The organism is Saccharopolyspora sp. NPDC002578, from assembly GCF_053592695.1.
This window is the reverse complement of record NZ_JBSFWJ010000014.1, coordinates 1-86,767: the sequence shown is the minus strand read 5'-3', so window position 1 is coordinate 86,767 and position 86,767 is coordinate 1. Positions and strand designations below refer to the sequence as shown.

At 71.3% G+C, this 86,767-nt stretch carries 80 protein-coding genes; 41 read left to right on the top strand and 39 right to left on the bottom strand.

From position 1 onward, the window contains the following. Positions 1 to 271: 271 nt before the first annotated feature. The gene (locus ACWD38_RS09860) at positions 272 to 907 is read right to left on the bottom strand and encodes a response regulator (RefSeq protein ID WP_184477323.1); all 636 of its coding nucleotides are present in this window, start codon (positions 905 to 907) and stop codon (positions 272 to 274) included. Beyond that, complete coding sequence (locus tag ACWD38_RS09855; protein ID WP_184477321.1) at positions 898 to 2,109, bottom strand: sensor histidine kinase; 1,212 nt, start codon at positions 2,107 to 2,109, stop codon at positions 898 to 900. Before ACWD38_RS09855 ends, ACWD38_RS09860 begins: the two co-directional genes overlap by 10 nt. A 293-nt stretch (positions 2,110 to 2,402) precedes the next feature. Here ACWD38_RS09855 and ACWD38_RS09850 point away from each other — a divergent pair, with 293 nt between their 5' ends. After that, entirely contained in the window at positions 2,403 to 3,314 is a 912-nt protein-coding gene (locus ACWD38_RS09850; protein WP_450123860.1) for a CPBP family intramembrane glutamic endopeptidase, read from the top strand. Between the two features lie 84 nt (positions 3,315 to 3,398). Here ACWD38_RS09850 and ACWD38_RS09845 read toward each other — a convergent pair whose 3' ends face one another. After that, on the bottom strand, positions 3,399 to 4,055 hold the full coding sequence (locus tag ACWD38_RS09845) for a VC0807 family protein (RefSeq protein WP_450123859.1): 657 nt from the start codon (positions 4,053 to 4,055) through the stop codon (positions 3,399 to 3,401). A gap of 22 nt (positions 4,056 to 4,077) precedes the next feature. Beyond that, positions 4,078 to 4,674 (bottom strand): TetR family transcriptional regulator, encoded by a 597-nt coding sequence (locus ACWD38_RS09840; protein WP_184477317.1) that lies wholly within the window; start codon positions 4,672 to 4,674, stop codon positions 4,078 to 4,080. A 255-nt stretch (positions 4,675 to 4,929) separates the two neighbouring features. Here ACWD38_RS09840 and ACWD38_RS09835 point away from each other — a divergent pair, with 255 nt between their 5' ends. After that, positions 4,930 to 5,796, top strand: coding sequence for an SAM-dependent methyltransferase (locus ACWD38_RS09835; RefSeq protein ID WP_450123858.1), 867 nt, complete (start codon positions 4,930 to 4,932; stop codon positions 5,794 to 5,796). A gap of 100 nt (positions 5,797 to 5,896) precedes the next feature. Beyond that, positions 5,897 to 7,396: a bifunctional lysylphosphatidylglycerol synthetase/lysine--tRNA ligase LysX gene (gene lysX, locus ACWD38_RS09830; protein WP_184477313.1), complete on the top strand. Its 1,500-nt coding sequence runs from the start codon at positions 5,897 to 5,899 to the stop codon at positions 7,394 to 7,396. 240 nt (positions 7,397 to 7,636) lie between these two features. Here the strand turns inward: lysX and ACWD38_RS09825 are convergent, their stop codons facing one another. From ACWD38_RS09825 to ACWD38_RS09805, 5 genes are all read right to left on the bottom strand, one after another. Then, complete coding sequence (locus tag ACWD38_RS09825) at positions 7,637 to 9,307, bottom strand: sulfatase family protein (protein ID WP_184477311.1); 1,671 nt, start codon at positions 9,305 to 9,307, stop codon at positions 7,637 to 7,639. Positions 9,308 to 9,450: 143 nt separating this feature from the next. Further along, positions 9,451 to 9,843 carry a hypothetical protein gene (locus tag ACWD38_RS09820; protein WP_184477309.1) on the bottom strand — a complete coding sequence of 131 codons (393 nt, stop codon included), beginning with the start codon at positions 9,841 to 9,843 and terminating at the stop codon, positions 9,451 to 9,453. A 587-nt stretch (positions 9,844 to 10,430) separates the two neighbouring features. After that, positions 10,431 to 13,331, bottom strand: a complete 2,901-nt coding sequence (locus tag ACWD38_RS09815; protein ID WP_184477307.1) for a penicillin acylase family protein — start codon at positions 13,329 to 13,331, stop codon at positions 10,431 to 10,433. Positions 13,332 to 13,494: 163 nt separating this feature from the next. Beyond that, positions 13,495 to 14,388, bottom strand: a complete 894-nt coding sequence (locus ACWD38_RS09810; RefSeq protein ID WP_343071201.1) for an SGNH/GDSL hydrolase family protein — start codon at positions 14,386 to 14,388, stop codon at positions 13,495 to 13,497. Positions 14,389 to 14,488: 100 nt separating this feature from the next. After that, positions 14,489 to 15,559 carry a LysR family transcriptional regulator gene (locus tag ACWD38_RS09805; RefSeq protein WP_184477305.1) on the bottom strand — a complete coding sequence of 357 codons (1,071 nt, stop codon included), beginning with the start codon at positions 15,557 to 15,559 and terminating at the stop codon, positions 14,489 to 14,491. 441 nt (positions 15,560 to 16,000) lie between these two features. Between ACWD38_RS09805 and ACWD38_RS09800 the strand changes: the two genes are divergently transcribed. Then, on the top strand, positions 16,001 to 16,855 hold the full coding sequence (locus ACWD38_RS09800) for a helix-turn-helix domain-containing protein (protein WP_281398291.1): 855 nt from the start codon (positions 16,001 to 16,003) through the stop codon (positions 16,853 to 16,855). A gap of 297 nt (positions 16,856 to 17,152) precedes the next feature. On the opposite strand, the gene ACWD38_RS09795 is transcribed toward ACWD38_RS09800, so the two are convergent. Then, positions 17,153 to 17,947, bottom strand: a complete 795-nt coding sequence (locus ACWD38_RS09795) for a S1 family peptidase (RefSeq protein WP_184477300.1) — start codon at positions 17,945 to 17,947, stop codon at positions 17,153 to 17,155. A 916-nt stretch (positions 17,948 to 18,863) separates the two neighbouring features. Between ACWD38_RS09795 and ACWD38_RS09790 the strand changes: the two genes are divergently transcribed. From ACWD38_RS09790 to ACWD38_RS09770, 5 genes are read left to right on the top strand one after another with little or no spacing between them, the layout of a single operon-like run. Continuing rightward, positions 18,864 to 19,877, top strand: coding sequence for a histidinol-phosphate transaminase (locus ACWD38_RS09790; RefSeq protein ID WP_450123857.1), 1,014 nt, complete (start codon positions 18,864 to 18,866; stop codon positions 19,875 to 19,877). After that, on the top strand, positions 19,874 to 20,899 hold the full coding sequence (locus ACWD38_RS09785) for a polyprenyl synthetase family protein (protein WP_184477296.1): 1,026 nt from the start codon (positions 19,874 to 19,876) through the stop codon (positions 20,897 to 20,899). The genes ACWD38_RS09790 and ACWD38_RS09785 overlap by 4 nt, the downstream gene beginning before the upstream one ends. A gap of 2 nt (positions 20,900 to 20,901) precedes the next feature. Further along, a complete protein-coding gene (locus ACWD38_RS09780; RefSeq protein ID WP_343071200.1) occupies positions 20,902 to 21,894 on the top strand; it encodes a UbiA family prenyltransferase in 993 nt (330 codons plus the stop codon). Continuing rightward, positions 21,891 to 23,561, top strand: coding sequence for a prenyltransferase/squalene oxidase repeat-containing protein (locus ACWD38_RS09775; protein WP_184477294.1), 1,671 nt, complete (start codon positions 21,891 to 21,893; stop codon positions 23,559 to 23,561). The genes ACWD38_RS09780 and ACWD38_RS09775 overlap by 4 nt, the downstream gene beginning before the upstream one ends. Beyond that, positions 23,561 to 24,820 (top strand): FAD-dependent oxidoreductase, encoded by a 1,260-nt coding sequence (locus ACWD38_RS09770; RefSeq protein ID WP_184477292.1) that lies wholly within the window; start codon positions 23,561 to 23,563, stop codon positions 24,818 to 24,820. The genes ACWD38_RS09775 and ACWD38_RS09770 overlap by 1 nt, the downstream gene beginning before the upstream one ends. 26 nt (positions 24,821 to 24,846) lie before the next feature. Here ACWD38_RS09770 and ACWD38_RS09765 read toward each other — a convergent pair whose 3' ends face one another. Continuing rightward, on the bottom strand, positions 24,847 to 25,857 hold the full coding sequence (locus ACWD38_RS09765) for a methyltransferase (protein WP_184477290.1): 1,011 nt from the start codon (positions 25,855 to 25,857) through the stop codon (positions 24,847 to 24,849). A gap of 239 nt (positions 25,858 to 26,096) precedes the next feature. Between ACWD38_RS09765 and ACWD38_RS09760 the strand changes: the two genes are divergently transcribed. Continuing rightward, on the top strand, positions 26,097 to 26,957 hold the full coding sequence (locus ACWD38_RS09760) for a TauD/TfdA dioxygenase family protein (protein ID WP_450123856.1): 861 nt from the start codon (positions 26,097 to 26,099) through the stop codon (positions 26,955 to 26,957). Positions 26,958 to 27,440: 483 nt separating this feature from the next. Here ACWD38_RS09760 and ACWD38_RS09755 read toward each other — a convergent pair whose 3' ends face one another. Continuing rightward, entirely contained in the window at positions 27,441 to 28,289 is an 849-nt protein-coding gene (locus ACWD38_RS09755) for an SMP-30/gluconolactonase/LRE family protein (RefSeq protein ID WP_184477286.1), read from the bottom strand. Positions 28,290 to 28,437: 148 nt separating this feature from the next. On the opposite strand from ACWD38_RS09755, the gene ACWD38_RS09750 reads away from it, so the two are divergent. The 8 genes from ACWD38_RS09750 to ACWD38_RS09715 all read left to right on the top strand — a co-directional run bounded on the left by ACWD38_RS09750 (position 28,438) and on the right by ACWD38_RS09715 (position 34,181). Beyond that, positions 28,438 to 29,031, top strand: coding sequence for a rhomboid family intramembrane serine protease (locus tag ACWD38_RS09750; protein ID WP_184484738.1), 594 nt, complete (start codon positions 28,438 to 28,440; stop codon positions 29,029 to 29,031). Continuing rightward, a complete protein-coding gene (gene murI, locus ACWD38_RS09745; protein WP_184477284.1) occupies positions 29,028 to 29,843 on the top strand; it encodes a glutamate racemase in 816 nt (271 codons plus the stop codon). The genes ACWD38_RS09750 and murI overlap by 4 nt, the downstream gene beginning before the upstream one ends. Next, positions 29,840 to 30,607 (top strand): MBL fold metallo-hydrolase, encoded by a 768-nt coding sequence (locus ACWD38_RS09740; protein ID WP_450123855.1) that lies wholly within the window; start codon positions 29,840 to 29,842, stop codon positions 30,605 to 30,607. The genes murI and ACWD38_RS09740 overlap by 4 nt, the downstream gene beginning before the upstream one ends. 34 nt (positions 30,608 to 30,641) lie before the next feature. After that, a complete protein-coding gene (locus ACWD38_RS09735; RefSeq protein WP_184477280.1) occupies positions 30,642 to 31,061 on the top strand; it encodes an Imm1 family immunity protein in 420 nt (139 codons plus the stop codon). Between the two features lie 87 nt (positions 31,062 to 31,148). Beyond that, the gene (rph, locus tag ACWD38_RS09730; protein WP_450123854.1) at positions 31,149 to 31,904 is read left to right on the top strand and encodes a ribonuclease PH; all 756 of its coding nucleotides are present in this window, start codon (positions 31,149 to 31,151) and stop codon (positions 31,902 to 31,904) included. After that, entirely contained in the window at positions 31,901 to 32,509 is a 609-nt protein-coding gene (rdgB, locus tag ACWD38_RS09725; RefSeq protein WP_450123853.1) for an RdgB/HAM1 family non-canonical purine NTP pyrophosphatase, read from the top strand. Before rph ends, rdgB begins: the two co-directional genes overlap by 4 nt. Before the next feature lie 630 nt (positions 32,510 to 33,139). Next, positions 33,140 to 33,343 (top strand): hypothetical protein, encoded by a 204-nt coding sequence (locus ACWD38_RS09720; RefSeq protein WP_184477274.1) that lies wholly within the window; start codon positions 33,140 to 33,142, stop codon positions 33,341 to 33,343. Between the two features lie 79 nt (positions 33,344 to 33,422). Beyond that, positions 33,423 to 34,181 (top strand): TSUP family transporter, encoded by a 759-nt coding sequence (locus tag ACWD38_RS09715; RefSeq protein ID WP_184477272.1) that lies wholly within the window; start codon positions 33,423 to 33,425, stop codon positions 34,179 to 34,181. A 430-nt stretch (positions 34,182 to 34,611) separates the two neighbouring features. Here the strand turns inward: ACWD38_RS09715 and bcp are convergent, their stop codons facing one another. Both bcp and ACWD38_RS09705 read right to left on the bottom strand, forming a co-directional pair. Further along, positions 34,612 to 35,085: a thioredoxin-dependent thiol peroxidase gene (gene bcp / locus ACWD38_RS09710; RefSeq protein WP_184477270.1), complete on the bottom strand. Its 474-nt coding sequence runs from the start codon at positions 35,083 to 35,085 to the stop codon at positions 34,612 to 34,614. Between the two features lie 70 nt (positions 35,086 to 35,155). Further along, a complete protein-coding gene (locus ACWD38_RS09705; RefSeq protein ID WP_184477268.1) occupies positions 35,156 to 35,317 on the bottom strand; it encodes a hypothetical protein in 162 nt (53 codons plus the stop codon). A 276-nt stretch (positions 35,318 to 35,593) separates the two neighbouring features. Between ACWD38_RS09705 and ACWD38_RS09700 the strand changes: the two genes are divergently transcribed. The 3 genes from ACWD38_RS09700 to ACWD38_RS09690 all read left to right on the top strand — a co-directional run bounded on the left by ACWD38_RS09700 (position 35,594) and on the right by ACWD38_RS09690 (position 38,706). Beyond that, positions 35,594 to 37,327: a pyruvate dehydrogenase gene (locus ACWD38_RS09700; RefSeq protein ID WP_184477266.1), complete on the top strand. Its 1,734-nt coding sequence runs from the start codon at positions 35,594 to 35,596 to the stop codon at positions 37,325 to 37,327. Between the two features lie 338 nt (positions 37,328 to 37,665). After that, on the top strand, positions 37,666 to 38,514 hold the full coding sequence (locus tag ACWD38_RS09695; RefSeq protein ID WP_184477264.1) for a helix-turn-helix domain-containing protein: 849 nt from the start codon (positions 37,666 to 37,668) through the stop codon (positions 38,512 to 38,514). Next, positions 38,515 to 38,706, top strand: coding sequence for a DUF397 domain-containing protein (locus tag ACWD38_RS09690; protein ID WP_184477262.1), 192 nt, complete (start codon positions 38,515 to 38,517; stop codon positions 38,704 to 38,706). Positions 38,707 to 38,926: 220 nt separating this feature from the next. Here the strand turns inward: ACWD38_RS09690 and ACWD38_RS09685 are convergent, their stop codons facing one another. From ACWD38_RS09685 to ACWD38_RS09675, 3 genes are all read right to left on the bottom strand, one after another. Beyond that, entirely contained in the window at positions 38,927 to 40,405 is a 1,479-nt protein-coding gene (locus ACWD38_RS09685; RefSeq protein ID WP_184477260.1) for a PH domain-containing protein, read from the bottom strand. After that, positions 40,402 to 40,917: a PH domain-containing protein gene (locus ACWD38_RS09680; RefSeq protein WP_450123852.1), complete on the bottom strand. Its 516-nt coding sequence runs from the start codon at positions 40,915 to 40,917 to the stop codon at positions 40,402 to 40,404. The genes ACWD38_RS09685 and ACWD38_RS09680 overlap by 4 nt, the downstream gene beginning before the upstream one ends. Positions 40,918 to 41,031: 114 nt before the next feature. Next, complete coding sequence (locus ACWD38_RS09675) at positions 41,032 to 42,519, bottom strand: ArnT family glycosyltransferase (RefSeq protein WP_450123851.1); 1,488 nt, start codon at positions 42,517 to 42,519, stop codon at positions 41,032 to 41,034. A gap of 185 nt (positions 42,520 to 42,704) precedes the next feature. Between ACWD38_RS09675 and ACWD38_RS09670 the strand changes: the two genes are divergently transcribed. Together ACWD38_RS09670 and ACWD38_RS09665 are read left to right on the top strand one after the other, a co-directional pair. Beyond that, positions 42,705 to 43,946, top strand: coding sequence for a sensor histidine kinase (locus ACWD38_RS09670; protein WP_450123850.1), 1,242 nt, complete (start codon positions 42,705 to 42,707; stop codon positions 43,944 to 43,946). A 25-nt stretch (positions 43,947 to 43,971) separates the two neighbouring features. Next, entirely contained in the window at positions 43,972 to 44,631 is a 660-nt protein-coding gene (locus ACWD38_RS09665) for a response regulator (protein ID WP_184477253.1), read from the top strand. Between the two features lie 324 nt (positions 44,632 to 44,955). Here ACWD38_RS09665 and ACWD38_RS09660 read toward each other — a convergent pair whose 3' ends face one another. The 6 genes from ACWD38_RS09660 to clpS all read right to left on the bottom strand — a co-directional run bounded on the left by ACWD38_RS09660 (position 44,956) and on the right by clpS (position 49,245). Further along, positions 44,956 to 45,906 carry a PLP-dependent cysteine synthase family protein gene (locus ACWD38_RS09660; protein ID WP_184477251.1) on the bottom strand — a complete coding sequence of 317 codons (951 nt, stop codon included), beginning with the start codon at positions 45,904 to 45,906 and terminating at the stop codon, positions 44,956 to 44,958. A 29-nt stretch (positions 45,907 to 45,935) separates the two neighbouring features. Then, positions 45,936 to 46,214 carry a MoaD/ThiS family protein gene (locus ACWD38_RS09655; protein WP_184477249.1) on the bottom strand — a complete coding sequence of 93 codons (279 nt, stop codon included), beginning with the start codon at positions 46,212 to 46,214 and terminating at the stop codon, positions 45,936 to 45,938. A gap of 85 nt (positions 46,215 to 46,299) precedes the next feature. Beyond that, positions 46,300 to 46,755: a M67 family metallopeptidase gene (locus tag ACWD38_RS09650; protein WP_343071685.1), complete on the bottom strand. Its 456-nt coding sequence runs from the start codon at positions 46,753 to 46,755 to the stop codon at positions 46,300 to 46,302. A 93-nt stretch (positions 46,756 to 46,848) separates the two neighbouring features. Continuing rightward, on the bottom strand, positions 46,849 to 47,886 hold the full coding sequence (locus ACWD38_RS09645; RefSeq protein WP_450123849.1) for a P1 family peptidase: 1,038 nt from the start codon (positions 47,884 to 47,886) through the stop codon (positions 46,849 to 46,851). A 497-nt stretch (positions 47,887 to 48,383) separates the two neighbouring features. Then, positions 48,384 to 48,947 (bottom strand): DUF2017 domain-containing protein, encoded by a 564-nt coding sequence (locus tag ACWD38_RS09640; protein WP_184477243.1) that lies wholly within the window; start codon positions 48,945 to 48,947, stop codon positions 48,384 to 48,386. Positions 48,948 to 48,951: 4 nt separating this feature from the next. Then, positions 48,952 to 49,245, bottom strand: a complete 294-nt coding sequence (gene clpS / locus ACWD38_RS09635; protein WP_184477241.1) for an ATP-dependent Clp protease adapter ClpS — start codon at positions 49,243 to 49,245, stop codon at positions 48,952 to 48,954. Between the two features lie 105 nt (positions 49,246 to 49,350). Between clpS and ACWD38_RS09630 the strand changes: the two genes are divergently transcribed. From ACWD38_RS09630 to ACWD38_RS09595, 8 genes are all read left to right on the top strand, one after another. Beyond that, on the top strand, positions 49,351 to 50,661 hold the full coding sequence (locus ACWD38_RS09630) for a nicotinate phosphoribosyltransferase (protein ID WP_450123848.1): 1,311 nt from the start codon (positions 49,351 to 49,353) through the stop codon (positions 50,659 to 50,661). Positions 50,662 to 50,669: 8 nt separating this feature from the next. After that, a complete protein-coding gene (locus ACWD38_RS09625; RefSeq protein ID WP_343071684.1) occupies positions 50,670 to 51,239 on the top strand; it encodes an isochorismatase family protein in 570 nt (189 codons plus the stop codon). A gap of 85 nt (positions 51,240 to 51,324) precedes the next feature. After that, on the top strand, positions 51,325 to 53,496 hold the full coding sequence (locus tag ACWD38_RS09620) for an ATP-dependent DNA helicase (RefSeq protein ID WP_425503518.1): 2,172 nt from the start codon (positions 51,325 to 51,327) through the stop codon (positions 53,494 to 53,496). A 693-nt stretch (positions 53,497 to 54,189) separates the two neighbouring features. Next, positions 54,190 to 54,762, top strand: coding sequence for a biotin transporter BioY (locus tag ACWD38_RS09615; RefSeq protein ID WP_450123847.1), 573 nt, complete (start codon positions 54,190 to 54,192; stop codon positions 54,760 to 54,762). Beyond that, positions 54,763 to 56,112 carry a class I adenylate-forming enzyme family protein gene (locus ACWD38_RS09610; RefSeq protein ID WP_450123846.1) on the top strand — a complete coding sequence of 450 codons (1,350 nt, stop codon included), beginning with the start codon at positions 54,763 to 54,765 and terminating at the stop codon, positions 56,110 to 56,112. Further along, positions 56,109 to 57,233: a thiolase family protein gene (locus ACWD38_RS09605; RefSeq protein ID WP_343071198.1), complete on the top strand. Its 1,125-nt coding sequence runs from the start codon at positions 56,109 to 56,111 to the stop codon at positions 57,231 to 57,233. The genes ACWD38_RS09610 and ACWD38_RS09605 overlap by 4 nt, the downstream gene beginning before the upstream one ends. Next, positions 57,230 to 57,904, top strand: coding sequence for an energy-coupling factor ABC transporter ATP-binding protein (locus ACWD38_RS09600; RefSeq protein ID WP_450123845.1), 675 nt, complete (start codon positions 57,230 to 57,232; stop codon positions 57,902 to 57,904). The genes ACWD38_RS09605 and ACWD38_RS09600 overlap by 4 nt, the downstream gene beginning before the upstream one ends. Further along, positions 57,901 to 58,506 carry an energy-coupling factor transporter transmembrane component T family protein gene (locus ACWD38_RS09595; protein ID WP_450123844.1) on the top strand — a complete coding sequence of 202 codons (606 nt, stop codon included), beginning with the start codon at positions 57,901 to 57,903 and terminating at the stop codon, positions 58,504 to 58,506. The genes ACWD38_RS09600 and ACWD38_RS09595 overlap by 4 nt, the downstream gene beginning before the upstream one ends. Before the next feature lie 10 nt (positions 58,507 to 58,516). Here ACWD38_RS09595 and ACWD38_RS09590 read toward each other — a convergent pair whose 3' ends face one another. Beyond that, the gene (locus ACWD38_RS09590) at positions 58,517 to 59,377 is read right to left on the bottom strand and encodes an LLM class F420-dependent oxidoreductase (RefSeq protein WP_184477228.1); all 861 of its coding nucleotides are present in this window, start codon (positions 59,375 to 59,377) and stop codon (positions 58,517 to 58,519) included. A 221-nt stretch (positions 59,378 to 59,598) separates the two neighbouring features. Between ACWD38_RS09590 and ACWD38_RS09585 the strand changes: the two genes are divergently transcribed. Together ACWD38_RS09585 and ACWD38_RS09580 are read left to right on the top strand one after the other, a co-directional pair. Continuing rightward, positions 59,599 to 60,072, top strand: coding sequence for a nitroreductase family deazaflavin-dependent oxidoreductase (locus tag ACWD38_RS09585; RefSeq protein ID WP_450123843.1), 474 nt, complete (start codon positions 59,599 to 59,601; stop codon positions 60,070 to 60,072). A 238-nt stretch (positions 60,073 to 60,310) separates the two neighbouring features. Then, on the top strand, positions 60,311 to 60,958 hold the full coding sequence (locus ACWD38_RS09580) for a TetR/AcrR family transcriptional regulator (protein WP_450123842.1): 648 nt from the start codon (positions 60,311 to 60,313) through the stop codon (positions 60,956 to 60,958). A 10-nt stretch (positions 60,959 to 60,968) separates the two neighbouring features. Here the strand turns inward: ACWD38_RS09580 and ACWD38_RS09575 are convergent, their stop codons facing one another. Continuing rightward, on the bottom strand, positions 60,969 to 61,709 hold the full coding sequence (locus tag ACWD38_RS09575) for an aminoacyl-tRNA hydrolase (protein WP_184484732.1): 741 nt from the start codon (positions 61,707 to 61,709) through the stop codon (positions 60,969 to 60,971). 594 nt (positions 61,710 to 62,303) lie between these two features. On the opposite strand from ACWD38_RS09575, the gene ACWD38_RS09570 reads away from it, so the two are divergent. After that, positions 62,304 to 63,530, top strand: a complete 1,227-nt coding sequence (locus tag ACWD38_RS09570; protein ID WP_184477222.1) for a cytochrome P450 family protein — start codon at positions 62,304 to 62,306, stop codon at positions 63,528 to 63,530. 309 nt (positions 63,531 to 63,839) lie between these two features. Here ACWD38_RS09570 and ACWD38_RS09565 read toward each other — a convergent pair whose 3' ends face one another. From ACWD38_RS09565 to ctaD, 3 genes are all read right to left on the bottom strand, one after another. Next, entirely contained in the window at positions 63,840 to 64,292 is a 453-nt protein-coding gene (locus tag ACWD38_RS09565) for an SRPBCC family protein (protein WP_184477220.1), read from the bottom strand. 73 nt (positions 64,293 to 64,365) lie between these two features. Further along, the gene (serB, locus tag ACWD38_RS09560) at positions 64,366 to 65,601 is read right to left on the bottom strand and encodes a phosphoserine phosphatase SerB (RefSeq protein ID WP_184477218.1); all 1,236 of its coding nucleotides are present in this window, start codon (positions 65,599 to 65,601) and stop codon (positions 64,366 to 64,368) included. 148 nt (positions 65,602 to 65,749) lie between these two features. Beyond that, on the bottom strand, positions 65,750 to 67,525 hold the full coding sequence (gene ctaD, locus ACWD38_RS09555; protein WP_184477215.1) for an aa3-type cytochrome oxidase subunit I: 1,776 nt from the start codon (positions 67,523 to 67,525) through the stop codon (positions 65,750 to 65,752). Positions 67,526 to 67,892: 367 nt separating this feature from the next. On the opposite strand from ctaD, the gene ACWD38_RS09550 reads away from it, so the two are divergent. Together ACWD38_RS09550 and ACWD38_RS09545 are read left to right on the top strand one after the other, a co-directional pair. Next, a complete protein-coding gene (locus tag ACWD38_RS09550) occupies positions 67,893 to 68,636 on the top strand; it encodes a DUF305 domain-containing protein (protein ID WP_450123841.1) in 744 nt (247 codons plus the stop codon). A gap of 271 nt (positions 68,637 to 68,907) precedes the next feature. Further along, positions 68,908 to 69,810 (top strand): SDR family oxidoreductase, encoded by a 903-nt coding sequence (locus ACWD38_RS09545; protein ID WP_184477211.1) that lies wholly within the window; start codon positions 68,908 to 68,910, stop codon positions 69,808 to 69,810. A gap of 95 nt (positions 69,811 to 69,905) precedes the next feature. On the opposite strand, the gene ACWD38_RS09540 is transcribed toward ACWD38_RS09545, so the two are convergent. The 8 genes from ACWD38_RS09540 to ACWD38_RS09505 form a co-directional block, all read right to left on the bottom strand. After that, on the bottom strand, positions 69,906 to 70,862 hold the full coding sequence (locus ACWD38_RS09540) for a VanZ family protein (protein ID WP_184477209.1): 957 nt from the start codon (positions 70,860 to 70,862) through the stop codon (positions 69,906 to 69,908). 216 nt (positions 70,863 to 71,078) lie between these two features. After that, positions 71,079 to 72,239 carry a S8 family peptidase gene (locus tag ACWD38_RS09535; RefSeq protein ID WP_184484730.1) on the bottom strand — a complete coding sequence of 387 codons (1,161 nt, stop codon included), beginning with the start codon at positions 72,237 to 72,239 and terminating at the stop codon, positions 71,079 to 71,081. A 696-nt stretch (positions 72,240 to 72,935) separates the two neighbouring features. Continuing rightward, positions 72,936 to 73,694: a succinate dehydrogenase/fumarate reductase iron-sulfur subunit gene (locus ACWD38_RS09530; RefSeq protein WP_450123840.1), complete on the bottom strand. Its 759-nt coding sequence runs from the start codon at positions 73,692 to 73,694 to the stop codon at positions 72,936 to 72,938. An 11-nt stretch (positions 73,695 to 73,705) separates the two neighbouring features. After that, positions 73,706 to 75,589, bottom strand: coding sequence for a fumarate reductase/succinate dehydrogenase flavoprotein subunit (locus tag ACWD38_RS09525; protein ID WP_450123839.1), 1,884 nt, complete (start codon positions 75,587 to 75,589; stop codon positions 73,706 to 73,708). 10 nt (positions 75,590 to 75,599) lie between these two features. After that, positions 75,600 to 76,424 (bottom strand): hypothetical protein, encoded by an 825-nt coding sequence (locus ACWD38_RS09520; protein WP_450123838.1) that lies wholly within the window; start codon positions 76,422 to 76,424, stop codon positions 75,600 to 75,602. Between the two features lie 124 nt (positions 76,425 to 76,548). Then, the gene (locus ACWD38_RS09515) at positions 76,549 to 76,830 is read right to left on the bottom strand and encodes a hypothetical protein (RefSeq protein ID WP_184477201.1); all 282 of its coding nucleotides are present in this window, start codon (positions 76,828 to 76,830) and stop codon (positions 76,549 to 76,551) included. Positions 76,831 to 77,003: 173 nt separating this feature from the next. After that, entirely contained in the window at positions 77,004 to 77,153 is a 150-nt protein-coding gene (locus tag ACWD38_RS09510; RefSeq protein ID WP_184477199.1) for a hypothetical protein, read from the bottom strand. Continuing rightward, positions 77,150 to 78,982, bottom strand: a complete 1,833-nt coding sequence (locus ACWD38_RS09505; RefSeq protein WP_450123837.1) for a hypothetical protein — start codon at positions 78,980 to 78,982, stop codon at positions 77,150 to 77,152. Before ACWD38_RS09505 ends, ACWD38_RS09510 begins: the two co-directional genes overlap by 4 nt. Positions 78,983 to 79,075: 93 nt before the next feature. Between ACWD38_RS09505 and ACWD38_RS09500 the strand changes: the two genes are divergently transcribed. Continuing rightward, positions 79,076 to 79,441, top strand: coding sequence for a hypothetical protein (locus ACWD38_RS09500; protein WP_450123836.1), 366 nt, complete (start codon positions 79,076 to 79,078; stop codon positions 79,439 to 79,441). Beyond that, entirely contained in the window at positions 79,438 to 80,730 is a 1,293-nt protein-coding gene (locus tag ACWD38_RS09495; protein WP_184477194.1) for a hypothetical protein, read from the top strand. Before ACWD38_RS09500 ends, ACWD38_RS09495 begins: the two co-directional genes overlap by 4 nt. On the opposite strand, the gene ACWD38_RS09490 is transcribed toward ACWD38_RS09495, so the two are convergent. The 3 genes from ACWD38_RS09490 to ACWD38_RS09480 form a co-directional block, all read right to left on the bottom strand. After that, positions 80,731 to 80,973 (bottom strand): hypothetical protein, encoded by a 243-nt coding sequence (locus ACWD38_RS09490; RefSeq protein WP_184477192.1) that lies wholly within the window; start codon positions 80,971 to 80,973, stop codon positions 80,731 to 80,733. It lies immediately after the preceding gene. 630 nt (positions 80,974 to 81,603) lie between these two features. After that, the gene (gene xylB, locus ACWD38_RS09485; RefSeq protein ID WP_184477190.1) at positions 81,604 to 83,016 is read right to left on the bottom strand and encodes a xylulokinase; all 1,413 of its coding nucleotides are present in this window, start codon (positions 83,014 to 83,016) and stop codon (positions 81,604 to 81,606) included. A gap of 121 nt (positions 83,017 to 83,137) precedes the next feature. Then, the gene (locus ACWD38_RS09480) at positions 83,138 to 84,028 is read right to left on the bottom strand and encodes an SAM-dependent methyltransferase (RefSeq protein ID WP_246456669.1); all 891 of its coding nucleotides are present in this window, start codon (positions 84,026 to 84,028) and stop codon (positions 83,138 to 83,140) included. 154 nt (positions 84,029 to 84,182) lie between these two features. Between ACWD38_RS09480 and ACWD38_RS09475 the strand changes: the two genes are divergently transcribed. From ACWD38_RS09475 to ACWD38_RS09465, 3 genes are read left to right on the top strand one after another with little or no spacing between them, the layout of a single operon-like run. Then, the gene (locus tag ACWD38_RS09475; protein WP_246456668.1) at positions 84,183 to 84,650 is read left to right on the top strand and encodes a (2Fe-2S)-binding protein; all 468 of its coding nucleotides are present in this window, start codon (positions 84,183 to 84,185) and stop codon (positions 84,648 to 84,650) included. Further along, positions 84,647 to 85,456 (top strand): FAD binding domain-containing protein, encoded by an 810-nt coding sequence (locus ACWD38_RS09470; protein WP_184477185.1) that lies wholly within the window; start codon positions 84,647 to 84,649, stop codon positions 85,454 to 85,456. Before ACWD38_RS09475 ends, ACWD38_RS09470 begins: the two co-directional genes overlap by 4 nt. Before the next feature lie 47 nt (positions 85,457 to 85,503). Continuing rightward, positions 85,504 to 86,679, top strand: coding sequence for a cytochrome P450 family protein (locus ACWD38_RS09465; protein ID WP_450123835.1), 1,176 nt, complete (start codon positions 85,504 to 85,506; stop codon positions 86,677 to 86,679). Positions 86,680 to 86,767: the final 88 nt, after the last annotated feature.

Here is an 86,767-nt window from a genome sequence, read left to right as displayed (position 1 = left end):
CCCAGGCGACGCGCAGCGGCACCCGGAGTTGGTGAACGGACCGTTCGACCAATCCCGTTGGACGAACGGTCCGCTCACTCCGAAACCGAACCCGCCCCAGGCGACGCGCAGCGGCACCCGGAGTTGGTGAACGGACCGTTCGACCAATCCCGTTGGACGAACGGTCCGCTCACTCCGAAACCGAACCCGCCGTACCTGGGTGAACGGAGCGTTCGTCCGATCTCGTTGGACGGACGGGCCGTTCACTCCGGGCCGCGGTGGCGGGGCGGGGTCAGGCGTTCACGTAGGTCAGGACCGCTAGGACTCGCCGGTGGCCGGTGTCGCCTGCGGGGAGGCCGAGTTTGCGGAAGATGTTGCCGATGTGCTTCGTCACCGCCCGCTCGGTCACGACCAGCGAGGCGGCGATGGTGAGGTTGTCGTGGCCTTGCGCCATCAGGTGCAGCACTTCGCGTTCGCGGGCGGTGAGCACGTCCAGCGGGGAGCGCCGGTTCATCAGCTGCGAGACCACGTCCGGGTCGAGCGCGGTGCCGCCGGCGGCGACCCGGTCGAGCGCGTCGAGGAACTCCTCGACGCGGCCCACCCGGTCTTTGAGCAGGTAGCCGATGCCGCTCGCGCCGGAGCCGAGCAGTTCGGCGGCGTAGGCGCGCTCCACGTACTGCGAGAGCACCAGCACGGGGAGCCGGGGCAGGTGTTCACGGATCGCGATGGCCGCGCGCAGGCCCTCGTCCCGGTAGTCGGGCGGCATCCGCACGTCGAGCACGGCGATGTCGGGGCGGTGTTCGAGCAGGGTCGGCACGATCTCGGGGCCGCTGGTGGCGGTGCCGACGATCTCGTGGCCCGCTGATCTCAGCAGCAGGCCGATGCCTTCGCGCAGCAGCGCGTTGTCCTCGGCGATCACTACGCGCACGGCAGCCGCACCTCGATCGTGGTTCCGCCGCCCGCCGGGCTGTCGATGCGGGCGGTGCCGTCGAGCGCGGCCACTCGGCGGCGGATGCCGAGCAGGCCGGTGCCGCCGTCCGGGTCGGCGCCGCCGCGGCCGTCGTCGCGGATGACGACGCGCAGGCTGTCGCCGTCCTCGTCGATGGTCACTTCGGCGTGCCGGGCGGTGCTGTGCTTGGTCATGTTGGTGAGCGATTCGGCGACGACGAAGTACGCGGCGGCTTCGACCGGTGCCGGTGGCCGCGCCAGCACCTCGGGCAGCCGGACCGCCACCGGGATGCTGCGGCCGTCGGCGAGCGCGTGCACGGCGCCGCCGAGGCCGCGGTCGGCGAGGATCGGCGGGTAGATGCCGCGGATGAGCCCGCGCAGCCCGCCCAGCGAATCCTCGATGCCCTCCCGAGCTTCCCGCAGCATCGCGCGAGCGGCGTCCGGGTCGGCGGTGAAGGCACGCTCGGCCAGGCCGAGCCGGACGGAGACGGCGACCAGCTGGGCTTGGACGCCGTCGTGCAGGTCGCGTTCGATGCGGCGCAGTTCGGCGCCGTGCGATTCGACTGCGTCGGTGCGCGTCTCGGTGAGCCGTTCGACCCGGGCGGCGAGCCGGGCCCGGTCGGTTGGGCGCAGCAACGAGCCGGACAGCAGGGTGAGGCCGCGCACCGCGGGCGGCAGGCCCCAGAGGTACAGGGCCGCGTAGCAGGCGGCCTGCAGGAACGGCAGCGTCAAGGCCTGCGGCCAGCTGCGCACTTCGACGAACGCGGTGACCGCGCCCGGCGGCAGCAGCCACCACCACGCGGGCATCGTCAGGCTGTACCCGACGGCGGGCGGCAGCGCGATCACGAACACGGCGACGAGGCCGCTGAGCGCCCCGTAGGAGACCAGCCACACCAGGTCCCGCCACGTCGCCGGATCGCGCGCCACGATCCGGAATCGGCGCCACCACCCGCCTCGCGGCACCTGGTACGGCGCCGGGATCCGGTGTCCGAGCACCCTGCCGACCCGCTCGCGTTCCAGGTCGGCCAGTGCGCGCACCGGTCGCACGACTTCCGGGGCCAGCGGCAGCAGGAGCAGCAGCAACGGCACCAGCGTGGCGCCGAACGCCGCGGGCAGCGCCGTGCGCAGTCCGTCGAGCAGTACCGCGGTGGCCCGCCCGCTGCGCGTGATCGCCGTTGTCATCCTGCCCCCGTGTGCGGCCGCCGTGACGTGCGACGACACCGCGGAACTCTACTCGGCGCCCCGCCGGGGGTGTAGCTGGCTACACCGCGGTTCGGGGAGCGGGAACCGCTGTGGCGCAACGGGAATCTCCCTAATCTCGAATTCGTCGGACCGGCCGGGCGATGCGTGCGGCCGGGGATTCCCCTCACCGCTCGGCGCGAACGTCCTCCCGCGCCGGAGCACGATCGCGGTCCGCACACGGACATTCGTCGTCCCGGTCCGGGGCGACGCACCTCTCGCAGGAAGGAACCGTCGTGGTCATCCACACCCCGGCGAACGACGAGCAGCGCCGCGCCCGCCCGGGCATCCGCGGCCTCATCGCGCGGAACCCGCTGGTCAGCTTCTTCACCCTCGCCTTCGGGCTCAGCTGGGTCGCGTGGATCCCCTACGTCTTGTCCGAGCAGGGCATGGGGTTGGTGGGCTTCCGCTTCCCCGAGGTCCTCGGCAGCCCGCAGCTGCTGGCGCTGCTGCCCGGCGCCTACCTCGGCCCGATCGCGGCCGCGTTCCTGGTCACAACCCTCAGCGATGGCCGGGACGGGGTGCGCCACTGGGTGGGCAGGCTGTTCCGGTGGAACGTGAACTGGCGCTGGTACGTGTCGCTGATCGTCGGCGTGCCGCTGCTGCTGAGCGCGGTGAGCCTGCCGTTCTCCGGCTGGCAGGTCCAGGCACCGCCGATGTGGGTGCTCGCGGCGTACCTGCCCGCCCTGGTGTTCCAGCTGCTCACGACCGGTCTGGCCGAGGAGCCGGGTTGGCGGGACTTCGCACTGCCCCGAATTCAGCCGCGGTTCGGCCCGCTGCTGGGCACCGTGATCCTCGGGGTGCTGTGGGGCGCGTGGCACCTGCCGCTGTTCCTCACCGACTGGGCCGGGTATCCGCACGTCCACTGGACGCAGCCGGTCGAGTTCGTGCTGGCGGCCGTCGTGTTCAGCTTCGTGATCACGTGGGTGTTCAACCGCACCGGCGAGAGCCTGCCGCTGGCCATGATCTTGCACGTCGGGGTGAACAACTTCTTCTCCGTGGCGTGGACGGAGATGTTCCCCGGGGTCGATCCGAGCCAGGACTCGACGCACATCCAGCTGATCGCCTGGGGAACGGTGGGCCTGGTGCTGATCGTCGCGACGCGCGGCAAGCTCGGCTACCGCGGCGAAACGACTCCGACCTCCTGAGAACGGCCGGGGTCTCCTGGAGTGAACGGACCGTTCGTCCCGTCCCGTTGGACGAACGGTCCGTTCACTCCTGCCGTGGCGTCGTCACGCCGGCGGATGCGGGACGAGTTCCGGGCCGTCGAGCCGGAGCCCGCGCCCGCGCAGGTAGGCACGCCCGCCCTTCCGCAGCGCTACGACCAGCGCCAGCAATGTGACCACCAGCAGCACGTCGTCCAGCAGCGGCACCACGTCGATCGGCAGGTAGATCGCCATCAGCACCCGCAGCGCGGCGTCGACGAGGAACGCGCATCCGCAGATCGCGGTGCCCGCCCGCAGCAACCGCCGCAGCGGAGCGGAACTCGCCCAGCTCGCCGCCCAGGCCTCGCGCTGTTCGCGATCGGACACGAGCCGGGTGCCTTCGTAGAGGAACGGCCGCCGGAAGAACAACGTGATCAGCAACCACAGCCCGAGCGCGGCCGTGCCCCAGGCGTCGCGAACCAGCAGCACCCGGGGGCTGCCCGCCACGAACGACATCCCCACCGTCAGCAGCATCGTGGCGAGCACGAAGATCGTCACTCCGCTGAGCCGCCGCTCGACGCGGATCTGCTGCACGGCCCCCGCCAGCGACAACGCGGAGCCGAGCAGCAGCGCCACCAGCTGGTCGACACCGAGCGCGCGGGCTCCGTAGAAGACGATCAGCGGCCCGATGAACTCGTACAGCATCGCGCCGGTCAGCAACCCGATCCACGGTCGTCGTCGCATCGTGTTCTCCCCCATGGACGGATCAATCCTGTTCGGTGGCGCGGGTGAAGGCGTCGACGACTTCGCGGGTGTAGCCGTCGAAGTCGAACCCCGGATCGTCGCGCAGCCGTTGGGCGGCGGCGTCGACGGCGCTGCGGATCAGCACGGCCATCGCCCGCGGGTCGAACTCGCGGAACTCCCCGGAGCTCACTCCGTTCGCGAGCATCTCTTCCAGGCTGCGCACGCTGAACTCCTGCGTGCTCGACGAGGTGTGCGGCTCGCCGGCCCCGGTGCGCAGGTGCGGCCCGATCTCCGCCAGCGCCACCAGGTCGCGCGGGTGGTCCCGCAGGAAGCGGAGGTTGGCCTGCAGGTAGGCCCGCAACCGGCCGGTGGCGGTGCTCTCCCGCTCGGTGCGTTCGTGGATGTAGCGGGCGCCCGCGTCGAAGACGTCGTGCGCGATCTGCCGGATCAAGTCGTCCTTGCCGGCGAAGTGGTAGGAGATCATCCGCGGGCTGCTCAGCCCGGCGCGTTCGGTGATGCGCGCGAACGAGGCACGCGCGTAACCCACTTCGGCGATCGTGTCGATCGCCGCCCGCACGATCTGTTCCCGCCGGGCCGTGCTCGTGATCGAGCGCTCCACGCCGCCTCCTTGATTTATCCATCTGAATAAAAGTTACCCCACGTGGATAAATCCTGGAAGCGGACCTCGCGGAAACGTCCCGCCGATGCGCCGGATACCGCAGCGGGCGATCAGCCGGGTGACGAGCCGACGCTGCGCCCGGTGGCCGATTTCGCCCTCACCGCACCGGAACGCTCGTCCCGCGACAGCGGGCGGCGCTACGCTTCCTCAAGATCATCACGATCGCCGCCCCCGTACCGAGGAGCCCCGACGAAGATGACCGACGATCAGCTCCCCGCCCCGGCGAGCTCCCGCCCGGTGCCGCCCGAGGTGGACACCTCGGTGCCCAGCGTGGCCCGGATCTACGACTACGCGGTCGGCGGCAAGGACAACTTCCGCGTCGACCGCGAGGCGACGCACGCGATGCTCGACGGCGTGCCGGACATCGTCGCCACGGCGCGCGCCAACCGGGCCTTCCTCGGCCGCGGGGTCCGGTACCTGGCCCGCGAGGCGGGGATCCGGCAGTTCATCGACTTCGGCAGCGGCCTGCCCACGCAGCTCAACGTGCACCAGGTGGCGCAGCGGGAGAACCCGGAAGGCCGGGTCGTCTACGTCGACAACGATCCCGTGGTGCTCGCGCACGGCCGGGCGCTGCTGTCGGAGGACCAGCGGACCACGGTCATCCAGGCCGACATGGCGCGGCCCGGCGCGGTGCTGGAAGACCCGGCGACGCGGCGGCTCATCGACTTCGACGAACCGGTGGCGGTGCTCTACGTGTCGGTGCTGCACTGCCTGCCCGACGAGGCGCGACCGGACCGGGCCGTCGCCGCCATGCTCGACGCGGTCCCCCGCGGCAGCCACCTGATGATGTCGCACCTGGTCAGCGACGACGCGGGCGCCGCCGACTTCCTCACCCGCTTCATGACGGAGCAGACCACGTGGGGCCGCGTCCGCAGCGAGGCGGAGGTCACCGCCTACTTCGACGGGCTCGACGTCGTGGCGCCCGGACTGGTCGACATCACGCGGTGGCGGCCCGACGCCGAGCAGCGGCCGGTGGACTCGCCGTTCGACCACGAGATCCCGTCCCGCCCGGAGCTGGAGGGAAAGATCTGGGAATTCGGCGGCATCGCCCGGAAGCCTTGAGCGACCGGACGTGCTCGCCGGCGACGCGCCCCGAGCAGCGCCGCCGACGCGGGACCGACACCCCGGCCAGGCTGATGAGCTGGGCCGATACCATGGCCGCGTGAGTGAAGCGGTGGACGAGAATCACGAGGACCTCCCGGAGCAGATGCGCATCCGGCGGGAGAAGCTGGACCGGCTGCGGGAGAACGGAGTCGACCCCTACCCGGTCGGCTATCCGCGCACCACCTCGATCGGTCCCGTCCGCGAGGAGCACGACGGGCTCGAACCCGACGTGGCCACCGGGGACCGTGTGTCGGTCACCGGCCGGGTGATGCTGTACCGCACCGGCGGCAAGCTGTGCTTCGCCACCATCCGCGACGACAGCGGCTCCATCCAGATCATGCTCGCGCTGGACAAGGTCGGCGCCGAGTCGCTGGACGCGTGGAAGGCCGAGATCGACCTCGGGGACCACGTCGGCATCACCGGTGAGGTGATCACCTCCAAGCGCGGCGAGCTCTCGATCATGGCCGACGAGTGGGCGCTGACCTCGAAGTGCCTGCGCCCGCTGCCGGAGAAGCACAAGGGGCTCACCGATCCCGAGGCGCGGGTGCGGCAGCGCTACGTCGACCTGATCGTCAACCCCGAGGCGCGGCAGCTGGTGCAGCAGCGCGGCAAGGCGGTGCAGGCGCTGCGCTCGGTGCTGCTCGACCGCGACTACCTCGAAGTCGAGACCCCGATGCTGCAGCAGGTGCACGGCGGCGCCACGGCCCGGCCGTTCACCACGCACATCAACGCCTACGACCTCGACCTGTACCTGCGCATCGCGCCCGAGCTGTATCTGAAGCGGCTCGTCGTCGGCGGCGTGGAGAAGGTCTTCGAGATCAATCGCAACTTCCGCAACGAGGGCGCGGACTCCACGCACAACCCCGAGTTCACGATGCTGGAGTTCTACGAGGCCTACGGCGACTACGACACGGCCGCCGAGCTCACCGCAGAACTCTTCCGGCAGGCCGCCAAGGCCGTGTTCGGCGACTTCGTGGTGCGCCACCCCGAGCACGGGGACATCGACCTGGGCGGCGAGTGGCCGTCGATCACGCTCTACGGCTCCGTCGGCGAAGCGCTCGGCACCGAGATCACCCCGCGCACGCCCGTCGAGGCGCTGCGCGAGCTGGCCGACGCGAAGGAGATCGCGTGGGACCCGTCGTGGGGTCCGGGCAAGCTGGTGGAGCACCTGTTCGAGGAGCTCGTCGAGCACACGCTGGTGGTTCCCACGTTCGTCCGGGACTTCCCGCTGGAGACGAGCCCGCTCACCCGGCAGCACCGGGACGATCCGCTGCTGACCGAAAAGTGGGACCTGATCGGGTTCGGCATGGAGCTCGGCACCGGGTTCTCCGAGCTCGTCGACCCGGTGGAGCAGCGGCGCAGGCTCACCGAGCAGTCGCTGATGGCCGCGGGCGGCGACGCCGAGGCCATGCAGCTCGACGAGGACTTCCTGCGCGCCCTCGAATACGGCATGCCGCCCACCGGCGGTGTGGGCATCGGGATCGACCGGATGCTGATGGCGTTCACCGGCAGGGGCATCCGGGACACCATCCTGTTCCCGATGGTCAAGCCGAACTGACCTCGCGGCCCAGGTGGGTGCCGTCGCACCCACCTGGCCACGCCGCTGGACGACTCCCCGAACCACGGTCCCCCGACTGGTGCTCCCCGGTGGCGAGGCCCCCGCAATTTCGCGAGAAATCGTTCACCTCCGGAGCCGTGAACTGCGGTTTCCTTGGTCCCGTCGTGCGATTTCTCGCGAAATTGCGGCAGTTGGGTGGGTGAGGTCCGGTCAGGTGAGCACGGTGCGCGGTGGTTCGGGTCAGCTCGGTTGCGGGGCCGGGGGGATCGGGTCGCCGCAGGCTTCGCCGCGGCAATCCTGCAGCTCGTCGAGGCGCCCGTCGAGGAACGCGCGCACCTCGGCGTAGCGGGCGTCGTCGTGCTTCGAAGCCAGCTCGTGCGGGTCGATCGCGAGGTCGTAGAGCTCGTGGGCCCCGCTGACGTAGCGGACGTAGAGGTAGCGCTCGGTGCGGATCGCCTCGTAGGCCGCGTCGAGCACCTGGCTGTGATCGTCGCGCGGCTTGCCCGGACCGGGCGAGGCCGTGCCGTCCTGGTCCAGGTCACCCGCTCCCGCCGCGAGCCCGACGGACACGTCCTCCGCGGGCGCCCCGGAACCGCCCGGTCCGCCCGGCCGCACCGGAGTGTGGAACGCGCCCTCCCCCGCCTCGTGCAGCAGCGGCCTGCCGGTGCGCAGCCGCGGGTCCTGCGCGAACGGCAGCAGCGACCGCCCGTCCAGCGCGAGCGTCGGTTCCGCCTGCCCGATGTCGGCGATGGTCGCGGTGAGGTCGGTGTTCGTGCTCAGCTCCCGCGCGTGCGTGCCCGCCGCGAGGCCCGGACCTCGGATCAGCAACGGCACGTGCGCGGCGGCCTCGTGCGGCAGGAACTTGCCCGTCGGCACCCGGTGCTGGCCGAAGAAGAACCCGTTGTCCGAGGCGAACAGCAGATAGGTGTTCTCCAGCTGCCCGTTCGCGCGCAGCGCGTCGACGAGCCGCTGCACCGCCTCGTCCACCGCGAGCAGCGACTCCAGCCGGAGCCGGTAGCTCTCGGTGATCTCGGTATCGGTGTTCACCGCGATCGACGGGTATTCCTGCAGGAACCGCGGCTTGTCGCTCATGTCCGCTTCGCCGTAGGACGGGTCGATCGGCACCTGCTCCTCGGAGAACGCGCCCTGGTGCCGCAACGCCGGACGCGGTCCGCGGCCCACGCGGAAGAAGTCGCCGTTGGTGGGCGCGCCGTGCACGTTCTCCCCGTGCGGGGCGAGGAAGGCCAAGCTGAGGAAGAACGGCTCACCTGCGGCGGACCGCCGGTTGATGAAGTCGATCCCCTTGTCCCGGTACACGTCGGTCTGGTACAGCGCCGGGTCCTGCACCCACGGGTCTCCGTAGGTGCGCATCGTCCCGTTCTCGTTGAGCCGGTAGCCGTACATGTCGTAGGTGGTCGGGTCCACCGATCCGCGCCATTCGTCCCAGCCCGGCGGCACGTGCGTCTCGTCGGTCTTGCCGTAGCCGTTGGGGTACTTGCCGATGTGCGAGGTGGCGTAGCCGGCGCGCTGCATCCAGACGGGCAGCGTGTTCGCCTCGTCGAGCATGTCGTAGCCGCCCAGCGGGGCCGCGTTGTGCCGCACCCCGTTGTTGTGCGCCAACTGTCCACTGAGGAAAGTCGAGCGGGACGGGCAGCACAGCGGGAACGACGCGTAGTACTCGTCGAACGTGACCCCGCCGAGCCCGAGGATCCGCTGCACGTTCGGCATGAACCGCATGCTGTCGAGCCACTGGTCGTCGGTCATCACCATGACGACGTTCGGTTTGCCCGCCGGAACCCGCGGTTGCGCGGCGGGACGCGTGGCGGTGCACCCGGCGAGCACCGCTCCGACGATCAGCAGCAGTGCCAGCGGCGCGCGAGACGATCCGGAAAAGGAGCGGAATCGGGCCATGTTCCCGTTTTCCACGGAATGCGGCGGAGAAGTCAAGATTCCGGCCGGACCAGAACACGATCAGGCGCATCTCATCGGGTAGTCCTGCACCGTTGAATCGATCCGGCTCGGCGCGTTCGCCGTTGAACGCGCGACCAGGAGAATCAGTAGCCGTCGCCGCCGAAGAACGTCTCCTCCAAGTGGTCGGCGGTGTCGGCGACCAACTGCAGCGGGTCGAGGAACTCGTTGATGTCCAGGTTCAGCAACGGCAGCGAATGCCGCAGCACCACGTGCTCGCCCATGATCACGGCACCGCACACCACGGAGGTCTCGCCGATCTCCTTGAGCAGCAGGTGCAGGTCGACGTCGGCGACCAGCCCGCACACCGAGGCGACCTGAACCCAATCCTCCTGCTTGTCCAGCACTTCGCGGCAGACCATGATGACCTGGCTGCGGTCGTCCTCGTATTCGATGAGGATTCGGATCTCGTCGCCGGTGTCCTCGATGACCCGGTATTCGGATCGGACAAATGCGGCAATGTCGTTCCACGTGGCCAAGGTGCCCCCAAGGTCGTCGATTCTGCCGCCGCGAGACTAGTGCACGCGAACACCGACCGGGAACACCACGACCGCATGATCCGGTTGCGCCGAATGCCTTGCCACGAACGGCTTTTCCACCACTCCGCGCGATCACCCCGAGCCAGGCCGGCACCACCGTCGAAGTCAACGGACCGTTCGACCAATCCCGTTGGGCGAACGGTCCGTTGACTCCACCCCCATCCGCACCGCTCGCCCGCACTGCCGAACCGAGTGAACGGACCGTTCGACCAATCCCCTTGGACGAACGGTCCGTTGACTCCGAAACCACGCGCCTCACCGCACTCTCGGCGCACCTCCGGCTCGGGTGAACGGACTCTTCGCCCAACCCCGTGGGCGAACGGTCCGTTGACTCCAACCCCACGTCCGCACCCGGACGACCGCGCTGCCGAACCAGGTGAACGGACCGTTCGACCAAACCCGTTGGGCGAACGGTCCGTTGACTCCGAACCACGTGCCTCACCGAGCGCTCGGCGCACCTCAGAACCGGGTGAACGGACCGTTCGTCCAAGCCCGTTGGGCAAACGGTCCGTTCACTGCTGTCGGGGTCAGCGGTGGGATGGGAATTCGACGACTTGCTGGTAGGTGGGGCGGTTCTGCCAGCTGATCGGGTCGTGGGCGATGCCGCCGATCTTGTTCTGGATGATCGAGTCGGCGCACCACTGGTCGCCGGGCTCGCAGTCCGCATCGCCCGGATACGTCTGCTCCGCCGGTGTCGCGTCCGCCTCGGCGAGGCTGTCGACGAGCGCTTGGCGGCAGGCGTCGAGGCTCCCGTCGCCGCACAACGAGTTCCCCGGCCCCGGAGCTCCCTGCCCGAATCCGCCGGGGACGTCCTCGCCGAGCGCGCCGCGCAGGTTCTTCGACACCTGCCCGTACCAGCCGGTCAGGAACGCGGATCCCTGGTGGGCCTGCCCGACGTGCTCGCCGGGTTCCTCGTTCTGCCACCCGGAGGGCGATTCGTTGATGTGCTCGGCCGCGGTCAGCGCCTGGTACGCGTCCGCGCCGACCGCGGGTTCGAAGGTGCCGCGCACCAGCAGCGGCCACCACGCGTCCATGAGCTCGATCGCCTCGGCGTGGGCGTACTCGCGGCTGCCGGGTTCGGTCTCGGTGCGCAGTCCGCCGTCGTTGAGCCAGTCGCGCAGCAGGTCGATCCGCGCGGTGAGCTCCGGGTCGTCGTTCGGGGCGCTGTCGAGCACCTTCAGCAGGTCCGGCAGCACCCGCTCGGCGCGCAGGTCGGCCAGTGCGGCCTCCTCCATCGCCTGGGTGAGCCCGACCCGGTCCACGCCGCCTTCGGCGACGAGCCCGCGGACTCGGGAGTCGAGCAGGTCGCCGCGCTGCACGGCTCCCTTGCTCCAGTCGGCGCCGCTGGTGCCGGGAGCCTGCTTGTTGTTCCAGCTGACGAGGTAGTCCTGGTCGATGGTGCGCGGGTGCTCCTCGAACGGCGCGTAGTCGGCCGTGTTCCCGTCGGGGTTCCAGCCCTGCCATTCGAATTCGGGGTCGGAGACGACGGGCATCGCCGGGTCCACCTCGGGGTTGCGGACCACGTTGTCGCCGGAGTTGAAGTGCGCGATGTGCTCGGAGTCGGCGTAGAACCAGTTGAACGTGTAGTTCACGTCTTCGGCGGCGCGCTGGAACGCCTCCGGCGAGGTGATCTCGGCGGGGTCGTTGAAGCGCTGGAAGCCGATGATCGAGTCGACCTCGTGCTGGAAGGTCGAGCGCACGGTGCTGTAGGCGACGGGCTTGCCGTCGATGGTGGCGCGGTGCGTCACCGGGCCGTAGCGGGTGCGGAACGAGACCAGCCGGTAGGACCCGGCCGGGGTGTCGTCGCCCAGATTGGGTTCCCAGGAGTTCTGCCGTTCGACCTGCTGCATCGGCAGGCATTCCCCGCGGAACAGGTAGTGGTCGGAGTCCTTAGTGACGGGTCCGCCGTCGGGTGAGCACAGTTCGACGGCGTAGGTGTCGACGATGTCCTGCGCGGCCGTGGTGGCGCTCCACGAGTAGTCCTGGCCGCGGCCGAGCAGCGTGTAGAAGCTCAGGCCCGCGAACGAGGCGCCCTTCGACGAGATCCCCGGCCCTTGGAGTTCCTGCAGGGTCAGCAGCTGCGGGGCGAAGTAGCCGGTCTGCGGGCCGAACACGGCGATCGGGTTGCCGCTGTCGGTGTGCTCGCCGGAGACGAGCAGCGCGTTGGACATGCCGCGCGGTTCGGCCATGTCGGCGGGGACGACGCCGTCGTCGAACATGCCGCGCAGCGCTTCCGCTTGGGCGGCCGGGTCGTTCTGGCCGGGAGCGCCTTCCGGCCGCACGACCGGGGTCTGGCGCTGGCCGTCCTGCTCGGGTTCGGTGGCGGAGCCGGTGGGGTCGAACACGAGCTGCTGCTCGGTGACCGAGCCCGGATCGGGCATCGCCGCACCTCGCGGGTTCTCCGGGGAGACCGCGTACGGGAACGAACCGTCGTGGACGGTGGGGATGGATTCGGGGTCGTTCTCGGCGCGGAAGGTGCGCCACACCTGCTCGCCGCGTTCGGGCCCGAAGCGCTCGTGCAGCGACATCCGCGCGACCGCTTGCTGCACTTCGTTGCCGCCGCCACCGCCGAACTGCGCGCCCACCAGCGAGGCGAGCACGACGAGGTCGGTGAGCTTGAACGGCTCGATCTCCCCGGCGTTGGTGATGGGGTCGACGTGCCCGGTCGCCACGTATTCGCCGGGGAAGTAGCGGCCGTCGTGGGCTTCGCGGATGTAGGTGTTGATGCCGTCCACGTAGGACTTCGCGTCGGCGAGGGCCTGCTCCCCGCGCGGGCCCGCGCTGCGGGCGGTTTCGATCTGCTGCTCCAGCTCCCGCTCGGTGTAGGGCGAGGTGGCGAAGAAGTCCTGCTCCAGCTCGCGGTTCGCGGGGGCGCCGCCGGCGAAGGAGCTGACCTCGCCGCGACCGGCTCGGCGCAGCACGTCCATCAGGAACAGCTTGTCCTCGGCCGTCGTGTAGCCGGCGCCGAAGGTGGTGCCGTCGCGGGTGTCGCCGTAGACGTGCGGGATGCCGGCGGTCTTGTCCCGGACCACGGTGACGTCTTCGCGCGGGTTGTAGGTGCGCTCGACGTCGTCGGGTCGCACGCCGAAGGAGTTGTCGTTGAAGAACTCGTTGATGGTGCCGGTGGTGAGCTTCGAGTACCCGGCGGCCAGCTCGTCGTAGGGCGCCGTCTGGTCGGCGGAGTGCGGCGGTTTCGTGCCGAGCAGCAGGTGCCCGGCGAGCTCGGCCAGCGTGGCGTTGCCGTTCTGGCCCGGCGGAAGGATGTGGTGGCACTGCCCGCCGCAGTGGTCCGGCACCTGCGGCACGTCCGGCGCGGGCGCGGTGAGCGGCGCCGCCTGCTCGGGAGCCGCGGCGGCGGAGGGGGTCACGATCAAGGCGCCGAGGACGGCGCCGACGCTGAGCGCCGCCACGGTTCGCTGCCCGGCCATCTGCGAGTCCTCTCGTCGTCGTCGACGCCGGACGCTAATCGAACACCAGCGAAAATGAAATCAATTCACGTTCTTCGGAGCTCCAGGTTGGGCCGTCCGAGTGAACCGAGCGCCCCGAATGCTCATGCGCGTGACAACGAACGCCGGACCGAGAGCGCAGCTGCTATCCGGCATCCGGTCGCACGACCACGTCCTCGGGCCGCGACGGCACGGCCCGCACCGGCTCGACCGGCCGCAGGCCGCGCCGCACCCGGCGTTCGCGCCGCGACTCGGCGATCTCCCGCACCACCACCGCAGCCGCGTGCGGCAGCAGGTCGGATCCGCGCCGCACCAGCCACGGCACACCCCGGAACACCAGCCAGGCCAGGTGGTGCCACGGCGTGATCCGGGCGCCGCCGGAACACCGCAGGCTCACCGGTTCCGGCACCCGGTACCCGGCGGCGAGCAGCCGCTGCGCCATGGCCCGCGCCAACCGCCGGTGCCCGAGTTCCGAGGGGTGCAGCCGGTCCACCGACCAGGTGCCGAGCTCGTACGCGCCGGGCAGCGCGTCCAGGTCCACGCACTGCGCGCCGTAGCGGGCGACCACCTCGTCGAGCACCGCGTTCACCTCATCGATCCGCTTGCGCAGCGCGCGGCGCAGCGGCGCGGGCAACCGGAACACCCGCCCGTGGTCGTGGTACCGCGCGGTCACCACGACCGCTCCCGCCGCGGTCAGCTCACCGATCACCACGTCCAGCCGCCGCAGCAGCAGCACCGGGTCGAAGTCGGAGCGCAACGTGTCGTTCATGCCGACGACCAGCACGGCGGCGTCGGGCCGCAGCCGCAGCGCGGCGGGCAGCTGCACGTCGTGCACGTCGCGCACCCGCGCGCCGGAGGTGGCGAGGTTGGCGTACCGGATCCGGCCGGGCCCGCCCAGCGCGTCGGCGAGCAGCAGGGCGAAGCCGCGCCACCCGCCGCCCGGCAGCCGATCCCCCATCCCGAGGGTCGTCGAGTCGCCCAGCGCGACCAGGGCGCGCACCGGCCGCCCGGTCGCGGATCCCGTTGCCCGCTCGCTCACGCGCTTCACCTTCACCGCCGCGGGCTCACCCGCGGTGAGGAACCGGTGGCCACCCGGAGACGACTCGGCGAACTCCTCGGCCAGTGATCGGCTCGGCCGGTCAGTCCACAGTGGAGCGCACGGTCCGGTTCTCGTTCCACTGCGAGTGCTGCCGGGCCAGCGCTTCCCACAGGCGGTTCAGCGGGTGCGCGCCGTCGTGCTGCTCGCGCTCGCCGCCGCGGGCGAAGGCGCCGACCAGCACCTCCAGCTTCGGTTCGAGGTCGCCGAGCACGTCCAGCGCGCGCAGGCCGCGACCGTCGGGCAGCCGCCCGTCCATCGCCGCCTCCGCCACGCCCCGGGTGACCAGCATGCAGCCGTGCAACAGCCCGGAGCTGAGCAGTTCGAAGCCGTAGCGCACGTCGTCCACCTCGCCCGCCACGTTCAGCGCGCTGCGGTAGTCCGCGCCGAACCACCCGCGCAGGAACTCCGCGACGAGCCCGCTGCCCGCGATGACCAGCGGCAGCCGGGGCAGCGCCGCGGCCCGCACCGCCGGCCCGGCCACCAGCCGCCGGTCGAGGTTCGTGACCAGGGTGAGCCCGCTGCGGCGCCACTCCAGCACGTCGAGCCCGTCCGGGTCGGCGCCGACGTGGGTGAGCGTGCTGCCGCAGACCAGGTCGACCTCGTTGGCGCGCAACGCTTCCAGCAGATTCCGGGTCCGCAGGTGCACGACCTTCAGGTCGACGCCGTCGGCGCGGAAGTCCGCCGCGACCTGCTCCACCGCGGGCGTGAGGAAGCCGAGCGTGAACCGGGTGGTGCCCACCCGCAGCGAGCCGCCGACGCGCCGCCGGGAATCGGTGACGACCTCCAGCCAGTCGTCGAGGGTGTCCCGCGCCCGTTCGACCAGCGCCTCACCGGTCGCGGTGAACAGCGCGTCCTTGCCCCTGCCCTGCTTGAGCACGAGCGCTTCCCCGCACAGCTCCCGGAAGTTGCGGTTGAGCGTGTCCAGCTGCTTCTGCACGCTGGACTGCTCGCGCCCGAGCAATCGGGCCGCGGCCAGCGCGGTGCCCGCCTCGTGCACCACCACCAGCGTCCGCAGCTGGTCCAGGGTGGTGTCCAGCAGCGGTTGCGGGGCCCGTGCCCGCCGCTGCTCGCCTTCGGCCACTGCGATCTCGGAGGATCCGGGTAACGGCATGCGTCCTTCCACAGGTGCGGTGTCGCCCGCTCATGGCGCACCATGGCGTGATTCGACCGCTGCGCGCGCTGGGCGACTGACGGCCCTCCCCGGGGCGAGTCTATCCCCGGGAACTGATCTCGACTGCACGCCACATGTTCCTCGGGATTGTTCGCCGTTTCGCTGGAAACGGGTCCGCCGGTCGTGCCAACCTGATCGCAGCGGCACGGGGGAACGCCGCGAGGCATCCGGGGGGTCGGATGACCTGGGGGAAGCGGGGGCCCGGATTCCGGGTCCCCGCAACATCATTCACCGGATCGGCGCAGCGCGGCACTGCTCCGCGAGGGTTGCCCGGACCGCTCGCGGGTGCACCCGACGTCGCGTGCGCGCCGGTGTTCGGGTGGTTCACGAATACCTGATCGAGCGACGATTTTTCCGCCCCAGCCCCATATTCTGGCGTTCATGTCGAACTCTCCCCGTGCCCGAGCGTTAGCGGCCGAGGTCCGCAAGGTGCGCAAAGACAAAGGGATGTCCCAGGGAGTGCTCGCCGAACAGCTCGGCTGGAGCATCGCGAAGATCAGCCGCATCGAGACCGCGCAGCGCGGCATCGGCGGCCCAGACCTCGCGGCGGTGCTGGCGGCGCTGAGAGTGCGCGGCAAACGCCGCGAGCAGTTGCTGACGATGGCGGAGGAACTGGGCCGGCCGTCCTGGTGGGAGGCGATGGCCGGGCTCTCCGCGCACACCCGCGCCTGCATCGACGCGGAGCAGCGCGCGACCCGGCTCACGGAACTCAGCCTCGGCTACGTGCCCGTCCTGCTGCAGACCCGCGGCTACGCCACGGCGGTCTGCGCGGCTTCCGGCGGCAGCACCGGGGAAATCGACGAGCGGGTCAACGTTCGCCAGGTGCGTCAAGGGATTCTGCACAAGGCCACCCCCGTCGAGCTCACCGCCTACCTCGACGAGTCGGTGCTGACCCGCCCGGTCGGCGGGCCCGCCGTCACCGGTGGGCAGTTGCGGCACCTGCTGCGCTGCGCGGAGGCCCCGAACATCACCGTGCGGGTGCTGCCCACTGATCTCGGGGTGCACGCGGGCCTCGGCGGTCCGTTCACGTTCATCGAGTTCAGCCACGGCATCGCGACCGTGCTGCTGGAGAGCCAGGAGTGCGGCCTGCTGCTGGACGGCCCCGATCGGGTCGCGTCGTTCCGCGACTCCGTCGACGACCTGGACCGGGTCGCCCTCGGCGCGACCGAGTCCCGAGCCCTCATCGGCGGCTACGCGGCGAAGTTCGAAGACCGCTCCCTCCGCCAACCCACTTGACCCCCCGTACGACGCGAAGCGGGGCGGCCCCGAAGGACCGCCCCACGAAATCCCCGCACAAAACAGTTGTTCTTCTGAATTCTTGCCCGCAGTCGGTCTTCGCGGCGAAGCCGTGCCTGTAAGCGCGTCAGCGCTCAGCCCACGTGCAAGAGCCGACCACCGGCGGGTTCTCAGCGTTCCTCTCGCGAGGACAGCGATTTCTCTCGTGGCGGAAGCCACTAGTGAAATCGATCCCGCAGCGAGAGGAACGCTGAGGTTCCGCTACCCGGCCACCCGAGAAGGACGACCGGAATTCGTTCAGCTGTTGATCTGCTCGGTGAGGACGTCGTTGTAGGCGCCGACGCGGGCGTACACACCGGGCTTGCCGGGTCGGGCGCAGCCTTCGCCCCAGGAGGTGACGCCGATGAGGCGGCCGTCGGCCACGATCGGACCGCCGGAGTCGCCCTGGCAGGCGTCGACGCCGCCCTCGGGCAGGCCGGCGCAGACCATCGAGTCGGGGCTGTACTCGGCGTAGCCCGCGGAGCAGTCCGCGTCGGAGCTCACCGGCACGGTCGCCTGCTGGAGGCTGTCGGAGGTGGAGCCGCCCTCGCTGGTGGTCCCCCAGCCGAGCACGGTGGCGTCGGTGCCGGGGGCGTAGCCGGCGTCGTCGGCGGTGGCGAGCTCGATCGGAGCTTCCTGCACCGGGGCGGCCAGCGTCAGCACGGAGACGTCGAAGCCCTGGGTGGCGTCGGTGTACTCGGGGTGCACCCACACGTCGCTGACCTCGGAGACGGTGCCTTCGGAGCCGCTGATGTTCGTCTGCCCGCTGAGGACGTTGATCTCGCTGGGCTGCGAGCCGGTGGTGCAGTGCGCGGCGGTGACGACCTTGGTCTCGGAGACCAGGGAGCCGCCGCAGAACTGCTGGCCGCTCGGCGTGAGCAGGGCGACGACGAACGGGTTGTCGGCGATGTCGGCGTCTTGGCCGCCGACGACGTACGGGGTGACGTCGGCCGGTTCGGCCTGCGCGGCCGAGACGGACACGGTGGCGGCGGCCGAGAGGGCGACCGCGACGACTCCGGCGAGCCGGGCCAGGCGACGGGGGGCAGCGACCATCTTGATCTCCTCGATCTCGAGTCCGGGGCGATGGGGCGGCCCGGACGTCGTCGTTGTCGGGTGAACCGGAGCGCGCCGATTCGGTCCCGGCTCCTCCACGAAACGGGCCGGTGCCCGCCTCGCTGCCAAGAGGAAACTGTTCGCACCATAAGCGGAACGGCATTCGGCCCAAAAGTGCCGGTATTTGCCGTTTTCACAGTGATTGTTCGACAATCCGCGATTCGCCCGGTCGGCGGTTTTCCGCGGATGCGGCGGCGCGCGAAATAGAACGAATACGGGAGGTGCCCCACTGGGAAGAACGGGGATACCGGCCCGCGGCCCCGGCACGCCCCGAACGCACCGAGGCCGCGGACCGACCGCGACCAGTACTCCCGCCGGTCGCGGCTCAACCACCGGTCCCCGGACCGTGGCGAGCGCGCCCACCGGGCCCCGACTGCCGCTGTGGCGAGCGCGCTGGTTCCGGTGTACCGAACGACCGATGGAATATTCCAGAGCCGTTCGGGGGAGCCTGCCGCGGAGCGCGTTGAACTACTCGGCCTAGAGCCGCACTGACCAGCGACATCGACCGAGATCACAGATCAGTTGCAACCCGCGGCGCGGCACCCCGCAGCGGGCCGCCGCGCGCCCGCGCACGCGCGACCGCCGGAACGCACCTCGAACCGCGCGGCGCGGGCTAGCACAGCCCACCGGGCCAGGTGCCCCGCCCGGCACTGGCACAGAACGTTCAGGGAATTCCCTCGAAAAACCGAACGGAATCAATGCGAAACACGCTGATTACGTTCCGAGCTGAACGCGTCCTTGACACCGCACGCACGCGGAACTCAGTATTCGACGAGCATCACGAGCGGGTCGGCCCGATACCGGCGGGCACCGCGCGGGGGGCATAACATCCAGCGGCCAGAACGGGAATGGCACTGTGACCTCAATTGCGCACCAGCTTTCTCTGAACGAGAATTTCGCTCCCCCGTTGCCTGGCGTCAGAGAAGCCGCCGAAGCGACTCTCGGAGAACTCAACCTCACCCCGGACCCGTTCTCCACCGACCTGGTCCGGCGGATCGCCGAGCACCACGGCGTGCCCGCCGGGCAGGTGCTGGCCGGGGTCGGCTCCGGCGCGCTGCTGCAGCAGTTCCTCCAGGTCCACGCCGGTCAGGGCGCCGAAGTGGTGCACCCGTGGCCGTCGTTCGAGATGTACCCGCTGATGATCGGCAACGCCGGCGCGACGGCGGTCGGCGTGCCGCTGCGCGACGACGCCCACGACCTGGACGCGATGGCCGCCGCGATCACCGAACGGACTCGGGTGGTGCTGCTGTGCAATCCGAACAATCCGACCGGAACGGTGCTCGGCACCGGCGAGATCACGCGATTCCTCGACCGCGTTCCGCAGGACGTGCACATTGTGATCGATGAGGCTTACGTCGACTTCGCCGAGACCGGTTCGATTGCCGACGGACTCGAACTAGCCCGAACGGACGAGCGGGTGACGGTCGCCCGGACCTTTTCCAAGTCCTACGGGCTGCTGGCGTTGCGCGTCGGATACCTGCTCGCCCCCGAATCGGTGCTCGCGGCGTTGAAGCCGAGCGCCCTGTTCTTCCGCGTCAGCGCCCCCGCGCAGGCGGCGGCGACCGCCGCGCTCGACGCGACCGAGGTGATGCGCCGCCAGTGCGCGGCGGTCGCCGCCGAACGCGACCGGCTCCGCGACGGGCTGCTGGCCTGCGGATTCGCCGTTCCTCCCAGCGGCGGGAACTTCCTGTGGCTGCCGCTGGGCGCGGAGAGCTCCCGGTTCGTCGAGCTGTGCGCAGCCCACGACATCGTCGTGCGGGTGACCGCCGAGGCCGGGGTGCGCCTGACCGTCGGCACCGCGGAGGTCAACGACCTGGTGCTCAAGGTCGCCGCCGAATTCGCGGCCGAGCAGAGCGGGCCGACCCGATGACCGCGCGGACCACCGACGCCGCCGACGACCTGGCGGCCGGTCCCGAGGCCGTCATCGCCGCCTCCCCCATCGCCGCCGAGCTGCGCGCCGAACTGGAACGCCGCTGGAGCGCGGGCACCGACCACATCGGGGACATCGCGCGCTACGCGCTGCTCGCGCCGGGCAAGATGCTGCGCCCGCTGATGCTGGTGGCCACCGCGGAATCCGTCGGCGGCGACCGCGCGGCGGTGCTGCCCGCGGCGCTGTCCGTCGAATACCTGCACGTGGCCTCGCTGGTGCACGACGACATCATCGACGGCGACGAGCTGCGCCGCGGCCGGCCGTCGGTGCCCGCGAAGTTCGGCGTCGCCGACGCCATCGTCACCGGCGACGCGCTGATCCTGGGCCTGTTCGACACCCTCGCCGAATGCGGGCTGCCCGCCGAGGCGGTGCTGGGCGCGGTGCGCGCGGTCGCCGCCGCGGGAGTCGACCTCTGCCGCGGGCAGGCGCTGGAAGCCGAGCTCCTGCGGGATCCGGCGTGTCCGCCGGAGCGGTACCGGCGGATGGCGGCGTTGAAGACGGGTGCCCTGTTCCGGGCGGCGTGCCGATCCGGCGCGATCCTCGGCGGCGGCACCGCCGAGCAGGTCGAGGCCGCCACCCGGTTCGCAGAGCGGGTCGGCGCGGCCTTCCAGATGCGCGACGACCTGCTGCCCTACCTGGCCGACAGCAGCGTCACCGGCAAGTCCGCCGACAGCGACGCGGGGAACATGCGCCCCACCTTCCCGGTGATCGTGGGCCACCGGATGGCGGGCCCGCAGGACCGCGCGGTGCTCGTCGACGCGCTCAGCGGCACCCGGTCTCCCGCGGAGTCCTTCGCGCTGCTGCGGGAAGTGCTGGAGCGGCTCGGCGCCGTCGAGCACGCCGCCGAGCAGGCCGAGGACGAGATCCGCCGGGCGCACGCCGAGCTGGACGCGCTGCCGGTGGCGGAGGGCACCCGGTTGCTCGCGGCGGTGGCGGACCTCGCGATCCACCGGGACCGGTAGCCGTGGCGGCGTCGACATCCGCGCTGCGCCGCGGGATCCGGGCGCACGTGGAGACGTGGCGGCCGTACACGACCTGCTACCCCGCCATGGTCGGTTCGGCGGGCGCGGCGCTGGCCGGGGGCGGCTGGGGCGTGCAGGTGATCGCGGCCGTGGTGGTGCCGACCTTGGGATGGCTGTCCGGGCACTACCTGGGCGACTACTTCGACCGCGAGCTGGACGCCATCGACAAGTCGCAGCGCCCCATCCCGTCCGGCCGGTTGTCCGCGCGCACCGCGGTGGTCTGCGGCGTGGCGTGCGCGGTGGCGGCCACGCTGCTGACGCTGCTGGTGAACTGGCACGCGCTGGTCCTGGTGGTGGTCGCGACCGGCGGCATCGTCGCCTACAGCCGGTTCTGCAAGGCCCGCGGCCTGTCGGGGAACCTGGTGCGCGGCGCGTTGACGGCGCTGGCGCTGGCCGTCGGCGCGCTGCTGGCGGCGGACCGGTTGCCGTGGACGATCGCCGTGTTCGCGCTGGTGCTCCTGCTGCACGACGCGGCGTCGAACCTGGTCGGCACGATGCGCGACGTCGAAGGGGACCGGGCGGGCGGCTACCGCTCGGTGCCGGTGCGCAGCGGGGTCCGGGCCGCCGTGCGGATGTCGTTCGGGCTCTACGCCGCGGCGATGCTGATCGTGCTGGGAGCCGCGGGCTACGTGCCGGACCCGACGGGCTACTACCTGCTGGCGGCGCTGGCGGCCTGCGCCGGGACGGCCGCGTTCTCGCTGCTGTTCGAGCACGTCGACGACCTGCCGCCGCGGAAGGCGTTGCAGGCGCACAAGATCCTCGTCGCGGAGCGGCTGGTCCTCACCGCCGCGCTGATCGCGGGAGGCGCCGGCGCGTGGATCGCGCTGGCGGTGCTGGTGCCCGCGCTGGCGTTCAGCCTCAGCACCCAGGCCGCGCTGCGCACCGGCCACGAATTCCCGCCCCCGATGGAACAACGGAAGGCGACGCTGCCATGACGACCCTGCAGGCCGAGGAGATCTCCCGCGTGATCGACGCCGCGGCGGAGGCGGTGTTCGCCGTGCGGCGGCCGGACGGCGTGTTCGACTACGGCGGCGACGGCCTCACGTCCACGTTGAGCACGGTGGGCGCGGTCAGCGCGCTGCACTTCGCCGATCCGCACGGTTCGGCGGACCTGATCGAGCGGGGCGTGGCGTGGCTGCGCGCACGGCAGTCCGCCGGTGGCGGCTGGAGCATGATCCCCGGTGAGCCGGACGAGCCGGGTCCGACGGCGGTGGCCGCGGCGACGCTGCACCTGGTCGCCCCGGACGACGCGGCGGACGCGGTCGCGGCGGGGCTGCGCTGGATGCGGGAGTTCGGCGGGCTGGAGGCGATCCCGCATCCCGAGGTGACCGCGTGGTGCCGCCAGTTCTACTCGTTCGTCGGCTGGCTCGAGATCGACGAGATGCGGCGCTTCCCGCTGGAGCTGACCTTGCTGCGCGGGCCGTTCCAGCGGCTGTTCGACCTGCGGGCGCCGATGGTCTGCGCGCTCGGCCTGGCGCAGGCGGCGCACCGCAAGCAGACGCCGCTGACCCGGCTGCTGTCGAAGGCGGGCACCCCGCGGGCGTTGTCGATCATCCGGCAGGTCTACGAGCACGAGGGCAGCACCGGCGGCTGGTGCGAGGACGCCTGGGTGACGGGCCTGATCTGCGGTGGCCTGGCGCGCGCCGGGCTCGGCGAGGACATGGTCGCGGGCGCGGTGCGCTGGTTCCGGGAGCAGGCCAACGACGACGGTTCGTGGAACAGCGGGCCGCTGGAGCTGACCTGGTCGATGTACGCGGCGGGCGGCCTGCTGGAAGCGGGTTACGCGACCGACGAGCGGCTGCTGGCGACCCGCGAGATCTTCCTGCGCGACCAGCAGGACCGGCCGTTCACCGCGTTCGGCTGCCCGCCGGGCTTCTGGGGCTGGTCGGGCGCCCGCGGCTGGCCCGCTTCGCTGGAGACCGGCGAGATCATGTCCGCGCTGGCGCGCTACCCCGGTGACCGGCACCGGCCCGCCCTGGACGCCGGGGCCTCCTGGCTGTTCGCGCAGCAGGACACCCGCGGCTCGTGGGGGTTGTGCGTGCGGAACACGAAGGTCGCCAACAGCGGCCCCTGCCCGCACATGACGGTGCAGTCGCTGGACGGGCTGCTGGATTCCGGGGTGCCCGCGAGCGATCCGCGCGTGCAGAAGGCCGTGACCTGGTTGCAGAGCGCGCAGCAGCCGGACGGCAGCTACGAATCCGTGTGGTACCGGATGCACACGGCGGGCACCTCGGCGGTGCTGCAAACGCTGGTGCGGGCCGGTGCGGGCGAGTCCGACGCCGCGCGCGGCGCCCGGGACTGGCTGATGCGCGCCCAACTCGCCGACGGCTCCTGGGGAACCGGCGGCGACGAGCCCGGCACCGTCGAGGAGACGGCCTGGGCCGTCGGCGCGCTGCTGGTGGCGGGCTCGGGCACCGCCAACGCCGAGGTCCGGCGCGGCGTGCGCTGGCTCGTCGACGCCCGCCGCCCCGACGGTTCCTGGCCGGCGGCCCCCGTCAACGAGTACGTGCGCCACGTGTCCCGCTACGCGAACCGGGCCTTGGCCAACGGGTTGGCGCTGCGCGCGCTCGCCCGCTACCGCGACCGCGCTGGGAGGGACTGATGGACGCCGACGTGGTGGTGTGCGGTGCCGGGGTCGGCGGTCTCGCCGCGGCCTGCGCGCTGAGCACCCGCGGTTTCCGGGTGCTGCTGCTGGAGAAGCAGGCCGGACCGACCCGGGTGGCGAAGGGCGAGGTGCTGCAACCCGGTGCGCTGCGGGTGCTGCGGGACTGGAACGTGGCGCAGCGCCTCGAACTGCGCGGCGGGCTGCGGCTGGCGCGGCTGGTGGCGCGCGATTCGGGCGGGGCACCGCTGATGGCGCTGGACTACGAGCGGCTGCGCGACGAGGAGCGGTGGCTGCTCGCCCACGACTACCCCGTGATCTTGGACGCGCTGGCGGACCGGCTCGACGGCTCCGTGGAGTTCCGCCGCGGCGTGCTCGTGCGCGACCTGCTGCGCGACGCCGCCGGACGGGTCGACGGGGTGCGGATCAGCGAAGGCGGGCAGGAACGCGATGTCCGCGCGAAGCTCGTCGTCGCCGCCGACGGCCTCTCCTCGCGGCTGCGCAAGGCCGCCGGGATCGCGGTGCACCGCGACGAGTACCCGCACCGGCTGGCCGCCTTCGACATCGCCGACGCGCCGCCGGTCGAGCAGGACTTCTCGGCGTACGTGAGCGAATTCGGGCTGCGGCTGCGCTACCCGCTGCCCGGCGGACGGGTGCGCCTCTACGTGCAGGTCCGGCCCGATGAGCTGCGCGGGCTCGACGAGGACGGCATGGCCCGCTGGATCGACCGGCTGGTGGGCGGCACGCCCGCGCTGCACCCGCTCGCCGACGCGCTGCGGGCGAGCGCGGCGAACCGGCAGGTGCTGCCGGTGTCCCGATTCCTCGCGCCCAGCCTGGGGATTCCGGGGCTGGCGCTGGTCGGCGAGACGGGCCACGCGGTGCATCCGATGGCGGCGCAGGGCATGAACACCTCCATCACCGACGCCGAGAGCCTCGCCGGGCACCTGGGCAGCGGCGAGCTCACCGCAGCCTCGGTGGACGCGGGAATCCGCTCGTACCAGGCCGAACGACTCCCCAAGCTGGTCCACATCGGACAGACGAGCCACAACGCGGCGCGCATGATCACGGACCTGTCCTGGGCGGGGCGGGTCGTGGGGCGGCGCGCCCTGCGGTTCACCGGCGGCAACGACCGGCTGCGCTACACCGTCATGCACAACATGGCCGGGCTCGGGCAGCACCAGCTGTCGCTGCTCGACCGGCTGCACCAGGTGGGAGTGCTGCCCGACCCGCGGGCCCGGCGGCTCCCGGCCTGGGCATGAGCGGCGCCCAGGCCGGGTGCGGTCCGCTAGGCGGCTTCGCACTCCACGAGCACCAGCCCGCCGTCCCAGCTGCGGCTGCCCCGCACCGCGAGACCCGCTTCCGCGGCCAGCACCTCGAAATCGCGCACCGACCGCTCGCGACCGCCGAGCAGCGACAACGACTGGAGGTCGAACGAGGAGTTGTTCTTCGCGTGCTCCTCCCCGGCCAGCACTTCCACCACGAGGACGCGGCCACCGCTGCCCGCGGCCTCGGCGCAACGGCGCAGGATGCGCACCGCGTCGGCGTCCGGCCAGTCCGTGAGCACCCGCGACACGACGTACCGGTCGTAGCCCGCGGGCAGCTCGTCGAAGAAGCTGCCCGGCACGAACTCGGCGCGGTCGCGCACCCCGGAGCCGTCGAGCGCCTCCGCGGCCTCGGCGGCCACCGGCGGCAGGTCCAGCACCGCGCCCTCCAGGTGCGGCTGCCCGCGCAGCACCTCGACCAGCAGCGCCCCCACTCCGCCACCGATGTCGATCACGTTCTTGACCGGCGCCCAGTCGTACTCGGCGGCCAGCAGCGGACCGGTCTGCCAGGCGTGCGCGGCCATGATCGCGCCGAAGAAGCCGCGCAGGGCGTCGTCGCGCTGGTAGTCGTCCCAGAACGGCACGCCGTGCACCGGTTCGTAACCGGACCGGCCGGTGCGCACCGAATGCGCCATGCCCGCGTAGGCCAGGTCCATCTTCGCGCCCGGACCGTCGAGGGCCAGCCACTTCTTCTGCCAGGCGCTGTCCTCCCCCAGCAGGTGCCGGGAGACGTCGGTCAGCGCGAAGCCGCCGTCCTGCTCGGCGAGGAACCCGATCGCCACCAGGTGCCGCAGCAACCTCGCCAGCGAATCGGCGTCCGTCCCGGTGGCCGCGGCGAGATCGGCGAGCCCCGTGGTGCCCTCCGCGATCCGGTCCGGCACGCCGAGCGTCACCGCCGCGCGCACCGCGAACGGGGTGGCGAGATCGGTCAGCGCCGCCAACCGCGCGCCGGGATCCGTGGTCTCCGAAGCCATACTGGTGCACTCCTGTTCCTGCTGCGAATGCGTGCGCTCATGCCGCGGGCGCCGTCGCCGCGCGAACTCAGAGCCAGGGGGAAATCGCCACCGGAAACCGATTCCGGTACCGCGAGCATCGCACCACATTCCCTTTTTGGTCAAGAATTTTCGCCACCACGGGCAGCGCGCACTCGAATCGCTGATCCGCCATTCCGCACGCGCATTGTTCTCAGTTCCACCGAGAAAGGGTCGTCATCATGGTTGCTCCCATTCAGGACACCGACCTGGAGGTCCGTCCCATCAGCGGCGCGCTCGGCGCCGAGGTCCGCGGCATCGACCTGAACGACCTCTCCGACCAGGCCTTCCAGCGAGTGCACGAGCTGCTGCTCGAACACCTCGTGCTGTTCTTCCCCGAAGCGGCCGGACTCAGCCCGCAAGCGCACATCGACTTCGGCAAGCGACTCGGCGAACTCGAAGTGCACCCCTTCCTGCCGAAGCTCGACGGGCACGACGAAATCGTCGTGCTCGATTCCGCGCAAGGCGCCAAAGCCGACGTCTGGCACACCGACGTCACCTTCAGTCCCACCCCGCCCGTGGCCTCGATCCTGCAAATCGTGCAATGCCCCCCGTTCGGCGGCGACACGATGTGGAGCAACCAGTACCTCGCCTACGAAGCGGTCTCGGCACCACTGCGGGACATGCTGGACGGCCTCACCGCGATCCACGTCTTCGAGCACCCCAACGGCTCGTTCCGCAGCGAAGCCGAACACCCCGTGGTCCGCGTGCACCCCGAGACGGGCCGGCGCTCGCTCTACGTCAACCGCATGTTCACCCGCCGCATCCCGCAGCTCGACGCGACCGAGAGCGACCTGCTGCTGCGGCACCTCTACACCCTCGTCGAACACCCGAGCCACGTGTGCCGCTTCCGCTGGACGACCGGCGCCATCGCCATGTGGGACAACCGCGCCACCCAGCACTACGCGATCAACGACTACGCGGAGCGACGCGTGGGCCAGCGCGTCACCATCCTCGGCGACACCCCCACCGGTGACACCCCCCGCTGGCCCCACCACGACGGCGCCCACTCCGCAGCAACCACCCTCCGCGCCCAATCCTGACCCGCCCCAAGTGAACGGACCGTTCGACCAACGGGACTGGACAAACGGTCCGCTCACTCCACCCCGCCACCCGAGGCAACCGAGTCAACGGACCGTTCGACCAACGGGGTCGGACAAACGGTCCGTTCACTTCAGACGCCCCCGGCGGCGTCCCCACACCCGCCGCACGACCGATGGGAGCGAGTGAACGGACCGTTCGACCAACCGCATTGGACAAGCGGTCCGTTCACTCCACCCCGCCAGCGCTCGCCGCTCCCGACCACCTCGCGTCCGCCTGGAGGTCTGGAGGTCTGGAGGTCTGGAGGAGTGAACGGACCGTTCGTCCAACGGGATCGGACAAGCGGTCCGTTCACTTCAACCCGGGCGGCTGCGGGTGGGGTGCCTTCGCGGGGCGGCCGGCGGCTGGTGGGGATGAGTCAACGGACCGTTGGTCCAATGGGATTGGACGAACGGTCCGTTCACTCCGAAACCGCGGCGGGATGGTCAGCCGGCGAAGGTGTGGGAGCGGAGGCCGGTTCCCGCATCGGGCAGGACCAGCACCGCGCCGTCGGCCGGGGCGGGCTCGGCGAGGCCTTCGCGGGCGGTGGTGATGTACAGGTCGGTGAGATCCTCGCCGCCGAAGCAGCACCCCGTCGGCCGCTGCGACGGCAGCGGCACCGTCCGGTCCACGCGCCCGTCGGGCGCGTAGCGGCGCACTTCGCCGCGGTCCCGCACGGCGACCCACACACCGCCCTCGACGTCGGTGCACAGCCCGCCGGGTTCGCCGTCGACCTCGAACGCGGGGCGCCGCTCGGAGGCCGCGCCGGTCACGGGGTCGACGGTGAGCGCGTCGACGCGCCGGGTCGCGCCGTCGGCGAAGTACAGGACGGTGTCGTCGGGGCTCCAGGCCAGGCCGTTGCCCGCGGAGATCCCGTTGAGCACCACGTGCGCGGCGCCTCCGGCGTCGACCCGCACGAGCCAGCCGTCGCCGTGCTCGTCCTCGGGCACGGTGTTGGCCCACACCCGCCCGCACGAGTCGACGGTGGTCTCGCCGCCGCGGAACCCGTCACGGGCCCAGAAGGTGAGCCAGGTGCGGCGTTCCCCGTCCGGGTCGTAGAGCGCGATGCCTTCGTCGAAGTGCAGCAGCAGCCCGCCGCGCGAGCGCGGTTTGGCGGCGCTGACCTGCTGCGGCACCTCCATGGAGTGGTCGGTGTCGTCGGGCGCGTAGCGGTGCACGGTGCGGGACCGGAGGTCGGTCCACAGCAGGCTGGCGGTTCCCGCGTCCCAGGTGGGCCCGTGCCCGAACTGCGCTTCGGCTAGCACGGCCTGCTCGGCCCGTGCGGTGGTGTGCACCGCTCATACCTCCAGCGATCAGCTTCGGCGACGGTGCGGGAGCCTATCTGGCGCCGATGACGAGTCCGGGTCATCCCCGAGTCACCGCTGACCCGATCCGCGTAATCTCGAAAAGGTGACGAATCAGCCAGAACGGCAGCGGCCGCGTGTGATCCCGCAGAAGCCGTTGCGCGCGGCGGTGCAGATGACGTTCATGGTGGCGGTGCTGTGGGCGCTGGAGCTCTGGGACCAGCTGAACGGGCAGCGGCTGGACCAGTACGGCATCGAGCCGCACCGCATCGACGGCCTGGACGGCGTGCTGTGGGCTCCGCTGCTGCACGGCGGCCTGCCGCACCTGATGTCGAACACGGTTCCGCTGCTGGTGCTGGGCTGGTTGCTGCTGGCCAACGGCGTGGGCCAGTTCGTCGCGGTGACGGCGACGGTGTGGCTCGTCGCCGGTCTCGGGACTTGGCTGATCGCCGACGGCGGGACGCACATCGGCGCGTCCGGCGTGGCCTTCGGCTGGATGGTGTTCCTGCTGGTGCGCGGCTTCTTCGTGCGCAGCTTCGCCCAGATCCTGGTGGCGGTGGTGCTGTTCTTCTACTGGGGCGGGATGTTGTGGGGTGTGCTGCCCACCCAACCGCAGATCTCCTGGCAGGGCCACTTGTGCGGCGCGCTGGGCGGGTTGCTCGCGGCGTGGCTGGTGGCGCGCAGCACTCGTCGAGGGGCTGAGAAGGCCGCGCCTGGCACACTGTCGGCGTGACGAACGCGCCGATCGGGATCTTCGACTCCGGGGTCGGCGGGCTGACCGTCGCCAGGGCCGTGCTGGACCAGTTGCCGGGCGAAGCGATCCGCTACGTGGGGGACACCGCGAACGCGCCGTACGGTCCGATGCCACTGGCCGAGATCCGCGCCCGCACCCTCGCCATCACCGACTCGCTCGTCGAGGACGGGGTGAAAGCACTGGTCATCGCGTGCAACACCGCGTCGGCGGCGTGCTTGCGCGATGCCCGCGAGCGCTACGACGTCCCGGTCGTGGAAGTGGTGCTGCCCGCGGTGCGCCGCGCCGTCGCCACCACGCGCAACAACCGGGTCGGGGTGATCGGCACCCAGGCCACCATCCGCTCCCGCGCCTACGACGACGCGTTCACCGCCGCGCCCCAGGTGCGGCTGACCACGGCCGCCTGCCCCCGGTTCGCGGATTTCGTGGAGCGCGGCATCACCAGCGGTCGCCAGGTCCTCGGCTTGGCGCAGGGCTACTTGGATCCGCTGCAGCAGGCGGACGTGGACACGCTGGTGCTGGGCTGCACGCACTACCCGATGCTCACCGGGGTGCTGCAGATCGCGATGGGCGATCACGTGACGCTGGTGTCCAGCGCGGAGGAGACGGCGAAGGACGTGGTCCGGGTACTCACCGAACAGGACTTGTTCAGCGAACGCCCCGATCCGACGCATGAATTCAGCGCAACGGGTGAGCCGGAGCGCTTCGCGAAACTGGCGTCCCGCTTCTTGGGTGGTCCGATCTCCATAACCGAGTCCGTGAAGCCCTTCGCCGTGTCAGGCTCATCGGTGTGAAGCTGACGATTCTGGGGTGCTCGGGCAGCCTTCCCCGTCCGGACTCACCCGCCTCCGGTTACCTCGTCGAATCCGGGGAGACGCGGATCGCCCTCGACCTCGGCAACGGCACGGTCGGCGCGATGCAACGTCACGTGGACCCGTTCGACCTGAACGGCCTGTTCCTGAGCCACCTGCATCCGGATCACTGCTCGGACTTCGGGGCGCTCACGGTGCTGCGCCGCTACCGCCCGGACCCGCCGTACGACCCGGTGGCGCACCGGCTGCGGGTGTTCGGCCCGCCGGAGACGCAGGATCGGCTGACCAGGCTGTACGCGCCCAACGCCGCGGAGCTCGCGGACACCGACCTCGCCGACGTGTACGACTTCGAGGGTTTCGACGAACCCGCCGAAGTGGGACCGTTCCGGGTGACGGCGCTTCCGGTGGACCACCTCTGCCCGGCCTGGGGTTTCCGGGTGGAGACCGCGGACCGCGTGCTCGCCTACACCGGTGACACCGGCCCGTGCGCGGCGTTGGAGGAGCTGGCCCGCCACGCGGACGTGCTGCTGGCGGAGGCGTCCTGGGCCGACTCCCCGGACCGCCCCGACGGGGTGCACTTGTCGGGCAGGCAGGCCGCCCGCGTCGCGAAGCGGGCCGGGGTGCGGCAGCTGCTGCTGACCCACCTGCAACCGTGGACGGACCCGCAGGAGATCCTTCGGGAGGCGATCGAGGAGTTCGACGGGCCGGTCGAGGTCGTCGAGGCCGGTCAGAGCCATTCGATCTGAACGAGCGGCGGCGTTCGCGGTGGAAGGGGAAACGATGACGATCACTGCGGTGTGGTCGATCGCGTCGACGGCGGACGTGAACGCGGGCGACGGGCTCAGCATCACCGAGCCGGGCGAGGTCGACGACCTGATCCGGCGGCTGGCGGAGCCGAACGCGGGCCCCGCGACGATCTGGCACGAAGGCAGGGAACTGGCCGACTCGGCCACCGGCATGCTCGACCACGACGTGGTCGCCGCGGTGTCCGGAGGTTTCGGCTACCTGAGCCACTTCGACGCCGACCACGACTACGCCGTGCTCGACGGCGACCCGTCCTCGCCCGGCTTGTCCGGTGAGGACGCCGAGTTCCCGGCGGGCAGCGGAGTCGATCCGGCGGTGCTCGCGGCGGCGCTGCGGGACTTCCTGGAGACCGGGCGGCGCCCGAAGGTCGTCGACTGGCGCGAAGTCGACTGGTAGCGCTGCCCGGCTGATCAGGCGGACCGCCGGCACCGCCGAGGACCCGCCGCGCGACTCGCCGCGAACGGACTCGTTAGGGTGGGCCGCGTGGCGAGAGCGGACGGGCGGAGCGACGACGCGCTCCGGGAAGTGCGAATCACCCGCGGCTACCAGGATTGGCCCGCCGGGTCGGTCTTGGTGGAGTTCGGGCGGACCCGCGTGTTGTGCGCGGCCAGCGTGCAGGACGGGGTGCCGCGCTGGCGCTCCGGTTCCGGCCTCGGCTGGGTCACCGCCGAGTACGCGATGCTGCCTTCCGCGACGAACACCCGCGGGGTGCGCGAGTCCGTGAAGGGCCGCATCGGCGGTCGCACCCACGAGATCAGCAGGCTCATCGGCCGTTCGCTGCGCGCCTGCATCGACTTGGCGGCGCTGGGCGAGAACACCATCGCCCTGGACTGCGACGTCATCCAGGCCGACGGCGGCACCCGCACGGCGGCGATCACCGGCGCCTACGTGGCCCTCGCCGACGCCATCACCTGGCTGAGCGCGGCGGGCAAGCTGTCCGACCCGAAGCCGCTGTCCTGCTCCATCGCCGCCGTCAGCGTCGGCGTGGTGGACGGCCGCGTGCGCCTGGACCTGCCCTACGAGGAGGATTCGCGCGCCGAGGTCGACATGAACGTGGTCGCCACCGACCACGGCACCCTCGTCGAGGTGCAGGGCACCGGCGAAGGCGCCACGTTCACCCGATCCACGCTCGACACGATGATCGATTTCGCGTTGACCGGCTGCGCCGAGCTGGCCCGCAAGCAGACCGAGGCGCTGGCCGCGCCCTACCCCGGCGAACTGCCCGGCGGCGCCAAGTGAGCCGGGTCCTGCTCGCGACCCGCAACGCGAAGAAGCTCGTCGAACTGCGGCGCATCCTCGAAGCCGAGGGCGTCACCGGCGTCGAGGTCATCGGCCTCGACGCCGTACCGGAGTTCCCCGAGGCCCCCGAGACGGGCGCGACGTTCGAGGACAACGCCCTCGCGAAGGCCGCCGACGCGGCCCGCGCCACCGGCCTGCCCGCGGTCGCCGACGACTCCGGCCTGAGCGTGGACGCGCTCAACGGCATGCCCGGAGTCCTCTCCGCCCGGTGGTCCGGCAAGCACGGCGACGACCAGGCCAACCTGGACCTGCTGCTCGGCCAGATCCACGACGTCCCCGACGAGCGGCGCGGCGGCGCGTTCGTGTCGGCGGCGGCCCTGGTGCTGCCGGACGGGACGGAGACCGTGGTGCGCGGCGAATGGCCCGGCACGGTGGCCCGCGCCGAACGCGGCACCAACGGCTTCGGCTACGACCCGATCTTCGTCCCCGAAGGCGAAACCCGAACCGCGGCGGAGCTCTCAGCGGAGGAGAAGGACGCCGACTCCCACCGCGGCCGGGCGCTGCGGCTTCTCCTGCCGACGCTGCGCAAGCTGGCGGGTCAGTAGCGGTAGGCGATCGGTCTCGCACGGCGGGAGCGCTCTCTCGTCAGCGATGCGTCAGCACGGCGCGCGCTTCTTCCCGGGCGGATGACGTCCTGGGATCGACCAGCTCGTCCTGCGCCTTCGAGCGCGGACGTTCGGCGAGATCCGCGGCACCGGCTCGCGCACCCGCCGCCCTCGCTTCGAGCACACCCGGAAATGATCTCCGTCCGGAATCAGGCCCGTGTCACGCGGATGGCGGAGTCGTTCGGCGGGTTCGGGTAGTGGTGGCGGCGGGCCGGGGGAATCGTGCGGCGCCGATCCGCACCAAGCTCGCCCGGTGGTCGAGTGTGACGTCGATGACCTGCGGAGAACTTGCGCGGGGAAAGTCGTAACGACCGTGCGTGATCGGGCGAAGTGCCGAGTGGGTCCGGCGATCGGGGCCGGGCCCGAGCACTTCGTGATCAGGGCGGGATGACGTTCGACCCGCTCCTTCCGGGAGTGCGACCGCGAACCGGCCGCGCTCCCGACGTCCCCGCGGTCCCGACAGGTGGGGACGACGCCGGGCCGCGAGCACAGCAGTGGCCCTCATCGGGCGGATCACCGCACCCCGTGGTCCGCTCGGCCATCCGTTGCTCTCGTCGCAGGAGACCCTTGATGAAGCCCTGGCTCGTGTACGCCTCCGTCGGCATCGCCTCCGCCGCCGTCACCTTCAGCGTCCTCACCGTGCTGCACGCCGCGAACTCGCTCGGCGCGCCCGCGCCGCGCCGCGCGGCGGCCGGTGATCCGGTGGACGCCGGTGAACAGGTGGCGCACCTCGCGGGGTCCGCGGTCCGCCCGGAGCTCGTCGCGCACAGCTGACGGCCGGTGCACAAGATCCTCTTGTGATGGCGGTCGCCCCGGGGGCCGGAGCGCGGCCGGTGGCGGTTAGGTTCCGCTGGTGTTCAGCGAATGGATAGAGCTGGTGGTGCTGGTCGTCGTCGGATTCCTGTCCGGCGCGATCAACGCCGTCGCCGGCGGCGGCTCGCTGCTGGTGTTCCCGGCGCTGCTCGCCACCGGCATGCCGCCACTGGTCGCCAACGTCACGAACTCCGTGGCGCAAGGGCCGGGGTTCGTCGGCGCCGCCGTCAGCCAGCGCGACGACCTCAAGGGCACCCCGCAACGGCTGCTGTGGACGTCGCTCGCGGCGGGCGTCGGCTCCGTGATCGGCTGCGTGCTGCTGCTCGTGCTACCGGGCGAAGTGTTCGACGCCGTCGTACCCGCGCTGGTCGGGCTGTCCGCGGTGCTGATGGCGTTCCAGAACACGATCAAGCGATGGCTCGGGCACCCGGAAGCGGGCGAACCGGACCGCACGGTGTGGCTCACCGTCGGGATCTTCTTCGCCTCGATCTACGGCGGCTACTTCGGCGGCGCCCGCAGCGTCATCCTCATCGCGATCCTGGTGCTCGCGGTGAACGACTCCATGCGGCGGCTCAACGCGCTCAAGAGCTGGCTCGGGCTGATCGGCAGCGCCGTCACGTTCGTCGTGTACGCGCTGATCGCGCCGGTCGACTGGACGGCGGTGCTGATGCTGGTGCCGACGACGGTGCTCGGCGGCTTCGTCGGCGGCAAGATCGCCCAACGGCTGCCCGCGACCCTGCTGCGCTACCTCGTAGTGGTCATCGCCGCCGGAGTCGCCGTCTACATGACCCTCGACTGACCGGTTCGGAGTGAACGGACCGTTCGTCCAACGGGATCGGACAAGCGGTCCGTTCACCCCGAACACCTCCCCGCTTCGCGCACTCACCTCCGCACCCCGCCGGCCGACGCCGAGTTGGAGTGAACGGACCGTTGGACCAACGGGATTGGGCGAACGGTCCGTTCACCTCGAAAGCCCCCCGCTCCGATACCTCGCGTCTGCGCCTCCAGGTAAGGCGAGATGGAGTGAACGGACCGTTCGTCCAACGAGATTGGACAAGCGGTCCGTTCACTCCGAAAACCTCCCCGCTGTGCGGTGCTGCCATGCGGGTGGCGAAGTCCGAGTGAACGGACCGTTCGTCCAACGGGATTGGACAAGCGGTCCGTTCACTTGGTTCGGGCATGAGAAAAGGGGACGTCTCCGGGTGGAGGCGTCCCCTTGTCGCGAGGGGTCAGACGTTGAGGTCTTTGCGGAGGCGTTCGACGTGGCCGGTGGCCTTGACGTTGTACAGCGCCTTGTCGATCTTGCCTTCGGGGCCGACGACGAAGGTCGAGCGGATCACGCCCTGCACGACCTTGCCGTAGTTCTTCTTCTCCCCGAACGCGCCCCACGCGGTCATCACCGATTTGTCCACATCGGACAGCAGCGGGAAGGTGAGGCCTTCGGCGTCGCGGAACTTCGCGAGCTTCTCCGGCTTGTCGGGTGAGATGCCGACGACGTCGAATCCGGCGTCGTCGAGCTCCGCCAGGCTGTCCCGGAAGTCGCAGGCCTCCTTGGTGCAGCCCGGGGTGCTCGCCGCGGGGTAGAAGTAGACGACCAGGGACCGGCCCCGGTAGTCGGCCAGCGCCACGGTCTTGCCGTCGGCGTCCGGCAGGGAGAAGTCGGGCGCGGCGTCGCCCGCTGAGAGTCGCTGCTGTTCGCTCATGGTTCGACGTTAGTCCACGCGGAGGACCCCGTTCGCCTGGGCGGCCACCGACCGCCCAGGCCGCGCGGGATCAGGGCAGTCGAGGTGCGGTCTCCGGCACCGTCTGCGAGACGGTGTTCACGGAAACGGCCTCATCCTGATCGTCCGAGGCGATGAACCCACCGAACAACAACCCGGCCAATGCCGAGGCGGTCACGGACAGCGCGCAAACGGTGTAAAGGCGCAGGCTCACCGTTTTTCCTTCCCTGCTGGGTTTTCGAGGAACTCGTCGACGTCGACTACAGAGTGATCGTCGGCTGAAGGGGAGACGTTACCCCTTTCCCCCGAACGGGCGGTGAACGTCGTGCTACGGCCCGCACTCGCCTTCGTCACGGCGGTCGCCCGCGCCGGAAACGCCCACGGGTCGGCCTGCCGCGCACGGCAGGTCGCCGGCCTGCGACGAAGTTGCGGGCTCGCACCGCCCCGCGTAGACGGGAGGAACCAGCAACCCGACGTACCGGGAGAGCGCATGCCGACCGTGGCCGACCAGTTCATCGAAGTGCTCGTGCAAGCAGGCGTGCAACGGATCTACGGGATCGTCGGGGACAGCCTCAACCCGGTGGTGGACGCGGTCCGCCGCACCGAGGGCATCGAATGGGTGCACGTCCGGCACGAGGAGGCGGCGGCGTTCGCGGCGAGCGCCGAGGCCCAGCTCACCGGGCGGCTGGCGGTCTGCGCGGGCAGTTGCGGGCCGGGCAACCTGCACTTGATCAACGGGCTCTACGACGCGCATCGCAGCAGTGCACCGGTGCTCGCACTGGCCTCGCACATCCCGTCGGAGCAGATCGGCACCGGCTTCTTCCAGGAGACCCACCCGGAGGAGCTGTTCAACGAGTGCAGCCACTTCTGCGAACTGCTCTCGCAGCCGGAGCAGATGCCGCGACTGCTGCGCAGCGCGATGCAGACCGCCGTCGGGCACCGCGGGGTGTCGGTGCTGGTGCTGCCGGGCGACGTCGCGCACAAGTCGGCCGCTCGCCCCACCGGCAGCGGCACGGTGCACTCCGAGCCGCCGACGGTGGTGCCCTCGCCGACGCAGGTGGAACTGCTCGCGGAGTCGCTGAACTCGGCGGAGCGGGTGATGTTGTTCTGCGGTGCGGGAACCCGCGGCGCGCACCCCGAGGTGATGGAGCTGGCGGGCACCCTGCATTCCCCGGTCGGGCACGCGCTGCGCGGCAAGGAGTGGATCCAGTACGACAACCCCTACGACGTGGGCATGAGCGGTCTGCTCGGCTACGGCGCCTGTCAGCAGGCGATGCAGAAGGCGGATCGGGTGGTGCTGCTGGGCACCGACTTCCCGTACGACAACTTCCTGCCGCAGGCCAACACCGTCCAGGTCGACATCGACCCGACGCACCTGGGCAGGCGCACGGTGCTGGACCTGGCGGTGCAGGGCGACGTGCGGGAGACGATCCGGGCGGTGCTGCCGAAGCTGCGCCAGAAGACCGACCGGAGCTTCCTGGACCGGATGCTGCGCGAGCACGCGGACCAGTTGGAGCAGGTCGTCGAGTCCTACACCACGAACGTGCACAACCAGGTCCCGATCCACCCCGAGTACGTCGCCGACGTGCTCGACGACCTGGCCGCCGAGGACGCCGTGTTCACCGTGGACACCGGGATGTGCAACGTGTGGGCGGCCCGGTACGTCACGCCGAACGAGCACCGCCGGGTGCTGGGCTCGTTCGTGCACGGGTCGATGGCCAACGCCTTGCCGCAGGCGATCGGCGCGCAGGTCGTCGACCGGAACAGGCAGGTCATCTCGATGTCGGGTGACGGCGGGTTGTCCATGCTGCTGGGAGACCTGTTCACCCTCCGCACGCATCGGCTGCCGGTGAAGCTGGTGGTGTTCAACAACTCCTCGCTGGGCATGGTGAAGCTGGAGATGCTGGTGGACGGCATGCCGGATTTCGGCACCGACCACGATTCGATCGACTTCGCGGCCGTGGCCGCGGCGGCGGGGATCCATTCGGTGCGGGTGGACCAGCCCGCTCAGGTGCGCGACGCGCTGGCGGGGGCGCTGGCGCATCCGGGGCCCGCGCTCGTCGACGTGGTCACCGACCCGAACGCGCTGTCCATTCCGCCGCGCATCACCGGCACCCAGGTGAAGGGCTTCGCGCTGGCGGTGAGCCGGACGGTGCTCTCCGGCGGGGTGGGCAAGATGGTGCAGCTGGCGCGCAGCAACCTGCGCAACGTGCCGCGGCCTTGACCGTCGGCGGGTGGGCGTCACTCGTCCCAGGGCGCCGGTTTCGGCGCGGTAGGCCGGTTCGTCGCTCTGCGTGAGCGCATGCCGCACTCGTGCGGACCGGTCACCCGCGTCGGCCTCGATCTGGCAGCCGAGCGAGCGTCGGCCGGGAAAGCCAGGTCCCGCGCCGGGACCTGCCGCCGGACCGCGCGGAACCGATGCCGGAACCGGGCGGCGGGGCGCTCGTCGAGCACGCCGGCGGGGCTGATCGAGGCCGGGGACACTCCTCGAATCCGCCCGCGCGGATGTCGGTTGGGTGACACGATGGTGACGCTCGGTTCGCAGGGTGGACACTGATCTCCATGACAGTGAGTCCCACCGTGCGCCGTCGCCGCCTCGCTGCGGAGCTGCGCAGGCTTCGAGGACTGGCGGAGGTCACGCAGCAGCAGGCCGCCACCCACCTCGGTTGCACCCAGGCGAAAATAGGCAGATTCGAAACGGCGAAGCGCTCACCCTCCATCGGGGACGTCAGCGCTCTGCTGGACTTCTACGCCGTCAACGGCGCCGAACGCGAGCAATTGATCAACCTGGCCAGGGACGCGCGCAAGCGCGGCTGGTGGCATTCCTACAGCGACGTGCTGCCCGAGTGGTACGAGACGTACGTGGGGCTGGAGGCCGAGGCCTCGTCCATGCACACCTGGGAGTCGGAGGCCGTCCCCGGCCTGCTGCAGACCGCGGAATACGCCTACGCCATCACCAAGTCCACCTTGATCCGGGCCAACGAACCGGAGATCGGGCGCCGCGTGGAGCTGCGGATGCAGCGCCAGGACCGGATCACCGGCTCTCAGCCCTTGGACCTGTGGGCGGTGATCGGCGAGACGGCGTTGCGGCGCGGCGTGGGCGGTTCGGCCGTACTGCGCCGCCAATTGGAGCACTTGCTCACTTTGGCGGAACTGCCGAACGTGACGTTGCAGGTCATGCCGCTGGACGCGGGCGCGCATCCCGCGCAGGCAGGTCCATTCGTCATCCTGCGCTACTCCAATCACGTGGATCCGGATGTCGTCTATCTGGAAACCCACGTGGGCGGGTTATACCTCGAACGAGATAACGAGCTGTCCAAATACGTGACGATGATGGACCATCTACGCGCACACGCGATCGACCCGGAAGGGTCTATTCAAGTGATTCACGAGCGCATAGGAGAGCTGTAGATGGAATACCTCACGGGTTGGCGGACCAGCACCCGTAGCACGCACCAAGGGCAATGCGTGGAGGTCGGCTTCGGGAGCGGGCGCGTCGGCGTGCGCGATACGAAGGACCGACCGGGTGGCTACTTCGCCGTCGACCCCGCGCGGTGGGGGGACTTCCTCGGAGTCCTCAAGCGCGGCGAGTTCGACCGCTGACCCTGGCTTGACCGCGTCCGCGGGCCGCACCGGCCGCGTCGCGGGAACCAACTGAAGAACCGAGCGGGTGGCACGATCCGCACCCGCTCGGCTCCGATTCTTCAAGTCGGATTAATCCTGCAGTTGATCTCCTGATCGGGTTGTTTTCCGCCCGCTTCCTGGCTGGTTCCGGTTCAATGCGAAACACATCTCACCCGAATGGTCCTACCTGCTTCCGGTATTAATCGTCGGGAACGGGTTCGAGGAATGGCGCGAGCAACTCCGGCACCGCTTCGTCGGCGAACGCGAGACCGTCCCCGGTGCGCACGTCCGGCACCGCGTAGCGCCCCGAACCCGCGGCGGTGGTGGCGACGACGTCCATCAGCCCGGACCGGCGCTGGAACACCGACTGCTCGAACCGCCAGCCGATGATCCCGGCGCGCTGCAGCGCGACGGTCCGCCGCACCGCGGTACCGCGCCTGCTGAGCAGGTACCGCCCGTGCAGCCGGTGCCCCAGGTTCCGGTAGGCGTCGACGCCGAACGCCACCGCGATCAGCGCGCTGAGCACCACCACCGCCACGGCCGGTCCGGCGGGGATCCAGCCGAGCACCGCGCAGGTGATCGCCGCCGCCGCGAACGGCAGCGCCGACAGCAGCGCCCAGGTGATCCGCCTGCGCAGCGCCGCGACCGGATGCCCGGTGAAGCCCTCGGAAGGGAACCGGTCCTCCCCTAGGACTTCGGCGGCGACCCGCCGCGCTTCGGCGCGCGGAGCGGGCGGCAGCAGCGTCTTCGCGTCCGGCTGGCTGCCGTCCTTGGTGTCGCTGAGGCCGGTGGCGACCGCGTTGGTGCGGGCACCGCGGGTCCAGCGCAGCAGCAGCGGTTCGGACACCTCGACACCGCGCAGCCGCTTCTCCTCCAGCGAGATCGACCGCTTGGTGAGCAGTCCGCGCCGCACCCGCAGCGTCCCGGAGGACTCCCGGGTGAGCGTGAAGTTCCACCACAGCTCCAGCGACAGCAGGAACGACCCGAGCACCCCGATCAGCACCGCCCCCAGCGCGGGAACGCCGATGCCCAGCCACAGCGGCACCGCGCGGAACTCCTCCCCGATCGCCCGGTACAGCCCGAATTTCACGAACAGCTCGGAGAACGAGCCGAACGCCGAGGCGATCGCGCCCCACACGGCCAGGATCAGCGACATCGTCACGCCGGAGTAGAGCAGCCACACCGGGCGCAACCGGGCCAGCGCCCCGTCCGCCGCTTCCGGGTCCGAAGTGGACTCGCGCAGCAGCAGGGCCGCCCGGATCCGCTCCGCGTCCGGCCGGGCGATGCCGTCGAGCTTGAGCTCACCGTCCGCCTGGGCCCCGGTGCCGATCTTCACGACGGACAGCCCGAGCAGCCGGTGCACCGGGTCGGCGGTGAGGTCGACGCTGCGCACGCGATCCCGGGGCAGCGACCGGTGGCTGCGCGAGAGCGCCCCCTTGCGCAGCTCCACCCGTTCGTCGCTGATCCGGTAGGTGGTGAACCACCAGTCCAGCGCGGCCATCCCGGTGAGCACGGCGGCGGCGCCCGCCCAGATCCCGGACATCGAGGCGACCACCACCGGGTTCGCCCCCGCGATGAGCATCACGCCCGCGGTCGGGATCAGCGGTGCCAGCACCAGGATCAGCAGCACCAGCACGATCTTGGCGTCGAGCCGCCGCCAGTCGGTCGCCGCCGTCATGTCGCGTCCCCGCGCGCGGCCTGCGTGGTGGCGGTGAGCACGTCGACGAGTTCGGTGGCCACCCGGTGGTCGAGCCCGTCGATGCGCAGCGGCCCGGCCGCCGAGGCCGTGGTGACGGTGACGGTGGAGAGCCCGAACATCCGCTGCAGCGGGCCGCGCACGGTGTCCACGGTCTGGATCCGCGACATCGGCGCCACCCGCCACTCCTGCCGCAACCAGCCGGCGGCCGTGTAGACGGCGTCGTCGGTGTTCTCCCAGCGGTGCACCCGGTAGCGCCATTGCGGCATCACGACCAGGTAGGGCACGCCGAGCACGGCCACCGCGGCCAGTCCCAGCAACAACCAGGGCCGGGCGGGTGCGATCAGCGCGGCGAGCACCGCGAGGGCGATCAGCGGCGGTAACACCAGCGTCGCGGCCTGCGCGGACCACCAGCCGATGGCTCTGCGTTCGATGCGGTGGCGAGGCGGGCGCAACCGCACCGCCGAGCTCGCCGGACTGTCTGCTGTGGACACTTCGCGGTCTCCGATCCGCTGGTGAGGTGGTGGTGGCCATGGTGTCAGCTTTCGCGCGCGGGCCGGTCGGCTTCCCGCCCACCGCGAGCCCCCGCACGCGAGAGCCGCGGTCCGCTACAGCTCGCGGACCTGTTCCCACAGCCGCGGCCACGGTTCCTGCCGATCGGTCAGCAGCCACACCGGGATGCCGCCGTGGCCGACCTGCCGCATCTCCGCGAAGTACGGCCGCCACTTCGCCGGATCGTTGCCGACGATCAGCACGTTCTCGGCGGACGGATCCGGTGGGCCGAAGTACCCGTAGCCGCGGTGCGGGCTGTGCGCCAGCGGCAGCCCGTACTCGTCGGACCGCGCGTCGAGCATCGCCGCCAGGATGTAGCTCTCCCCGACCACGGCGGTGTGCTCGCGGACGTCGGCGGGCAGCCGCCGGTAGGCCGCCGACACGTCCTGCGCGAGCGTCCGGTCCGCGGGCACCCCGAACGCCGAGGTCAGCAGCGTCGACATCGCCACCACGCCGCCCGCCGCGAGCACCGACAGCGCGGTGGCGGGCCAGACCACCCAGCTCAGGCCGCGGCGCTCCGACGCGACCCGCGCTTCGCGCCTGCGCTGGAAGGCCACCGCGCCCGCCGCCATCAGCACGCCGTACATGCCGATGACGTAGTACGGTCGCCCGCTGGTGGCGATGTAGAACGCGTACTGCACGAGGGCCGCAGCCCCGATGAACCGGTACGGGCGGAACTCGGCTGCGGACAGCAGCCGCGCCGTGCCGTACAGGCACAGGACGGTGCCGAGCACGCCCGCGAAGAGGATCATCTGGACGGCCGCCCCCGAACGGCCACCGCTGAGCGTCGGCGTCTCCGACACGACCACCTCTCGCATCGCGAGCTGCGGCCACCCGTGCAACGCCTGCCAGGTCAACGTCGGTGCCGCGATGACCAGCGCGATCCCGGCGCACCCCCAGAACATCGGGCGTCGCAGCAGATCACGCGGACCGAACACCAGCAGGCATCCCAGCAACGCCGCGCACAGCACGGCGACGTGGACCTTCGTCTGCATCGCCACACCGATGACGACGCCGAGCGCGAGCAGCAACCGGTCGTCGGCGCGACCCTCCGCGTGCTGCCTGCACCAGCGCACCAGCAGCTGGCACAGCAGCATCCACAGCGGCACTTCCAGGGTGTACGGCGTGATCCAGTGCGCGATCAGCGACGTCCACAACCCGGTCGCGAACGCCAGCCCCGTGATCACCTGGCTGCGCCGGTCGCCGCCGAGCTCCTTCGCCAGCAGCCCGGCGAGGAAGATCCCGCTCGCCGAGATCAGCGTCGCGGGCAACCGCAGCAGCAGCATGGAGTTCGGCGCGAGCCACTCCATCGCGCCGGCCAGCAGCGGCGCCAGCGGCGGCTGGTCCACGTACCCCCAGTCCGGGTGGTACCGGCCGATGGCCAGCATGTAGACCTCGTCGATCCAGTACCCGCCGAACGCGCTGACGCTCAGGTGAGCCGCCGTGAACACCGCGGCGATGAGCAGGAGCGGCCTGCTCGCGAACACCGGCGGGGATTCGGTTCTGGACGGTGGGCTCGTGGTGGTGGGCACCGCTGTGTGCATGTTCTCCCCCAGGACTGCCGTGGACGATGTCCATTCCACGGCAGCGGCGGGGATCACCGCGACGGCGTTCGGTCTGGTTCCGGCCGCACCGAAGTCGTGCCGACGTGCGACTTTCGTAGGTTCATCGCCGCCGACCGGTGCGGATGCGGGCCGAACGGGCCCGTGACGCGGCTACCGTGTGCGTTGTGCAACGCCCGCTATGGCGACACCTGTGGGACACGCCGCGGGCCGCGGTGTTCGACGTGGTGCTGGTCGCCGTCCTGCTGCCGCTCGGCCCGATCCTCGCTTCGCTGTACCCGTCGGACCTGCCGCCGCAGGACTACGGCTGGATGGGCGGCCGGTGGGTCGCGGTCGTGCTGGTGAACCTGTTCACGGTGAGCCTGCTGGTGCGCCGTCGCTTCTCGGTGGTGCTGCTGGCCGTCGGAACGGCGTCGATGCTCGTCCACGTGATCACGTTGTCGGCGGGCATCGGTGCGTTCCTGGTGATGAACATGCGGACCGACCCGTGGATGCCCGCGGACCTGATGTTCGCCGTCTACGCGTTCGCCGCGTACGAAACCCGCCACCGGTGGCGGGTCCTCGGCTGGATACTGGTCGCCGTCATCGTGTTCACCGCGCTGCGGCCGTGGACGCACCCGGACGGCGAAACGCTCAGCAACGCCTTCTGGATCACCGTGTTCCCCGCGGTGCTCGGGTTGTGGATCGGTGCGCGGCGGCGGCTCGTCGCCGCGCTGCGCGACCGGGCCGACCGCGCGGAACGAGAACAGCACCTGCTGACCGAGCAGGCCCGCGCGGACGAGCGGGCGAAGATGGCCACCGAGATGCACGACGTGGTGACCCACCGGGTGAGCCTGATGGTGCTGCAGGCGGGCGCGCTGGGCGTGACCGCCCGGGACGCCGCGACCCGGACCGCCGCCGAGGAGCTTCGCGCCGGCGGCTGCCAGGCGCTGGACGAGCTGCGCGACTTCCTCGGCGTGCTGCGCTCCGGGGACGAGCGGGTCGATCGGACTTCGAGCGCCCCGGCTCCGGACCTGGCCGGGCTGGTCGCCGAGACGGAGGCGGTGGGCGTCCCGGTCCGGCTCACCGAGCTCGGCAGCACCACCCAGGTCTCCCCGTCGGTGGGCCGCGCCGCTTACCGCGTCGTGCAGGAAGCGTTGACGAACGTGCACAAGCACGCTCCCGGCACCTCCGTCGAGGTGCACGTGGAGTACGGCCCGGACCGGGTGCGGCTGGCGGTGCGCAACACGCGACCGGAATCGACCGGGGAACTAGCGGGGCACGGCGCGGGCGCGGGCCTGCTCGGGCTGCGGCAGCGGGTGGAACTCGTCGGCGGCACCTTCCACTCCGGTCCGACCGGCGATGGCGGGTTCGAGGTGAGTGCCATACTTCCGGGGTACGTGCCCACGGCCGAAGCCGTTTCCGGCTAGTGCCTTGCCGAACGGGGACTCTGGGGTGAGCGAACCGATCCGCGTCGTGCTGGTCGACGACGAGCCGATGGTGTGCGCGCACCTGCGCACCATCCTCGGTTCGGCGCCGGACATCGAGGTCGTCGACGACGCCCAGGACGGCGCCGCGGCCGTGGAGGCCGTGGTCCGGCACCGGCCGCACGTGGTGCTGATGGACCTGCGGATGCCGGGCGTGGACGGGCTGACCGCGACGGAGCGGATCAGCGAGCTGCCGAACCCGCCCGCGGTGGTCGCGCTGACGACGTTCGACGCCGACCAGTACGTGCTGCGGGCGTTGCGGGCCGGGGCTTCCGGGTTCCTGGTGAAGTCGACGCCGCCGGAAGATCTGATCGGGCTGGTGCGGGTCGCCGCGGACGGGCACACCGTGCTGTCGCCGGAGGCGGCGAAGCGGCTGATCACCGCGTCCTCCGGGCAGCAGACCGGCAGGCAGCGCGCGCTGGCCTCGATCCGCGAGCTCACCGAACGCGAACGGGAAGTGCTCACCGGCATCGGCGAGGGCCTGTCCAACGCGCAGATCGGCGAACGCCTCTACCTGTCGGAGGCCACGGTGAAGGGCTACGTCTCCCGGACCCTGGTGAAGCTCGACTGCACCAACCGCGTCCAGGCGGGGCTGATCGCCTACGAAGCGGGCCTCACCCACCGCTGAGGTCGCGGCCGCGAGCCACCTCGCGGGAATCGCGATGTTCCCGGCCGCCGTGTCGCCGAACTCCTCGCTCACCCGAGGAGATTTTGAGCCTTCTCTCGTCAACGACGAAGCGAAGCCTGCCTTGCGGCCGAAGGCCGTGCCTGTATTCGCGCAGCGAATAGCCCACGTCGAAAAACCGGTCACCAGCGGGTTCTCAGTCGGTCTCTCGCGAGGACGGCTTTTTCCCTCGTGGCGGCGCCACTAGGGAAAAAGATCCCGCAGCGAGAGACCAACTGAGGTTCCGCCACCCGGACACCCGAGCAAAACGACCGCACAAGCCCGAGCTCAGGCCCAGAGTTGGCCGTCGAGGCGTTGGGCCGCTTCGTCGAGGGTGCCGCCGTAGGCGCCCGTCGACAGGTACTTCCAGCCCGCGTCGGCCACCACGAACACGATGTCCGCCGACTCCCCGGCGGCGGCGACCTTCTCGCCGATGGTCAACGCCGCGTGCACCACGCCGCCCGTCGAGATCCCCGCGAAGATGCCCTCCGACTCCAGCAGCTGCCGGGTGCGGCGCAGCGCGTCGTACGAACCGACGGAGAACCGCCGGGACAGCACGTCCGGGTCGTAGAGCTCCGGCACGAAGCCCTCGTCGAGGTTGCGCAGCCCGTACACCAGCTCGCCGTAGCGCGGTTCGGCCGCCACGATCTGCACGCCCGGCTTCTGCTCCCGCAGGTACCGGCCCACGCCGACGAGGGTGCCGGTGGTGCCCAGACCCGCGACGAAGTGCGTGATGCCCGGCATGTCCCGCAGGATCTCCGGCCCGGTCCCCCGGTAGTGCGCGTCGGCGTTCGCCGAGTTGCCGTACTGGTAGAGCATCACCCAGTCCGGGTTCTGCTGGGCCAGTTCCTTCGCGACCGCGACCGCCTGGTTGGACCCGCCCGCCGCGGGCGAGGAGACGATGCGGGCGCCGAACGCCTGCAGGATCTGCCTGCGCTCCTCGGAGGTGTTCTCCGGCATCACGCAGACCAGGCCGTAGCCCTTGAGCTTCGCGGCCATCGCCAACGAGATGCCGGTGTTGCCGGAGGTCGGTTCCAGGATGGTGCAGCCGGTGGTGAGCCTGCCTTCCTTCTCCGCCGCCTCGATCATGGACAGCGCGGCGCGGTCCTTGATCGAACCGGTCGGGTTCCGGTCCTCCAGCTTCGCCCACAACCGCACGTCGGGGGCCGGCGAGAGGTTCGGCAGCCCCACCAGCGGGGTGTCACCGAGTGCGTCGAGCAGCGAGTCGTAGCGGGCCACGACGTGCCTCCAGTCTCAGCCGGTCGGACTCAGCGCATGCCGCCGGCGACGGCGGGCAGGATGGTGACGTTGTCACCGTCGGCGACGCTGGCCTCCAGGCCGCCGGAGAAGCGCACGTCCTCGTCGTTGACGTAGATGTTGACGAAGCGGTGCAGCGAGCCTTCCTTGACCAGGCGGTCCTTGAGGCCGTTGTGCTTGTTGTCGAGGTCGTTGATGACCTCGGCGACGGTGCTGCCACTGGCTTCGACGGACTTCTGCCCGTCGGTGTGGGTGCGCAGGATGGTGGGGATCGAGACCTTGATTGCCATGTTGAGGAACCTCCCTGTCCACAAGGACTTCTGAACGGAACTTTCGCACGCCGAAACCCGCCGCGTGCGGGGCGGCAGGTGCGGATCAGCCCTGGTCGGGCACCTCGTCGGTGCCGGTGTGGGCGAACATGTACGACTCCACGATCTCCACCGGCTCCTCGGTCACCACGCCGTCGAGGATGCGGTACGAGCGCAGCTCGTGGGTCTCCGGGTCCCTGGTGGACACGAGAACGTAGTGCGCGTTCGGCTCCGAGGCGTAGGCCACGTCGGTCCGCGACGGGTACGCCTCAGTAGCGGTGTGCGAGTGGTAGATGACGATCGGCTCTTCGTCGGCCTCGTCCATCCCGCGCCACACCTTGAGCTGCTCACCCGAGTCGAACCGGTAGAACGTCGGCGAGCGCTCCGCATTGATCATTTCGATGAGCCGCTCGGGGCGGTCCGACCCGTCGGGACCGGCAATGACGCCGCACGCCTCGTCCGGGTGGTCCCGTCGAGCGTGCGCGACCATCGCGTCCACGAGGTCACGTCGAATCACCAGCACAGGCACCATCCTACTATGTGAGGCACCGGTGTCCAACATGCGGAACTCCGCTGTCCGGTGCCGTTTGCGGGATCAACGTTCGCCCACAATGGTTCATTCCCGCGCCGAGGGGTAGAGGCGCGTGTAGGACGTCACCTCGCCGACGGGTTCGGCCGCGAGCACGGCCCGCACGACGGCCCGCCGCACGACCCGCGCGGCCACCGCGCACACCTCGTCGAGCACCGGAACCCACTGCGCACCGGTTTCCCGGTCACCGGTGGCGAGGACGAACGCGGTGTCCCCGTCGAGCATCGTGTGCGCCGGGCGGATCGCCCTGGCCAGGCCGTCGTGGGCGGCGACCGCGATCCGGCGGCAGTGCGCCTTGGTCAGCGCCAGGTCGACGGCGACGGTGCCGATGGTGGTGTTCAAGGGGCGGGACGCGGTGCCGTGCCGGCCGGGCCGGCCGGCGGCGGGGTCGTGGCGGCCTCGGGCGGCGGCGATCTCCGCGTCCGCCGGAGCGCGCAGGCCGGGTTCGGGTTCCCACGGCAGACCCGTCTCCGGGTCGATCACGGAGCCGAGCGAGTTGACCGCGAACAGCGCGCCCACGGTGACGTCGACGCCGAGCGCGGCGCTGCGGAACACGGCGCTCGCGGTGCCGATGCCGCCCTTGACCGCGCCCGCCACGGCCCCGGTGCCCGCACCGACGTTGCCCTCGCGGGTCTCGTGCGCGGTCGCGGCCTCGCAGGCGAGGCGGCCGAACTCGGCGTCGGGCCGGTTGCCCCAGTCGCTCATCGGCAGGTCGAACAGCACGGCGGCGGGCACGACCGGCACCACTTCGTGGGCTTGGGCGCCCACCTGGAGCCCGTGCCCGCGTTCCGCCAGCCACCGCATCGCGCCGTCGGCGGCGGCGAGCCCGTAGGCGCTGCCACCGGTGAGGACCACGCCGTGCGCCTGCGAGACCAGGTGCGTCGGCTCCAGCACATCGGTCTCCCGCGTACCGGGCCCACCACCCCGCACATCGACCGCGGCCACCGCCCCGCGCGGCACCAGCACCACGCTGGTCCCCGTGGCCCACTGCTCGTCCAGCCGCTGGTGATGCCCGACGAGCACCCCCGCGACGTCCACGATCGAATCCCGCACCCCGAACCCCATGCCCCCATCCTCCCCGGCACAAGACGAACCCCCACCGCCCCCGCTCAGCCAGAGACGAAGCCAACCCAGCCCAACCGAACCCCGCACATCAAAGCGAAGCGGCACCCTGAACAGCGAACCCGCGCCCTACGACCAAACGCCACGCCCTGGGCGGCGAACCAAGCCTCCCCAACACCCGAATCCCGCACCTAGCAACGAAGCCGCGCACTAGGGAAGGCGAAGCCACACCTGCCTTGCGGCCGAAGGCCGTGCCTTCGCGGCGAAGCCGTGCAGTGGGCGGCGAAGCAAAACCTGCTCGGCGGCCGAAGGCCGTGCCTGTATTCGCGAAGCGAATAGCCCACGTCACAAAGCCGACCACCCGCGGGTTCTCAGCTTCCTTCTCGCGAGGACGGCTTTTTCCCTCGTGGCGGAGCCACTCGGGAAAAAGATCCCGCAGTGAGAAGGACGCTGAGGTTCCGCCACCCGACCACCAAAGCAAACCGACCGGGCGGGCAACCTCAAGAAGAAACCGCGTCGACCAAGCTGTCTTGGACCCAGGTGAGCCACTGGTACACGCCGAGATGTTCGCGCCGGAGGTCGTCTTCCGGGGGTTCTTCCGGCATCTCGTCCTGCACGTCGAGGGCGGTCCCGAGCGCGAGCCGGACGTCGTTGAGCGCGGCCATCCAGTTGTCGGCCTGTTCGCCGCTGAGCACGACCCGCCCGCCTTCGCGGGGGCAGGTGTCGAGGACGACGGAGGCGACGCCGGTCTTGGTGTCGAGCAGTTCCGGCTCGTACAGGGAGCGCATCGCGCCGGCGGCCTCGGGCTGCTCCTCGTCGGTCTCGCCGGTGTCGGGGTCGCGCCGGTAGAAGTCGGGCAGCAGCCGTCCGAGCACCCGATCTTCGGGCGGCGTGGACGGGCCGGTGCGAATTCCGGTGAGTTCGGCCAGTTCGTCCTGCGGCGTCTCCTCGGCGCGTGCCGTGAGCATGTCCTTGATCTGGCCGACGAGCCCGCGGATCACGGCCGCTTCCTGCTGGGACAGCTCGGCGACCACGTGCCCGTTCTTGCGAGTCCAGCCGTTCACGTGATCACGAGTCTTTCTGCATCGTGGCCCACAGGCCTGCGGCGTGCAGTTTCGCGACGTCGCCCTCGACCTTCTCCTTCGCGCCCGAGGACACGGCGGCCCGGCCCTTGTTGTGGACGTCGAGCATCAGCTTGGTCGCGTGGTCCCGGCTGTAACCGAAGATCTTCTGCAGAACGTAGGTCACGTAGGACATCAGGTTCACCGGGTCGTTCCAGACGACGGTGACCCACGGCTTGTCCTCGTCTCCGAGTTCAGCCGGTTCCAGTTGCGCGCGCTCCAGTTCAGCGGGCGAGGTCATGTCCCCATGTTCGCACGTGGGCACGGGGGCGGTGACGACCGCACGGCCAAATCGGGCACGACCTGCGGGCGAGACGGGCCGTCGCGGGCACGTAACCTCTGATCCATGACGGCCGCTGCCAGTACCGCGTTGCGCACAGATCATTACGAGCTGACCATGCTGGCCAGCGCCTTGCGGGATGGGACCGCGGAGCGCCGGTGCGTGTTCGAGGCGTTCACCCGGCGGTTGCCGGACGGCCGCCGCTACGGCGTGGTCGGTGGCACCGAGCGGGTGCTGGAGGCGATCGAGAACTTCCGCTTCGACGAATCCGAGCTGGAGCGCCTTGCCGAGGATCATGTGGTCGATGAGACCACCTTGGCGTGGCTGCGCGACTACAGGTTCCGCGGCGACGTGGACGGTTACCCCGAAGGTGAGCTCTACTTCCCCGGTTCGCCGCTGCTGACGGTGCGCGGCACGTTCGCCGAAGCGGTCCTGCTGGAGACCGTACTGCTGTCGATCATGAATCACGACAGCGCGATCGCCGCCGCCGCGGCCCGGATGGTCTCGGCCGCCAACGGCCGCCGGATCATCGAGATGGGTTCGCGGCGCACTCACGAGGAGTCCGCCGTCGCCGCGGCCCGCGCCGCCTACCTGGCCGGTTTCACCGCGACGTCGAACCTGGAGGCGGGCCGCCGCTACCGCATCCCCACCACGGGCACGTCGGCGCATTCGTTCACGTTGCTGCACGATTCCGAGCGTGCCGCGTTCGAGTCGCAGATCGCCGCACTTGGCGCGGACACGACACTGCTGGTGGACACCTACGACATTTCGCGGGGCATCGCCACGGCGGTGGAGGTCGCCGGGACCGGCCTGGGCGCGGTGCGCATCGACTCGGGCGACGTCGGCGTGCTGGCGCGGCAGGCGCGGGAGCAGCTGGATTCGCTGGGTGCCACCGGCACCCGCATCGTCGTGTCGGGTGATCTGGACGAGTACGCGATCGCTTCGCTGCGCGCGGAACCCGTCGACGGCTACGGCGTGGGCACCTCGCTGGTGACGGGTTCCGGGGCGCCGACGGCGGGCATGGTCTACAAGCTCACCGAGGTGGAGGGCCGCCCGGTGGCCAAGCGCAGCACCCGCAAGGGGTCCCGCGGCGGCACCAAGTCCGCGCTGCGCAGGCACAAGGACACCGGCACCGCGCTGGAGGAGATCGTGCACCGCACCGGCCCCGGCTTCGCGGAGCCGAAGGCGGGCCCTCACGACCGGGTGGTGCCGATCCCGCTGGTCCGCGGCGGGAAGCGGGTCGATGACCTGCCGTCGTTGGAGGACAATCGGCAGCGCCTGCGGCACGCCCTGGTGAGCCTGCCGTGGGAGGGCCTGAAGTTGTCCAGCGGAGAACCGGCGATCTCGACGGTCTTCCACGCTGAGGAGTCGATATGAGCTCAGAGGTGCGCAAGGCGCTGGTGATCGTGGACGTGCAGGTCGACTTCTGCGAGGGCGGCGCGCTGGCCGTGGCCGGTGGGGCCGAGGTGGCGGGGGCGATCTCCCGGCACGTGGCGGAATCCGGTTACGCGCACGTGGTGGCGACGCGCGACCACCACATCGATCCGGGGGCCCACTTCAGCTCGAAGCCGGATTTCGTGCGGTCCTGGCCGGTGCACTGCGTGGCGGGCACTGCGGGCGCCGAGTTCCACCCGCGGTTGGAGGTCGGCCCGCTCCACGAGGTGTTCTTCAAGGGCCAGTACAGCGACGGCTACTCGGGGTTCGAAGGCGTCGACGGCACCGAGCACACCCTCACGGAGTGGCTCAACGCGCACGAGGTCACCGACGTCGACGTGGTCGGCATCGCCATGGACCACTGCGTGCGCGCGACCGCGCTGGACGCGGCGAAGGCCGGGTTCACCACCTCGGTCCTGCTGGACCTGACCGCGGGCGTCTCCCGCGCCACCGTCGAGTCGGCGCTGACCGACCTGCGCGCCGCGGGCGTGACGACCACGGGCACCCCGATCGTCGTCTGAGCGGCCCCGCGTCGTCGATCGCGGGCGGACTCGCCAGGGGATGCGGGCGGGGGGTTGACAGGGGTGGGCGGTAGCGTCCCGGGGCGTGCCAGGTTCTGTTCCGCAGTGGTCCGATCCGGATGTGTTCGAGCTCGACGAGACCGACGAGCTCCCCCCTGAGATCGCCGCCGACCTGGCGCTGAAGGGAGCTCCCGGCGACAAGAAGCGCCGCCGCGACGAGCCGATCACCGCGAAACCACCGGAGCAGATCCCCGACCTGGCGACGCTGCTCGGGATCGCCGTGGGGTCCGTCGGCGGCTCCGAGCGCGAAGGGCAGTCGCGGATGGCGGCGGCCGTGGAGCACTCCATCGGCTCCGGTGAGCACCTCGCGGTGCAAGCCGGGACCGGCACCGGGAAATCGCTCGCCTACCTGGTGCCCGCCATCCGGCACGCCGTGGTCGAAGCGACCACCGTCGTCATCTCCACGGCGACCATCGCGCTGCAGCGCCAGCTCGTCGACCGCGACCTGCCCCGGCTGTCGAAGGCGCTCGCCGACGCGCTCGGACGGCCGCCGACGTTCGCGATCCTCAAGGGCCGCCGCAACTACCTGTGCCTCAACCGGATCCACGGCGGCGCCCCCGAAGAACCCGAAGAGGGCGCGCTGTTCGACCCGTTCGCCGCTTCCGCGCTGGAACGCCAGATCAAGCGGATCCGCGAGTGGTCCACCGAAACCGACACCGGGGACCGCGACGAGCTCGTGCCCGGTGTCACCGACCAGGCGTGGCGGCAGCTGTCGGTGACCGCGAAGGAATGCCTCGGCGTGCACCGCTGCCCCATCGGCACCGACTGCTTCGCCGAACGCGCCCGCGGCGAAGCGGGCCGGGCCGACGTCGTCGTCACCAACCACGCGCTGCTCGCCATCGACGCCCTCGACGACCGGCCCGTGCTGCCCGAGCACGACGTTGTCATGATCGACGAGGCGCACGACCTAGTCGACCGGGTCACCTCCGCCGCCACCGGGGAGCTGTCCGCGAACCAGGCGAAGCTCGCCGCGCGGCGTTGCGGCCGGGCCATCGACCAGAGCATCGCCGACCGCCTCGACGAGGCCGCCGAAGGCATCGAACTCGTCCTCCAGGACGCCCGCCCGCAACGGCTCGAGGAGATGCCGCAGGCGCTCGGCGGCTCGCTCACCGCGCTGCGCGACGCGTCCGCCGCGTGCATGACCGCGCTCGGGCCGGAGCGCAAGGAAGATCCCGAAGGCAGCAGCGCCCGCAAGCTCGCCCTCGCGCTCACCGAAGAACTCCACGACAACGCCGTGCGGCTGCTCGACGCGTTCGACGAGCCCGAAGGGCAGCGCCGCGACGTGGTGTGGATCAGCAGCGAACCGAACCGGCCGCCGACGATGAAGGTCGCGCCGCTCGGCGTCGGCGGACTGCTGCGCGAGCGGCTGTTCGGGCAGCGCACCACGGTGCTGACCTCGGCGACGCTGGCGCTCGGGGGCTCCTTCGACACCCTCGCCCGGCAATGGGGGCTGCCGCCGGAGCGCAAGGCGGCGCCCGCCGCCGACATGGCCAGCGGCAAGGAACCCCCGTCGGACACCGGCGGGCCGAAGTGGACCGGGCTCGACGTCGGCTCACCGTTCGAGCACCAGCGCAGCGGCATCCTCTACATCGCCCGGCACCTGCCGCAGCCGGGACGGGACGGGCTGCCGCCGGAATACCTCGACGAGCTCACCGAACTCGTCGAATCCGCCGGTGGGCGCACCCTCGGGCTGTTCTCCTCGATGCGCGCCGCGCGGCAGGCCGCGGAGGAACTGCGGGAACGGCTCAAGACCCCCGTGCTGTGCCAAGGCGAGGACAACACGGCGCAGCTCGTCGCCAAGTTCGCGGCCGACCCGGAGACCTCGCTGTTCGGGACGCTGTCGCTGTGGCAGGGCGTGGACGTGCCCGGCGAGTCGCTGCAACTCGTGATCATGGATCGGATCCCGTTCCCGCGGCCCGACGATCCGCTGGCCTCGGCGCGGCAGAAGGCCGTGTCGGCGCACGGCGGCAACGGCTTCCTCACCGTCGCGGGCACCCACGCCGCGCTGCTGCTCGCCCAAGGCGCCGGGCGGCTGCTGCGGTCCTCGAACGACCGCGGCGTGATCGCCGTGCTCGACCCGAGGCTGGCCACCGCCCGCTACGGCGGATTCCTGCGCGCGTCGCTGCCGCCGTTCTGGACCACCTACGACCCGCAGGTCGTCCGCGGCGCCCTCACCCGCCTCAACGCCACCACCTGACGCCCGCTCCCCGGAGTGAACGGACCGCTCGTCCAACGACACTGGACGAACGGTCCGCCCACCCTGCCCGCGCCACGCCTCGCTCCCCCGGAGTGAACGGACCATTCGACCAACGAGATCAGGCAAACGGTCCGTTCACTCAAAACCCCACCGTCCCCGGCACACCGCAGCACCCACCGCGACGGAACTCCGATGCGAGTGAACGGACCGTTCGTCCAACGACATTGGACGAACAGTCCGTTCACTCAACCGGCCACGGCCACGCTCACTGATCGGCGCGGAGCTTCGCGCAGCGAACGGACCGCTTGTCCAACGGCATCGGTCGAACAGTCCGTTCACTCAACCCGGCCCCCACTCCGGCAGCGCTCACCGATCGGCGGAGCTTCTCGGAGTGAACGGACCGCTTGTCCAACGGGATTGGACGAACAGTCCGTTCACTCAATCCGGCCTCCGGATCGCAGCGGGAGCCGACGGTGCGGAGGCCGTGCTCGACGTGGGGTGAACGGACCGTTCGTCCAAGGGGATTGGACGAACGGTCCGTTCACTCCGATCGCGGGTGGGGCTGGTGTGGGCTGGGTCTCCGGGTGGGCGGGGGCGGGGTGTGGGGCGTCCACAATGTGGTCGGAACTTTTCTGTTCCCAGTGGTGAGCCGGGTACGTTCGCATCGACCCGTGATCGGCGTGAGGAGTCGTCGTGCCTGGACAACGCACCGCCCAACCGGCCGCTGACCTGGCCAGGACAGTGGTGTTCGCGGCGTTCATCGCCGTGCTCGGACTGTTCCCCGGTCTGTTCATCGCGGGCGCCGCGGTACCGGTGGTGCTGCAGAACATGGGGCCGCTGCTGGCGGGCAGCATCCTCGGCGCCCGGCGCGCCGGCGCGTCGGTGCTGCTGTTCTTGGCCCTGGTGGCGATCGGCCTGCCGCTGCTGTCGGGCGGGCGCGGCGGCATCGCCCCGTTCGCGGGCCCGAGCGGCGGGTTCGTGCTGGGCTGGCTGCTGTCGGCGGTCGTGGTGGGGTTGATCGTCCAGCGCGGGCTGCCGCGCCCGGGTCTGCCGCTGCTGCTGGTGGCGAACTTCGCGGGCATCGCGGTGGACTACCTGGTGGGCATCCCGTACTGGGCGGCGTTCACGGGTGATCTCGGTGCCGCCGCGGTGCAGTCGCTGGTGTTCCTGCCGGGCGACGCGGTGAAGCTGGTGCTGGTGTCGCTGGTGGCGGCGGCTGTGCACCGCGCGCTGCCGGTCGCGACGTCCCGCCCGGCCGGGAGCTGAATGATCCCGCCGATCCTGGGCACCGGCCCGCTCACGGCGGGGGTGTCGTCGCCGGGGACCGCGCTCACCGGCGCGGAGCTGCTGCGCCGCGCGCACGGCGCCGCGCGGCGGCTGGACGGGGTGGCGCGGATCGCGGTGGACGAGCCGAATCCGGTGCACCGCCTGTGCTGGCTGCTGGGCGCGGACTTGGCGGGCGCGGCGACGCTGGTCGTGGACCCGGAGTGGTCGCGTCCGGAGTCGGTGCTGGCCGACGCGAGTCCCGGCGCGGTCGTGTCCGGCGCCCCTGCGGAGGCGGAGCCCGTCGCGGCCCGCGGTGATGAGCGCACGCACTTCTACCTGCCCACGACCTCCGGCAGCAGCGGCTCGCCGAAGGTGCTGGTCCGCACCCGCGCGTCGTGGCTGGCGAGCTTCGCGGCGCTGGACGTGGTGCTGCGCCGCGACGACGTGGTGCTGGTGCCCGGACCGCTGAGCTCCTCGTTGTTCCTGTTCGGGGCGCTGCACTCCCTGCACCAGGACCGCGAGGTGCGGCTGCTGCCGAAGTGGTCGGCGACCGCCGCCGCCGAGCAGTGCCGGGACGCCACCGTGGTTCACCTGGTTCCGGCGATGCTCGCCGCGCTGCTGTCGGTGTGGGAGCGCCGCCCGGAGCTGCGCGCGGCATGCGCGCTGCGGTTGATCGTCTGCGGCGGCGCCGGGGTGGACGGCGTGCTGGAGCAGCGGCTGCGGCGGCTGCTGCCGGGCTGCGAGCTGCTGGAGTACTACGGCTCCGCGGAGCATTCGCTGATCGCCGCGCGCCGCGGTGCGCCGCGGTTGCGCCCGCTGGTGGACGTCGACGTCCGGGACGCGGCGGGGAATTCGCTGCCCGCGGAGACCGGCGGCGTGCTGTGGGTCCGCTCGGAGCTGACCTTCGTCGGCCACCTGCGCCGCGGCGTGCTCGACGCGGCGGAACCGGGCTGGTCCAGCGTCGGCGACCGCGCGGTGCGCCACGAGGACGGCACGGTGAGCGTGCTGGGCCGGACCGGTTCCACGATCAGCACCGGCGGCTCCCTCGTCGTCGCCGAAGAGGTCGAGTCGGCGCTGCGCGCCTGCGGCGGCGTGCGGGACGTGGTGGTGGCGGGCACGCCGCACCGGCGGCTCGGCGCGCTGGTCACGGCCGTGCTGGAGGTTGACCCGCTCGCCGCGCCGACGCGCGCCGAGCTGCGCGCCGGGACGCGCCACCTGGAACCCGCGAAGCGGCCGAGGCGCTGGCTCGCGATGTCCGCCCTGCCCCGCACCGGCTCCGGCAAACCGGCGCGCGCCGACATCGCCGAGGCGCTGCGCGAGAGCGCTCTCGACGCGGAGGAGCTGCGGTGAACGATCGCGACCCGGTGGTGATCGCCGCTCGGCGCAGCCCCATCGGCGAGGTGGGCGGCGTGCTGCGGAACCTGACCGCGGAACGGCTCGCCGCGCCCGTGCTCACCGCCGCCCTGCACGATGCGGGCTTGGAGTCGGTGGACGACGTGCTGCTCGGCAACGTGATGGGGCCGGGCGGCAATCCGGCGCGGGTGGCGGCGTTGCGCGCCGGGTTCGGGGTCGGCGTCCCCGGCATGACGGTGGACCGGCAGTGCGCCAGCGGCCTCAGCTCGATCCTCACGGCCGCCGCGATGCTGCGCGGCGGCGCCGGTGAGCACTACCTGGCGGGCGGGGTGGAGAGCGCGTCGACCGCGCCGTGGCGGGCGCACCGGCCGCGGTCCGCTGGGGAACCGCCGCGGTTCTACTCGCGCGCCCCGTTCGCGCCCGCCGATCTCGGCGATCCGGACATGGGTCCGGCGGCGGACGTGGTCGCGGCCGAGGCCGGGATCTCCCGCGAGCGGCAGGACGAGTTCGCGGCGCGCAGCCACGCCCGCGCGGTCGCCGCGCAGGACGCGGGCCGGTTCGACGCGGAACTGGTCGACGTGGGCGGTGGGCGCGACGAACGGCCCCGGCGCGGGTTCGTCCCGCAGCGGCTGGCGCGGTTCCGGCCCGCGTTCACCCCCGACGGCACCGCGACCGCCGCGAACTCCTGCGGCGTCAGCGACGGGGCCGCGGCCGTGCTGCTCACCACCGAGCGGGAACGCCGCCGCCTGGGCGTGCCGGGGCTGCGCCTGGTCGCCGAGCGCACGTCGGGCGTCGATCCGAACCGCCTCGGCCTGGGCGCGGTGCCCGCGCTGCGCCACGTGCTGCGGGATCGTCCGGTTCCGGAGCTCGTCGAGTTCACGGAGGCCTTCGCCGGGCAGGTGCTGGCCTGCGCGGACGCGGCAGGCATCGACGAGCGCGTCGTGAGCCCGGACGGCGGCGCCATCGCGCTCGGCCACCCCTGGGGAGCGTCGGGCGCGGTCCTGGTGGTGCGATTGTTCAGCCGCATGGTGCGCGAGAACGGGCCGCGCACCGGGGTGGCGGCCTTGTCCTCCGGCGGAGGGCTGGGCGTGGCGACGGTGTGGGAGCGAGTGGATTGATCGAGTTCGAGAACATCGCGCACGCCTACGGCGAGCACTCGGTGCTGGAGGGCGTCGATCTGCGGCTGGGCGAGAAGCGGGTGGCGTTCGTCGGAGCGAACGGCTCCGGCAAGTCCACGCTGGCCCGCATGATCAACGGCCTGGTGGCGCCGACGAGCGGCCGGGTGCTGGTCGACGGGCTCGACCCGGCGCGCGACGGGCGCGCGGTGCGCAAGCGCGTCGGTTTCGTGTTCACCAATCCGGACAGCCAGATCGTGATGCCGACCGCCGGTGAGGACGTGGCGTTCTCGCTGCGCAGGCACGGCATCCCGAAAGCCGAGCGGGAACGCCGGGCCGCCGAGGTGCTGGCCCGGCACGGCCTCGCGGGCTACGCCGAGCACCCCGCGCACCAGCTCTCCGGCGGGCAGAAGCAGCTGCTGGCGCTGTGCTCGATGCTGGTGCTGGAACCGGACGTGCTGGTCTGCGACGAGCCGACGACGCTGCTGGACCTGCGCAACAAGCGCCACTTCATGGAGCTGCTGCGGGAGCTGCCGCAGCAGGTGGTGCTGGTGACCCACGACCTGCACCTGCTGGACGGTTTCGACCGGGTCGTGGTGCTCGACCAGGGGCGGATCGTCGCCGACGACGTCCCGGAGGCCGCGCTGTCGCACTACCGGGAGCTGATCGGGTGAGCCCCCTCGGCCTGTACGAACCCGGGTCCAGCCCGGTGCACCGGACGCCTGCCGGGGTGAAGTTCGTGCTGCTGCTCGGCTTCGCGGTGCTGATCTTCCTGCTCGGTTCGGCGCTGCCGCTGGCCGTGGTCGCGGCGGTCGTGGTCGCGGGCTACGCGCTCGCCCGGATCCCGCCGCGCCGGTGCTGGCAGGCCTCCCGGTTGCTGCTGCCGCTGCTCGCGGTGATCTTCATGCTGCAGTGGTGGATGCTCGGTCCGGACCAGGCCGCGGTGGTGGCGCTGCGGCTGGTCGCCGCACTCGGCGCCGCCAACCTGTTCACCCTCACCACCCGGGTGGACGACCTGGTCACCGCGGTGGAGCGCGGGCTCGGGCCGCTGCGCCGGGTCGGCGTCCGCCCGGAGCGGGTGGGCCTGCTGGTGGGGCTGACGTTGCAGGCCGTCGCGGCCCTGTCGAGCATCGCGACGGAGACCCGCGAGGCGCAGCGCGCCCGCAACGCCGAGCGGTCGCTGTCGGCGTTCGCGGTCCCGTTCCTGGTCCGCACCCTGCGCCACTCCGACGAGCTGGGCGAGGCGCTCGCGGCCCGCGGCGTCGGCGACGACTGACGGACCACGCTCACTCCCCCGGTGCCGGAGGGCCGATGCCGAGCCGCTCGGCGTGCCGGGGGAGGAACGCCCGCACCTCGTCTGCGGACTTGTCCGGCAGTCCCCAGATCGCTTCGGTGACGCCGCAGCCCGCCCATTCCGCGAGCAGGTCCGGCGTCGGTTTCCGGGTCGCCAGCACGTGGATCTCCGGTGCGCCGGTCCGCCCAGCCCCCGTCCACGCCGCGCGCAACCGCTCCGCGTTCGCGGCCACGTCGGTGTCGGCGGGCGTCGTGATCCAGCCGTCGGCGTGCGCGGCGATCCAGGCGAACGTCTTCGGTCCCGCGCCCGCGCCGATCAGGACGGGGATGCGCGCGGGCTTCGGGAACGCCCATGACGGTCCGAAGTGGACGAATTCGCCGGAGTAGGAGGCCTCTTCCTCGGTCCACAGCGCGCGCATCGCCTCGAGGTGCTCGCGCAGCGCGGCCCGCCGCCGGTGCGCGGGCACGTGGTGGTCGGCTAGCTCATCGGTGTTCCAGCCGAACCCCGCACCGAGCACGACCCGCCCGCCGGAGAGCCAGTCCAGCGAGGCGATCGTCTTGGCGAGCGTGATCGGATCGGACTCGACCGGCAGCGCCACCGCCGTGGCCAGCCGGATCCGCGAGGTCAGCGCGGCCGCGGCGCTCAGGCTCACCCAGGGGTCCAAGGTGCGCAGGTAGCGGTCGTCCGGCAGGTCGGCACCACCGGTACCGGGGTGCGCGGCCGTCCGCTTGATCGGGATGTGGGTGTGCTCGGGGACGTAGAAGGTGTCGAAACCGGCCTGCTCGGCCGCCTGCGCGGCCGGTCCCGGCGTGATCCCGCGATCGCTGGTGAACAGCACGATGCCGTGTCGCAAGGAATTTCCTCTCCGCGCCGGGGTTCGGCGGAGCCCGCGGCGGCGATGCGTGGACGGAGCCCGGATGGAGATCGACGCGCCTTGCTGCAGCTGCTTCAATGACCCTAGCAAGCGTTTGGCCGAGACCCAAGGACGCGGACTCCCCGCCGCACAGCCGAAAGCACCGCTTGCCACCGACGGGCCTGCTCGGTCCGTCCAGGCCGAGAGCAGGAGGACTCGCCATGCGCAGACCGCGGCAGCTCGATTCCCCGCTGGTGCCCAAGGTGATGCGGGTGATGTCGCAGGCGCACGTGCGCGCGTACCGCGCCACCGGCGGGCGCGTCGGCGGCCGGTGGCGCATCGGCAGCGCCTGGCGGCGCGGGGTGCCGACCTGCCTGCTGACCACGACCGGGCGCAAGAGCGGGCAGGACCGCACCACGCCGCTGCTGTACCTGCGCGACGGGCAGCGGGTGGTGCTCGTCGCCTCCCAGGGCGGCCTGCCCAAGCATCCCGCCTGGTACCACAACATCACCGCGAACCCCGAGGTCACGGTGCAGATCGGCAAGGACGTGCAGCGGCTGCGGGCACGGGTCGCCGAAGGACCGGAACGGGCCGAGCTGTGGGCGAAGCTCTTGGAGCTCTACGCCGATTTCGACTCGTACCAGTCCTGGACCGACCGCACGATCCCGGTCGTCGTCTGCGAATCCGCTCGCTGAACTGGGACTTTCGACCCTGGCCCGCCACCTCGTGCCGCGGGACCATCGGCGTTGCCGGGATCACCCGGATGAGCCGCCCGAGAGCACTTGGCCTTGACGACTTCCAGGCCGCCAGACCTTCGCGACGAGATGTCGCAGACGCTCTCGGGCGGACTCATGCGCGGCCTCGGGCGTGAGCCCGCCCGCACCGAGCCCGAATGCCGCGTATCGGACGCGGCCGGGGCGCTATTTTGAAGGCATGACCGAGGTCGACCCGCTGTTTCCCGAGCGCGGCCCGCGGCTACCGCCCGGCCCCCGCGCCGAAGGGGCGTGGGACCACCACCGCAGGAAGCTGCGCATCGGCGCGGTCCGCGCCGTCGCCGCGAACGGCTACGACGGCGCGAAGGTCGCCGACATCGTCCGCGAAGCGCAGGTCTCGCGGCGCACGTTCTACGAGCACTTCGCGGACAAGCAGGAGTGCTTCCTCGACGCCTACGAGGCCGCCACGTCGAAACTGGTCGACGCGATCAGCGAAGCCGTCCGCGACCAGCCCTACGGGCAGCACCGGATGCTCACCGGCATGGACGTCTACCTGCGCGTCGTCCTCGACGACCCGGAGCTGGCCCGGGTGCTGCTCGTCGAGATCGTCCGCGTCGGGCAGGAAGGGATGCGGCGCCGCCGGGACGCGTACCGGCAGTGGGCCGAAATGCTCGCCCGCAACTCCGCGGACGCCGAGTTCACCGCCGCGCAATGGCAGTCGCTGCTGGCCTCGGTCAACGAACGAGTGCTGGTCGCCATCGAGGACGAAGCGCTGGGCGACCTGCCCGAACTCCGCAGGCAGATCCTCGACCTCCTCGACGCCGTCCTGAACGCGCGCCGCGCGAGCAGCCCGCACCCCACGGCCTGAACGCCGCCGCTCAGGCCGTTGCGGACGGCCGCGGCCACTGGGCGAGGACGGTGACCGTGCCGGGATCGATCTCGGTGAAACCCGCGTCACGGACCGCCGCGACACCGTGGCGGCGCCACGCGGTCTCCGCGTCCTCGCCCGGCAGCAACCGCCGCCAAGTCGCCCCGTCGGCCACCCGGACCGAGCACGGCAGCCCCGCCGCCGACCACCGCGCCACCTCGTCATCGCGGTGCTCGCCGTGCAGCAACGCAGCCAGGAACATCGTGGCGTGACCGACCTGGGCAGCGGACTTCCCCGCGCTCATCGCCACGTCCGGGTTCAACCACAGCACCGGCTCCCCCACCGCGGGCGGGCCGGGCTCGTCCGCGTCGAGCTCGCTGCCGGAGATCTGCAGCCGCGTCAGCTCCTTCGGCATGTCCGCGACCCGCGACGGCAGGAACGCCCGCACCTCGGCTCCGTCCACCTCCACCGTGCGCCCCGGCAACTCCTGCACCGCCGCCCAGTGCGCGCCCCGCGCCCGCCGCGACACCTTGCGGATGCGGCCCGAGATCCAGTGGTGCACCGGCTCGTGCCACTCACCGCCGGGCTTGGCCCGCTCGTCCAGGCACACCGCGAGCGCCGCCGACGCCGCGGCCTCCAGCAGCGCGGTGCGGCGCGGCGGCTCGGCGCGCTCGATTCGCAGCACCATCGGCATCAGCACGACCTGCTCCGGATCCTCGTCGGAGGTGTCCGCGGTCAGCTCCGTCGGCATCGCCAGCCAGGACGCGTAGCGGGTCAGCAAGGGATTCAGCACAGCGGCATCGAACACACCCCGATTATCCCCACCCCGACCGCGCCCACCCCACCCCGACCACAGGGGATCGCTCACACCCGACCGGAGTGAACGGACCGTTCGACCAACGCGACTGGGCAAACGGTCCGTTCACTCACAAAGCTCACCACCCGCTCGCCCCGCAACACACCGATCGCCCGAGCCGTCAGCAGGGCTCCGAACCGAGTGAACGGACCGTTCGACCAACGTGACTGGACAAACGGTCCGTTCACTCGAAAACCTCGCCACCCGCATCTGGGCTCACCCGGGGGCCGCCAGCGGGGCTCCGATCTGAGTGAACGGACCGTTCGTCCAACGGGATTGGACGAACGGTCCGTTCACTCCGCGAAGTCCCGCCCACCCGGGCGCCGTCCACCGCCTTCGGACGGGTTCAGGCGTGCCGGGGCGTGGAACCGATGCGTCCGAACGGCGACGGAGCTTCACCCCGTCGACGGTCACCGAGCGGAGCCTGATCGCCCCATGCTGGGTTCGCGTCATCCACGACGTGCGAGGACGACACCGCGGAGCCGATCGATGGACCCTTCCACCTGCCCCTACCCGCTCGACCCCACCGGGAGCGACCTGCACGCCGAGGCGGCCCGCCTCAGCCGGCGAGGTCCGGCGACGCGCGTGGTGCTACCCGGCGAGGTGGAGGCGTGGCTGGTCACCGACCCGGTCGTGCTGCGGTCCCTGTTCGCCGACCCCCGCGTGTCCAAGGATCCGCACCGGCACTGGCCCGCGTACCGCGAGCTGCCGCCGGACTGGCCGCTGCACACCTGGGTCTCGATGCGGAACATGTTCAACTCGCACGGCGCCGAGCACCGCAGGCTCCGAGCTCTCATCGCACCCGCGTTCACCGCCCGCCGCATCCGCGAGCTGCAGCCGCACGTCGAACGGATCACCACCGAACTGCTCGACGACGTGGCCGCCGCCGCGCCGGGTGTGGCCGTGGACCTGCGCGAGCGCTTCGCGAACCCGTTGCCGGTCGCGGTGATCAGCTCACTGCTCGGCATCACCGACCGCTCGGCCCTCGACGAGATGCGCCGCCTGGTGGAGTCCTTCTTCAGCACGACGACCACCCCGGAGCAGATGGTGTCCGGGATGGAGACCCTGTACCGGTTGTTCGGCGACCACGTCGCCGCCCGCCGCCGGACCCCGGGCGACGACCTGACCAGCGACCTGCTGGCGATGCGGGACGAGGATGGGACTCGCCTGTCGGACGGCGAGCTGACCGACACCTTGATGCTGATGTTCTCGGCGGGCCACGAGACGACGGTGAACCTGCTCGGGCACGCCATCGCGCAGCTGCTCACCGAGCCCCGGCACCTGGCCGCGGTCCGAGCGGGCGACCTGAGCTGGGACGCGGTCGTCGAGGAGACGTTGCGCTGGCAGCCGCCGCTCGCGAACCTGCCGCTGCGCTTCGCCGTCGAGGAGATCGCACTGCCCGGCGGCGACGCGATCCGGGCGGGCGAGGCGATCGTGGCCGGGCTGCTGGCGGCGAACCGGCACGCCGCGCACTACCCCGACGGGGAGCTGTTCGATCCGGCCCGTTCCGATTCGGCGCACCTCAGCTTCGGCCACGGGGTGCACTTCTGCGTCGGCTCCCAGCTGGCCCGGCTGGAAGCCCGCATCGGGTTGTCCGCGCTGTTCGACCGCTTCCCGGACCTGACCCCGGCGTTCACCGAACTGGAGCAACGCCCGTCGTTCATCTCCAACGGCCACGTCGACCTGCCCGCGATCCCGAACCCGACGACGACCTGACGCACCGGAGTGAACGGACCGTCTGCCCAACCAGATTGGACAAGCGGTCCGTTCACTCCAGGAACCGTCACGCCCCGGTACCAGTGCTGCTCGCACACGGGGCTCGGCAGGACACCTGACACGGGGTGAACGGACCGTCTGCCCAACGAGATTGGACGGACGGTCCGTTCACTCCGAGAAACCGCCGTGCCGTTGCGCGGTGCGGCACGCAGGAGGGCTGCCCGAGCAGGACACCTGGCATGAGTGAACGGACCGTTCGTCCAACGAGATTGGACGGACGGTCCGTTCACTCCGAAACCTGCCCCGCGGCTAGGACTCCGCGGCCGTCTTCAGGCGGTGGAGGGTCTGCTCCATGCCGGTGCGGAAGTTCTCGGCGAACTTCTCGCGGCCGCCGACGAGCTTGTACAGCGGCGCCAGCATCCCGTGCTTCGTCCGCGACGTGTCCCGCTGCTCGGTCACCAGCGTGCCGGTGCCGTCCTCGGTGAGCAGGTAGCGCCACACCGTGTTGTGCAGCGTGGTGCGGAAGGTGAATTCCCGCCCGCGCTCGGCCCGCTCCACGACGTTCGGCGTGGGGATGCCGGGCTTGTTGAACCCGATGAACCGCGCCCCCGCCACCGGTTCGCGGACGCGTCCGCGCCACGTGCAGCGGGCCAGGTTCGGGCTCCACTCCGGCATCCGGGTGATGTCGGAGAGCAGGTCCCAGACCTGTTCCGGCGTCGCTTCGATGCGCAGCGACACCTCGTCCAGTTCGGTCCCGGTCATGCTCGCGCCCCTTGCCCTGTCGTGATCGATGTGCCCGCCTGGAGAACGAGCGCGGGTGGGGCCACGTTGCGCGTCACGCTTCGAGCGGAACCCGCCGCACCACGCCGTCCTCGGCGTCGGCGAGCTCCACTTCGGCGCGCGTCACGCCCAGCACGAACAGGATCGCGTCCAGGAACGGGTGCGAGAGCGCGGTGTCGGCGACCTCGCGCAGCGCGGGTTTCGCGTTGAACGCGATGCCGAGCCCGGCCGCGGAGAGCATGTCGATGTCGTTCGCGCCGTCGCCCACGGCGACGCACTGCCCGGAGGGCACCCCGAACTCCTCGGCGAACCGCCGCAGCGCGTGCGCCTTGCCGGGGCGGTCGACGATCTCGCCGATGACCCGGCCGGTGAGCTTGCCGTCGACGATCTCCAGCTCGTTGGCCGCGCTGAAGTCGAGTCCGAGCTCGGCCACCAGGTGGTCGATGATCTGCGTGAAGCCGCCGGAGACGACGCCGGTGTGGAACCCGAGCCTGCGCAGCGTGCGCACCGTGGTGCGGGCGCCGGGGGTGAGTTCCAGGTCGGCCGCCACCTCGTCGAGCACCGTCGCGGGCAGGCCTTCGAGGACCGCGACCCGCTCGCGCAGCGACTCGGCGAAGTCCAGTTCGCCGCGCATGGCGCGTTCGGTGACCTCGCGGACGGCGTCCTCGCAGCCGGCCTTCGCGGCGAGCATCTCGATGACCTCGCCCTGGATGAGCGTGGAGTCCACGTCGAAGACGACCAGCCGCTTCGCCCGCCTGGTCAGGCCGGCGCGTTCGACGGCCACGTCCACGCCGAGCCCGGCGGAGAGCTCGCCCATCTCCGAGGTCAGCGCCGCGCCCATCTCCTCGGTGGAGTCGGGGGCGGTGACCTGCAGTTCCAGTCCCGTCACCGGGTAGTCGGCGACGCGGCGGATGGAGTCGATGTTGACGTTCATCGCGGCCAGCCTGCGCGCGACCTCGGTGAAGCTGCGCGCCGAGACCGGGTGTCCCAGCACGACGACCACGTGGGTGGGCGCCAGCTTCGCCGGGTCGCCGTCGGGAGCGCCGATCAGCACGTCCACGGCCATGCCGACGGTCGCCATCGCCTGCTCCACGGCTTCCTGCAGGTGTTCCGGGTCCCGGTCGGTCGACACGAGCACACCGAGCACCAGCCGGTCGTGGATCACGACCTGTTCGACGTCGACGATGTCCACCCCGTGCGCGGTGAGGGCGGCGAACAGCACGGAGGTGACTCCCGGCTTGTCCTGTCCGGTCACGGTGATCAGCACGGTGGTGGGATTCGGCGTGCTCACGGCTGCGGGCACTCCTTTCCGGTCGGGAACACGAGAAACCCCGGCAGACCGGGGTCTGCCGGGGCTCGTCGTTCAGAGCCGACTCACCTTGGCACAGCCGTGCGGTGCGGCACTAGCGCGCACATCACGTTGCGCTCGCGGTGAGCGGTTACTTCTCGGTGGCGTCGCGGTCCCCGCCTTGCTCGGGCGGGACCACGGCCTGCGCCGCCTTCTCCGAGGGAGCGGCGTGCGCGAGCGGCTTGCCGGTGAGGCCGACGTGGGCTTCGAGGCGCATCCGGTCCGCGACGTGCGGGTAGTGCAGTTCGAAGGCCGGGCGCTCGGAGCGGATCCGGGGCAGCTCGGTGAAGTTGTGCCGCGGCGGCGGGCAGGACGTGGCCCACTCCAGGGAGTTGCCGTAGCCCCACGGGTCGTCGACGTTCACGATCTCGCCGTAGCGGTAGCTCTTGAACACGTTCCACAGGAACGGCAGCATCGACGCGCCGAGGATGAACGCGCCCACGGTGGACAGCGTGTTCAGCGCGGTGAAGCCGTCGGATTCCAGGTAGTCGGCGTACCGGCGGACCATGCCCTCGTTGCCCAGCCAGTGCTGCACCAGGAACGTGGTGTGGAAGCCGATGAACGTCAACCAGAAGTGGATCTTCCCGAGCCGCTCGTCCATCATCCGGCCCGTCATCTTCGGGAACCAGAAGTAGATGCCGGCGAAGGTCGCGAACACGATCGTGCCGTAGAGCACGTAGTGGAAGTGCGCGACCACGAAGTACGTGTCGGAGACGTGGAAGTCGATCGGCGGGGCGGCCAGCAGGACGCCGGTCAGACCGCCGAACAGGAACGTCGCCAGGAACCCGACGCTGAACAGCATCGGCGTCTCGAACGTCAGCTGGCCGCGCCACATGGTGCCGATCCAGTTGAAGAACTTCATGCCCGTCGGGATGGCGATGAGGAACGTGGTGAACGAGAAGAACGGCAGCAGCACCGCGCCGGTCGCGTACATGTGGTGCGCCCACACGACGACCGACAGGGCCGCGATGCCCAGCGTCGCGTACACCAGGCCGGTGTAGCCGAACAGCGGCTTGCGGCTGAACACCGGGAAGATCTCCGAGACGATGCCGAAGAACGGCAGCGCGACGATGTAGACCTCGGGGTGTCCGAAGAACCAGAACAGGTGCTGCCAGAGGATCACGCCGCCGTTGGCGGGGTCGAACACGTGGGCACCGAGCTGCCGGTCCGCCAGCAGACCCATCAGGGCCGCGGTGAGGATCGGGAAGGCCATCAGGATCAGCACGCTCGTCACCAGGATGTTCCAGGTGAAGATCGGCATCCGCCACATGGTCATGCCCGGTGCGCGCAGGCAGACCACGGTGGTGATCATGTTGACCGCACCGAGGATCGTGCCCAGACCGGAGACGGCCAGGCCGGCGACCCAGAAGTCCGCGCCGTGGCCCGGCGAGTGCAGGGCGTCCGAGAGCGGGGTGTAGGCGAACCAGCCGAAGTCCGCGGCACCGCCCGGCAGCAGGAACCCGCTGACGACCACGAGCCCACCGAACAGGTAGAGCCAGTAGCCGAACGCGTTCAGGCGCGGGAACGCGACGTCCGGCGAACCGATCTGCAGCGGCAGGATGTAGTTCGCGAAGCCGAACAAGATCGGCGTCGCGTACAGCAGCAGCATGATCGTGCCGTGCATCGTGAACAGCTGGTTGTACTGCTCCTGGGACAAGAACTGCATCCCGGGAACGGCCAGCTCCCCGCGGATCAGCATCGCCATCAACCCGCCCACGATGAAGAAGGCGATCGAGGTGACGAGGTAGAGGATGCCGATCTGCTTGTGGTCGGTGGTGCGGAACATCCGCGCCAGGAACGACCCCTTGACCGTTTGGCGCGCCGGATAGGGGCGCGTGGCTATCGGCTGTGGCGCGACGGCCGTCACGGTGCCTCCTGCACTGTTCCTCGTGATTGCGCGGGCCCGCGAACGGGACCGCCCGACCCGGTCGGGTCGGCGCGTCGGCTGCGACGCGCCCAGGTACCAGGTGGCCTGCGCCCGGCACGATCGCTGCCGTCTGCGGATAGTAGTCCGACCGCCGCACGTGCCTGCGGCCGGGCCGTAGCCACCCTAGTCATCGACTCGCGCAAGGTCATCCGTGGTGAGAGCGAGGCGACACCTCGCGTCGGCCACCGGCGCGGCGCACCCTGGCGGGTGAGCGCTTCTCGATCGTTAGCCTGGAGCGCGACAGCCCCGGTCGGCGATGCCTGCGGGCCCGGCCGGACCCGACCACCACCCTGGGAGAGGGCGGCACGTGCAGCGAGCCTCGTTCCACCGGCACCGGCCAACGCGGACCGCACCGCCCGGCCGCGCGTGGTCGCCGAGCCGGCACGCGCCCGGCGGCCCGACGACCGCCGGACCAGGCGTTTCCCCCGCCCGGGGCCGGGCGCGCGCGCCGCGGCTGCTGGTCGGCGCGGCGCTGGCCTGCGGGCTGGCGCTCACCGGCTGCGGCCCCGCGGAGCAGCCCGCCCCGCCACCGGCCGCGGACTCCTCGGAGCCGCCCGGCGCGGACGCGCCGGAGACCGAGGAGCAGGAGGACGCGGCGCACACGAGCACCGATCAGGAGTTCGCCCGGCAGCTGCTGGCGCACCACCAGCAGCTGCTGGAGCTGACCGAGCTGGCGGCCGACTCCGGCGATCCCGAGGTCGCCGCCTACGCGGCGGGGATCCAGCGGGACCGGCAGGCCCAGGCCGACGAGCTGACCCGCTGGCTCACCGACACCGAGGACGTTCCGTCCGGCAGCGCGCCCGAGGATCTCGTCGCCGGGGAGTCCCGGGTGCCGGGGATGCCGAGCGCGGAGCTGGTGGACCGGCTGCGGCAGGCCCGCGGCCCGGAGTTCACGGGGCCGTTCAAGGAGGCCATGGCCGGTCTCTACGACGGCGGGGAGCAATTGGCCCAGGCGGAGTTGGAGGAGGGTTCGGCGACCCAGATGCGCTCGCTGGCGGAGCGGATCCTGGACGGCCGCGACGTCGAGCGAGCCGACCTCACCGCCCTCTGAACCGCTCTGAACCTGGTCCGTCCCGTCGCGATCTCGCGAGAACCCGGAGCGCCGCACGAGTCCGGCCAGCAGCGGCATCGACGCAGGTGAGGCTGCGCAGGGGACGTGGCCGGGGGCGTTCGATCTCTCGCGAAATCGCGGGAGTCGTCCACAGGTTCGGCGTTCATCCACAGGCTGAGCGGAGTCCGCGCGCCTGGACCTACCGAAAGTAAGCTACTGCCGGTAGCCTACCTCGGAGTAGGTGACGCTGATCCACGTTCCGGGAGTGCGCATGCCGTCAACGATGTCCGGCAAAGTCGTCCTGATCACCGGTGCCGCGCGCGGCATCGGTGCGCAGACCGCCAGGGAGCTCGCCCGTCGCGGCGCCCGGCTCTCGCTGACCGGGCTCGAACCCGATGAGCTCAAAGCCGTCACCGCCGAACTCGGCGACGGCCACACCTGGTTCGAGGCCGACGTCACCGACCCCGACTCCCTCCAGGCCGCCATCGACGGCACCGTCGCCGCGCACGGCCGGATCGACGTGGTGATCGCCAACGCGGGCATCGCGCCGTTCGGCACCGTGCAGAACGGCGACCCGCACGCGTTCACCAAGACGATCGACGTGAACATCAACGGCGTCTTCCACACCGCGCGCCTCGCGCTGCCGCACGTGATCGAGCAGCGCGGCTACGTCCTGGTCGTGTCCTCGCTGTCGGCGTTCGCCCCGATGGGCGGCATGGCCGCCTACACCGCGAGCAAGGCGGGCGCGGAGGCCCTGGCCAGCGCGCTGAGCTCCGAGGTCGCCCACCTCGGCGTCGCGGTCGGCAGCGCCCACCCGTCGTGGATCGACACCGACCTGGTGCGCGACGCGAAGGCGGACCTGCCGAGCTTCCGGGAGATGCGCAAGCGCCTGCCGTGGCCGATGCACGCCACCACGACCGTGGAGAAGTGCGCCATCGCGTTCGCCGACGCCGTGGAGCGCCGCTCCCGCCGGGTGTACGTGCCGCGCCCGGTGATGCTGATGCACTGGCTGCGCAACCTGCCCGCCTCGAAGCTGGTCGCGCGGATCATGGCCCCGTCGCTGCGCAAGATCATGCCGGAGATGGAGCGGGAGGTGGCCGCCCTCGGACGCTCGTTCAGCGCCCGCAACCAGGCCTTGCAGGGAACTCCGAAGCAGGCGCCGCGCGGGAAGTAGGCGCGGCGCCGCTGAGCCCCATCCGGCCGAGGGCGCGTCCGGCCGGGTGGTGCCGGTGGCCGGGTGGCCGGGCGCGGGTCACCCGGCCACCGGTGTCAGGAACGCCGCGCGGGAGTGCGACCGGCGGGCACGCCCTGGCGGGGCCGCCCGCCCGAGGCGTTCGCCGCGGCCGGGAAAGCCCGCTCGATGGCGGCGGGGGACGGCACCCGTCCCTCGCGCGGTGCCGCGTTCGCGGGGATGCGGCCGTCCTGGGCCGGGGCCTTCGCGGGAGCCGGGACGTTCGCCACCGCCGGGCGGCGCGCGGCGGTTCCGCGCGCCTCGGCCGGGAGCGGGGCGCCGGGCCGGCGCACCGGCACCGCGTTGCGCTCGCGGCTCTGCCGGGTCGCGACGCGCACCGTGGCGGTGTCCGGGCGCCGCACGCCGGGAACGCGCTCCTGCTCGATCTTCTCGATGATCCGCCACACCGTCGTCTGCGCCTCGTCCGGCTCGACGCTGCGGTGGTTGGGGCCGGGGAGCTGGCCCTGAGCGCGCCACCAGCGGGCGCACACCACGAGGCCGCCCATGGACGCGCCGAGCGTGTTGAGCACGACGTCGTCGGTGGAGGCGACCCGGCCGGGGATGAAGAAGAACTGCACGGTCTCGATCGTCAGCGCCGTCATCAGCCCGCCGATGACGATCTTGCCGAGGTTGTCGAACCAGCGGACCCGCAGCGGCACCAGGGTCGCCATCGGCAGCAGCAGCACCAGGTTCCCGGCCAGCTGCACCCAGGGCCGCACATCGCCGGGAGCCGCCCGCAGCGCCGTGTACAGGTCGTTGCCGATCTCCATCCGGACCCGCTCCGCGATCTCGGGCTGCGGGTAGAACACCAGGTAGGCGGTGAACATCACCGCGAACACGAGCACCGCGTCGATCAGCGGATCGTGCAGCGGGGAGACCGATCGGAGGTTGTTGCTGCGCACCGTGCCGGACACGGCGGCGACGAGCACCGCGAGCGGGAACAGGACCGTCAGCGCCGGGACGAAGCCGTCGAACGCCAGAAAGAGTTGATACACCTCAGCCGCACTTCCTCTGGTCAGTGCCAGGACCGCGAACCAATGTCTGCATCAGGTGGTTCCACGCGGTGCGGGGCACCACGGACGACCACCTGTCCGCGCTCATCGCGCGTGGGAATCGGCGGTCGGCATTGACCGATCAAGAAGAGGGTCAAGAAGGTGGCCGGGCATCGCCTCGCGGGTCGATACCCGGCCACACCGGTTTCTTGCGGAGCGTCAGCCCGCGTCGACCTGGAGCAGGTCGGCGATGGTGCCCTGCGGGGCGCCCTGGACGACGCCGACCGAGGCGCCGCCCTGCAGGCCCTTGATCACGTCAGCCGGAGCCGCGCCCTGGTTGGCTTCGAGGAACAGCGCACCGGCACCGGCCACGTGCGGGCTGGCCATCGAGGTGCCGTCCATCGCCTCGGTGCCGCCACCGGGGACGGTCGAGGTGATGTCCACGCCGGGGGCGTAGCCCTCGACGGTCGCGCCGAAGTTGGTGAACTCGGCCGAGGTGTCGCTGATGTCGGAGGCCGCCGTGGTGAACACGCCCTCCGCGCTGGCCGGGGAGACGTTCTCCGCGTCCTGCGACTCGTTGCCGGCCGCGACGGCCAGGAACACGCCCGCGTCGACCAGGCCGGTGGCGGCCTCGTCCAGCGCCGGGTCCTTGCTGCCGCCGAGCGACATGTTCGCCACGGACGGGCCGTTGGCGTTCTGGGCGACCCAGTCCATGCCGGCGATGATGTCGGCGCTGGTGCCGCTTCCGTCGTCGCCGAGGACCTTCACGCCGACCAGCTCGGCACCGGGGGCCACGCCGTAGGTCTTGGAGGCGATGGTGCCCGCGGTGTGCGTGCCGTGGCCCTGGACGTCGCCGCCGTCGCCACCGGTGGCGTCGAAGCCGAACTTGGCGCGGCCTTCGAAGTCGGGGTGGTCGACGGCGAGGCCGGTGTCGATGACGTACGCGGTGACGCCCGCACCGGTCTGCGCCGGGGCGTAGGTGTCGTCCAGCGGCAGCTCCGGCTGGTCCAGCCGGTCCAGGCCCCAGGAGCCGACGGCGGCGGCGTGCGGCGCCTCGACCTGGATGCGGAAGCTCTGCGACACGCCTTCGACGGCCTGGCTGGCGCGCACGTCGTGCAGCTGCTGCGGGCTCAGCGAGGCCGAGAAGCCGTTGAGGGTGCTGTTGTAGACGTGCTCGGTCTGCACGCCCAGTTCCTTGGCGACGTCGGCGGCGTTGGCGCCGTCCTTCAGGTTCACCACGAAGGAGTCACCGGCACCGGCGGCGTTGGCCGTGTGCATGGTCAGCGGGGCGAGGTCGGCCTGCGGGGCGGCGGCGAGTGCGGGAACCGCTGCGACCACGAGTGCCGCGGCGGAGAGACCGGCGCCGGCACCGAACAGCATTTTCTTCACGGGATTACCTCCGTCACGAACCGACACGTTTCCGGCGGACGCACCGCCCGGCACTGGAGTCGATTGCTCTAATTGACTCGGATGCCGAAAACGTAGCTACCGGGCCCAGCTGGAAACAAAGGCATGGCTAGAACCCGCCACCCCTTCGCGACGTGCGTCGACACCTTCCAAGATCTGCATCTTGACAGGCCTTAGCTGGTGTTTTCCCGAGAATTGGGAGCGATCCGAGCGGGAGTGTGATGACGCACGCAATGGGACTTTGCCATCATTCACACGGCCGCAATGCGCGATGACTGTTCAACACGGGAAAGTGCGGGAAAAACGTGGAGGAAGTGCCGGTAAACCTGGCGATGCCCCAGCTCACGCACCGTACGACATGGACACTCGCCGAGCCGCCGGCCCGAACGTCGAGCGGCCCGCCCGAAATCGGAGTGATTTCCGCCCCAGCGCGAGGCCATGGCGACGCGCGCCGATCGGCCGCGCCCGGCCGAGCAATCCCGCGGGAGCCCGAAATGGCCGATTTTCCTATTTGAGTAACAGTGCGCATGCGGTTTCGGCACGCACGGTAAATGATTCCCGCCATTTGAAACGATGCGCACGACTCCTTGACCCGGCCCGGACCGGCCTGCCAGGTGGAACCGCCCGAGCCCGCGCGGTGGCCCTTTCCGGTCCGGGCGGTGGCCGACCTCAGTCCCGCTTGCGCCGGAACAGCCGCAGCAGCGGGTCGTAGTACCGATCGGCGGCGCGTTCCTTCAACGGGATGAGCGCGTTGTCGGTGATCTGGATGTGCTCCGGGCACACGTCGGTGCAGCACCGGGTGATGTTGCACAACCCGAGCCCGTGCTCCTCGCGCGCCTCGTCAGGCCGGTCCGCGCGGGTCTCGCCGCGCGCGTCCAGCGGGTGCATCTCCAGTTCCGCCACCCGCATCAGGAACCTCGGCCCGGAGAACGCCTCCTTGTTGTCCTCGTGATCGCGGATCACGTGGCAGACGTCCTGGCACAGGAAGCATTCGATGCACTTGCGGAACTCCTGCGAGCGCTGCACGTCCACCTGCTGCATGCGGTACTCGCCGGGTTCGAGGTCGGTGGGCGGCTCGAACGCGGGCACCTCGCGGGCTTTGACGTAGTTGAACGACACGTCGCACACCAGGTCCTTGATCACCGGGAAGGTGCGCATCGGCGTCACCGTGATGACCTCGTCGGTGGCGAACGTCGACATCCGCGTCATGCACATCAGCTTCGGCTTGCCGTTGATCTCCGCCGAGCAGGAGCCGCACTTGCCGGCCTTGCAGTTCCACCGCACCGCGAGGTCGGGGCATTCGGTGGCCTGCAGGCGGTGCACGAGGTCGAGCACCACCTCGCCCTCGGCCGCCTCGACGACGTGGTCCCGCAGCTCGCCGCCGTCGGCGTCGCCGTGCCACACGCGAAGATGCGCCAGGTAACTCATCGTCGGCCTCCTCAGCCCGCCGCGGCGGCGAGTTCCTCGTCGGTGAAGTACTTGCGCAGTTCCTCGGCCGCGAACAGCTCCAGCAGGTCCGGGCGCACCGGGAGCTGGCGCTGCTCGTCGACGCGGACGCCGTCCCTGCTCAGCGAGCAGGCCAGCAGGGTGCGCCGCCACGTGGGAGCCATGCCCGGGTGGTCGTCGCGGGTGTGGCCGCCGCGGCTCTCGGTGCGCAGCACCGCCGCCCGCGCCACGCATTCGCTGACCAGGAGCATGTTCCGCAGGTCCAGGGCGAGGTGCCAGCCGGGGTTGAACTGCCGGTTGCCCTCGACCACCAGGTTCCGGGCGCGTTCGCGCAGTTCGTCCAGGCGCCGCAACGCGTCCTGCATCTGCTCGCCGACGCGGATGATGCCGACGAGGTCGTTCATCACCTGCTGCAGCTCGGAGTGCAGCGCGTACGGGTTCTCCGCGTTCGCGGCGGGCGCGAACGGTTGCTCCGCGCGCTCGGCCGCATCGTCCACATCGGACTGACGGGGTTCCGGCCGGTTCCCGGCCGCCAGGTATTCCGCGGCGCCCAGCCCGGCCCGCCTGCCGAACACGAGCAGGTCCGACAGCGAATTCCCGCCCAGCCGGTTGGACCCGTGCATCCCGCCCGCGACCTCACCGGCCGCGAACAGCCCCGGCACCCCGGAGGCCGCGGTGTCCGGGTCGACCTCCACCCCGCCCATCACGTAGTGGCAGGTGGGGCCGACCTCCATCATCTCCCCGGTGATGTCCACGTCGGCCAGTTCGCGGAACTGGTGGTGCATCGACGGCAACCGCCGGGTGATCTCGTCCGGGGTCAGCCGGGTCGCGATGTCCAGGAACACCCCGCCGTGCTCGGAGCCGCGGCCCGCCTTGATCTCGCTGTTGATCGCGCGGGCCACCTCGTCGCGGGGCAGCAGTTCCGGCGGTCTGCGGTTGGCCTCGGGGTCGGCGTACCAGCGGTCCGCCTCGTCCTCGGTGTCGGCGTAGTTGTCCTTGAACACGTCGGGGATGTAGTCGAACATGAACCGGCGCCCGCCGGAGTCGCGCAGCACTCCCCCGTCGCCGCGCACGGACTCGGTGACGAGGATGCCCTTCACGCTCGGCGGCCACACCATGCCGGTCGGGTGGAACTGCACGAACTCCATGTTGATCAGCGCGGCCCCCGCGCGCAGCGCCAGCGCGTGCCCGTCGCCGGTGTACTCCCAGGAGTTCGACGTGACCTTGAACGACTTGCCGATGCCGCCGGTCGCGAGGATCACCACCGGAGCCCGGAACAGCACGTAGCGCCCGCTCTCCCGCCAATAGGCGAACGCCCCGGCGATCCGTCCGTCCGGGGCGTCCTTGAGCAGTTCGGTGACGGTGCACTCCTGGAACACCTTCAGCCGGGCCTCGTGCTCACCGTGCTCGGCGAAGTCGGCCTGCTGCAACGAGACGATCTTCTGCTGCAGGGTGCGGATGAGCTCCAGCCCGGTGCGGTCGCCGACGTGCGCGAGCCGCGGGTACTCGTGGCCGCCGAAGTTGCGCTGGCTGATCCGGCCGTCGGCGGTGCGGTCGAACAGCGCACCGTAGGTCTCCAGCTCCCACACCCGCTGCGGGGCCTCCCGCGCGTGCAGCTCCGCCATCCGCCAGTTGTTCAGGAACTTCCCGCCGCGCATGGTGTCGCGGAAGTGCACCTGCCAGTCGTCGTGCGGGTTGGCGTTGCCCATGGAGGCCGCGATGCCGCCTTCGGCCATCACCGTGTGGGCCTTGCCGAACAACGACTTGCACACCACCGCCGTGCGCAGTCCGCGCTGCCGGGTCTCGATGGCCGCGCGCAGGCCCGCGCCGCCCGCGCCGATCACGATGACGTCGTAGTCGTGCTGCTCGATCCGCATCGAGGGCCTTTCAGTTGAACAGTCGGGGATCGGGGAAGGCTCCGGCCGCGATGAGCAGCACGTACAGGTCGACCAGCGCGACCGACAGCAGCGAGGCCCAGGCGAGCTGCATGTGCCGCGCGTTGAGCGCGCTCACCTTGGTCCACAGCCAGTAGCGCACGGGGTGCTTGGAGAAGTGGTTGATGCGACCGCCGATGAGGTGCCTGCACGAGTGGCAGGACACCGTGTACGTCCACAGCAGCACCGCGTTGACCACCATGAGCAGCGAGCCGAGCCCGACGCCGAAACCGCCGTCGGCGCCGCGGAACGCGATCACGGTGTCGTAGGTGAGCACGGCCGCGACCAGCAGCGCGACGTAGAAGAAGTACCGGTGCACGTTCTGCATCACCAGCGGGAACCGCGTCTCGCCGGTGTAGCGGCGGTGCGGTTCGGCGACCGCGCACGCCGGCGGCGCCGCCCAGAACGAGCGGTAGTAGGCCTTGCGGTAGTAGTAGCAGGTCAGCCGGAACCCGAACACGAACGGCAGCACGATCACCGGGGGCGGCAGGAACGGCCCCATCGCGGGGAGCCACTGCCCCCAGTGGCTCGCCCCCGGTACGCACGCCGCGCTCAGGCACGGCGAGTAGAACGGCGCCAGGTAGTGGTACTCGGGCACCCAGTAGGCGGTGTTCATGAACGTGCGGATCAGGCCGTAGATCAGGAACAGCCCCAGGCCGACCACCGTGATCAGCGGTCCGAGCCACCACCGGTCGGTGCGCCGCGTGCGCGGGTCGGCAGGACCGGGCGGGTGGGCGGGTTCGGCGCTGGACGGATCGATACCGGGGAGTGCGGACATGGGTGACCTCGTTGTCGGTGTCCGGTTCGGCCTGGGTGGCTCGATCGTTCTTGCCGGTGCTGGGTCGTCCACTCGTGCCGGCGCGGGCCGCGGCGGCGTTGCCGGAGCCACCGCGCCGGTTCGATCAGTGCTGCTGCCTGCCACCGACTCCTTCGTCGTCGGCGTCGCGCCACAACGACGGGTCGTAGGGCGTGTCCGGCACCATCACCGTGTCGCCGCGGTTCATCTCCCGGCGCGGGGCTGGCAGTGCGGACAGTTCGGCCAGGTCGATCTCGAGCCGTTCCACATCGTTGCTCAGGCGGCGCACGGCCGCAGCGTTTCCGTAGCGCGATCGGAGCATGCCGACGCTGCTGCGCAGCTGCCCCAGTACGCGCTGCACGTCGGTCAGTTCAGTCGTCGAAGACATGGGCGAACACCTCTCGTACGGGTCGTCGCATCGACCTCTCCGAGAGTGCCCCGAGCCCACAATTGTGACAAGAGCCACACGGTCGACTTCCAGGATTTCCCTCGACCGAGCCCGGAGTTCACCCGACTCGCGAGCGGTTCGGGCCGGGTTCCGCCCACCCGCGGTGACCGGGCTCAGTCGTCGTCGGCGTCGTCCCGGGAACGTCGGCGGTCCCGGTAGACGATCACCGCGACGACGCCGACGACCGCGAAGGTGGGCACGAAGAACGGCACCGCCGTGATGATGGGGTGGCTGGCCAGGACCTGCGCCTGCGCGAGGATCACGTCGCCGTCCTCTCCGGCTCCGGCGACGGCTCCGGCGCACCGGCTCCGACGCGCCCGATCCGCTGCGCGCCCCAGCCCAGCGACAGCACCAGGGCCAGCGAGCACGCCAGCACCACCAGCGAGCAGGTCACCCACAGCCAGGACGGGATGTCCTGCTTCGTCTCGCGCTGCAGCACCTGCCACTCCGGTTGCGAGTCGCGGGTGAACTGCGGGTCCGCGGTCACCGCGGGCACGCCCAGCGCCTCGTCGGCGGGCATGTAGACCGGGACGGCGACCATCGCGCGGCCTTCGTGGAACCGGATCATGGTCTTCCAGGTGCCGTGCAGCGGCATCGGCTCGTTGGTGCGGTAGGTGTCCGGGCCGATCGGGGTGAGCCGGTCGACGTGCAGGTCACCGCCTTGCCAGCCGGTCATGGTGAGCCAGGTGGAGTCCTGCCCGGTGCCTGCCGGGCTCATCCGCACGACGGCGTGGCCGGTGCGGTCCTGCGGCCCGCCCCGCACGTCGGTGAGCGTGACGGTGGCCTGCACCGGGGGCGCGGTGCCGACGAGCGCGTTGGTCACGGCGAGCGCGATCACCACGAGCGCGCCGCCGAACAGCGGCACCGAGACCTGGCGGCGCGGCAGCTCACCGCGCAGCGCACCGGCGAGCAGCGCGCCGAGCACACCGCCCGCGACACCGCCGGCCACCGCCATGGCGGCGCCTTCGAGGGCCATGTCCGGGGTCCACGGCAACGGGAAGGCGAGCTGGGTCCACGCGTACTCGGACGCGTACCCGACGGTGCCGATGAGCAGGCCGGACACCACGCCGAGCGCCAGCGCGCGGCGGGCCAGCAGCAGCGCGGCGGCTTCGACGCAGAGCGCTTCCACGACGTGCAGCGGGATGGTGGCGAACTGCTCCCCGAGCACCGGGCCCACGAGCACGGCGACGCCGCCGCGCACCAGCACGTAGAACCCGACGACGAACAGCGCCGCGCCGCGCCCGGCCCACAACCGCGCGACGACCAGCGCGCAGCCGACGGCCACGGCGATCAGGAACGGCTGGTGCACCATGCGGAACTGCTGCACGCCGAAGTCGAACTCCGCTTGGAACACCGAAAGGCCGACGAGCAGGCCGCCGATCGCCATGCCGCGGTGCGCGAACCGCGGCAGCGCGCCCGGTTCACCGAGGTCGGAGCGGGCGAGCCTGCCTTCGCGTTCGAGCAGCGCGACGGCGACCAGGGACAGACCGGCGCCGCCGATGAGCATCAGGTGCGTCGGCCCCCACAGCGTCACGTCCTGGCCGAAGATGCGGTGCCACACGTCGTCGAGCGGGAACCCGAGCAGCGCGTAGAACCCGGCTCCGGCCAGCAGCAGTCCGCTGACCGGGGCGTACCAGTCGCGGGTGATGCGCACGGCCGCGCCGCCGACGGGTTCGTCCTTGGGCAGCACGACGGCCAACATGCCCGCGGTGAACAGGCCGAACAGGCCGATGAGGATCGGGTAGTGCGCGATGTTGGCCAGCGGGCCTTCGTCCCGGCCCTGGGTGATGTGCAGCGAGATGTCCCAGTACATCCCGAGCAGCGCCGTGAGCAGCGAGATCATCGCGACGATCTGCGGCAGCGCGACCCAGCCGGGCAGCCCGCGCGGCAGCACGCGCTGGGACAGCGCGGCGGCTCGTTCGAGGAGCCGGGTGCGGCCGGTGCGGTGCGCGTAGCCGAGCAGCAAGAGCAGCAGGGTCAGCACGGTCGCGCCACCGGAGGCGATGAAGATCTGGTCGAGCGCGGCGCCTCCCGTGGGCCGCACCTCTTGCATCAGCAGCGCCCGGTGCCACTCGGCGGCGGTCTGGTTCATGCGGGCCATGGAACACCAGAAACTGGACAATGTCATCCCTCAATGTGACATTGATTGTTGTAAACATTCGGCGTGACCAGGAGGACCACTGCGATGACAACGACGGCGCGGCTCATCGGATGCGCGCTCACCGCCTCGGCCCTGCTGCTCGCGGGTTGCGGCGCTCCCCCGCCCGAGCCCGCCGCGCCGGACGCGCCGCCGGTGGTCGTCGACGCGGAGGTCGCGGGCGGGCAGGTCCGCACCGGCACGGAGCGGGTGTCGGTCCCGCTCGGCGGCCAGGTCCGGTACCAGGTGCGCAGCGACCGCCCCGACGAGCTGCACATCCACGGCTACGACGAGTCGGCGCCGCTGACCCCCGGCGAGGTCGGCGTCGTCGAGTTCACCGCCGACCTCCCCGGCGTGTACGAGGCCGAACTGCACGAGTCAGGGCTCTCGCTGCCCAGCCTGGAAGTGCGGTGAGCACCGAGTTCCTCGCGCACGGCCTCGGCGGCCGCACCGACCTGCCGCTCAACGGCGCCGCCGCGGTCGTCGGCGGGGCGCTGGCGGTCGCCGTGTCGTTCGTCGCGCTGCTCGCGCTGTGGTCGAAGCCGTGGCTGGACCCGGAGGCCGGTCGACCGGTGCGGTTCGCCGCGGTGAACTCCGCCCGGCTGCGCGGTGCCGCCCGGATCGTGGTGCTGCTGCTCGCGGTCTTCGTGGTGGCCGTCGGCTTCTTCGGCCCGGCGGAGACGAACGCGAACCTGGCGCCGTGGGCGTTGTTCGTGACGTTCTGGGTCGGGCTGATCCCCGCGAGCGTGCTGCTGGGACCCGTGTGGCGAGCGGTGAACCCGCTGCGCACCGTGCTGAGCGCGCTGCGGCTGGGGCGCGATCCGCGACCGGTGCCGGGGTGGCTCGGCTACCGGGTGGCGACGGCCTGGCTGCTGGGTTTCGTGTGGCTGGAGCTGGTCGCGCCGAACCGCGCCGATCCGCGGCTGGTCGCCGCGCTGATCCTCGGCTACGCGCTGCTGAACCTGGCCGCCGCCGCCCGCTACGGCCCCGCGTGGTTCGAGCGCGGCGACGGTTTCGAGGTGTACTCGACGCTGCTGGCCCGGTGCGCGCCGCTGGGACGCCGCTCGGACGGGCGGCTGATCCTGCGCAATCCGCTGGCGGGCCTGGTGCGTCCCGACCCGGTGCCCGGTCTTGCCGGGTTGGCGTGCGTGCTGATCGGGTCGACCGCGTTCGACGGGCTCACCCGCACCAGCTGGTGGCAGGCGCTGCTGAACGCGACGCCCCTGCCGGACGTGCTCGTGGCGACCGGCGGCCTGGTGGTGTCGATCGCGGGGATCTCGGTGCTGTACTTCGGTTCGATGCGGCTGAGCGCGGTCGTCTCGGGCAGCTCGGAGCCGTTGGCCGCCCGGTTCGCCGCGACGCTGCTGCCGATCGCCGTGGGCTACGGCGTGGCGCACTACTTCTCGTTCTTCGTGATCGAGGGCCAGCAGCCGTTCATCCTGGCCGGTGATCCGTTCGGCACCGGGCTGGACCTGTTCGGGTCGGCGGGCGACGCGCCGGACTACTCGGTGCTCTCCCCCGGCGCGGTCGCGATGGTGCAGATCAACGCGATCGTGCTCGGCCACCTCGCGAGCACCGCCGCCGCCCACGACCAGGCGTTGCGCTCGTTCGACGCGCGCGCGGCCCGCCTCGGTCAGCTGCCGGTGGTGGTGGCGATGGTGCTGCTGACCGGAACGGGCCTGCTGCTGTTGCTCTCGGGCTGATCAGCAGCCGCCGCCACCGTCACCGCTGTCGCCACCGCAGCCGCCGCCGTCGACACCGCCGCTGACGCCGCCCCCGTCGAATCCTCCGCCGTGCACGGAGTGGCCGTGCGTGGAGTGGTGGGCGCCGCCGGCTCCGATGAACGGCGCGACCGTGTCGCCGCCACGGCGCGGGGGACGGCGCCGGGCGACCATGCTGATCACCACTGCGAGTGCGAGCACGACGAACGCTACCGCCGAGATCACGACGATCACTCCCCCACCATCTCGGGCTCGGTGCACACCATTCGCACGCCGGAGCCCGATACCCGTTGCGCGCGAGTGATCCGGCAACCTATCACCTCGTTCGGTGAAATCGCCGCCGTTCTCCTTGTCCCGCAGCGGAAATCCGACCTACGGCACCCGGCAGCCCGCTTCGGTCAGCTGCCGGTGGTGCCGACCTGAACGCGCCTGCCGCTGTCGCTGTCGGGACGATCAGCAGCCACCGCCCCCGTCGCCACTACCGCTGTCACCGCTGTAGCCACCTCCGGCGCCACCCGATGAACGGTTCCGACCGAACAAGATCACCACCAGGAAGACCACGATCCCGATGGCTATCACTGCTGTGGTCATGCCGACCGACCTCCGTAGTCTCGGGCGCAGAGCCGCTCGCGGGAGCACGAGCGGACGTCTTCCGAAGCTATCAACCGCAGCGCCGCCGAAGACCGCTCCGACCTCTGCGCGGACACCGTCCGGCTCCAGTTCATCGGGGAATCCTCCGGTTTCCACCGCTGCGCTGTGCCCGCGCACCTCCGCTCATCGCGGAGATCCGATCCAGCAGGCGCGAGCGGGCACGACCAGCTGCGCGCGTTCACCTCTCGGGCGGCAGCGGGCTGCTCAGAAGCCGTGGATCTGTTCGCGGGCGGTGCGGTAGGTGTGGCGGACCGCTTCGCCCTGGTAGATGTTCGCCGCCGGGCACGGCTGGGAGCGCAGTTCCCAGTCCGGCGGGGTGGTCGAACCGGAGATCGCCCACGCGGCCTGCTTCGCCGCGCCGAGCGCGACGTACTCGGTGGCCTCCGGGATCTCCACCGGGACCCCGAACAGCGAGGGGGCGACCGCGCGCACCGCGGCGGATTCGCTCGCGCCGCCGATCAGCAGCACCCTGCGGACCTCCACGCCGACGGCGCGCAGCGCCTCGACGCCGTCGGCGAGGCCGCACAGCATGCCTTCGACCGCGGCCCGCGCCAGGTTCTCCGGGGTCATGTTGGTGCCGCGGAGACCGGTGAGGGTGCCGGTGGCGTCCGGCAGGTCCGGGGTCCGCTCGCCCTCCAAGTAGGGCAGCAGGGAGAGCCCGCCCGCGCCCGGTGCCGCCTCCAGGGCGAGCCGGTCCAGCCCTGCGAGGTCCGTGCCGAGCATGCTCGCCGTGCCGCTGAGCACCCTGGCCGCGTTGAGCGTGCACACCAGCGGCAGGTACCGGCCGGTGGCGTCGCAGAATCCCGCGACGAGGCCCGACGGGTCGGCGCAGGGATGGTCGGCGACGGCGAACGCCGTGCCCGAGGTCCCCAGCGACACGACCACATCGCCCGGTCCCGCGCCGATCCCCAGCGCACCGGCCATGTTGTCGCCGGTGCCCGCGCCGAGCAGCGCGCCCTCCAGCGGGGCGAATCCGGAGGCGCGACCGGCGGATTCGGCCGGTCCCAGCACGTCCGGCAACCGCGGGGTCCGGCCGCCCATGGCCTCGCGGAGCAGGTCCGGCAGCCACCGTCCCGTCGCGGGCGCGTAGTAGCCGGTGCCGGAAGCGTCGCCGCGGTCGGTGCAGGCCCGTTCGGGGCGACCGGCGAACAGCCAGGTCAACCAGTCGTGCGGGAGCAGCACCCGGTCGACGCGGTCGGCGTGGTGCGGTTCGTTCTGCGCCAGCCACGCCAGTTTCGTGAGGGTGAAGCTCGCGACCGGCACCAGCCCGGTGCGCTCGGCGAGCGTCGCCGCGCCGTGCGCGTCGATCAGCGCGCGGGCCTGCGGCGCGGAGCGGGTGTCGTTCCACAGCAACGCGTCCCGCACCGGGTTCCCCGCGCCGTCCAACGCGACCATGCCGTGCTGCTGGCCCGCGACGGACACCGCTTCGATCTTGCCGGGAGCGCCGGCGGCGGCGTGCGCGACGGCTTCCTGCGCCGCCGTCCACCACGCCCACGGGTCCACTTCGGTTCCCGCCGGGTGGTGCGCTTTCCCCTCGGCCACGATCCGGCCGGTTTCCGCGTCGGCGACCACGGCCTTGGTGGACTGGGTCGAACTGTCGATGCCGAGAACGAACACGGTTCAGCCTCTCTGCGCTGCGGTCGCCACGACGAAATCCTGCCAGATCCCCGAAACCGGCCGGTGGAGTCCGTCCCGAGCCCGCGAGGCGGCTCCCGCGTCGACCGTCCCGTTCCCGGTATCAGGGCTTGCGGCCGACTCCGCACAGCAGCAGGTTCTGCGCGGGCACCAGCGAACGCAGCCGCGGGCCGTCCGGCCACCAGTCCGCGGCCCGCGTCAGGCCCGGCTCGGTGATCTCGGTGCCGTCGAACAGCGCGGTGATCTCCTCGCGGTCCCGGAACCAGCCGGTGCCGAGCTCGGCGAGCATCAGCTTTTCCAGCCGTGCGGCCGTTTCGGCGTGCGCAGCCTCCTCCGGACGGTGCAGGTGGCTCACCGCCACGTACGAACCCGGCGCCAACGCGGCCACGTACTCCGCCATCACGCGGTGCGGACGCTGCCCGTCCGACACGTGCTGCAACGTCGCGCCCTGCAGCAACGCCACCGGCCGGGACAGGTCGATGTTGCGCGCGATGGCGGGCATCGCCAGCAGTTCCGCGGGGCGGGTCAGGTCGGCGAAGGCGAAGTGCGTGTGGTCGTTGTCCGCGAGCAGCGCCTGGCCGTGCGAGTGCACCATCGGGTCGTGGTCCACGTACACCACGACGGCGTCCGGATTGGCCCGCTGCGCCACCTGGTGGGTGTTCTCCGGCGCGGGCAGGCCCGAACCGATGTCCAAGAACTGGTCGATGCCCACGTTCTGCGCCAGGTAGCGGACCACCCGCATCAGCCATTCCCGGTGGTCCACGGTGGCGGTGACCAGCCCGGGGGACACCTCCAGGGCGGCGTCGACGACGGCGCGATCCACCGCGTAGTTGTCCTTGCCGCCGAGCAGCGCGTCGAAGCAGCGCGCCACGCTGGGGCTCCTGGTGTTCAACAGCCGCATGTCCAGCGGCCCGGTCGTGGAGTCCACCGCCGCGACGTCGCGGGAACACGTCCACCCTCGACGGACGGGATCGACACCGGGGCGATCAGACATCGAACACCTCGCAGCGGATCACGACACTCGGACTGTCATAACCAGTATAGGCATGTGCCGGGGCCGTTCCGACGCATGGCCAACGGACGAAAAATTGATCAAATCCGCCGTTTTCCCGGTAGGGTGGCGGCCAGTCTTCGCGAGGGAGCACCGGTTGCGAGTCACGATCACCGTCAACGACACCGAGCAACGGCACGAGGTCGAGGACCGCACCCTGCTCGTGCACTTCCTGCGCGAGACCTGCGGACTGACCGGCACGAACACCGGTTGCGACACCACTTCGTGCGGCGCGTGCACGGTGCTGCTCGACGGTGAGTCGGTGAAGTCCTGCACCGTCCTGGCCGCGCAGGCCGACGGGCACGACGTCACGACCATCGAAGGGCTCTCCACCGACGAGCGGCTGCACCCGGTGCAGCGGGCCTTCCAGGAGTGCCACGGCCTGCAGTGCGGATTCTGCACGCCCGGCATGGTGCTGGCCTCGGTGTCGCTGTTGCAGGAGAACCCCTCACCGACCGAGCGGGAAGTGCGCGACGGCCTGGAGGGCAACCTCTGCCGCTGCACCGGCTACCAGAACATCGTCGATTCGGTGCTCACCGCCTCGCGCGAGGAGACCGCCCGGTGATCCCCGCCGCGTTCACCTACCACCGCGCGGAATCCGTGGACGACGCGCTGCGGCTGCTCGCCGAGCACGGCGACGACGCGAAGCTGCTGGCAGGCGGGCATTCGTTGCTGCCGCTGATGAAACTGCGCCTCGCCGTGCCCGAACTGCTCGTCGACGTGACCGCGCTGCGCGAACTCGCGTTCGTCGAGGACGCGGGGCCCGAAGTGCGGATCGGCGCGCTGACCCGGCACCACGACCTGGCGAACTCGGCGCTGCTGGCCCGCGCGGTGCCGCTGCTGGCGCACGCCGCTGGCACCATCGGTGACCCGCAGGTCCGCCACCGCGGCACCCTCGGCGGATCGCTCGCGCACGGCGACGCGGCGGCCGACCTGCCCGCGGTGGTGCTGGCGCTGGACGCGGTGCTGGTGCTGCGCGGACCCGACGGGACGCGGGACGTTCCCGCCGCGGAGTTCTTCGTGGACTTCTTCGAAACCGCGCTGGAACCGGGCGAGATCATCACCGAGGTCCGGGTGCCGAAGCAGACCGCCGGATGGGACTTCCAGAAGTTCACCCGCCGCGCCATCGACTGGGCCGTGGTCGGCGTCGCCGTCGCCGGGGACGCGGTGGCGCTGGTGAACATGGGCGCGACGCCGCTGCGCGCCACCGCCGTCGAAACCGCGCTGGCCGCCGGTGCCCCGCTCGCCGAGGCCGCGGAGCGCGCGGCCGACGGCACCTCCCCCGCCGACGAGCCCGCAGCCTCCGCCGACTACCGCCGCCACCTCGCCCGCGTCCTCGTCCGGCGCGCTCTGGAGAACTCCCGGGCCTGACCGCTTGTCGCCGCCGGGCGGGCGAGGACGTGTCGTAGATTCGCCGCATGGGAGCAGTTGAGCTCGGCGGTGAGTTCGTGACCGCGCCGCTGGCGACGTACGCGCGGCTCCGGGAACAGGGCTCGGTGCACCGGGCGATCACCCCCGACGGCACCGAGGTGTGGCTGGTGACCCGCTACGAGGACGTGCGCGCCGGATTGGCCGATCCGCGGCTGTCGCTGGACAAAGCGCACGCGCGGGACGGCTACCGGGGGTTCTCGCTGCCCCCGGAGCTCGACGCGAACCTGCTCAACATGGACGCCCCGGACCACACCCGGCTGCGGCGGATCACCGCGCAGGCGTTCCGCGTGCACCACCTGCGCCCCCGCGTGCAGCAGATCGCCGACGAACTCCTCGACGCGATCACCCCGGCGGGCGCCGCAGACCTGATCGCGTCCTACGCGGGACCGCTGCCGATCCTGGTGATCTCCGAGCTGCTCGGCGTCCCGCAGGCCGACCGGCCCGATTTCCGCGCGTGGACCGACGAGATGCTCGCGCCCACCTCCCGCGAGTCCGCGGGCGAAGCGTTGCGCTCGCTGCACCGGTTCCTGCTGGAACTCGTCGCCGCCAAGCGCACCGATCCCGGCGAGGACTTCATCAGCTCGCTGCTCGCCCAGCACGACCGGCTCTCCGCCGACGAACTGACCTCCGCCGCGTTCCTGATGCTGTTCGCGGGCTACGAGAACACGGTGAACCTGCTGGGCAACGGCTTCGCCGCCCTGCTGTCGCATCCCGACCAGCTCACCGCGATGCGCACCGAACCGGAGCTGCTGCGGTCCGCGGTGGACGAGCTGCTGCGCTTCGACCCGCCGCCGCAGACGGCGATCCGCCGATTCCCCATCACCGACGTCGAGATCGGCGGGGTGACGGTGCCCGCGGGCGCGACCGTGCTGCTGTCGCTGGTGTCGGCGCAGCACGACCCGGAGGTGTTCGCCGACCCGGACGCGCTGGACCTGACCCGCGCGGACAACCCGCACCTCGCCTTCGGCCACGGCGCGCACTTCTGCCTGGGCGCGCCGCTGGCCCGGATGGAGGCCGAAGTCGGTTTCGAGACCGCGCTGCGGCGGCTGCCCGGCCTGGCGCCGACGGCGCGCCCCGACGAACTGCGCTGGCGCCCGTCGTTCCGCAACCGCGGCCTGCGCGACCTGCCGGTGACGTTCGAACCCGCCGAGCCGAAGGGCTGAACGCGCGCGTTATCCCTTGCCTCCAGGCGGAAAGGCGTCGTGGGGTGAACGGACCGTTCGTCCAATCGGATCGGACGAACGGTCCGTT

What these genes read in the sequence shown, in the direction of transcription:
- ACWD38_RS09530 (WP_450123840.1), bottom strand. Translation starts at nt 73,694, where the DNA reads ATGAGTTACCTGGCGCATCTTCGCGTGTGGCACGGCGACGCCGACGGC.
- ACWD38_RS09795 (WP_184477300.1), bottom strand. Translation starts at nt 17,947, where the DNA reads ATGGTCGCTGCCCCCCGTCGCCTGGCCCGGCTCGCCGGAGTCGTCGCG.
- bcp (WP_184477270.1), bottom strand. Translation starts at nt 35,085, where the DNA reads ATGAGCGAACAGCAGCGACTCTCAGCGGGCGACGCCGCGCCCGACTTC.
- ACWD38_RS09685 (WP_184477260.1), bottom strand. Translation starts at nt 40,405, where the DNA reads ATGACGGCGGCGACCGACTGGCGGCGGCTCGACGCCAAGATCGTGCTG.
- ACWD38_RS09565 (WP_184477220.1), bottom strand. Translation starts at nt 64,292, where the DNA reads ATGACCGGGACCGAACTGGACGAGGTGTCGCTGCGCATCGAAGCGACG.
- ACWD38_RS09480 (WP_246456669.1), bottom strand. Translation starts at nt 84,028, where the DNA reads ATGTCTGATCGCCCCGGTGTCGATCCCGTCCGTCGAGGGTGGACGTGT.
- ACWD38_RS09760 (WP_450123856.1), top strand. Translation starts at nt 26,097, where the DNA reads ATGGTTGCTCCCATTCAGGACACCGACCTGGAGGTCCGTCCCATCAGC.
- ACWD38_RS09610 (WP_450123846.1), top strand. Translation starts at nt 54,763, where the DNA reads ATGATCCCGCCGATCCTGGGCACCGGCCCGCTCACGGCGGGGGTGTCG.
- ACWD38_RS09825 (WP_184477311.1), bottom strand. Translation starts at nt 9,307, where the DNA reads ATGGCCCGATTCCGCTCCTTTTCCGGATCGTCTCGCGCGCCGCTGGCA.
- ACWD38_RS09515 (WP_184477201.1), bottom strand. Translation starts at nt 76,830, where the DNA reads ATGTCTTCGACGACTGAACTGACCGACGTGCAGCGCGTACTGGGGCAG.
- ACWD38_RS09785 (WP_184477296.1), top strand. Translation starts at nt 19,874, where the DNA reads ATGACCGCGCGGACCACCGACGCCGCCGACGACCTGGCGGCCGGTCCC.
- ACWD38_RS09505 (WP_450123837.1), bottom strand. Translation starts at nt 78,982, where the DNA reads ATGAACCAGACCGCCGCCGAGTGGCACCGGGCGCTGCTGATGCAAGAG.
- ACWD38_RS09765 (WP_184477290.1), bottom strand. Translation starts at nt 25,857, where the DNA reads ATGGCTTCGGAGACCACGGATCCCGGCGCGCGGTTGGCGGCGCTGACC.
- ACWD38_RS09775 (WP_184477294.1), top strand. Translation starts at nt 21,891, where the DNA reads ATGACGACCCTGCAGGCCGAGGAGATCTCCCGCGTGATCGACGCCGCG.
- ACWD38_RS09800 (WP_281398291.1), top strand. Translation starts at nt 16,001, where the DNA reads ATGTCGAACTCTCCCCGTGCCCGAGCGTTAGCGGCCGAGGTCCGCAAG.
- ACWD38_RS09630 (WP_450123848.1), top strand. Translation starts at nt 49,351, where the DNA reads ATGACGGCCGCTGCCAGTACCGCGTTGCGCACAGATCATTACGAGCTG.
- ACWD38_RS09675 (WP_450123851.1), bottom strand. Translation starts at nt 42,519, where the DNA reads ATGCACACAGCGGTGCCCACCACCACGAGCCCACCGTCCAGAACCGAA.
- ACWD38_RS09655 (WP_184477249.1), bottom strand. Translation starts at nt 46,214, where the DNA reads ATGGCAATCAAGGTCTCGATCCCCACCATCCTGCGCACCCACACCGAC.
- ACWD38_RS09525 (WP_450123839.1), bottom strand. Translation starts at nt 75,589, where the DNA reads ATGCGGATCGAGCAGCACGACTACGACGTCATCGTGATCGGCGCGGGC.
- ACWD38_RS09465 (WP_450123835.1), top strand. Translation starts at nt 85,504, where the DNA reads ATGGGAGCAGTTGAGCTCGGCGGTGAGTTCGTGACCGCGCCGCTGGCG.
- ACWD38_RS09700 (WP_184477266.1), top strand. Translation starts at nt 35,594, where the DNA reads ATGCCGACCGTGGCCGACCAGTTCATCGAAGTGCTCGTGCAAGCAGGC.
- ACWD38_RS09835 (WP_450123858.1), top strand. Translation starts at nt 4,930, where the DNA reads ATGACCGACGATCAGCTCCCCGCCCCGGCGAGCTCCCGCCCGGTGCCG.
- ACWD38_RS09570 (WP_184477222.1), top strand. Translation starts at nt 62,304, where the DNA reads ATGGACCCTTCCACCTGCCCCTACCCGCTCGACCCCACCGGGAGCGAC.
- ACWD38_RS09815 (WP_184477307.1), bottom strand. Translation starts at nt 13,331, where the DNA reads ATGGCCGGGCAGCGAACCGTGGCGGCGCTCAGCGTCGGCGCCGTCCTC.
- ACWD38_RS09845 (WP_450123859.1), bottom strand. Translation starts at nt 4,055, where the DNA reads ATGCGACGACGACCGTGGATCGGGTTGCTGACCGGCGCGATGCTGTAC.
- ACWD38_RS09645 (WP_450123849.1), bottom strand. Translation starts at nt 47,886, where the DNA reads ATGGGGTTCGGGGTGCGGGATTCGATCGTGGACGTCGCGGGGGTGCTC.
- ACWD38_RS09535 (WP_184484730.1), bottom strand. Translation starts at nt 72,239, where the DNA reads ATGCTGTTCGGTGCCGGCGCCGGTCTCTCCGCCGCGGCACTCGTGGTC.
- ACWD38_RS09735 (WP_184477280.1), top strand. Translation starts at nt 30,642, where the DNA reads ATGACGATCACTGCGGTGTGGTCGATCGCGTCGACGGCGGACGTGAAC.
- clpS (WP_184477241.1), bottom strand. Translation starts at nt 49,245, where the DNA reads ATGACCTCGCCCGCTGAACTGGAGCGCGCGCAACTGGAACCGGCTGAA.
- ACWD38_RS09695 (WP_184477264.1), top strand. Translation starts at nt 37,666, where the DNA reads ATGACAGTGAGTCCCACCGTGCGCCGTCGCCGCCTCGCTGCGGAGCTG.
- ACWD38_RS09500 (WP_450123836.1), top strand. Translation starts at nt 79,076, where the DNA reads ATGACAACGACGGCGCGGCTCATCGGATGCGCGCTCACCGCCTCGGCC.
- ACWD38_RS09585 (WP_450123843.1), top strand. Translation starts at nt 59,599, where the DNA reads ATGCGCAGACCGCGGCAGCTCGATTCCCCGCTGGTGCCCAAGGTGATG.
- ACWD38_RS09690 (WP_184477262.1), top strand. Translation starts at nt 38,515, where the DNA reads ATGGAATACCTCACGGGTTGGCGGACCAGCACCCGTAGCACGCACCAA.
- ACWD38_RS09575 (WP_184484732.1), bottom strand. Translation starts at nt 61,709, where the DNA reads ATGCCGACGGAGCTGACCGCGGACACCTCCGACGAGGATCCGGAGCAG.
- ACWD38_RS09580 (WP_450123842.1), top strand. Translation starts at nt 60,311, where the DNA reads ATGACCGAGGTCGACCCGCTGTTTCCCGAGCGCGGCCCGCGGCTACCG.
- ACWD38_RS09855 (WP_184477321.1), bottom strand. Translation starts at nt 2,109, where the DNA reads ATGACAACGGCGATCACGCGCAGCGGGCGGGCCACCGCGGTACTGCTC.
- ACWD38_RS09770 (WP_184477292.1), top strand. Translation starts at nt 23,561, where the DNA reads ATGGACGCCGACGTGGTGGTGTGCGGTGCCGGGGTCGGCGGTCTCGCC.
- ACWD38_RS09545 (WP_184477211.1), top strand. Translation starts at nt 68,908, where the DNA reads ATGCCGTCAACGATGTCCGGCAAAGTCGTCCTGATCACCGGTGCCGCG.
- ACWD38_RS09805 (WP_184477305.1), bottom strand. Translation starts at nt 15,559, where the DNA reads ATGCCGTTACCCGGATCCTCCGAGATCGCAGTGGCCGAAGGCGAGCAG.
- ACWD38_RS09520 (WP_450123838.1), bottom strand. Translation starts at nt 76,424, where the DNA reads ATGTCCGCACTCCCCGGTATCGATCCGTCCAGCGCCGAACCCGCCCAC.
- ACWD38_RS09720 (WP_184477274.1), top strand. Translation starts at nt 33,140, where the DNA reads ATGAAGCCCTGGCTCGTGTACGCCTCCGTCGGCATCGCCTCCGCCGCC.